General features: G+C 65.5%; 100 protein-coding genes, 1 tRNA gene and 1 pseudogene (1 of these 102 running past the window's edge). 65 read left to right on the top strand and 37 right to left on the bottom strand.

All coding sequences use genetic code 11. The annotated features are described in order from the left end of the window. From QX126_RS11870 to QX126_RS11810, 13 genes are all read left to right on the top strand, one after another. Positions 1-276: the final stretch of an ABC transporter ATP-binding protein/permease gene (locus QX126_RS11870; RefSeq protein ID WP_315781078.1), read on the top strand. Its footprint begins 1,695 nt before the window's first position; 276 of the gene's 1,971 nt are visible here — the last part of the coding sequence; the start codon falls outside the window, past its left edge; the stop codon is at positions 274-276. Positions 277-369: 93 nt separating this feature from the next. Next, positions 370-1,104, top strand: a complete 735-nt coding sequence (locus tag QX126_RS11865) for a phosphatidylserine decarboxylase (protein WP_315739724.1) — start codon at positions 370-372, stop codon at positions 1,102-1,104. An 86-nt stretch (positions 1,105-1,190) separates the two neighbouring features. After that, the gene (locus QX126_RS11860) at positions 1,191-2,081 is read left to right on the top strand and encodes a phosphatidylcholine/phosphatidylserine synthase (RefSeq protein WP_315739662.1); all 891 of its coding nucleotides are present in this window, start codon (positions 1,191-1,193) and stop codon (positions 2,079-2,081) included. 110 nt (positions 2,082-2,191) lie between these two features. Further along, positions 2,192-2,911 carry an RraA family protein gene (locus QX126_RS11855; RefSeq protein ID WP_315739663.1) on the top strand — a complete coding sequence of 240 codons (720 nt, stop codon included), beginning with the start codon at positions 2,192-2,194 and terminating at the stop codon, positions 2,909-2,911. A 299-nt stretch (positions 2,912-3,210) separates the two neighbouring features. Then, positions 3,211-5,400, top strand: a complete 2,190-nt coding sequence (locus tag QX126_RS11850) for a hybrid sensor histidine kinase/response regulator (protein WP_315781076.1) — start codon at positions 3,211-3,213, stop codon at positions 5,398-5,400. Then, the gene (locus tag QX126_RS11845; protein WP_315770895.1) at positions 5,397-5,759 is read left to right on the top strand and encodes an Hpt domain-containing protein; all 363 of its coding nucleotides are present in this window, start codon (positions 5,397-5,399) and stop codon (positions 5,757-5,759) included. The genes QX126_RS11850 and QX126_RS11845 overlap by 4 nt, the downstream gene beginning before the upstream one ends. Positions 5,760-5,924: 165 nt before the next feature. Continuing rightward, a complete protein-coding gene (locus QX126_RS11840) occupies positions 5,925-6,698 on the top strand; it encodes a motility protein A (RefSeq protein WP_315714499.1) in 774 nt (257 codons plus the stop codon). 36 nt (positions 6,699-6,734) lie between these two features. After that, entirely contained in the window at positions 6,735-7,565 is an 831-nt protein-coding gene (locus tag QX126_RS11835; protein ID WP_315739667.1) for a flagellar motor protein MotB, read from the top strand. 279 nt (positions 7,566-7,844) lie between these two features. Further along, on the top strand, positions 7,845-9,743 hold the full coding sequence (locus tag QX126_RS11830; RefSeq protein WP_315770897.1) for a potassium transporter Kup: 1,899 nt from the start codon (positions 7,845-7,847) through the stop codon (positions 9,741-9,743). A gap of 151 nt (positions 9,744-9,894) precedes the next feature. Continuing rightward, on the top strand, positions 9,895-11,817 hold the full coding sequence (locus QX126_RS11825) for a potassium transporter Kup (protein ID WP_315781074.1): 1,923 nt from the start codon (positions 9,895-9,897) through the stop codon (positions 11,815-11,817). Positions 11,818-11,925: 108 nt separating this feature from the next. After that, positions 11,926-12,255: a rhodanese-like domain-containing protein gene (locus tag QX126_RS11820; protein ID WP_315739670.1), complete on the top strand. Its 330-nt coding sequence runs from the start codon at positions 11,926-11,928 to the stop codon at positions 12,253-12,255. Positions 12,256-12,264: 9 nt separating this feature from the next. Next, on the top strand, positions 12,265-13,428 hold the full coding sequence (locus tag QX126_RS11815) for an aminotransferase (RefSeq protein ID WP_315739671.1): 1,164 nt from the start codon (positions 12,265-12,267) through the stop codon (positions 13,426-13,428). 12 nt (positions 13,429-13,440) lie between these two features. Next, positions 13,441-14,547: a polyamine ABC transporter substrate-binding protein gene (locus tag QX126_RS11810; RefSeq protein ID WP_315781072.1), complete on the top strand. Its 1,107-nt coding sequence runs from the start codon at positions 13,441-13,443 to the stop codon at positions 14,545-14,547. A 140-nt stretch (positions 14,548-14,687) separates the two neighbouring features. Here QX126_RS11810 and fabF read toward each other — a convergent pair whose 3' ends face one another. From fabF to QX126_RS11765, 9 genes are all read right to left on the bottom strand, one after another. After that, positions 14,688-15,950: a beta-ketoacyl-ACP synthase II gene (gene fabF / locus QX126_RS11805; RefSeq protein ID WP_315776884.1), complete on the bottom strand. Its 1,263-nt coding sequence runs from the start codon at positions 15,948-15,950 to the stop codon at positions 14,688-14,690. A gap of 13 nt (positions 15,951-15,963) precedes the next feature. Further along, the gene (locus tag QX126_RS11800; RefSeq protein WP_315739674.1) at positions 15,964-16,479 is read right to left on the bottom strand and encodes a helix-turn-helix domain-containing protein; all 516 of its coding nucleotides are present in this window, start codon (positions 16,477-16,479) and stop codon (positions 15,964-15,966) included. A gap of 484 nt (positions 16,480-16,963) precedes the next feature. Next, positions 16,964-17,341, bottom strand: a complete 378-nt coding sequence (locus QX126_RS11795) for a VOC family protein (RefSeq protein WP_315739675.1) — start codon at positions 17,339-17,341, stop codon at positions 16,964-16,966. 159 nt (positions 17,342-17,500) lie between these two features. Further along, positions 17,501-18,433 carry a lipid A biosynthesis lauroyl acyltransferase gene (locus QX126_RS11790; protein WP_315781071.1) on the bottom strand — a complete coding sequence of 311 codons (933 nt, stop codon included), beginning with the start codon at positions 18,431-18,433 and terminating at the stop codon, positions 17,501-17,503. 16 nt (positions 18,434-18,449) lie between these two features. Next, positions 18,450-19,724: a beta-ketoacyl-ACP synthase gene (locus QX126_RS11785; RefSeq protein ID WP_409997704.1), complete on the bottom strand. Its 1,275-nt coding sequence runs from the start codon at positions 19,722-19,724 to the stop codon at positions 18,450-18,452. A 37-nt stretch (positions 19,725-19,761) separates the two neighbouring features. Beyond that, entirely contained in the window at positions 19,762-20,967 is a 1,206-nt protein-coding gene (locus QX126_RS11780; protein WP_315739677.1) for a beta-ketoacyl-ACP synthase, read from the bottom strand. Beyond that, positions 20,964-21,434, bottom strand: coding sequence for a 3-hydroxyacyl-ACP dehydratase FabZ family protein (locus QX126_RS11775; protein ID WP_315781069.1), 471 nt, complete (start codon positions 21,432-21,434; stop codon positions 20,964-20,966). The genes QX126_RS11780 and QX126_RS11775 overlap by 4 nt, the downstream gene beginning before the upstream one ends. A gap of 9 nt (positions 21,435-21,443) precedes the next feature. Then, positions 21,444-21,725 (bottom strand): acyl carrier protein, encoded by a 282-nt coding sequence (locus tag QX126_RS11770; protein WP_006609130.1) that lies wholly within the window; start codon positions 21,723-21,725, stop codon positions 21,444-21,446. A gap of 217 nt (positions 21,726-21,942) precedes the next feature. Next, positions 21,943-22,293, bottom strand: a complete 351-nt coding sequence (locus QX126_RS11765; RefSeq protein ID WP_315739679.1) for a hypothetical protein — start codon at positions 22,291-22,293, stop codon at positions 21,943-21,945. A gap of 240 nt (positions 22,294-22,533) precedes the next feature. On the opposite strand from QX126_RS11765, the gene QX126_RS11760 reads away from it, so the two are divergent. Further along, the gene (locus QX126_RS11760; protein WP_315739680.1) at positions 22,534-23,160 is read left to right on the top strand and encodes a ParB-like protein; all 627 of its coding nucleotides are present in this window, start codon (positions 22,534-22,536) and stop codon (positions 23,158-23,160) included. 5 nt (positions 23,161-23,165) lie between these two features. Here QX126_RS11760 and QX126_RS11755 read toward each other — a convergent pair whose 3' ends face one another. Both QX126_RS11755 and QX126_RS11750 read right to left on the bottom strand, forming a co-directional pair. After that, positions 23,166-23,750, bottom strand: coding sequence for a peroxidase-related enzyme (locus QX126_RS11755; RefSeq protein ID WP_315739681.1), 585 nt, complete (start codon positions 23,748-23,750; stop codon positions 23,166-23,168). Between the two features lie 160 nt (positions 23,751-23,910). Then, positions 23,911-25,665, bottom strand: coding sequence for an ATP-binding protein (locus QX126_RS11750; protein WP_315739682.1), 1,755 nt, complete (start codon positions 25,663-25,665; stop codon positions 23,911-23,913). Positions 25,666-26,170: 505 nt separating this feature from the next. Between QX126_RS11750 and QX126_RS11745 the strand changes: the two genes are divergently transcribed. Next, complete coding sequence (locus QX126_RS11745) at positions 26,171-26,689, top strand: Hsp20/alpha crystallin family protein (RefSeq protein ID WP_315739683.1); 519 nt, start codon at positions 26,171-26,173, stop codon at positions 26,687-26,689. A 170-nt stretch (positions 26,690-26,859) separates the two neighbouring features. Then, complete coding sequence (gene hpaD / locus QX126_RS11740; RefSeq protein WP_315739684.1) at positions 26,860-27,777, top strand: 3,4-dihydroxyphenylacetate 2,3-dioxygenase; 918 nt, start codon at positions 26,860-26,862, stop codon at positions 27,775-27,777. Positions 27,778-27,788: 11 nt separating this feature from the next. Here hpaD and QX126_RS11735 read toward each other — a convergent pair whose 3' ends face one another. Further along, positions 27,789-28,238, bottom strand: coding sequence for an NUDIX hydrolase (locus tag QX126_RS11735; RefSeq protein WP_315781067.1), 450 nt, complete (start codon positions 28,236-28,238; stop codon positions 27,789-27,791). Positions 28,239-28,447: 209 nt separating this feature from the next. Here QX126_RS11735 and QX126_RS11730 point away from each other — a divergent pair, with 209 nt between their 5' ends. Next, on the top strand, positions 28,448-28,969 hold the full coding sequence (locus tag QX126_RS11730) for a hypothetical protein (protein ID WP_315781064.1): 522 nt from the start codon (positions 28,448-28,450) through the stop codon (positions 28,967-28,969). Between the two features lie 39 nt (positions 28,970-29,008). Here the strand turns inward: QX126_RS11730 and QX126_RS11725 are convergent, their stop codons facing one another. The 5 genes from QX126_RS11725 to QX126_RS11705 all read right to left on the bottom strand — a co-directional run bounded on the left by QX126_RS11725 (position 29,009) and on the right by QX126_RS11705 (position 36,714). Then, positions 29,009-29,167, bottom strand: a complete 159-nt coding sequence (locus tag QX126_RS11725; protein WP_315781062.1) for a hypothetical protein — start codon at positions 29,165-29,167, stop codon at positions 29,009-29,011. 230 nt (positions 29,168-29,397) lie between these two features. Beyond that, positions 29,398-31,626, bottom strand: coding sequence for a tetratricopeptide repeat protein (locus tag QX126_RS11720; protein ID WP_315781060.1), 2,229 nt, complete (start codon positions 31,624-31,626; stop codon positions 29,398-29,400). A gap of 309 nt (positions 31,627-31,935) precedes the next feature. After that, positions 31,936-32,009: transfer RNA gene (locus QX126_RS11715), tRNA-Gln, on the bottom strand. 392 nt (positions 32,010-32,401) lie between these two features. Beyond that, positions 32,402-35,548, bottom strand: coding sequence for a multidrug efflux RND transporter permease subunit (locus QX126_RS11710; RefSeq protein WP_315781059.1), 3,147 nt, complete (start codon positions 35,546-35,548; stop codon positions 32,402-32,404). After that, positions 35,545-36,714 carry an efflux RND transporter periplasmic adaptor subunit gene (locus QX126_RS11705; RefSeq protein WP_315781057.1) on the bottom strand — a complete coding sequence of 390 codons (1,170 nt, stop codon included), beginning with the start codon at positions 36,712-36,714 and terminating at the stop codon, positions 35,545-35,547. The genes QX126_RS11710 and QX126_RS11705 overlap by 4 nt, the downstream gene beginning before the upstream one ends. 158 nt (positions 36,715-36,872) lie before the next feature. Here QX126_RS11705 and QX126_RS11700 point away from each other — a divergent pair, with 158 nt between their 5' ends. The 7 genes from QX126_RS11700 to QX126_RS11670 all read left to right on the top strand — a co-directional run bounded on the left by QX126_RS11700 (position 36,873) and on the right by QX126_RS11670 (position 43,555). Then, the gene (locus QX126_RS11700) at positions 36,873-37,334 is read left to right on the top strand and encodes a MarR family transcriptional regulator (protein ID WP_315739692.1); all 462 of its coding nucleotides are present in this window, start codon (positions 36,873-36,875) and stop codon (positions 37,332-37,334) included. Between the two features lie 379 nt (positions 37,335-37,713). Beyond that, a complete protein-coding gene (locus QX126_RS11695) occupies positions 37,714-37,974 on the top strand; it encodes a hypothetical protein (RefSeq protein ID WP_315739693.1) in 261 nt (86 codons plus the stop codon). Between the two features lie 239 nt (positions 37,975-38,213). Continuing rightward, positions 38,214-40,634, top strand: a complete 2,421-nt coding sequence (locus QX126_RS11690) for a TonB-dependent receptor (protein ID WP_315781054.1) — start codon at positions 38,214-38,216, stop codon at positions 40,632-40,634. Between the two features lie 2 nt (positions 40,635-40,636). Further along, on the top strand, positions 40,637-41,326 hold the full coding sequence (locus QX126_RS11685; RefSeq protein ID WP_315781053.1) for a Fe2+-dependent dioxygenase: 690 nt from the start codon (positions 40,637-40,639) through the stop codon (positions 41,324-41,326). 11 nt (positions 41,327-41,337) lie between these two features. Beyond that, the gene (gene exbB / locus QX126_RS11680; protein WP_315781051.1) at positions 41,338-42,276 is read left to right on the top strand and encodes a tonB-system energizer ExbB; all 939 of its coding nucleotides are present in this window, start codon (positions 41,338-41,340) and stop codon (positions 42,274-42,276) included. Positions 42,277-42,282: 6 nt separating this feature from the next. Next, a complete protein-coding gene (gene exbD, locus QX126_RS11675; protein ID WP_315776871.1) occupies positions 42,283-42,750 on the top strand; it encodes a TonB system transport protein ExbD in 468 nt (155 codons plus the stop codon). A 16-nt stretch (positions 42,751-42,766) separates the two neighbouring features. Continuing rightward, a complete protein-coding gene (locus QX126_RS11670) occupies positions 42,767-43,555 on the top strand; it encodes a TonB family protein (RefSeq protein WP_315776870.1) in 789 nt (262 codons plus the stop codon). A gap of 21 nt (positions 43,556-43,576) precedes the next feature. Here QX126_RS11670 and QX126_RS11665 read toward each other — a convergent pair whose 3' ends face one another. The 7 genes from QX126_RS11665 to QX126_RS11635 form a co-directional block, all read right to left on the bottom strand. Then, a complete protein-coding gene (locus QX126_RS11665) occupies positions 43,577-43,981 on the bottom strand; it encodes a hypothetical protein (RefSeq protein ID WP_315739726.1) in 405 nt (134 codons plus the stop codon). A gap of 61 nt (positions 43,982-44,042) precedes the next feature. After that, positions 44,043-44,723 (bottom strand): site-2 protease family protein, encoded by a 681-nt coding sequence (locus QX126_RS11660; RefSeq protein WP_315781049.1) that lies wholly within the window; start codon positions 44,721-44,723, stop codon positions 44,043-44,045. Positions 44,724-44,778: 55 nt separating this feature from the next. Further along, on the bottom strand, positions 44,779-45,168 hold the full coding sequence (locus QX126_RS11655; protein ID WP_315739700.1) for a GFA family protein: 390 nt from the start codon (positions 45,166-45,168) through the stop codon (positions 44,779-44,781). Between the two features lie 208 nt (positions 45,169-45,376). Next, complete coding sequence (locus QX126_RS11650; protein WP_315776868.1) at positions 45,377-46,123, bottom strand: SDR family NAD(P)-dependent oxidoreductase; 747 nt, start codon at positions 46,121-46,123, stop codon at positions 45,377-45,379. A 77-nt stretch (positions 46,124-46,200) separates the two neighbouring features. Next, complete coding sequence (locus QX126_RS11645) at positions 46,201-46,935, bottom strand: SDR family oxidoreductase (RefSeq protein ID WP_315739702.1); 735 nt, start codon at positions 46,933-46,935, stop codon at positions 46,201-46,203. A gap of 138 nt (positions 46,936-47,073) precedes the next feature. Further along, on the bottom strand, positions 47,074-48,897 hold the full coding sequence (locus QX126_RS11640; RefSeq protein ID WP_315757942.1) for an IlvD/Edd family dehydratase: 1,824 nt from the start codon (positions 48,895-48,897) through the stop codon (positions 47,074-47,076). Positions 48,898-49,035: 138 nt separating this feature from the next. Continuing rightward, positions 49,036-50,115 (bottom strand): LacI family DNA-binding transcriptional regulator, encoded by a 1,080-nt coding sequence (locus tag QX126_RS11635; protein WP_315739704.1) that lies wholly within the window; start codon positions 50,113-50,115, stop codon positions 49,036-49,038. Between the two features lie 289 nt (positions 50,116-50,404). On the opposite strand from QX126_RS11635, the gene QX126_RS11630 reads away from it, so the two are divergent. The 7 genes from QX126_RS11630 (at position 50,405) to QX126_RS11600 (ending at position 58,145) form a co-directional block, all read left to right on the top strand. Next, positions 50,405-51,466 carry a sn-glycerol-3-phosphate ABC transporter ATP-binding protein UgpC gene (locus QX126_RS11630; protein WP_315776865.1) on the top strand — a complete coding sequence of 354 codons (1,062 nt, stop codon included), beginning with the start codon at positions 50,405-50,407 and terminating at the stop codon, positions 51,464-51,466. Positions 51,467-51,533: 67 nt separating this feature from the next. After that, entirely contained in the window at positions 51,534-52,856 is a 1,323-nt protein-coding gene (locus QX126_RS11625; RefSeq protein WP_315739706.1) for an ABC transporter substrate-binding protein, read from the top strand. A 268-nt stretch (positions 52,857-53,124) separates the two neighbouring features. Beyond that, positions 53,125-54,078 (top strand): sugar ABC transporter permease, encoded by a 954-nt coding sequence (locus QX126_RS11620; RefSeq protein WP_315739707.1) that lies wholly within the window; start codon positions 53,125-53,127, stop codon positions 54,076-54,078. Beyond that, positions 54,075-54,983, top strand: coding sequence for a carbohydrate ABC transporter permease (locus tag QX126_RS11615; protein WP_315739708.1), 909 nt, complete (start codon positions 54,075-54,077; stop codon positions 54,981-54,983). The genes QX126_RS11620 and QX126_RS11615 overlap by 4 nt, the downstream gene beginning before the upstream one ends. Before the next feature lie 219 nt (positions 54,984-55,202). Beyond that, complete coding sequence (gene denD / locus QX126_RS11610; RefSeq protein WP_315739709.1) at positions 55,203-56,186, top strand: D-erythronate dehydrogenase; 984 nt, start codon at positions 55,203-55,205, stop codon at positions 56,184-56,186. Positions 56,187-56,257: 71 nt separating this feature from the next. Continuing rightward, positions 56,258-57,427: an acetyl-CoA acetyltransferase gene (locus QX126_RS11605; RefSeq protein ID WP_315739710.1), complete on the top strand. Its 1,170-nt coding sequence runs from the start codon at positions 56,258-56,260 to the stop codon at positions 57,425-57,427. A gap of 160 nt (positions 57,428-57,587) precedes the next feature. Beyond that, entirely contained in the window at positions 57,588-58,145 is a 558-nt protein-coding gene (locus QX126_RS11600) for a GNAT family N-acetyltransferase (RefSeq protein ID WP_315781048.1), read from the top strand. Between the two features lie 224 nt (positions 58,146-58,369). On the opposite strand, the gene QX126_RS11595 is transcribed toward QX126_RS11600, so the two are convergent. Further along, positions 58,370-58,933: a DinB family protein gene (locus tag QX126_RS11595; RefSeq protein WP_315739713.1), complete on the bottom strand. Its 564-nt coding sequence runs from the start codon at positions 58,931-58,933 to the stop codon at positions 58,370-58,372. A gap of 164 nt (positions 58,934-59,097) precedes the next feature. Between QX126_RS11595 and ybaL the strand changes: the two genes are divergently transcribed. Next, positions 59,098-60,846 carry a YbaL family putative K(+) efflux transporter gene (gene ybaL, locus QX126_RS11590; protein ID WP_315776862.1) on the top strand — a complete coding sequence of 583 codons (1,749 nt, stop codon included), beginning with the start codon at positions 59,098-59,100 and terminating at the stop codon, positions 60,844-60,846. 655 nt (positions 60,847-61,501) lie between these two features. Here the strand turns inward: ybaL and QX126_RS11585 are convergent. Continuing rightward, a complete protein-coding gene (locus tag QX126_RS11585; protein ID WP_315739144.1) occupies positions 61,502-61,927 on the bottom strand; it encodes a GFA family protein in 426 nt (141 codons plus the stop codon). A 258-nt stretch (positions 61,928-62,185) separates the two neighbouring features. On the opposite strand from QX126_RS11585, the gene QX126_RS11580 reads away from it, so the two are divergent. The 4 genes from QX126_RS11580 (at position 62,186) to QX126_RS11565 (ending at position 66,317) form a co-directional block, all read left to right on the top strand. Next, positions 62,186-63,391, top strand: coding sequence for a CoA transferase (locus tag QX126_RS11580; protein ID WP_315781046.1), 1,206 nt, complete (start codon positions 62,186-62,188; stop codon positions 63,389-63,391). 4 nt (positions 63,392-63,395) lie between these two features. Next, positions 63,396-64,562: an acyl-CoA dehydrogenase family protein gene (locus tag QX126_RS11575; RefSeq protein ID WP_315781044.1), complete on the top strand. Its 1,167-nt coding sequence runs from the start codon at positions 63,396-63,398 to the stop codon at positions 64,560-64,562. Between the two features lie 265 nt (positions 64,563-64,827). Then, positions 64,828-65,964, top strand: coding sequence for a thiolase family protein (locus QX126_RS11570; RefSeq protein WP_315781043.1), 1,137 nt, complete (start codon positions 64,828-64,830; stop codon positions 65,962-65,964). After that, a complete protein-coding gene (locus tag QX126_RS11565; RefSeq protein WP_315770918.1) occupies positions 65,961-66,317 on the top strand; it encodes an OB-fold domain-containing protein in 357 nt (118 codons plus the stop codon). The genes QX126_RS11570 and QX126_RS11565 overlap by 4 nt, the downstream gene beginning before the upstream one ends. A gap of 674 nt (positions 66,318-66,991) precedes the next feature. Here QX126_RS11565 and glsA read toward each other — a convergent pair. Further along, complete coding sequence (glsA, locus tag QX126_RS11560; RefSeq protein WP_315781041.1) at positions 66,992-68,851, bottom strand: glutaminase A; 1,860 nt, start codon at positions 68,849-68,851, stop codon at positions 66,992-66,994. 384 nt (positions 68,852-69,235) lie between these two features. Between glsA and QX126_RS11555 the strand changes: the two genes are divergently transcribed. After that, positions 69,236-70,222, top strand: coding sequence for an IclR family transcriptional regulator (locus tag QX126_RS11555; protein ID WP_315781039.1), 987 nt, complete (start codon positions 69,236-69,238; stop codon positions 70,220-70,222). Then, complete coding sequence (locus tag QX126_RS11550; RefSeq protein ID WP_315781037.1) at positions 70,152-71,711, top strand: acyl-CoA carboxylase subunit beta; 1,560 nt, start codon at positions 70,152-70,154, stop codon at positions 71,709-71,711. Before QX126_RS11555 ends, QX126_RS11550 begins: the two co-directional genes overlap by 71 nt. Positions 71,712-71,721: 10 nt before the next feature. Here QX126_RS11550 and QX126_RS11545 read toward each other — a convergent pair whose 3' ends face one another. The 3 genes from QX126_RS11545 to QX126_RS11535 all read right to left on the bottom strand — a co-directional run bounded on the left by QX126_RS11545 (position 71,722) and on the right by QX126_RS11535 (position 75,188). Then, a complete protein-coding gene (locus tag QX126_RS11545) occupies positions 71,722-73,005 on the bottom strand; it encodes an MFS transporter (RefSeq protein ID WP_315739152.1) in 1,284 nt (427 codons plus the stop codon). 87 nt (positions 73,006-73,092) lie between these two features. Beyond that, complete coding sequence (locus tag QX126_RS11540; RefSeq protein WP_315739153.1) at positions 73,093-74,280, bottom strand: acetyl-CoA C-acyltransferase; 1,188 nt, start codon at positions 74,278-74,280, stop codon at positions 73,093-73,095. 137 nt (positions 74,281-74,417) lie between these two features. Beyond that, complete coding sequence (locus QX126_RS11535; protein WP_315781035.1) at positions 74,418-75,188, bottom strand: enoyl-CoA hydratase; 771 nt, start codon at positions 75,186-75,188, stop codon at positions 74,418-74,420. Positions 75,189-75,343: 155 nt separating this feature from the next. Here QX126_RS11535 and QX126_RS11530 point away from each other — a divergent pair, with 155 nt between their 5' ends. The 9 genes and pseudogenes from QX126_RS11530 (at position 75,344) to QX126_RS11490 (ending at position 85,635) form a co-directional block, all read left to right on the top strand. Then, positions 75,344-76,000 (top strand): TetR/AcrR family transcriptional regulator, encoded by a 657-nt coding sequence (locus QX126_RS11530; protein ID WP_315739155.1) that lies wholly within the window; start codon positions 75,344-75,346, stop codon positions 75,998-76,000. 182 nt (positions 76,001-76,182) lie between these two features. Further along, positions 76,183-77,679: a CoA-acylating methylmalonate-semialdehyde dehydrogenase gene (locus QX126_RS11525; protein ID WP_315739156.1), complete on the top strand. Its 1,497-nt coding sequence runs from the start codon at positions 76,183-76,185 to the stop codon at positions 77,677-77,679. 170 nt (positions 77,680-77,849) lie between these two features. Further along, the gene (locus tag QX126_RS11520; protein ID WP_315781033.1) at positions 77,850-78,995 is read left to right on the top strand and encodes an isobutyryl-CoA dehydrogenase; all 1,146 of its coding nucleotides are present in this window, start codon (positions 77,850-77,852) and stop codon (positions 78,993-78,995) included. Beyond that, positions 78,992-80,068, top strand: coding sequence for an enoyl-CoA hydratase/isomerase family protein (locus QX126_RS11515; RefSeq protein WP_315781031.1), 1,077 nt, complete (start codon positions 78,992-78,994; stop codon positions 80,066-80,068). Before QX126_RS11520 ends, QX126_RS11515 begins: the two co-directional genes overlap by 4 nt. Before the next feature lie 10 nt (positions 80,069-80,078). After that, a pseudogene (mmsB, locus tag QX126_RS11510) lies at positions 80,079-80,987 on the top strand (3-hydroxyisobutyrate dehydrogenase); the annotation flags it as partial. Further along, positions 80,987-82,717: an AMP-binding protein gene (locus QX126_RS11505; protein ID WP_315781028.1), complete on the top strand. Its 1,731-nt coding sequence runs from the start codon at positions 80,987-80,989 to the stop codon at positions 82,715-82,717. The pseudogene mmsB and the gene QX126_RS11505, both read left to right, overlap by 1 nt. A gap of 6 nt (positions 82,718-82,723) precedes the next feature. Further along, the gene (locus QX126_RS11500; protein WP_315739161.1) at positions 82,724-83,200 is read left to right on the top strand and encodes a MaoC family dehydratase; all 477 of its coding nucleotides are present in this window, start codon (positions 82,724-82,726) and stop codon (positions 83,198-83,200) included. 135 nt (positions 83,201-83,335) lie between these two features. Next, positions 83,336-84,253, top strand: coding sequence for an SDR family NAD(P)-dependent oxidoreductase (locus QX126_RS11495; RefSeq protein ID WP_315781026.1), 918 nt, complete (start codon positions 83,336-83,338; stop codon positions 84,251-84,253). A gap of 155 nt (positions 84,254-84,408) precedes the next feature. After that, on the top strand, positions 84,409-85,635 hold the full coding sequence (locus tag QX126_RS11490) for a TIGR03862 family flavoprotein (protein WP_315781025.1): 1,227 nt from the start codon (positions 84,409-84,411) through the stop codon (positions 85,633-85,635). A gap of 141 nt (positions 85,636-85,776) precedes the next feature. Here QX126_RS11490 and QX126_RS11485 read toward each other — a convergent pair whose 3' ends face one another. The 3 genes from QX126_RS11485 to QX126_RS11475 all read right to left on the bottom strand — a co-directional run bounded on the left by QX126_RS11485 (position 85,777) and on the right by QX126_RS11475 (position 89,319). Continuing rightward, a complete protein-coding gene (locus tag QX126_RS11485; protein ID WP_315781023.1) occupies positions 85,777-86,856 on the bottom strand; it encodes a D-TA family PLP-dependent enzyme in 1,080 nt (359 codons plus the stop codon). Between the two features lie 152 nt (positions 86,857-87,008). Further along, positions 87,009-88,820: an ABC-F family ATP-binding cassette domain-containing protein gene (locus tag QX126_RS11480; protein ID WP_315776847.1), complete on the bottom strand. Its 1,812-nt coding sequence runs from the start codon at positions 88,818-88,820 to the stop codon at positions 87,009-87,011. A gap of 4 nt (positions 88,821-88,824) precedes the next feature. Continuing rightward, positions 88,825-89,319, bottom strand: coding sequence for a YaiI/YqxD family protein (locus QX126_RS11475; RefSeq protein ID WP_315781022.1), 495 nt, complete (start codon positions 89,317-89,319; stop codon positions 88,825-88,827). Positions 89,320-89,445: 126 nt separating this feature from the next. On the opposite strand from QX126_RS11475, the gene QX126_RS11470 reads away from it, so the two are divergent. Then, complete coding sequence (locus QX126_RS11470) at positions 89,446-90,246, top strand: hypothetical protein (protein ID WP_315781020.1); 801 nt, start codon at positions 89,446-89,448, stop codon at positions 90,244-90,246. Positions 90,247-90,700: 454 nt separating this feature from the next. Here QX126_RS11470 and QX126_RS11465 read toward each other — a convergent pair whose 3' ends face one another. Further along, a complete protein-coding gene (locus tag QX126_RS11465) occupies positions 90,701-93,076 on the bottom strand; it encodes a xanthine dehydrogenase family protein molybdopterin-binding subunit (RefSeq protein ID WP_315781018.1) in 2,376 nt (791 codons plus the stop codon). Positions 93,077-93,276: 200 nt separating this feature from the next. On the opposite strand from QX126_RS11465, the gene QX126_RS11460 reads away from it, so the two are divergent. The 7 genes from QX126_RS11460 to QX126_RS11430 all read left to right on the top strand — a co-directional run bounded on the left by QX126_RS11460 (position 93,277) and on the right by QX126_RS11430 (position 99,226). Continuing rightward, a complete protein-coding gene (locus QX126_RS11460) occupies positions 93,277-94,350 on the top strand; it encodes a Ppx/GppA phosphatase family protein (RefSeq protein WP_315739171.1) in 1,074 nt (357 codons plus the stop codon). Positions 94,351-94,586: 236 nt separating this feature from the next. Then, positions 94,587-95,282, top strand: coding sequence for an RlmE family RNA methyltransferase (locus tag QX126_RS11455; RefSeq protein WP_315781017.1), 696 nt, complete (start codon positions 94,587-94,589; stop codon positions 95,280-95,282). Between the two features lie 100 nt (positions 95,283-95,382). Next, the gene (locus QX126_RS11450) at positions 95,383-95,661 is read left to right on the top strand and encodes a DUF3551 domain-containing protein (RefSeq protein WP_315739173.1); all 279 of its coding nucleotides are present in this window, start codon (positions 95,383-95,385) and stop codon (positions 95,659-95,661) included. Between the two features lie 81 nt (positions 95,662-95,742). After that, a complete protein-coding gene (locus QX126_RS11445; RefSeq protein WP_315739174.1) occupies positions 95,743-96,102 on the top strand; it encodes a hypothetical protein in 360 nt (119 codons plus the stop codon). A gap of 165 nt (positions 96,103-96,267) precedes the next feature. Then, positions 96,268-97,236, top strand: a complete 969-nt coding sequence (locus tag QX126_RS11440) for a Bug family tripartite tricarboxylate transporter substrate binding protein (RefSeq protein WP_315781015.1) — start codon at positions 96,268-96,270, stop codon at positions 97,234-97,236. Further along, positions 97,233-97,727 carry a tripartite tricarboxylate transporter TctB family protein gene (locus QX126_RS11435; RefSeq protein WP_315781014.1) on the top strand — a complete coding sequence of 165 codons (495 nt, stop codon included), beginning with the start codon at positions 97,233-97,235 and terminating at the stop codon, positions 97,725-97,727. The genes QX126_RS11440 and QX126_RS11435 overlap by 4 nt, the downstream gene beginning before the upstream one ends. Further along, positions 97,727-99,226 carry a tripartite tricarboxylate transporter permease gene (locus QX126_RS11430; protein WP_315781012.1) on the top strand — a complete coding sequence of 500 codons (1,500 nt, stop codon included), beginning with the start codon at positions 97,727-97,729 and terminating at the stop codon, positions 99,224-99,226. Before QX126_RS11435 ends, QX126_RS11430 begins: the two co-directional genes overlap by 1 nt. Positions 99,227-99,335: 109 nt before the next feature. Here QX126_RS11430 and QX126_RS11425 read toward each other — a convergent pair whose 3' ends face one another. Further along, a complete protein-coding gene (locus tag QX126_RS11425; protein WP_315781010.1) occupies positions 99,336-99,866 on the bottom strand; it encodes a DUF1003 domain-containing protein in 531 nt (176 codons plus the stop codon). A 363-nt stretch (positions 99,867-100,229) separates the two neighbouring features. On the opposite strand from QX126_RS11425, the gene QX126_RS11420 reads away from it, so the two are divergent. Then, entirely contained in the window at positions 100,230-101,288 is a 1,059-nt protein-coding gene (locus QX126_RS11420) for an acyltransferase (protein WP_315781009.1), read from the top strand. On the opposite strand, the gene QX126_RS11415 is transcribed toward QX126_RS11420, so the two are convergent. Then, entirely contained in the window at positions 101,273-102,697 is a 1,425-nt protein-coding gene (locus QX126_RS11415) for an O-antigen ligase domain-containing protein (protein ID WP_315781007.1), read from the bottom strand. The genes QX126_RS11420 and QX126_RS11415 overlap by 16 nt on opposite strands. Before the next feature lie 133 nt (positions 102,698-102,830). Between QX126_RS11415 and QX126_RS11410 the strand changes: the two genes are divergently transcribed. Then, complete coding sequence (locus tag QX126_RS11410) at positions 102,831-104,024, top strand: sialate O-acetylesterase (RefSeq protein ID WP_315781006.1); 1,194 nt, start codon at positions 102,831-102,833, stop codon at positions 104,022-104,024. A 14-nt stretch (positions 104,025-104,038) separates the two neighbouring features. On the opposite strand, the gene QX126_RS11405 is transcribed toward QX126_RS11410, so the two are convergent. Continuing rightward, a complete protein-coding gene (locus QX126_RS11405; RefSeq protein ID WP_315781004.1) occupies positions 104,039-105,526 on the bottom strand; it encodes an MDR family MFS transporter in 1,488 nt (495 codons plus the stop codon). Between the two features lie 137 nt (positions 105,527-105,663). Between QX126_RS11405 and QX126_RS11400 the strand changes: the two genes are divergently transcribed. The 8 genes from QX126_RS11400 to QX126_RS11365 all read left to right on the top strand — a co-directional run bounded on the left by QX126_RS11400 (position 105,664) and on the right by QX126_RS11365 (position 114,984). Continuing rightward, positions 105,664-105,912 (top strand): hypothetical protein, encoded by a 249-nt coding sequence (locus QX126_RS11400; RefSeq protein WP_315781002.1) that lies wholly within the window; start codon positions 105,664-105,666, stop codon positions 105,910-105,912. 261 nt (positions 105,913-106,173) lie between these two features. Further along, a complete protein-coding gene (gene guaB / locus QX126_RS11395) occupies positions 106,174-107,661 on the top strand; it encodes an IMP dehydrogenase (RefSeq protein WP_315739185.1) in 1,488 nt (495 codons plus the stop codon). A 208-nt stretch (positions 107,662-107,869) separates the two neighbouring features. Continuing rightward, the gene (locus QX126_RS11390) at positions 107,870-108,892 is read left to right on the top strand and encodes an NADP-dependent oxidoreductase (protein ID WP_315781000.1); all 1,023 of its coding nucleotides are present in this window, start codon (positions 107,870-107,872) and stop codon (positions 108,890-108,892) included. A 136-nt stretch (positions 108,893-109,028) separates the two neighbouring features. Further along, entirely contained in the window at positions 109,029-109,364 is a 336-nt protein-coding gene (locus QX126_RS11385; RefSeq protein ID WP_315780998.1) for an MAPEG family protein, read from the top strand. 13 nt (positions 109,365-109,377) lie between these two features. Then, complete coding sequence (locus QX126_RS11380; protein ID WP_315780996.1) at positions 109,378-110,679, top strand: RsmB/NOP family class I SAM-dependent RNA methyltransferase; 1,302 nt, start codon at positions 109,378-109,380, stop codon at positions 110,677-110,679. A 473-nt stretch (positions 110,680-111,152) separates the two neighbouring features. Next, the gene (guaA, locus tag QX126_RS11375) at positions 111,153-112,760 is read left to right on the top strand and encodes a glutamine-hydrolyzing GMP synthase (RefSeq protein WP_315780994.1); all 1,608 of its coding nucleotides are present in this window, start codon (positions 111,153-111,155) and stop codon (positions 112,758-112,760) included. A 296-nt stretch (positions 112,761-113,056) separates the two neighbouring features. Beyond that, complete coding sequence (locus QX126_RS11370) at positions 113,057-113,482, top strand: hypothetical protein (RefSeq protein WP_315780993.1); 426 nt, start codon at positions 113,057-113,059, stop codon at positions 113,480-113,482. After that, a complete protein-coding gene (locus QX126_RS11365) occupies positions 113,479-114,984 on the top strand; it encodes an ImmA/IrrE family metallo-endopeptidase (RefSeq protein ID WP_315780991.1) in 1,506 nt (501 codons plus the stop codon). Before QX126_RS11370 ends, QX126_RS11365 begins: the two co-directional genes overlap by 4 nt. Positions 114,985-115,343: the final 359 nt, after the last annotated feature.

The raw sequence follows: 115,343 nt of genomic DNA, 5'->3' as shown, positions 1-115,343 counted from the left end.
ATCGCGCACCGGCTTTCGACCATCGTGGCGGCCGATGAGATCATCGTGCTCGACCGGGGGCGCATTGCCGAGCGCGGCACCCATGCCGAGCTGCTGGGCAAAGGCGGGCTGTATGCCGGGATGTGGAGCCGGCAGCGCGAGGCCGAGGAGGCGCGCGAAAAACTGGCGCAGATCGGCGACGATGCGGCGGCGCCGAACCGCAATCCGCCGGATCGGAGCGAGCCGGACGCGGTCGGGCCCGATCGGACCGGCCAGGTGGCGAGTGCCGCCGAATGATGCCGCGGACCGCCCTGATCTGAACTCAAGAATGCATTAAGGATTCATTTTGACCTTCGCCGGCCATAGACCTAGTCAAGGCGACGGTCCGCTCTGAGGTCAGAGCGACAACACTCAACGAAGCAGGCCATGTCGATCAGCAATTCCATCCGCGCTCAGATCCCGCCGATCCACCCGGAAGGCTATCCCTTCATCGGGGGATTTGCCCTCGTCAGCCTGATCCTGTTCTGGATATTCACCCCGCTCGGCTGGATCGGCACGCTGCTCACCGTCTGGTGCGCGCTGTTCTTCCGCGACCCGATCCGGGTCACGCCGCAGCGGGAAGGGCTGGTGGTGGCGCCGGCCGACGGGCGCATCTCCATGATCACGCGCGCCCTGCCGCCGGCCGAGCTCGGCCTCGGCGACCGGCCGCTGCTGCGGGTCTCGATCTTCATGAGCGTGTTCAACGTGCATGTGAACCGCAGCCCGGTGGCCGGCCGGATCGAGAAGATCTCCTACCGTCCGGGCGCCTTCATCAACGCCGAGCTCGACAAGGCGAGCGAGGACAACGAGCGCAACTCGCTCGCGATCTCGACGCCGCATGGCCGCATCGGCGTGGTCCAGATCGCCGGCCTCGTGGCGCGCCGGATCGTGTCGTTCGTGCGCGAGGGGCAGACCATCGGGGCTGGCGAGCGCTTCGGCCTGATCCGCTTCGGCTCGCGGCTCGACGTCTATCTGCCTGACGGCACGGAAGTTCTGGTCTCGGAGGGGCAGACGGCCATTGCCGGCGAGACGATCCTGGCCGATTTCGACGTGCCCGTGCCCGGCCTGACCTTCCGGAGCCAGTGAACCGTCGCCGGCCGATGATGACTCATTAAAGGTCCTTGAGGCACCTTCCGACACAAGGTTTCGACCAACCCACACGTGGTGTGATCATGAGCTTCGATCCGAACTCTCCCGAACTGCGCCGGCGCCGTTTCCGCCCGATCCCGGTGCGGCTGCTGGTGCCGAACATGATCACCTTGTTGGCGATCTGCGCCGGCCTGACCGCAATCCGGCTGTCGACCGAGGGGCGGATGGAGCTCGCCGTCGGCGCCATCGTCTTCGCTGCCTTCCTGGACGGCATCGACGGCCGCATCGCCCGCATGATCAAGGGCCAGTCGAAGTTCGGCGCCGAGCTCGACAGCCTGGCCGATTTCGTCAATTTCGGCGTGGCGCCCGGCCTGATCCTGTATTTCTGGCAGCTCCATGAGCTGCGCGACGGCGGCTGGATCGCCGCCATGATGTACGCCATCAGCGGCGGCCTGCGGCTGGCGCGCTTCAATGCCAGCATTGACGATCCCAACAAGCCGCCCTTCGCCGCCAATTTCTTCACCGGCGTGCCGGCCCCGCTCGGCGCCATCACGGTGCTGCTGCCGGTCTATCTGGCGTTCCTGGATCTGCCGAGGCCGCCGGCGCTGGTGACGGCTTTCTACACGCTGCTGATCGCCTTCCTGATGGTGTCGCGGCTGCCGGTGTTCTCCGGCAAGACCACGCGGATGCGCGTCTCGCCCGAACTCGTGCTGCCAGTGTTCGCCTCGGTGGTGTTCTTCGTGGCGCTGCTGGTGGTCTATCCCTGGCACATCCTGTCGGCAGGATCGATCCTCTACATCCTGAGCCTTCCGTTCGGCTGGCGGCTGTATCGGCAGCAGGCGGCGCGGCACTCCGCGGTTCTTGGTGCCGCGGCTGCAGCGCCGCACGCCTCGTCTTCATCCGCGACGGCTTTTGCGCCGACCGGCGCGCCAGCGGCGGAGCAGGGGCAGCGGCCGCCGGAACGGCTGCACTGAGCGCAGGGCCCCAAGACCCAGCGCGCGCTTTGCCGGCTTCGGCGCCTCAGTTATACCGGATGGCCAAGGACGGCCGCGAATGCCGTCCGCATCATCCGGAGAAAACGCCCGTGACAAGCACTGCCGCCGCGCCCCTCGCTGCTTCCGTTCTCGAGGCGCTCGCGCGCTACGATACGCCGACCATCTGCAACGCGATGGAGATCGTGGCGCCCGAACGCCGCCTGGTCGGCTACACGACCAAGCCGCTGGTGTGTCCGTTCCCCGATCTGCCGCCCATGGTCGGCTACGCGCGGACGGCGACGATCCGGTCCGTCGTCAAATCGGGTCTGCCGGCGGACGAGCAGGCGAGGCGGCGCACAGACTACTACGAATATGTCGGCACCGGTCATGGTCCCCGCATCGTCGTGATCCAGGACATCGATGGTCCCGACATCGGCTACGGCGCGTTCTGGGGCGAGGTGCAGAGCAATGTCCACAAGGCGCTCGGCTGCCTCGGCGTGATCACGGATGGATCGATCCGCGACATTCCGCAATGGGCTGCCGGCTTCCAGGCTCTGGCGGGCTCGATCGGTCCGTCGCATGCATGGGTGCATGCCGAGAGCTTCGGCGGCGAGGTCCGCGTCGCCGGCATGACCGTGCGCTCGGACGATCTGATCCACTCCGATCGCCATGGTGCGATCGTCATCCCGGCCGACATCGCGGCGAAGCTTCCCGAGGCGGCCGAACTGTGCGCGCGCCGCGAAACGCCGATCCTGGAGATCGCGCGGTCGGCGGATTTCTCGCTCGAGAAGCTCAAGGCCGCCTTGAAGCGGTCGGCGGAGATTCATTGAGCCTCGCTTCGCTCCGGTCCCAATGAGCGAGAGCCGTACCGCTCGGCGGTGCGGCCCGGCTGGTTCGGGCCCTGCGCAGGGCCGCTCGCCGAACTGCGACGCTGCAACCGCATCCGGATGACTACGGGGTGACGGCCGAGCTTCCGCGGAAAATGTCCAGCGTGGTGGCGAATGACCCGCAAACAGGCCGGGATCCGCCGAAGGTTAAGCGGCCGTCGCTCGTTGAGAAGATTTTATCCATCAAGCTTTACCTGATGGCCAGCCTGTCCCGATAGGCATGTCGCCCGAGGGCGAAGGACATGCGCAGGCTGATATCGAAATCGAGGCCGTTGTTCGGGCGGCTCGACCGGACCGTCGACAAGATGGTTCGGCTGATCGGACATTTCGGCAGCGCCGCGATCGGCCTCTCGGCGATCGCCCTGGTGTGGGCCGGCATCTTCTACACGATCTCCGAAGAGCATACTCGCACCGAGCAGTCGGCGCTGAAGAACGGCGCCAACCTGGCCCGCGCGTTCGAGGAGCAGATCATCCGCTCGATCCGCGCGGCAGATCAGACCTTGCTCTACGTCCGCGACTCCTATGCCAGGGACCCGCACAACTTCGACATGTCGCTATGGTCGAAGAACAGCCAGTTCCTGTCCGACTTCTCGTTTCAGGTCGTCGTGATCGGAAAGGACGGCATCATGCTGTCCAGCAACATCGATCCGAACATGCGCGGCCTCGACCTGCGCGACCGCGAGCACTTCCGCGTTCATGCCGGCGGAAAGGATGATTTTCTCTTCATCAGCAAGCCGATCTTCGGCCGCGTCTCCAACAAATGGTCGATCCAGCTGACCCGCCGCATCATCATGCCGGACGGTTCGTTCGGCGGCGTCGTCGTGGTCTCGCTCGATCCCGAATATCTGTCGAGCTTCTATAATTCGGTCGATCTCGGCAAGAAGGGCAATGTCACGCTCCTCGGTCTCGACGGCATCGTGCGCGCACGGGCCTCGGCCGGCCCGGGAGGCGTGGGATCCTCGCTCGCCGGCAGCCCGGTGATGAGCGCCATTCAGCACAGAAGCAACGGCTTCTACACCTTCAAGAGTCTGATCGACGGCGTCACGCGCATCTACTCGTTCCAGCGCATCAAGGATCTGCCGCTGGTGGTCATTGTCGGTCAGGCCTCCGAGGAGATCTTCAGCGCCTTCAAGCTCAACCGCGATCGTGATCTGCTGGTCGGGGCGTTGCTGACGGTGGTCATCGGCATCATCACGATCCTGATCGCGCGCTATCAGGCGGGGCTTGCCGCCTCACGTGATGCCGCCGAGGCAGGTACGCGGGCGCGCTCCGAATTCCTGGCGATGATGAGCCATGAGATCCGCACGCCGATGAACGGCGTCATCGGCCTTGCCGATCTCTTGCTGTCGGCGGACCTCGGGCCGGAGCAGCGCAAGATCGCGACGACCTTGCGCGAGTCGGCCGACTACCTGTTACAGCTGCTCAACGACGTCCTCGATTTCTCCAAGCTCGATGCCGATCGTCTGGAGATCGAGCACATCGAGTTCGACCTGCACCGGTCGGTGACGGCGACCGCCGAACTGCTGGTGTCCCGCGCCAAGGAAAAGGGTCTGCAGCTGACCACCTCGATCGCGCCGGAAGTGCCGAGCTACGTGGTCGGCGATCCCGCGCGATTGCGCCAGGTGCTGTTCAACTTGGTCGGCAATGCGCTCAAATTCACCGAATCGGGCGGCGTCCATGTCGATGTCCGTGCCGAGAACCTTGCCGGGCCGAACCTGACGCTGGTGTTCTCGGTGGCCGATACCGGCGTCGGCATTCCCGCAGACGCCGTCAGCCGGCTGTTCAAGCAGTTCTCGCAGGTCGACAATTCCATCTCGCGCCGCTTCGGCGGCACCGGTCTGGGGCTCGCGATCTGCAAGCGCCTCGTCACCTGCATGGGCGGCGACATCAAGGTGCAGAGCAAGGTGGGCGAGGGCAGCACCTTCACCTTCTCGATCCAGGTTCAGCCGCAGCCGGACGTCGAGCAGGTCAGCGCGCACGAAGCGACCATCGCGCCGGTCGGCGAGACGATCGCCGAGGAACGTCCGGCCAGCCTCGAGCCGCTGAAGATTCTCGTTGCCGAGGACAATCTGACCAATCAGTTCGTCGTCAAGAAGCTCCTGGACAAGCTCGGTCACCGCTACGACATCGTCGAGAACGGAACGCAGGCGATCGCGGCCGTGCAGAGGCAGAGCTACGATCTCGTGCTGATGGACATGATGATGCCCGAGATGGACGGGCTCACGGCGACGCGGATGATCCGCTCGCTGCCGCCGCCTGCCCAGGACATCTACGTTATTGCCCTGACGGCCAACGCCACCAGCCAGGATCATCTGGCGTGCACGGAGGCCGGCATGAACGACTTCGTGACCAAGCCGGTCACGCGCGATCGACTGAATGCCGCTCTGCTTCGCGCGGTCGCTGCTACACACAAGGAAAGGCTCTTCGCATGACCGACTTGGTGCAATTCGACGAATCCGTCTATCAGACCCTGGTCTCCGAGCTCGGCGAGGAGGATGCGCTGGAAGTCCTGCGCACGTTCCTCGACGATACCTCGGGAAAGTTCGGCACGCTTGCCGCCAAGTTCGAGGATCGCCTCGAACTGAGGCGCGAGGCGCATTCGATCAAGAGTTCGTCGGCGACGTTCGGTTTTTCGGCGCTGTCGCGCCTGTCGCGCGAACTCGAGGTCGGATCGTCGACGATGGAGCCGGCGCAGATGCTGGAGATGATCCACAAGATGCAGCGATCATTCGATCAGTCAGCCGTCTTCGCCGCGGCTAACCTGCTCAAGTCCGGAGCGTCAGCCGCTTGAGCGAGGTCGGCGTGGTCTGCGGCGCTGCTGTTTACCTTTCATTATGCCTACCGAATTCAGTAACTCGTCCTTAATGGCGGACATTTAGGGTCGTGACACGCGGTCCAGAAGCACCGCGTCGGTCCGGCAGGGTCCGTGGTTTGCGTACGCGGGTGGAGTTGACTCATGGATATTATGACGAGTGCGGGGCTCGTGGCTGGCGTGATCGTCATCGCGACGATGATGCTGCTGGGCGGCGATCTCGAGATGTTCGTCAGCGAGCACGCCGCAATCATCATCTTCGGCGGTTCGATCGCAGCCACCATGATTCGCTTCCCGCTGGGCGTCATGCTGCACGGCGTTCCGCTTGGAATGAAGTACGCTTTCACCATGAGCCGCCTGTCGGCCCGCGAGCTCGTCGACGAGCTCGCCCGCATTGCCGAGATCGCGCGCAAGCAGGGCCCGGTCGGCCTGGAAAAGGTCGAGACCGACGAGCCGTTCCTCGCCAAGGGAATCCGCTACGTGGCCGACGGCTACGATCTCGAATTCATCCGCGACAATCTCGAGCGCGACCGCGACAATTTCCTGATGCACCTGGACGAAGGCAGCAAGATCTATCGCGCCATCGGCGACTGCGCCCCGGCGTTCGGCATGGTCGGCACGCTGATCGGCATGGTGCAGATGTTCGCCAACATGACCGACCCCTCGAAGCTCGGCCCGTTCATGGCGACCGCGCTGCTCGCGACTCTGTACGGCGCGTTGGTGTCGAACCTGATCTGTCTGCCGATCGCCGACAAGCTGCATGGCAAGCTGCTGGACGAGGAAACCAACCGGACGCTGATCATCGACGGAATCCTGATGATCCGTGACTCCAAGAGCCCGGCCCTGGTCCGCGAAATGCTCCTGGCCTATCTGCCCGAGAAGCATCGCCACGCCGAAGGCGAGCCCGTGCCGGCCTGATCGGCTGCGGTGGGGCGATCCGGGGTGGGGTAGGCAATGGCAAAGAAGAAGAGGGGCGATGCGCATGGCGGCGGTCACGGCTGGTTCGTGACCTTTGCCGACCTGATGGGACTTCTGGTCAGCTTCTTCGTGATGCTGGTCGCGTTCTCCACCATGGACAACAACAAGCTGAAAGTCGTCGCAGGCTCGATGCGCGACGCCTTCGGCGTGCAGTCCGAGTCGCGCTATTCGGGCATCGTGGAATCCGACGGCCTGCCGACCCGGCCGAAGCTCAAGAACGCCGCCCACATCTCGCCGGAGGAGACCGCGCGCGAGCCGAGCCCCGAGCAGGAGGAGCGCCAGCATACCAATGGCGCCAAGCTGAAGATCGATCGCCAGTTCGCGCTGGCGTCCGCCTCGCTGCGTCAGGCGCTGCAGGACATGCCGGAGATGACCGAGATCTCCAAGCACATCATGTTCGAAGAGACCAAGCAGGGGCTCAACTTGGAGATCGTCGACCAGGACGGGCGTTCGATGTTCGCGGATGGCTCGAAGGTGCCCTTCGACCGCACGCGACGACTGATCGAGAAGCTGGCCGCGCCGCTGAAGGCGACGCCGCTTCGGGTCCAGATCACCGGGCACACGGCCGCCGGCTTCGTTCCCGCCCGCAGCGATTATGGCGGTTTCGACCTGTCGGCGGATCGCGCCAACGCGGTGCGGCAGATCCTGGAGCGGGAAGGGCTGCCGGCGAGCCACATCTACGCGGTCTCCGGCAAGGCGGACACCCAGCCACTGTTCCCGGACGACCCCTCGCTGGCCGCCAACCGCCGCGTGACGATCACCCTGATGCGGGAAGACCCGCCATTGCCGCCCGATTTGAAGCCCTAGCCGGGACGCTTCGCTTCCCGCATCATATTGCCGCATCGCGGCTTGCGAACGGCAACGAAGAGCATCGGCAGGCACTTGATTCGCCCGAGGCAGATCCGACATCTGCCTCAGGATGCTTGGGCTGAAGGCACTTTCCGCGATGCGGCATGCGATATCCGCGTCAGCCGTGCCGTTTGGTTGCGGCCTGGGAACATCGGTCTGCTTACGGTAGAGGCTTGACCTGCGAACGGTCTGCGTTCACACGCGCCGGGCCAGACAGGAAGATGCGTTCCAAGCAACATGACGGCCAGCGCGACATCGACCGAAGGACAGGACACCGCGAGCACGTCGGGGTTCTGGGGGCTGACGCTAGGCAGCATCGGCGTGGTGTTCGGCGACATCGGCACCTCGCCCCTCTACGCCTTTCGCGAGGCTGCGCACGGCGCTGCTCAGGGGCAGCCGGTGTCGCGGATCATCGTGCTCGGCGTGCTTTCCCTGATCCTCTGGTCGCTGTTCATCGTGGTGACGGCCAAATACGTGCTGCTGCTGCTCCGTGCCGATAACAATGGCGAGGGCGGAACGCTGTCGCTGATGGCGCTGGGACAGCGCGCCCTGGGCCGGCGCAGCCTGTTCCTGATGTCGCTGGGCGTGATCGGCGCGTCGATGTTCATCGGCGATTCGATGATCACGCCCGCGATCTCGGTGTTGTCGGCGGTCGAGGGCCTCAAGCTCGCGGCGCCCGCGCTCGAGCACTACGTCGTGCCGCTGACCGTGTTCATCCTGGTCGTGCTGTTCGCGGTCCAGAGCAAGGGGACGGCGCGCGTCGCCTCCGCGTTCGGCCCGGTCATGATCACATGGTTCACCAGCCTCGCCGTGATGGGAATCGTCCACATCAGCGACGACCCCTCCGTGCTTGCGGCCATCAATCCCTATTACGCGGTGCAGTTCCTGCTCTCGCATGGCACGATCGGCCTGATCACCCTGGGCGCGGTGTTCCTCGCGGTCACCGGCGGCGAGGCGCTCTATGCGGATCTCGGTCATTTCGGCCGCAGGCCGATCCAGTCGGCTTGGCTGTTCTTCGTGCTACCGGCGCTGCTGATCAACTATTTCGGGCAGGGCGCCCTGGTGCTGTCCGATCCCGCCGCGATCGAGAATTCGTTCTACCGGATGGTGCCTGAACTGTTGCTGCTGCCGCTGGTGGTGCTGGCGACCGCCGCGACCGTCATCGCGAGCCAGGCCGTGATCACCGGTGCCTATTCGCTGGTCGGCCAGGCGGTCCAGCTCGGCCTGCTGCCGCGTTTCGAGGTCCGCTATACGTCCGAGAGCCATGCCGGCCAGATCTATCTGCCGCGCGTCAACCGGTTGCTGCTGATCGGCGTGCTGCTACTGGTTCTGCTGTTCCGGACCTCGAGCAATCTGGCCTCCGCCTACGGCATCGCGGTGTCCACCACCATGGTGGCCGACGGCATTATGGGCTTCGTGGTGATCTGGAAGCTGTGGAACTTGCGTGCGGCCGTGGCGGCGGCCGTGATCGCTCCCTTCGTCATCGTCGACATGACCTTCTTCAGCGCCAATCTGCTGAAGCTCCTCGAAGGAGCCTGGGTTCCGCTGCTGTTCGGTGCCGCGATGGTCGTGACGATCTGGACTTGGCGGCGTGGCTCGGCGATTTTGGTGCTCAAGACGCGCAAGATCGAGGTTCCGCTGGACGACCTGATCACCAGCCTGGAGAAGAGGCCTCCTCACATCGTCAAGGGCACGGCGGTGTTTCTCACCAGCGATCCGACCTCCGTGCCGACGGCCCTGTTGCACAATCTCAAGCACAACAAGGTGCTGCACGAGCACAATGTGATCCTGACCATCGAGACCGCGCAGACGCCGCGGGTCGATGTGTCGGAGCGCGTGCGCATGGAGAAGATCAGCGAGAAGTTTTCCAAGGTGCGGCTGCGCTTCGGGTTCATGGAATCCCCGAACGTGCCGCGCGCGCTGGCGGTGGCGCGCAAGCTCGGCTGGCAGTTCGACATCATGTCGACGTCGTTCTTCGTCTCGCGCCGCTCGTTGAAGCCGTCATCCCAATCGGGCATGCCGACCTGGCAGGACCATCTCTTCATTGGCCTGAGCCGGTCGGCCAATGACGCCACGGACTACTTCCAGATTCCGACGGGCCGGGTCGTCGAAGTGGGTACCCAGGTAACGATTTAATCGATTGATCTTCCCTGGTGGCTCATGCATGCTTAATTGCATGGCTGAAGCGCATTCTCTTCAGGTCCATAGCAGCGCTCTGCCGCTATAAGCCGCGCGCTCTGCCGCGTTGTGCAGTGAAGCATTAACGAGTCCTCGAGGGGGCTACCCCATGACAGTCGACGTCGCAGCTACGCCCGCGGAAGCGCCGGCGACCAACGGGCATGGCAACGCCCATTCCACGGCCAGCTTCGCGGCGCTGACACTGGGAAGCATCGGTGTCGTCTATGGCGACATCGGCACCAGCCCGCTCTACGCGTTGCGTGAAGCGGTCATGGCTGCGAGCAGCGGCGGCGAACCTGCGCCTCACGCCGTGATGGGGGTGATCTCGCTCATCCTGTGGGCTCTCATCGTCGTCGTAACCCTCAAATACGTCGTGATCCTGCTGCGCGCCGACAACCACGGCGAGGGCGGAACGCTGGCGCTGATGGCGCTCGCCCAGCGCGCGGTCACGCGCGGCGCCAGCGTCATCGTTCTGCTCGGCATCATCTCGGGCGCGCTGTTCTATGGCGATGCGGTGATCACGCCGGCCCTGTCCGTGCTGTCGGCGATCGAGGGCATCAAGCTGGTGACGGCGGCGTTCGATCCCTACGTCGTGCCGCTCACGGTCATCATCCTGGTCATGCTGTTCGCGGTCCAGGTGCGCGGCACGGCCAAGGTGGCAGCGTTCTTCGGCCCGATCATGCTGATCTGGTTCCTGGTGATCGGGATCGCGGCGCTGCCGCCGATCCTGCGTCATCCCGAGGTGCTGTGGGCGATCAATCCGATGAAGGCCTTCACCTTCATGCTGCATCACGGTATCATCGGCTTCATCACGCTGGGCGCGGTGTTTCTGGCCGTCACCGGCGCCGAGGCGCTGTATGCCGACCTCGGCCATTTCGGCAAACGTCCGATCCAGACCGCCTGGCTGTTCATCGTGCTGCCGTCGCTGGCGCTGAACTATCTGGGGCAGGGGGCGCTGGTCATCGCAGACGCGAAGGCGATCGAGAACCCGTTCTTCCTGATGTTCCCGGACTGGGCGCTGATCCCGATGGTCGCGCTCGCCACGATGGCGACGGTGATCGCGAGCCAAGCGGTCATCACCGGCGCCTATTCGCTGACGCGGCAGGCGATCCAGCTCGGCCTGCTGCCGCGCTTCGAGATCCGCCACACCTCCGAGGCGCATTCGGGTCAGATCTACATTCCGCGCATCAACAAGCTGCTGCTGATCTCGGTCATGCTGCTGGTGCTGATGTTCAAGTCGTCCAGCGCACTCGCCTCGGCCTACGGCATCTCGGTCACCGGCACCATGGTCGTCACCGCGATGATGGGCTTCGTCGTGATCTGGAAGGTTTGGCGCTGGTCGCCGTTCGCGGCGGCCGCGCTGATCGCGCCGTTCCTCTTCCTGGACCTGACCTTCCTGGCGGCGAACCTCCTGAAGGTGCTCGAAGGCGGCTGGGTGCCGCTGGCGCTGGGCGGCTTCGTGATGACGCTGATGTACACGTGGCGGCGCGGCAGCCGGCTCTTGTTCGACAAGTCGCGCAAGCTCGAATTCCCGCTCGCCGATCTCGTTGCGATGCTCGAGAAACGTCCGCCGCAGCGGGTGGCGGGAACGGCCGTGTTCCTGACCAGCGATCCCTTGAGCGCGCCAACCGCGCTGATGCACAGCCTCAAGCACTACAAGGTGCTGCACGAGAAGAACGTGATCCTGACCATCGAGACCGCGCCGACGCCGCGCATCGATCCGTCCGAACGCGTTCGCCTCGAGCAGATCAGTCCGACTTTCTCCAAGGTGACGTTGCGCTTCGGCTTCATGGAATCGCCCAACGTGCCGCGCGCGCTGGCGATCGCGCGCAAGCTCGGCTGGCAGTTCGACATCATGTCGACCTCGTTCTTCCTGTCGCGCCGCGCGCTGAAGCCGGCTGCGCATTCGGGCATGCCGCGCTGGCAGGATCACCTGTTCATCTCGATGAGCCGCTCCGCCAACGATGCGACCGACTATTTTCAGATCCCGAGCGGACGGGTGGTGGAGGTCGGCACCCAGGTCACGATCTGAGCTCTGGACCCGCCGCGCCAGTGTGCCGAAGCGCTTGATTTTCGTAGCGTCTAGGGTGAGTTTGGCGGCCGGATCAGGGTCGGTACGGCCCTGCTGAAGGCTTGGAGGATGGGCGTGGCTGTTGTGCACGATTTGACCCCGCAGGACGTGGCCCAGGGGATCGCGGAAGGGCGAATTCTTCTGGTTGACGTGCGAGAGCCGAACGAAGTTGCTGCGGAAGCCTATCCCCACGGCGTCGTCGTTCCGCTGTCGGGCTTCGACCCGAAGCTGATCCCGGATCCCCAAGGCAAGGATGTCGTGTTCGCCTGCCGCTCCGGCAAGCGCTCGGTGACGGCCTCGCTGGCGGCGCAGGCCGCCGGTCTGCCCTACGACAAGCATCTTCAGGGGGGCATGCTCGGCTGGAAGGCGGCCGGCCTGCCGACCAGGACCGGCGGCTGACAGGCGATCATGATCTCGCAGAACAAGGTCTTCGCCGACCTGCCCGTCACCATTTTCGAGCAGATGTCGCAGCTCGCGCGCGACAACAACGCGATCAATCTGGGGCAGGGCTTTCCCGACGATCCGGGCCCGGAGGATATCCGCCGCGCCGCGGCCGACGCCGTCCTCAACGGTTACAACCAGTATCCGTCGATGATGGGCCTGCCCGAGCTGCGCCAGGCCATCGCGGCCCACTACCGGCACTGGCACAAGCTCGATCTCGACCCGATGAGCGAGGTCATGGTCACCTCCGGCGGCACCGAGGCGCTGACGTCGGCGATCCTGTCCGTGGTGGAGCCCGGCGACGAGGTGATCTGCTTCCAGCCGGTCTATGATTCATACTTGCCGATCATCCGCCAGGCCGGCGGCATTCCGCGCCTCGTCCGGCTCGAGCCGCCGCATTGGCGGCTGTCGGAGGAGATGCTGCGGCAGGCGTTCTCGCCAAAGACCAAGGCGGTGCTGTTCAACAACCCGCTCAACCCGGCCGCCGTGGTCTATCCGCGCGAGGACCTCGAGCTGTTGGCGCGCTTCTGCCAGGAGTTCGATGCGGTCGCGATCTGCGACGAGGTCTGGGAGCACGTGGTGTTCGACGGCCGTGCGCACATTCCGCTGATCACGATCCCCGGCATGCGCGACCGCACCATCAAGGTCGGCTCGGCAGGAAAGATCTTCTCGTTGACGGGCTGGAAGATCGGCTTCGTCTGCGCTGCGCCGCATCTGTTGCGCGTCGCCGCCAAGGTGCATCAATTCCTGACCTTCACGACCGCGCCGAACCTGCAGGTTGCGGTCGCCTACGGACTCGGCAAGTCGGACGACTATTTCGTCAATATGCGCAGCGAGCTCGCGCGCAGCCGCGACCGGCTCACGGCCGGTCTCGAAAGCCTGGGGTTTCCCGTGCTGAAGGCGCAGGGGACCTACTTCCTGACCGTCGACCTCTCGCCGCTCGGCCTCAACGAGACCGATGAGCAGTTCTGCCGGCGCATCGTCCACGACTACAAGGTGGCCGCCATCCCGGTGTCGGCGTTCTACGAGACGGATGCCGTGACCTCCGTCGTGCGGTTCTGCTTCGCCAAGAAGGACGCAACCCTGGATACGGCGCTGGAGCGCCTCTCGGACGCCATCCACCGGCGCTAGGAGACAAGAGTGATGACGCGCGGCTGCATGGGTTCGGCTCTGGCGCTGGCTGTCGCGGCGTTGACGCTTTCCGTACCGGTGGGGCGCGCCGAGGAGCGCGTCGTCAACTTCTACAACTGGTCGAACTACATGGCGCCCGGTGTCCTTGACGACTTCACCAAGGAGACCGGCATCAAGGTCGTCTACGACACGTTCGACGCCAACGAGACCCTGGAGACGCGGCTGCTCGCCGGCAAATCCGGCTACGACGTCGTGGTGCCGACCGCGTATTTCCTGCAGCGCCAGATCAAGGCCAGGATCTTCCAGCCGCTCGACAAGGCGAAGCTGCCGAACCTCGCCAATGCCTGGCCTGTCGTGACCGAGCGTCTCGCCACCTACGATCCCGGCAACCAGTTCGCCGTCAACTACATGTGGGGCACGACCGGGATCGGCTACAACGTCAAGGCGGTCGAGAAGATCCTGGGTCCCGGCGCGCGGATCGACAGCTGGGACATGGTGTTCAAGCCGGAGAACCTCGCCAAGTTCAAGGATTGCGGCGTCCACATGCTGGATTCCGCCGACGACATCTTTCCGGCGGCGCTCAACTTCCTCGGTCTCGATCCGAACTCGACCAAGCAGGCCGACCTGGAGAAGGCGGGCGACGTGGTCGGCAAGGTTGCGTCGTCTGTCCGCAAGTTTCATTCGTCGGAGTATCTGAGCGCGCTCGCCACCGGCGAGATCTGCCTGGTGGTCGGTTGGTCCGGCGACATCATGCAGGCGCGCAGCCGCGCCGAGGAGGCCAAGAACGGCATCGAGATCGGCTACGCCATCCCGAAGGAGGGCGCGCAGATGTTCTTCGACAATTTCGCCATTCCCGCCGACGCTCCGCACGTGGCCGAGGCGTATCTGCTGATCAACTATCTCTACCGCCCCGAGGTCGCGGCCAAGAACTCGGACTTCCTGTCCTATGCCAACGGCAACCTGGCCAGCCAGAAGCTGATCGACCCGAAGATCCTCGGCGACAAGAACATCTATCCGGACGAGGCGACGCTGAAGAAGCTGTTCGTCATCACCGCCCGCGATCCGGCCACGCAGCGGATCATCAACCGGTTGTGGACCAAGGTGAAGACGGGGCGGTGACGCGACACCTGGTGTCCGAGACGATTGTCTCTGGATGACAACATCGCGCAACAGTCAGCAGCATGGCGAAGCGTAAAGGATGGCTCGAGCCCGTAGGCGCGTACGGGATCGTCGATGCGGTTGAACCTGACTCGAAAGGGTCACGACCAGCGCTGGAAAACGATGCTGGCGTTGACTCCGCCGAAGCCAAAGCCGTTCGAGATCGCACGGTCCATTCTCATTGATCTCGGTTCGCCGCGGACCAGGTCCACACTGTCGGCCGCGGCGTCGGGCGTGGTGATATTGCGGGTCGGCGGCGCGATCTGATCGCGCAGAGCCAGAACGGTGAAGATCGATTCCAGCCCACCGGCTGCTCCGAGGAGATGGCCGGTCGATGACTTTGTCGCGCTCACGGCAATGCGCCTGTCGCACCCGAACACCGCCTTGATCGCTTCGAGCTCGCTGCGGTCGCCCGACGGCGTGGAGGTCGAGTGAGCGTTCAGATGCTGCACGTCGCCCGGTTCGAGCCCGGCCTGTCGCAGCGCAGCCTCCATTGCGCGACGCGCGCCTTCGCCGTCCTCGGGCCCGGACGTGATGTGAAAGGCGTCGCTGGTTGTGCCATAGCCAACGATCTCGGCAATTGGCGACGCCCCGCGTGCAAGCGCATGCTCCAACTCCTCGATCACCAGGACGCCGGCGCCTTCCCCCATGACGAAGCCGTCGCGGTCTCGATCGAACGGTCGGGACGCGCGGTCCGGCGTGTCATTGAAGCGGGTCGATAGCGCCCGAGCCGCAGCGAAACCTCCCAAGCTGACGAGGTCGATGCAGGCCTCCGTGCCGCCACACACCGCAATGTCAGCTTCGCCCGATCGGATCAGGCGTGCTCCATCGCCGATCGCCTGTACGCCCGCTGCGCATGCGGTAACCGGCGTTCCTATGGGCCCCTTGAAGCCAAACCGGATGCTGACATGACCCGCTGCGAGATTGGGCAGGAATGATGGTACTGTGAAAGGCGACAGCCGTTGCACGCCTCGCTGCTCGGTGGTCCTGACCGCCTCGACGATAGCCGGAAAACCGCCGATGCCGGACGCGATGATCGTGGCGGTTCGTCCGGCCGCGTGTGCATCAGCGGGCGCCCATCCGGCCTGGGCGATCGCCTCGGCGGCAGCCGCCAAGGCGAAAATGATGAACCGGTCCATCCTGCGCTGGTCCTTTGGCGATGCGGCAAGGTCGGCATCGAAGCCACCCTCGGCATCCTCGCTCTTGCTGGGCACGATCCCGGCGACTTTGGCCGGCAAGGCTGCAGCCCATTCGGGTAGCGCGCGGAGTCCCGACCGGCCGGACAGCAGACGCGCCCACGCAAGTTCAACGCCGCATCCCAAAGGGGACACGACACCCAATCCCGTCACGACAATCCGACGCATGCTGCTCTCCTAGCTAGTCTGGCGAGGAAGACGTCTCCGGGCGCATTGCTCGGATCGAGGCGAGACGCTTGCGCATGCCTGCGCTTGCTCGCGGACCAGGGAGAAGCACCGCGTTCGTCGGCGTGATCGGCGTCTTGCTGCAGGCATCCACCACGACCGGATCGAACGTGCGTGCGCTGTTGCGATCAGCCATGACAATCGATTTGCCCTCGGGGGCGAGGTGCCTGTTTCCCCACGCGAACATCGCCACCACGACCGGGAAGAAGTCTTGGCCCTTGGGGGTGAGAACATATTCGTATCGGGGCGGGTGTTCGTTATAGAGCCGCCGTTCGAACATGCCCGTATCGGTGAGATGCGCGAGGCGACGCGACAGGATGTTGGACGCGATACCGAGGCTGTCCTGAAATTCGTCGAAGCGAGTGAGTCCCTGGAACGCGTCGCGCAAGATCAGAATGCTCCACCACTCGCCGACGCACTCGACCGCCCGTGCGGCGGGACATTCCGCAGATTTGAATTTCTTCGGCTGCATACCGCCACCATGCCCGAGTAACTTGCTAATTGCAAGTCACAAGCCAGGGCCGTGCCCGCACGCTGGTGCCGGGCGCTTCACACGCGCGACCATGACGGTCGGACAGCGCGGCTCGTCGCTCCCGGCGACTGAGGGGTTCGTCTGCAGGAGGGGTGGACGGCACTTCAGCGAGCTGGCGGCGTCTCGCGCGAGTGATGCGCCGCTTTGATGGCGTCGGCGCGACCAGGCGACCTCGTAGCCGTCACCGGCCGCGCCGAGATCCATTTAGATCAGCGTTTGGAATGACGGGGTCGTCGAGCTTGGCCGAGGTTTGGACGAAAGCCCTCTTGGCTGTCCGCTGTCGCGCGGCGTCCATCTTTTGCGCTGACTGGTGCGCGACCTGATCAGGCCCAACGGGCGTGTCCCAGTCGATCGTCAGCTCCGCGCCTTCATCGACCGGGATCGCCCGGCAATGGGCGATCCCCGCCGTTGGCAACCTCTCGGATCACCCCAACCGATGCATGGCGCAGAGCTTGTTGCCGTCGAGGTCGCGCAAGTAGGCGAGGTAAAGCTTGCCCGTCGAACCTTCGCGGATGCCGGGCGGATTTTCGCAGGTGGTGCCGCCGGCTTCCAGGCCCGCTGCATGCCACGCGTCAGCCTGTTCGGGCGAGCTGCAGGCAAAGCCGATGGTGCCGCCATTGGCAGGGGTCGCGGGCTGGCCGTTGATCGGCTTTGACACCGAGAAGATGCCGGTCGGCGTGATGTAGAAGATGCGGTGGCCGTCGACCCTGGCCGGGCGCACGCCCAGCGTCCCCAGCAGCTTGTCGTAGAAGGCCTTGGCCTTGTCGAGGTCGTTGGTGCCGATCATCACATGCGAAAACATTCGCGCTTATCCTCCCTGGAGCTTCCGAACAGCTGTCGGATAGGCGGCCAAGGTAGCGGCCGTTGGTGCAAGAGGTAAGGGTTTTGTTCGGATGGGCCGATCGACGGAATGGGATGCTGCGGACCGGCTTCCTCGTGGTGGAATTTGGTACGGCGCCGACTACCGCCAGCGCCGGTGCAGCCAAAGCCACTGCTCCGGATATTCGCGGATCCAGCCCTCGACGACGTCGGTGACCGCCTGCGTCGTGCCCTGGATGTCGATCTGACCGTCGGCCGTCCGCACCGGCTTCACTTCCTCCGACACTTCGGCGCGGAAGCGATTGCCGGGAAGGCGGATGATGCGGACGCCGTGCACGGGGCATTCGACCTGGCGTAACAGGCGAGCCAGCATCGGATTGGCGCGGGTCTTGCGGCCGAAGAAGGTGACCTCGACGCCACCGGTCAGATACTGATCGACCAGCATGGCAACGTGCTGGCCGTTCTTGAGCGCCTGTGCCAGCCGCAGCGGCGCGTCGCGGCCGGCCGGGACTAGTGTGCCCATCTTGACCTGCCGAATCTCCTGGATGATGCGGTCGGCGGCGGCGATGTTGGGTCGGCGATAAAGGATGGCCGTATCGAGCTTATGGGCGACCGCCGCCAGCGCCGGCATCTCCCAATTGGCGAGATGGCTGGCAAAGATCAGGGCTGGCTTGCCGTCGAGGCGGAGCTGATGAAACAGCTCATGGGTGCGCGGCGACAGCTCGATCCGGCTGCGCTCGGGATGCGCCTCGTCGTAATCCCAGATCTTGTCGAGATGGGCGAACTCGGCGCCGACGCGGCCGAGATTGTCCCACACGCCGGCGAGGATTTTCTCGATCTCCTCGGGCGATTTCTCCGGGAAGGCCGCGGTGAGATTGTCGCGACCGATGCGCTGCTCGCGCAGGCGTGGCCCGATCATCTGCGCGATGCGCGCGAAGCGGTCGGCCGTCTTCTGCGGGTCGAAATAGCGCGTGGTCCTGAGCATGCCGACCGTCAGCGCGCCGACGGCGGAAGCCCCGGCCGACTTCACGACTCGGCGGATCACGAGCTTGGTCCGGAGTGGCAGGAGACTCATCGATGGCAGCGGCGGATCAGGCCGGTTCGCGCGTCAGGATCAGCGAGGCGTTCTGGCCGCCGAAGCCGAACGAATTCGACATCACGGTGGTGACCCGCGCGTCGCGGGCCTTGTTGCCGACCACGTCGAACAGGATCGCGGGATCCGGAATGTCGTAGTTGATGGTCGGCGGAATCCGCTGATGCTCGAGCGTCTGCAGCGAGAAGATCGCCTCGACCGCGCCGGCCGCCGAGATCGTATGCCCGACCATCGACTTGTTCGACGACACCGGGATCTTGCCGGTGTGCTCGCCGAACACCGCGGAGACGCCGACATATTCCATCTTGTCGTTCTCGGGCGTGGCGGTGCCGTGGGCGTTGATATGGTCGATCTGCTCCGGCGCCATGCCGGCGTCGGCCAGCGCCTTGCGGATGCAGCCGATGATCGGCTTGCCGTCCGGCGAGGAGCGGGTGCGGTGGAAGGAGTCGGTCAGCTCGCCGCAGCCGGCGACGACGCCGAGGATCTTGGCGCCGCGCGCGACCGCCGCATCATAGCTCTCCAGCACCAGCGCCCCGGCGCCCTCGGCCATCACGAAGCCATCGCGGTTCTTCGAGAACGGCTTCGAGGCGCCTTGCGGCGGGTCGTTCTGGGTCGACAGCGCCGACAGCAGCGAGAAGCGCACGAGCCCTTCCGGATTGACCGAGCCTTCGGTGGCGGCGCATAGCGCGACGTCGGTCTCACCGCGCCGGATCGCCTCGACGCCGAGCTGGATCGCGGTCGCGCCGGAGGCGCAGGCGGTCGACAGCGAGATCGGCGAGCCCTTGGTGCCGAATGTGTCGGACAGCGAATCGGCCACCGAGCCGAACAGGAAACGGTGGTGATAGTTGACGAACTTGCCGCCGCCGCAGACCTTCAGCAGGTCGTCATAGGTGAACTGGGTGCCGCCGACCTCGTGCGCGAGCTCGAGCCGCTGCGGCCATTCGATCTCGACCGGGGCGACGGCGAGAAACAGCGGCCCCGGGAAGTCGCCCTTGGAGCCGATCCCGGCCTGCGCGATGGCTTCCTCAACGGCCATGTGGCCCAGCCGTTCGGACAGACCCGTCGACGTGAACGGGGCCACGGGAACGAAGTCGACCGTGCCGGCCATCGTCGTCTTCAGGCCGTCGATCGGGAAGCGCGTGATGGTGCGGATGCCGGACTCGCCCGCAACGAGCTTGTTCCAATTGTCCGACTTGCCGGCCCCGAGCGAGGTGACGATCCCCATTCCGGTCACGACCACGATGGGACGTCCAAACTTGTCGCGTACACTCATGATGTCCCCCGTCGTGAATCGGTCTGCCGAGCCGTGTTCACTTGACTGCTTCGACCAAGGCCATGCCTTCGCCGCGGTAATGGCCGGCGCCGACCACTACGATCTGGGTCGGAGCCTCCTTCATGTCCGCCTCGACGCCCGAGGAGTCGCCCGGTGCGAACAGGGCACCGCGCGAGATCGACAGCGCCGCCAGCGCGAGATCGAGCGCGAAATGCGCCTCCATCGTGTGGCCGAAGCGGGTGCCGCTCGAGCGCACGGCGTAGGATTTGTGATGGTCGAGGAACGCGCGTTCCTCCGACGTCACGGGCTCGGCACCGGTCGCGCCGGTGATGATCGCGCCCGGCGCGTCATGCACGTCCAGCGCCGACCAAAGACGGTCGAGCGTCCCGGTGACGGCACCTGCCTCCTTGCGGCGGGCGCGGTCGGCGACGACCTTGCTGAGCCGCGCCAGCGGCTTGGCGCCGCGGGCCTCGGCATGCGGCTTGGATTCCAGCACCAGGAACGCGCCGGCCGATCCGAGCGCGAAGCCCGGATGGTCCTTGCGGGCCCAGACCGGCTTGAACTCGTTCTTCAGATTGTAGTCGCCGAACTCGTACAGCACGAGCAGATCCTTGCGCTCGCCATTATGCGAGCCGCCGACCAGCGCGATGTCGCTCTGACCGCCGGCGATGCGGGCCAAAGCGATCTTGAAGGCGTCGACGCCCGCAACCTCCTCGCCCATGAAGGTGCGCGAGGTGCCGCAGACGCCGTGCGAGATCGCGATGTTGCCGGCGAGCAGGTTGGACAACTGCGCCAGGAACAGGGTCGGGCGCAGGTCGTTCATCAGCCGGTCGTTCAGGAAGCCGGGCGTACAATTGCCCTGGGCTTCCGCGTTGAGGATCGCGATGTCGACGGAGATGTCGCGCTCGCCGCCGCCCGCGGCCACGATCATGTCCATCCGGGACAGGATGTCCTTGTTGCCCTTGAGGCCGGCGGAATCCAGCGCCAGCCCGGCGGCATAGGTGCCGATGCGCTGCCACGCCTCCATCTGGCGCTGCTCCTTCTTGGGGATCTGCGCTTCCAGATTCACCTTGGCCCAGGGATGCACGATGTAGGGCGCGAAACCCTGCTCGTCGATGTTGATCTGGCCGGAGTTGAGGGCGTCCCAGTTCGCATCGAGTCCCTCGCCAAGCGAGGTCGCAAGACCGATACCGGTGATCCAGACTTCGACGGGATTGGAGGTCACGGCTGTCGTCTCACTCATCGCTGCAGGACCTGTTGCGGAAAGCCGACGCGCTTGGCGACGGCGTCCATGTGTCCGCGCAGCTCCGGATTGGGGAAGGGGACGTGGCTGAAAGTGATCGTCGCGTTCGAGCGCAGCTTGCCGCCGACCTTCACGCGCGCTTCGGTCACGGCGTAGCCGGAGCCCTCGTGCAGCACGTTGGCCTCGACTGTCAGCACCTCGCCCGGCGACACGAAGCCGCGCATCTTGGCTTCCTTCACGGCGGCGAGGAACGGCATCCGCTCGAACTTCATCAGCGCGAGCAGCAGCCAGCCGGACGTCTGGGCCATGGACTCGATCAAGAGAACACCGGGCATGATCGGATAGCCCGGAAAGTGTCCTTCGAAGATCGTGCTTTCGGTGGGAACCTTGGCTTCGACAGTGATGGCCTTCTCGTCCAGTCGGAGGTCAAGAATGCGGTCGATGAGCAGGAAATATTCGATTTGCATGGCGGGCGCTCAGGCGCCCTTGGCGGCGACCAGCTCGTCGATGCGGGCGCACAGGTTCTTCAGCACGAAATACTGCTCGGTGCTGGCTTTGCCGTCGTTGACTTCCTGCGTCCACTTCTCGAGCGGCAGCTTGATCCCGAAGGCCTTGTCGATCGCAAACGCGATGTCGAGGAAATCGAGGCTGTCGATGCCCAGATCGTCGATGGCGTGGCTATCCGGCGTGATCGTGTCGCGCGGGATGTCGCAGGTTTCAGCGATGATCGTGGCGACCTGATCGAATGTTGAGGACATCACTAAGCCTTTGATATTTTGGAGCTAATCCGGTAGGTGGCGACGGGAGGACACCGCGCCCCCGGGGCCGTCTGATGCGAGCCCTTCTACCCCCGCCGCCCGGGAGTCGTGTGCCCGTATATCGGAGCGACGCGGTGAGTTCAATGGAGCCGGACACGGCGGTTGTGGCGGGATTGTGATGCTCCGCCGCTGGCGGCCGAGCGGCGTCCAGCAGGGATCAGGGCGTGTAGGTCTCGGTGATGATGCGGGCGCAGTCGCGCCGTCCGGTCAGCAGGCAGTCCTGGGTCTTGCGCAGGTCGGCAATGCTCATCGCCAGCCAGATGCCGATCGCGGTCAACGCGACCGTGAAGGCGATCGCCGCGATGTTGGCCAGGATGCGGTGCCGGAAATCGTCGGGCTCTTCGCGCGGCTGCTCATACCGGGAGAGATCGAGTGTCGGCCGCTCGCGCCGATGCAGCTGAATCGGCGGGCTGCCGCCCTCGGTCACGCGCCGCACCGGACTGCTGCGCGGCCGGAACGGCACCACGCGATGCTCTTCCTCCGCTGCAATGGGGCGCTGGGACTTCATGCCTCGACTCCGATGGTCCTTTTTAGCACGCGGGCCCAACCTCTCACAAAGAAACTTTGCCACAATTGAGCTGCATCAGCAAAACATCTCCCTCCTCGGATCCATCCAATCTGCGCCCGCTCCGCGGGTGATTGGAACCTGCCGCGGCCGGTCCGAACGGCGTCGCAGCTACGGGCAGATGCACTGGAACGGCTCGGCAGGCGTGGCATAATGCTGATCATCCCCCCGGGAGCCCAGGCCATGGCCAATACCCGCGAGCCGCTGCTTCATCCCGTGCCGATCCTGTCGCTGCGCCCGACGCAGATGACCGTCGGCATGCGCGAAGTGAAGGAGAAGCGCGAGCGCTGGCGCGAGCACAAGTCGAAGAAGAAGCAGGCCGAGCTGCTCGGCAAGCACATGATCCCGGTGGTGCTCGGTCCCGACCAGCGGCACTACGTCGTCGACCACCATCACCTCGCCCGCGCGCTCCATGACGAGGGCGTCAAGGACGTGCTGGTCACGGTGATCGGCGATCTGTCGATGGTCGATCGCGAGGCGTTCTGGGGCGTGATGGACAACAAGCGTTGGGCCTATCCTTACGACGCCAAGGGCGAGCGGCGGCATTTCAAAGACCTGCCGAAGACCGTCGCGGATATGAAGGACGATCCGTTCCGCAGCCTGGCCGGCGAGTTGCGCCGCGCAGGCGGCTTTGCCAAGGACACGACGCCGTTCAGCGAGTTCCTATGGGCCGACTTCCTGCGCCGCAAGGTCAAGCGCAAGACGGTCGAGACCCATTTCGCCGCCGCCATGGAGCACGCGCTGGCGGCCGCAAAGAGCCACGACGCCGTCTATCTGCCCGGCTGGTGCGGACCCGCGTCGGACGACTGACTGGCTCACTTCGCCTTGGGCAGCCGCCCCATCAGATAGAACTCGTCGTTGGGCCGCATGCCCGTGACATTTGCCATCCGGTTCGACAACGCGAAGAACGCCGCGATTGCGGCGATGTCCCAGATGTCGTCGTCGCTGAAACCGTGGCCGGCCAGCGCCTTGAAATCGGCGTCCCCGACCGTCTGCGCCTCCAGCGCCACCTTCATTGCGAAATCGAGCATCGCCCGCTGCCGCGGCGTGATGTCCGCTTTCCGGTAGTTGATCGCGATCTGGTCGGCGAGCAGGGGATTCTTGGCGCGGATGCGCAGGATCGCGCCGTGCGCGATCACGCAATACTGGCACTGGTTGGCGCTCGACGTCGCGACAACGATCATCTCGCGCTCGGCTTTGGTCAGCCCGCCGTCCTTCTCCATCAGCGCGTCGTGATACGCAAAGAACGCGCGGAACTCGTCCGGCCGGTGCGCGAGCGTCAGGAACACGTTGGGCACGAAGCCGCTCTTCTCCTGCACGCCGAGCAGCCGGGTGCGGATGTCGTCCGGCAGGGCTTCGATTGCGGGAACGGGAAAGCGGCTGATGGCGGGCTGGGTCATGGCAACGGGTCCGGCATGTGTGGCAGGGGACGAACCTTAGTGGATCGCGGCGCAGGCGCAACGTTCCAGCTCAGCCCATCACCTCGCCCCGTGGCGGAATGCCCGCGACACCTTCTCGAAGGCGTCGTCGATCGAGATTTGAGAGGGGCCGCCGCCGTATTTAGCGCAGCGGCTTCTTCAGCAGCGAGAAGCGGTCCGGATCGAGGCCCATCGAGGGCTGCAGCATCGGCGCGTCCAGCGAGGCCGACAGGTTGCCGCGATCTCCGAGGCTGCCGGCGCCGCTGTCGCCGCTCGCAGCGTCGCGGCTCGAGGTCGCTCCGCGCCAGCGCTCCAGCACGGCACTGACGAAATGCATGTCGTGTCCGGCATTGACCGAGCGGACAGTCGCGATCGTCGCCTCGCTGCGCGGCAATTGATGCAGCGGCACCTCCTTGAAGCGCAGTCGGGTTGGTAGCGCGACGCCTTCGCCGAAGGCCAGCACCTCGCGGGTGCCGAGCGAGGGAACGAAGGAGAGCAGGTTGGCGGCGGCGTCGGAGACCGCCGAGCGCAGCAGCGACTGGTCGCGCTCGTTGGCGAGGCGCATCGTGAACAGCGTGTTGCACTGGGAGATGATGGTGGCGTCGAGCTCGGCCGGCCGCTGGGTGATCAGGCCGAGATAGACGCCGTATTTGCGGCCTTCCTTGGCGATGCGCGAGATCGCCTTGCGGGTCGGACCGAAGCCGATCGAACGGTCTGCGGAGGCGTAGCGGTGCGCTTCCTCGCAGACGAACAACAGCGGCGAGACGCCGTCGCTCCACAGGCCGAAATCGAACGCCATGCGGCACACGACCGAGACGACGGAATCGACGACCTCGGCCGGGAAGCCGGCGAGCTGCATCACCGTCATCGGGCGGCCGTTGGCCGGCAGGCGGAACAGATGGCTGATGACCTCCGCCATGGTGTCGCCGCCGACATTGGCGTTGTCGAACATGAAGGCGTAGCGCGGGTCGTTGCGCACGGTCTCGATGCGCGAGATCAGCTTGTGATAGATGATGCGCGAGGAGCGGTTCTCCAGCTTGCCCATGCGCTCGTCGATCAGGTTGATGAGGTCGACAAGGCGGTAGGGCACCGGCGTATCGACGGTGTAGCCGACCATCTTGGGATCGACGCGCTTGAGCCCGATGCGGTCCGTATTCTGGTATTGGGTGTAGATGCCCTTCGCCAGCGGGATCACCTCGGCGAGGATGTCGAGCTCCTCCGGCACGCCGGGCCGGCCGCCGAACAGGACGTCGACGATCTCCTCGAAATTGAACAGCCAGAACGGCAGCTTCAGATTGCGGGGGTTCAGCACCAGCGCGCGCTCGCCGAAGCAGCGGCCATATTCGTTGTGGACGTCGAGCAGGAAGATGCGCAGGTTCGGCCGCGCCTTGAGGATCTCGTTGAGCAAGAGCGACACGCCCGTCGATTTGCCGACGCCGGTCGAACCGAGCACGGCGAAGTGTTTCGACAGCATTTCCTCGACATTGACACAGGCGCGCACGGAGGTGTCCTGCTGCAGCGCGCCGATGTCGATGTGGTCGCCGGCGGTCGGCGTGTAGATCGTGCGCAGCTCCTCGCTCGTGATCATGTCGACGGCGTCGCCGATGGTCGGGTAGTGGGTGACGCCGCGCTGGAACTTGGGCCGTTCGGCCGGTCCGAGGATCTCGCCCAGCAGGTCCACCGACGCCGTCGCGACGTATTCGCTGGCATGCGACAGGTCTTCGCTGGTCACCTCGGTGATGATCGCAATGATCGTGGCGCTCGGGCAGCGGATGCTGATGAAACGGCCGACTGTGGCGCGGATATCGGAAACGGTCATCTGCTGGGTCGACAGAATGCCGACGCGGGCCTGGGAGCCCCGCACCGAGATCACGCGTCCGAAGGATGTCACGGTCATGAAACCTGTGGTGAATTGTTGAGCTGACACCTTCTCTGCTGGGACTGGAAAATTTGTTAAGCGGGCAATGTTTGTGAACGTGCTGCCGCCCAGCCCGGCGGTCGGAGGGGCGCGCGGAGCGTTGCGAATGCACCTTCTCAATGGCGCCTAACACCTTGCGGCATAAGGCTTTCTGCATCCTTCCCTAAAGCGTCGCGCGAGCCGCTCGGATTAACGTCCGGTTCACCATCTCCAAGGCTCTTCCTGGAGGCTCTTCCTGTAAGGCTCTTCAGCTCTGGGCGCGCGGTGCCGAAAGATTGCCGAAAGCCAAGTGGATGGTCCCACGCCGATCCGAACCCGTCCAGCCGCTCAGCGATTTGATCGCAGCAATCTGGAACCCGGGCGTGCCTGCTATATTTTGCCCGTCAAGCGCGAGGGAGCGGATGCCGCCGATCTCGTCGAACGAAATCGGTCGCGCCCATGCCGTTGCGGACCCGATCCTCGCGTGAAGCAGGAGGATGATGTTATGGCTGAACCTACCAAGCTGCCCGTCAACACCGAGAAGGCAGGTGCGCCATCCATGCAGGGATGGCGGCCGTTCGAGAACCTGCGCCGCGAGATCGATCGCGTGTTCGAGGACTTCCATGGCGGGATCTGGCGCACGCCGTCGCTGTTCGACCAACTGCCGGGTCTGGCCCGCGCACGGTCCTTTGCCGTGCCGGCGGTTGACGTCGCCGAGCACGACAATGCCTATGAGGTCACGGCTGAGCTGCCGGGCCTCGACGAGAAGAACGTCGAGGTGAAAGTTGCGAGCGGCGTGCTCTCGATCAAGGGCGAGAAGCAGGAGGAGAAGGAGGAGAAGAAGAAGGACTATTACGTCCGTGAGCGCAGCTTCGGATCCTTCGAACGTTCCTTCCAGATCCCTGACGGCGTCGACACCGACAAGATCGAGGCCGTGTTCAAGCAGGGCGTGCTCAAGGTCACCCTGCCGAAGAAACCCGAGGTGCAGAAGGCCGCCAAGACCATCGACATCAAGGCGGCGTGACCGCATCTCGTGGCTTTCTGTCCCATGATCGTGGGACAGGCGATGGATCGGACGCCAAGGAAGGGCCGCGCGCGCGGCCCTTTTTTTCGCGGAGCTGCAGGGGTAATCTGCCTCCCAAGCAAACGGTCGGCGATGCCGGACCGGGGAACGACCGGAAGGGAGACGAGAGGATGGGCAAGCTCGCACTGGCGGCCAAGATCACGCATGTGCCGTCGATGTATCTCAGCGAGCTGGATGGTCCGGCCAAGGGCAAGCGACAGTCGGCGATCGACGGTCATATCGAGATCGGCCGGCGCTGCCGCGAGGCCGGCGTCGATACTATCGTCGTGTTCGACACCCATTGGCTGGTCAATGCCGGCTACCACATCAATTGCGCGCCGCATTTCGAGGGGCTCTACACCTCCAACGAGCTGCCGCACTTCATCGCCAACATGACGTATGAATACAACGGCAACCCGGAGCTCGGCCACATCCTGGCCGAGGGCGCCAACGCCCATGGCGTTGCCACCATGGCCCACGATGCGACGTCGCTGGCGCTGGAATACGGCACCTTGGTGCCGATGCGCTACATGAACCCCGACCGCCACTTCAAGGTCGTCTCCGTCTCGGCGCTCTGCACCTCGCATTATCTCGCCGACAGCGCCAAGCTCGGCTGGGCGTTCCGCCGCGCGGTCGAGGATCATTACGACGGCACGGTGGCCTTCTTCGCCTCGGGCTCGCTGAGCCATCGCTTCGCCCAGAACGGCACAGCCGACGAGTATCGCGACCGCATGTTCAGCCCGTTCCTGGAGCGGCTCGACCACGAGGTGATCCAGATGTGGGAGCACGGCGAGTGGCCGGATTTCTGCGACATGCTGCCGGAATATGCCAGCAAGGGCCATGGCGAGGGCTTCATGCACGATACAGCCATGCTGCTCGGCGCGCTCGGCTGGAACCACTACGACCGCGGCGTCGAGGTCGTGACCCCGTTCTTCCCGTCGTCGGGGACGGGCCAGATCAACGCGGTCTTCCCGGTGACCCCGATGCCGCATGTGCTCGATGATGTCGGCCGCCCGCGCGCTGCGGCGCTTGCGGGCGGACGGCTGTAGCAGGCGAGCCGTCACCACACGCGTGCACGCGTCAATATGTCGATGATGTCCTCGGGGTAGACGGTGTCGGCCGTTTCCGCGAGCTCGGCCTGCCGCCACCAGTGCTGTCCTGCGATGGCGGCGCGCTCGAGTTCGGTCCAGTGCATCGACGACAGGTCGGCGCGCGCAACTCTGACGAGGAAATAGCGCTCGTCCGAACTGACCTCCTCGCCATCGACCATCGTGAAGGTGACCAAGCGCTGCGCGATCTGCGGCCCAGGGTCGTCGATGCAAATGCCTGTCTCCTCGAACATCTCGCGGCAGGCTGCGGCCTCGTAGCTCTCGCCTGGATGGACGCCGCCGCCCGGCGTGGCCCAGAACTGCGTCCCAGTCAGCGCGCCGGCAAGGTGGACGAACTTGAACAGCAGAAGCCTGTCGTGGGGATCGAGCACCAGCAGGCGGGCGGAGGGGCGTTCACGCATCTGACGACTTTTTTCGGGTCAGCTTCGTGCAAGCATAACACCTTCTCGAATGAAGCAGGCAGTCTTGCGTGAGGGCCGCACCCATGGCCCGGCTCCATCGAGGCAGCCGATGCGCATGGCGGGCCCGGCGCAGTCGCCTATCGCGCGGCGTTGAACTGCGGCGCTCGCGGCACGACCAATCCGAGAGGAACCCGAGGCCGGTTGACCGCATGACGCTGACGAAAATTCTGTTGCTGACGGCGCTGCTCGCGGCGCCGAGCGTGGCCGCTGCGCAGGCGCCTCATCGCGAAGCCTGCAACGTCGAGGTCGACATCGCCGACCGCGATCCGAACGGCGCCAATGTCCGCGCGGAGCCGGGCGGCAGCATCATCAAGGCGCTGAAGAATCCGACCAGCGACGGCTGGATCGTCGTGCATCTCACCGCGCAGCAGGGCGACTGGTTCGAGATCGACCGGGCCGTGCTGAACGGCGTCGATCAGGGCAAGGAGAGCGTGATCTTTCAGGGCAGGGGCTTCGTGCATCGGAGCGTGGTGGGCGTCGGCGGCCTGCAGAACGGTGCGGTGATCTATCGCGACCATGCCACCTCGAGCCCGAAGCTCGATCCGCATGCGAACGGCGACCAGGCTGTCGAACTGCTCGGCTGCTTCGGCGACTTCGCCAAGATCCGCATGAAGAAGGGCATCGGCTGGACCCGGCAGCTCTGCACCAGCATGGTGACGACCTGCTCGTGAGCGGCAGCGTCCGCCGCCGACGGAAGCGGATCAAACCCCTCAGGCCGCGTGCTGCCGGTGCTGCGACAGCCGCTCGCGCTCGCGCCGGCACTTGGCCGCGAATTGGCGCAGCCGCTCGATCGTCAGCGTGTCCGTGATGCTCCGCTCGAGCCGCTCGGCCCGCTCAATCTGGTCGTCGAGGTCCGTCAGCTTGGTCATGTCCCGTCTCCCTGGCCAGACAATTTGAAGCAAATTGCATCGTTCCGGCTAGATGAGGATCGTGGTGAATGACGGGTTAATTCCGTGATCGGGCGCACGTTGGCGGGATCGTGACGGCGAGCCGACGATGATCGGCGGGACTGCGTCATCGATGCACCGCAAGCGTCGGCATGGGTCGAACGGCGCACGGGCGCGACGCTGTGCCGGCCGGACCAGATCTGATTCAAGCGCTAGCCGGTCGTCGCTCGTGCGCAATAGTCACGCCAGAACGTCCGGTATCCCTGTTCCACATGCTGCGTGTAGAGCGCGCCGTTTCCGGCGGCTGAATTCAACACCCTGGCGGGCAGCTCGGCACGGAGCGCGGCAAGCTCGCCGGGCCGCGAGCAGAATTTCAGCGCTGCCGCGAGATAGCCTTCGTCGTCATCGGCGACCCACGCGTCGAGGCCGACCGCCTTGACGATCGCTCCGCCGGCGCGTGCCGAGGGGGTGCTGCCGAGCTTGGTGACGACAGGCACGCCCATCTGCAGTGACTCCCACGTCGATATGCCGCCATTTTGCGGGAACGGATCGAGTGCGATGTCGATATCGGCGAACATCGTAAGATGCTCCTCGCGCGATGTCTTTCCGACGCAACGGAGGCGTTCCGCGGCGATGCCGTGGGCGACGAAGCGGGCGATCAATCGGTCGCGCAGCAGGGGATCGCTCATCGCATGGTTCTTGACGACGATCATAGAGCCCGGCGTCGCAGCCATCAGCTTCGACCATAGAGCCAGAGTGGGCTCCGAAAACTTGTCGGCGCGATTGAATGAGCCGAAGGTGACGTGACCGTTGCGAAGCATGGGCAGCGGCGACGGTGGAATTGGAGGCGGCGGTTCGATCGTGATCAGCGACGGTAGGTCGTAGATCCTTTCGGCAAACAGATGCCGGACCGCGGCCGGGATCGTCACCGCATCGGCCAGCAGATAGTCCATCACTGGCAGCCCCGTGCCGGTGACGCTGCCGACGGCGGAGACCTGGATCGGGGCGGGCTTGCGCGCAAACAAGGTGAGCCGATGGCCGGCGGAATGCCCTGAGAGGTCGACGAGGATGTCGACCTTGTCGGCCCGGATCTGCTCGGCGAGCCTCTCGTCGGTCAACTGCCAGGCGTCGACCCAGCGATCGACCAGCGAACGGCACAACTCCGTCTTGGCGTCCTTTGCCGGCGAACAGGAATAGGCGATGATTTCGAACTTGGCACGGTCGTGATGGCGCAGGATCGGCAGGAAGCCGAGAGCCGCCGAATGCTCGCGGAAATCGGAGGAGACGTAGCCCACGACGAGCTGCCGATCGGGGTCGAGATCTCGCCCACCGAGTTGGATACGGGCCAATCGCGAGCCGATCGCCTCCCACCAATATCTCCGTTCTGCCTGGAGACGTTCGACTCCGATCTCGGGCAGGAAATCCAGCGCGAAGATCTTCTTGGTGATCGCGTCCTCGTAGTTCGGGTTGATCGCGAGCGCGCGGTCGTAATCCGCAATTGCCGTGGCGATGTCGCCTTGCATCGCAGAGCAGACCCCGAGCAGGGTCCAGGCGCTCTCCTGCTTCGGGTTCTGCGCCAGGATCTTGTCGACGAACGAGATCGCCAGGGCGATGTTGCCGCGCACGAGCGAAACCGTGGCCTTGCCGCGCAGGGCGTCTTCGAGCAACGGTTCGAGGACCAGTGCCGCGTCAAAATCGGCTTCTGCCTCGTCGAACTTGCCCTGCTCCTGATAGGCCCGCCCGCGCTGGGCGAGGGCAGGGGCCGCATTCGGATTGATGGCCAGTGCCGCAGTCAGCGCCGCCAGTGCAGCATCGAAATTCCGCAGGTTCATGCTGACCAGGCCCTTGCCGAACAGGGCCGTCAGCAACCGCGGCTGCAGTGCAAGCGCGCGATCGAAGCCCCGGCCGGCGTCCTCGTACCGGCCCGTGAGCAGCAGCGCCATTCCGCGATTGGCGTGGGCGTCGCCATAGCCGGGGTTCAGCGCGATGGCGCGGTCATGCGCAGCAATCGCCTCCTCGAAACGCGAGAGGCTCATCAGCGTAGTGCCGAGATTGGTGAGCGCGGCCGGGAAGTTCGGCTGGAGTTCGACGGCGCGTTCGTAACGAGCGCGGGCCTCCTGATAGCGGCCGAGCCGGAATAACGAGAGACCAAGATCGGACTGGGCTCCGGCCGAGCGCGGGTCGATCTCGACCGCGCGTGTCAGGACGAGCACCGCCTGGTCGAAACGGCCGCAATCCCGTTCGGACACGCCGAGCAGATGCAGGGCGCCGAAATGATGCGGCAGGTCCTGCAGGATCTGCTTGCATAGTGCCTGAGCCTCCGGATGTCGGCCTTCGCGGTAGGCCTTGACCGCCGCCGGCAACAGCACGTCCGCCTGCTTCTTGGCGCGCTTCTGCAGCCTTGCGTTTTGAAAGGCGCGGGAGCCAACGCTGCTCTGCAAGTGCAATCCTCCGGGGAGCGCTTCATTGCTCGCAATGGTTGTTTTGTTTTCGCCGATTCGCAATCGGGAGGACTGTGTTCCTGGCAATTCGGCGCCGGGTCAGGTGGTGTCGACCATCCGCCATCGCAAGCATCGCGCTGGAGGATCTGGAAGAACAGGGCACCGCTGCGATCGAGAAAGCTCTCCGAGGACGAAGTGCGCGGAGACGCCGAGGTGCAGTGACGGGACGAAGTGTGCGCGACAACGGGGTGACGTTTCGTTCGCGAGTCGAAACCGGCTGACCTCAAAAATAGTGGGTCAGCGCCGAAATGGCTGGGGAACCTGGATTCGAACCAAGACAAACAGAGTCAGAGTCTGTTGTGCTACCGTTACACCATTCCCCAACGGAATGCCCTGCAGTTTCAAGCAATTGCCGGACTGTCTGGCACCGTTTTGCGCGCCGGCCGGCAAAGCAGGGCCGCGGCGACGGGTCCTTCTACCCGCATGTCTCAGGTTTTGGCAAGCCGCTGGATGACGGATTTCCAACGTGCTCTGGCCGCCGCCGCGCCACGGGCCGGCAGGGGTCTAGCGCCCGCCTCTCGCGGCCTGCGGCTTTCGCAGCCCGTCCGGGCCGGCGCCCAGCAGCAGGACCAGGCAGGCGCCGAGCCGTTCCGCGATCTCGTTCACCGGACGGCTCTCGCACGTGACCGTGACGATGCAGGACGAGCAGAGCCTGGACGGCGAGGGCGTGTCCAACGCCGAGATGGCGCGGCAGTAGGCGACAAGAAGCGGCGGATTATTCCGCCGCTTCCTTGACCGGACCTGCCGCTGCGGTCTCGGGCTCGTGGTCGATATGCGTGCGGCCCCAGCGCGCGAAGGCGTTGTTGACCTTGTCGAGATAGAGATAGACCACCGGCGTCGTGAACAGCGTCAGCATCTGGCTGACGATCAGGCCGCCGACCATCGCATAGCCGAGCGGCTGGCGGATCTCCGAGCCGGTGCCGTTGCCGAGCATCAGGGGCACGCCGCCGAGCAGGGCGGCCATCGTCGTCATCATGATCGGACGGAAGCGCAGCAGGGCGGCCTGGCGGATCGACTGCTCGGGCGGCAGATGCTGGTCACGTTCGGCGGCGATGGCGAAGTCGACCATCATGATGCCGTTCTTCTTCACGATGCCGATCAGCAGAATGACCCCGATCAGCGCAATCAGGCTGAAATCGTAGCCGAACGCCATCAGGATCGCGAGCGCGCCGACGCCGGCCGAGGGCAGCGTCGAGAGAATCGTGATCGGGTGGATGTAGCTCTCGTAGAGGATGCCGAGGATCAGATAGACCACGACGAGCGCCGCGAGGATCAGCAGCGGCACGGTCGACAGCGACTGTTGGAACGCCTGCGCGGTGCCCTGGAAGCTCGAGTTCAAGGTCGCAGGCGCGCCGAGCTCGACCATCGCGCGCTGCACCGCATCCGTGGCCTGGCCGAGCGCGACGCCCTGGGCGAGGTTGAAGCTGATCGTGATCGACGGGAACTGGCCCTGGTGGCTGATCGACAGCGGCCGCACCGGCACGTTGGTCCAGCTGGCGAAGGTCGAGAGCGGCACCTGGTCGCCGGTGGTCGGCGATTTCACGTAGAGCTTGTTGAGCGTGTCGATGTTGCCCTGCAGCTCAGGCAGGATCTCCAGGATCACGCGGTAGGAGTTGAGCTGCGTGAAGTACTGCGCGACCTGGCGCTGGCCGAACGCGTCATACAGCGTGTCGTCGATCAGCTGGGGCGAGATGCCGTACCGCGAGGCGGTGTCGCGGTTGATCGTGAGCTGCACGGTGGTGCCGTCGGCCTGCTGGTCGGTGGCGACGTCGCGCAGCTGCGGCAGCGAGCGCATCTTCTCAAGGATCTTCGGCGCCCATTCGTTCAGCTCTGCGACGTTGGGATCCTGCAAGGTGAACTCGAACTGGGTGCGGGACGGGCGGCCGCCGAGCCGGATGTCCTGCGCTGCCTGCATGTAGAGCCGCGCACCCTCGACCTTCTCGAGCTGCGGCCGCAGGCGGGTGATGATCTGCTGCGCCGTCGCGTTGCGCTCCTCGCGCGGCTTCAGCGTGATGAACATGTTGCCGTTGTTGCCGGCGCGGCCGGAGCCGCCGATTGCCATGGCCACGCTGGCGACGTCGTGATCGGCCATTACGATGTTGGCGAGCGCCTCCTGGCGCGACTGCATCGCCTTGAACGAGATGTCCTGGGAGGCCTCCGAGGTCGCGGTGATCAGGCCGACGTCCTGCTGCGGGAAGAAGCCCTTCGGGATCAGGATGAACAGATAGACCGACAATCCGAGCGTGGCGAAGAACACCATCAAGGTGGCGAAGCGCCAGCGCAGCGCCAGATCGAGCCCCTTCTCATAGGCGCGCAGCATCGCGTCGAACGCGGCCTCGCTCCATTGATAGAACTTGCCGTGCTGCGCGGCGTGCTCGTTGCGCAGGAAGCGCGAGGCCATCATCGGCGTCAGCGTCAGCGACACGATCATCGAGACGAAGATGGTCATCGCCAGGGTGACCGCGAATTCGCGGAACAGCCGGCCGATGATGCCGCCCATCAGCAGCAGCGGGATCAGCACCGCGACCAGCGAGATCGAGATCGAGACGATGGTGAAGCCGATCTCCTTGGCGCCCTTGTAGGCGGCGGCCATCGGCGATTCGCCTTCCTCGACATAACGCGAGATGTTCTCGAGCATGACGATGGCGTCGTCGACCACGAAGCCCACCGCGATCGTCAGTGCCATCAGCGACAGATTGTCGAGCGTGTAGCCAACCCCCCACATCATCGCGCAGGCGCCGAGCAACGCCAGCGGCACTGTGATGGTCGGGATCACCGTCGCCCAGAAGCTGCGCAGGAAGATGAAGATGACCATCACCACCAGGAAGATGGTCAGGATCAGCGTGAACTGAACGTCCTCAACGGCGGCGCGGATGGTGGTGGTGCGGTCGGAGATGAGATCGATCTTGATCGCCGGTGGGATCGCCGCGACCAGCCGCGGCAACAGCCCCTTGATGCGGTCAACGGTCTCGATGACGTTGGCGCCGGGCTGCTTGAAGATCACCAGGAACACGCCGCGCTTGCCATTGGCCCAAGCCGCCTGCTTGGCGTCCTCGGCTCCGGTCACAGCCTTGCCGATGTCGCGGATGCGCAGCGGGCCGCCATTGCGGTAGGCGATGATGACGTCGTTCCAGTCCTTCGACTCGGTGAGCTGGTCGTTGGCGTAGATCGTATAGGCCCGCCGCTCGCCGTCGATGTTGCCCTTGGGCGCGTCGACCGTGGTGATCGCGATCTGGCTGCGCACATCCTCCATCGACAGCCCCTTGGCGACGAGCTTGGCCGGGTCGATCTGGATGCGGATGGATGGTTTCTGCTGGCCGCCGATGATCACCTGGGCGACGCCCGAGATCTGGCTGATCTGCTGAGCGAGACCGGCGTCGACCGCGTCGCTGACGGTGGTCAGCGGCAGCGTCTCGGAGGTCGCCGACAGCAGCAGGATCGGCGAGTCCGCCGGGTTGACCTTGCGGTAGGTCGGCGGCGACGGCAGATTCTTCGGCAGCTGGCCGGAGGCGGCATTGATTGCGCCTTGGACGTCGTTGGCGGCGCCGTCGATGCTGCGATTGAGGTCGAACTGGATCGTGACCGATGCGGTGCCCAGGTAGCTGGTCGAGGTCATCTGGGCGATGCCCGGGATCTGGGCGAACTGCCGTTCCAGCGGCTGGGCGACCGAGGTTGCCATCGTCTCGGGGCTGCCGCCCGGCAGGTTGGCCGTGACCTGGATCGTCGGGAAGTCGACCTGCGGCAGCGGCGCGACCGGCAGCAGGGGATAGGCGACGAGGCCGATGAACAGGATGCCTGCCATCAGCAGCGAGGTGCCGATGGGGTATTTGATGAAGGGTGCCGAGATGCCGCCGCCGTTCATTCCTGCCGGACCTTAGCTGGCGCCGGCTCCGAGCTGGCCACCGCGGTGGTCACGACCGAGCCTGGCTGCACTTTGAATTGACCGCCCGTGATCACCTGCTGGCCGGGGGTCAGACCCTCTTCGATGACGGTGCGGCCATCGATCGAAACGCCGACCTTCACCTTGCGCAGCTCGGCCTTGTTGTCCGGGCTCACCGTGTAGGAATAGAGCCCGTTGGTCGAATGCTGGACGGCGTCGTCGGGAACCACCGTGGCGTCCTTCAGCGTCCGCACCAGGAGCCGCGTCGACACCGACTGTCCGGGCCACAGCACGTGGTCCTTGTTGTCGAACACCGCCTTCAGCCGGATCGTTCCACTCGACGTGTCGACCTGGTTGTTCACGACCATCAGCTTGCCTTCGGCGAGCTGTTTCTTGCCGTCGGTGGTGAGCGCAATCACCTTCAGGGCAGCAACCTTCTGCGCCTCGTTGATATAGGGCAACTGCTCCTCCGGCGCGGTGAAGATCACCGCAATCGGCTCGATCTGCGCGATCGAAACGATGCCGGTCTGGGTCGAGGCATTGACGATGTTGCCGATGTCGACCTGGCGCAGGCCGGCGACGCCGGAGATCGGCGCCTTGACCTGCGTGTAGCTGAGCTGGGTCTGGGCATTGGCGATCGCGGCGTCGTCGGCTGCGATCTGAGCGGTGAGCTGCGCGACGGTGGCGCGCTGCGTGTCCTGCTGCTGCCGGGTCGCGAACTCGCCGAGCTTGGTGGTGCGCTGCAGGTCGAGATTGGCGTTGTTGAGATTGGCCTCGTCCTGCGCCCGCTTGGCCTTGGCTTGGTCGAGCGCCGCCTGGAATGGCCTCGGGTCGATCTCGACCAGCAGGTCGCCCTCGTTCACAAGCTGGCCTTCGGTGAAGGCGATCTTGTCGATCTGGCCGTCGACGCGGGTGCGGACCTGGACGGTGTTGAAGCCTTGCACGGTCCCCAGGCCGGTGAGGAAGACCGGGAAGTCCGTCTTCTGGACCAGCACGGTCGAGACTCGAACGGCCTGCGGCCCGGCCGATTTCTGCGCAGCCGTCTTCTTCGCTGCCTCAGCGCCCTGATAGCGCTGCCAGCCGTAATAGCCGGCGCCGCCGAGAGCCGCCAGCAGCAGGATCCAACCTATGGTTCGCGATGTCTTCATGCTGGCCCACATGCTGAGACGAACAGGATAACCGGTCTTTAAAACCATTCCCAGCACGCCAGATATAGTACGCACGCAATTAATGTGTAAACACACGAGCGCGTGGACAAACCTAAACAATCGGCAAGCTTCGAGGGATCGCAAGGGAGTTCACAGCCATGTCGCTGGATATGAGACGTCAGCTCGTTGCGCAGCTTGTCGAAAGCTCGCGCATCCTGCGCAACTATATTGATCATCGTGCCAAACAGCGCGGTACGACCCGCGCACAATGGGTGGTGCTGTTTCGGCTGCGTGCGCATGAGGGGATGTCACAGGTCGATCTCGCAGAAGTGCTGGAACTGCAGCCCATTTCGCTGGTGCGTCTGCTCGACAGGCTGGTGGAGCAGGGGCTGCTGGAGCGCCGGCACGATCCGAGGGATCGCCGCGCGAACCGTCTCCATCTCACCGCCGCGGGACGAAAGCTCGTCGATGATCTCGACGAGCTGCGCGATGCGATTGCCGGCGAGGTTCTGCACGACATTCCGGACGAGGCCGTGGCGACCAGCCTGTCCACGCTCAGGGACCTGAAGGATCGGATCAAGACGCTGTCCGATCCGAAAGCCGAGGTCGCGCTCAAATAGCCGAGCCGCAGCGCGGAGCGTCTTGATCCCATCTTGAGTTGCGCCGTTCTACTAAAACATCTTGAGTGCGAAAAATGGCGCAGAAGCTTGCCATTGCCGCCGTGCGGCCTGCGCGAGAGCAGGGCGGTCTGCGGCATTCCTCTGCCGCCATCGTCGGCCAGCGCGCCGCGCCGGATCTGTCGCTGACCGCGCGGGTCTCTCGTGCGAAAGCCGCACTCCGACCTATTCTCGCCGTCTTGTCGCGCCCGATGGGAGCTGATTAGAAGCCGATGAGTCCGGCCGCCGTCATGGCGCCGTCGGGCAGGGGCAGGATTCAACCGGAGCGAGGCTGCGTCGCCCGACGATGCGCCGTGCGACGATAGCGAATGGGGAGCTCACGATGGAAGAACTGAATGGAAAGATGCTCGCGTGCCAGATCCTGGTCACCGGCCTGATCGCGCGCGTCGCCAACGAGCAGCGCGATCCCTTGCGCTTCCTGACCGATTTTCGCGATGAGATTAGGGCCGTCGTCAAGGGCGTGCGGATCGCGGGGGTCGATGATTCCGATCGTGTGCGCCAGATCGCGGTGCAGACCGTGGACGAGCTGTTCTCGCTGATGAAGCCGCCGAGCAGCGACGAGCCGGCTGGCTCGTCGAACTGACAAGCGCAGCGATTCGACGGCAGCGCGAGTCAATTCGCGCTGTTTAGAACGATTTAAAGTTCCGCATGTTGTTAGTTGAGCGTTTTAGAATTGTTTTGATCTGGAACTATTCAAGGCCAAATTGGGGCTCCTCAAATTGACCCCCTGAAACGCGCCCGATACCAACGACACATCGTTGCAACGCAAATGATCCGCGTTCGCGATGTGGAATGAAAAAATCTGGGGCGCGTGAAAATAAAATGGGACAGGTGAGAGCACCGCGTTCGCTGCGTGGGGTCGCAGCGATGAAGGTCAATGACGGACGAGGAGAGGGGCCCTCCGTCACCAAGGTGTCGGCAGTGGCCGGGCTGATGGCGGTGGCATCGATGTCCTCGGCCGAGGCGCAGCCGGCTTCCGACCTGCCCCCGGTCAACGTCGATGCGCCGATCGCGCGCGCCAAGCCGACGTCCTCCAAGCCGACCGCCGAGCAGGTCCGCGCGCGCAATGCCCTGCGCCGCGCGGCGGCCCGTCAACAGGCGGCGCAGCAGGCCGCGGTGGCGTTCCCGAACGCGGGCGGGCTGTCTGCGCCGGACGCCAACCCTTACGCAGACGCAGCCGAGCCCTACAAGGTCAACCGCGTGCAGGCGTCGGGCAAGTTTCCTGAGCCGCTCCTGAATACGCCCAAGACCATCACGGTGATGAGCAAGGAGGTGCTGCAGGACAAGCACATCACGGCGCTCAAGGAGATCGGCCGCTCGACCGCCGGCGTCACGCTCGGATCGGGCGAAGGCGGCAATGCGTTCGGCGACCGCTTCTTCATTCGCGGCTTCGATGCCCGCAACGACGTGTTCATCGACGGCATCCGTGATCCCGCCGTGTCGATCCGCGAGAACTTCTTCACCGAGCAGATCGAGATCCTGCGCGGTCCGGCCTCGTCCTATGCCGGACGCGGCACCGCCGGCGGCGCCATCAACATCGTCACCAAGCAGGCTGGCGATACGAACTTCAAGCGGATGGATACCGAGTTCGGCACCGACCAGCAGAAGCGCGTCACGCTCGACGTGAACCATGTGATCTCGCCGACCTTCTCGGTGCGCACAGGCGGTCTGTTCCAGGACTCCAACGTCGCGGGGCGCAACTACGTCACCGACGACCGCTGGGGCGCCTTCCTCTCGACCAAGTGGACGCCGATCGACGATCTCAAGATCACGACGAACTATGTCCATACCGATCTGTCGGGTTATCCGGATTTCGGCGTACCCTACTACAAGCAAGGCAACGTCCCTGTGACCTCCGCGGGCATTCCGCGCGGCACCTGGTATGGCTTCCTCAATCGCGACTTCCAGACGGCGCGGCAGGATTTCGGCACTGCCGCGGCCGAGTACAAGGTCAACGAGGCGATCACCCTCAGCAGCAAGTTCCGCGGCGAGCACTCGCTGCTCAACTATATCGGCACCTTGCCGCAGAATCCGAACACGACCAGCCCCAATCCGCTGCTCTGGACCACCACGGCGAGCGCGCAGAGCCGCTACCAGACGGTGGACGTCTGGGCCAACCAGAACGACGCGACGTTCAAGCTCGATACCGGCGGCGTCAAGCATACCGCCGTTTTCGGCACCGAGTTCTCGAACGAGAACATCTCGATCGATCGCTACACCGGCCTCTCGTCCGAACTGTTCGGCGGCGGCTCGACCAGCTCGGGCGCGGTCACCGGCGTCAACGTGTACTCGCCGCAGTACACCTACATCCCATTCAGCAATACGCCGTCGCTGGTCGGCAACCCGACGCGCTACGGCGTCAACACCAACAGCGTCTACGTCATGGACACGGCCAACTGGCAGGACACGGTCATCCTGAACGGTGGGGTGCGCTATGACGGCTACACCATGAGCTCGTCGACCAATTCGCCGAAATACCTCAAGATGAACGCCGACCTGGTCAACTACAATGTCGGCCTGGTCTACAAGCCGATGCCGATCGGCAGCATCTACGCGGCCTATGCGACCTCGGCCAATCCGTTCGGCTCCGAACTCGACGCCACCGGCACCGATTACGGCGGCGTGCCCGCCAACACCGCGGTGCTGCTCGGACCCGAGCGCAACAAGGCGGCCGAGCTCGGCACGAAATGGGAGCTGGTCGACCGCCATCTGCTGGTCTCAGCCGCACTGTTCCAGACCACCAAGGACAATGCCCGCGAGACCGTCGGCGGCCTGCTCACCTCGGGCGCGGCCTACCGCATCCAGGGCATCGACATCGAGGCGGAAGGCAAGCTCACCGATCGCTGGAGCATCTTCGGCGGCCTGGTGCTGATGCAGTCCAAGGTCACGCAGAGCGGCGTCGCGTCCAACATCGGCCTGCAGCTCGCCAACATCGCGCATCAGTCCTTCAGCATGCTGTCGAAGTACAAGCTCGACAATGGCTGGGAGATCGGCGGGCAGGCGGTCTACCGCTCCAAGGTCTATGGCGGCACCTTCGCGGCCAACACCGGCAACGAGCTGCCGAGCTACTGGCGCTTCGACGCCTTCGTCGAGAAGAAGCTCGACGCGCACTGGACCATGAAGCTCTATGCCCAGAACCTGACCAACAAGCTGTACTACGACACGCTGTATCGGAGCGCGGTGCCGTTCGTCGCCGTGGCCCCGGGGCGCGCCTTCTACATCGTCACCACTGCGAAGTTCTGATCATGCTGATCTGCATCCCCGACGTTCTGTCGAAAGACGAGGTCGCCGACTTCCGCCGCATCATGGATAAAGCGGAGTGGGAGGACGGCCGCTTGACGGCCGGGGCGCAGTCGGCCATGGTCAAGCGCAATGAGCAGTTGCCGCCCGACGGCGACGCGGCGCGGGTGCTGGGCCAGCGCATCATCACGGCGCTGACGAGAAATCCGCGCTTCCTGTCGGCGGCGATCCCGCTGCAGATCTTTCCGCCCTTGTTCAACCGCTACACTGCCTCGCGCGGCGATCATTTCGGCATCCATGTCGACAACGCCGTGCGCGGCGATCCGCTCACCGGCTTGCGCATCCGCACCGACCTGTCGATGACGTTGTTCCTCGCCGAGCCCGACGAATATGATGGTGGCGAGCTTGTGATCGAGGACACCTACGGCTCGCACGAAGTCAAGTTGCCCGCGGGGCACGCGGTGCTGTATCCGTCATCGAGCCTTCACATGGTCACGCCGGTCACGCGCGGCGCCCGGGTCGCCTCTTTTTTCTGGATGCAGAGCATGATACGGGATGCCCACGTCCGGAGCATGATCTTCGATCTGGACACGGCGATCCAGAGCTTGGCGGAACGCCTCGGGAGGGACGATCCCGATGCTGTCAAGCTGACCGGCATCTATCACAATCTGATCCGGCAATGGGCCGAGGTCTAATGGGCCGAGATATGATGACATCGTTCCTCGTTAGGTTTGCAATCGTCCTGTCATGTCTGTCTGTTGCTGCGGGGCTACCTGCATATGCGCAGCAGGAGCCGGCCAGGTCCGCCCCGGCGGTCTCGACCGATCCGTCCGCGCCGGCGCCGGGCACGGCACACACGATGGCACCACCGGCATCGGTCCAGGCCGCGCCGACGGCCGCTGCGCCGGCCGGCGCAGAGAGCGGCACCCGAAGCGGCAAGTCGGTTGCCACCGGACTCGACGAGCTGTCGCCACTCGGCATGTTCCTCAAGGCCGACATGGTCGTCAAAGCGGTCATGATCATGCTGGCGCTGGCTTCGGTCGCGAGCTGGGCGATCTTGATTGCCAAGAGCATCGAGTTTTCCGTGCTGCGCCGGCGGCTGCTCGGCGCGCTGCGCAAGCTCACCGGCGCCAAGTCGCTGGCGGAAGCGCAGCTCGCGCTCGGCCATGGAAGAAACGTTGCGGCGGTACTGCTGCAGGCGGCGATATCGGAGGCCCGGCTGTCGGCAGGGCTGAACAGCGATGAGGGCATCAAGGAGCGCGCGGCCTCGAGCTTCACCGAGATCGTGCGTGCCGAGGCCCGGCGCGTGCGCGTCGGCATGGGCCTGCTCGCCACGGTCGGCGCAATCTCGCCCTTCGTCGGGCTGTTCGGCACCGTCTGGGGCATCATGAACAGCTTCATCGGCATTTCCAAATCGCAGACCACCAACCTCGCGGTGGTCGCGCCGGGCATCGCCGAGGCGCTGCTGGCGACCGCGATCGGGCTTGCCGCGGCGATCCCGGCCGTCATCATCTACAATCACTTTTCGCGCGTGACGAAGGGCTATCTCGAGCTCGTCAACCGCGCATCGGGCGCCGCCGGCCGCCTGCTGTCGCGTGATCTCGACCGCAGCCAGGTCGGCATTCACGTGCGCGCGGCGGAGTAGCAGGCGATGGCCGTTTCGCTCTCCGAAGGCGATCTCGACGACGATTTCGACGAGACCCACGACATCAACGTGACGCCGTTCATCGACGTCATCCTGGTGCTCTTGATCATCTTCATGGTGGCGGCGCCGCTGTCGACCGTCGACCTGCCGATCGACCTGCCGTCCTCCAGCGCCACGCCGCAGAAGAAGCCGGACAAGCCGACCTATGTCTCGATCAAGCCGGACCTGTCGCTGGCGATCGGGGAAAACCTGGTCAAACGCGTCGACCTGGTGCGCGAGCTCGACGCCATGACCGATCAGCCCAAGGACCGGCCGATCTTCCTGCGCGCTGACAAGCTGGTGCCCTATGGCGAGCTGATGGGAGTCCTGGAGCTGCTGCGCGCCGGCGGCTACACCAAGATCAAGCTGGTGGCGCTGGAAGCGCCGCCTGCCGCGGCCGCCCAGGTGCCGCCGGCCCAGCCCGCGCAGCCGTGAGGGGCGCTGGCTTGTGATGAGCGACCTCGACATCGAGCACTCCCCCTCGCGCCGTCTGTGGTTTCTGGCCATCATGGGCGCGCTGATGCTGCATGTCGGCGGCGCCGCACTGGCGCTGACGCATCTGAAGGACGACGAGGACGCCGGCGGCCTCGGCGCGGCAGGCGCTGAGGTCATCGACATCGACATGGGCTCGCCGAAGGTCGAGAACGACGAGGTTCCGGTCGGACAGGACTCGGTGGCGCAGACCGCCGCTCCGCAGATGCAGGAGCAGAAGGCCGAGGTCGAGCAGACTGATCTCCAGAAGGATGTCCCGACCACGACCGAGGAGGCCGACCGCGAGGTCACGACCTCCGACGTGAAGAAGCCGACCGAGGAGCAGAGGGTCGCGACGGTCCAGACACAGGCATCAGAGGCGCAGGAAGCCTCCGAGGACACGGCGCGCAAGGCCCTGGACGAGAAGGTTCCTGAAGCCGAGAAGACCAAAGCGCCGAATGCCGGCATCGGCAAGGACGTGCAAAGGCTGACGGCCAATTGGGGCCGCAAGATCAGCGCCTATTTCGAACTGCACAAGAAGTATCCATCCGGAAAGAAGGTTGCGGCCCAGCTCAAGCTGGCGCTCGTGCTCAACCGGCTCGGCCGTGTCGTCTCGGTGGACGTCAGGGAAACGTCCGGCGATCCGGAGTTCGATCAGGCCGCCGTCAGCATGGTCCGCCGTTCGGATCCCGTGCCAAAGCCTCCCGCGGGCCTCACCGACGACGAATTCTCCTTCATCCTGCCGGTCAAGTTCAACCCGCCGAAATGAGGGCATGGGCTTTGGCCGACCTCACTGCCAATACAGCCTGACCCCGACATAGACCGCGCAGAGCGCGGCGAAGATCAGCGCGACCGGCAGCTTGCGCGGAGCGGTCGTTCCGCTCTGCGCGGCCTTCGGCTTCGGCGGCAGCTTGCGGAAGGCGGTGACGTTGTCGGTCACCGGCTCGGCGGCGACCGGCTTGACTTCGGGCGGGGCGCCGCCACCGCCCATCTCGGCATAATAGGCCTTGTACATCTCGCGGATGGTGGCCTCGGTGGCCTCGTCCTCCGACATGTCGCCGAGGCGGGTCTTGTAGCTTGCCAGGAAGTCCTGCGCCGCCGGCGGCAGGCCGGAGGCGCCGTTCAGTTTGGCGATCATCTTCCAGGTCGCGAAATCGGCACGGGCGCGGGTGTCGGCGCGGCGTGCGATCATCATGTCGGCGGCTTTGACCAAGAGTGCCTCGGGGCTCGTTCGTTACCATCCCTGACGGGTAGATTTAGACGTTACCCGTCAATAACAGAAGCAGCTGCTTCAGAGAATCGGTCGTGGCGCGGAGCAGCCCCGACACAAGATCAAGATTGAGACCGAACTGGGAACCCGCCAGCGGCAGAAGGATCAAAAATCCGATCAGAATCAGCATGCCATAGGGCTCGAGCCGGGCAAAAGGCCGCGCCAGCACCGACGGCAGCAGGCCGACCGCGACCCGGCCGCCGTCCAGCGGCGGTATCGGGAGCATGTTGAACACGGCGAGCAGGATGTTGAACGAGAAAATATTCCAAAGATTGCTGGCCACCCACCGGGCAGCCTCCGGCGGAACCAGGGGCAGGGCGTGGAACGCCAGTCCGGCCGCAAGCGCCAGCGCGATGTTGGTCGCCGGGCCCGCGAGCGCCACCATCACCATGCCGGCCCGCAGCGGCTGCAGATTGCGAAAATCGACCGGCACCGGCTTGGCGTAGCCGAACAGGAACGGCGAGCCGGACAGCAGCAGCATGCCCGGCAGCAGGATGGTGCCGAACGGATCGATGTGCTTGAGCGGGTTGAAGCTGACGCGACCGAGTCGCAACGCAGTGTCGTCGCCGAAGCGCCAGGCGACGAAGGCGTGAGCGGCCTCATGAAAGGTGATGGCAATGATGATCGGCAGGATCCAGACGGAGATGCCGTAGAGGGAGATGTTCAAGGATCGGGGTTCCGGACGCGTTACGGCCCTACATAGGCACGATGGTTCCCCGATGCTACGCGGGATTCTCCGGAAATTGCGGCAGGCCGTCGTTGAGTTGCACCCAATCCATCTTTTCCGAGACCCAGATGTGCTCGGTCGGGGCAAAGGCGTTGCGGTCGTCGAAGCAGGCCAGGGCCACGCCGACCACCGCGCGCGTGTTGCGCCATGAGAACAGCCTGACGCCGCAGCGCGGGCAGAACATGCGGTCGAGCGCGTCGGAGGAGGGGAAGCGCGCGGTTTCGCCGGTGATCGTCAGCGCGTCGTGCGCGAACAGCGCGCGGGCGAAGAACGGCGCGCCCGTCGCCCGCTGGCAGTTGCGGCAGTGGCAGACGCGCACGTTGATCGGCTCGCCGGTGCATTGGAAGCGCACCGCGCCGCAGAAGCAGCCGCCGTGGTGGGTCATCAGGCAAGCTCCATGGGTCAGAAATCCGTGTCGTCAGCGAGACGTGTAGGGTGGGCAAAGGCGCGAGGCAGTCATGCCCTGTGTTCTCGCAAAATCTCCCGCGCGCTGTGCCCACCGTCCTGATGGGCGAAAGCCGATGGTGGGCACGTTGCCGTCTGCGACGGCGCCTTTGCCCACCCTACACATGGGACGTACCAAACTAACCAAACTAATAAGTCGCGCGGCCGCCGGAAATGTCGAATACGGCGCCGGTCGAGAACGAGCATTCTTCCGAGGCGAGCCACGACACCAGCGCGGCCAGTTCCTCGACCAGCACGAAGCGGCCCTTCGGGATCTTCGACAGCATGAAATTGATGTGCGCTTCCGTCATCTGGTCGAAGATGGCGGTCTTCGCCGCGGCGGGCGTCACCGCATTGACCGTGATGTTGTGCTGCGCCAGCTCTTTGCCGAGCGACTTGGTCAGCGCGATCAGGCCGGCTTTGGACGCCGAGTAGTGCGCAGCGTTCGGGTTGCCCTCCTTGCCGGCGATCGAGGCGATGTTGACGATGCGGCCATAGCCCTGCTTCAGCATCACCGGCACGATCGCCTTGGCGCAGATGAAGGGACCGTCGAGATTGATGCGCAGCACCTTGCGCCACTCCTCGAGATCGGTCTCCCACACCGTCTTGTTGATGCCGGCGATGCCGGCATTGTTGACCAGGATGTCGATGCCGCCGAACGCGGCCAGCGTCGCGTCACGCGCGCCTTCGACCGCTTTGGTGTCGGTGACGTCGACCTGCAGCGCCAGCACCTCCGGACCGATCGCCTGCGCGGTCTTCTCCGCCAGCGCGATGTCGTGATCCCAGATCGCGACCTTCGCGCCCGACGCCTTGAAGCGCTCGGTGATGGCGCGGCCGAAGCCCTGCGCGCCGCCGGTGACCACGGCGCAGCGGTTGGTAAGGTCGATGTGGTTCATGATGTTTCCCCGGTCGATCTTTGTTGTCGTCATTCCGGGTTCAGCCCTGCGGGCTGCCCCGGAATGACGGAGCAGAACTACAGCGTCCAGCCGCCGTCGATGGTATGCGCGACGCCGGTCGTGAACGCGCTCTCGTCGCTGGCGAGATAGACCGCGAGATGGGCGATCTCCTCCGCCGTGCCGAGCCGGCCCATCGGCTGGCGCGAGATGAACATCTCCAGCCCGTTCGGGCCGGCCGAGGCCGCGCGTCCCAGCATCGAGGGCGTTTCGATCGTGCCCGGGCAGATGCAGTTGCAGCGGATGCGCTTGCCCACGAAATCGGCGGCGACCGAGCGCGTCAGCGCCGCCACGGCCGCCTTGGTCGCACCGTAGACGTAGCGGTTCGGCGCCGCCTTGAACACGCCCGCGGCGGAGGCGATGTTGACGATGGCGCCGCCGCCCTGATCGAGCATCTTCGGCAGGAAGGCGCGGATGGTGCGATGCATCGACTTGACGTTCAGATCGAACGAGAAATCCCAGTCGTCGTCGGAGCAGTCGAGGATGGTGCCGTTATGCACGAAGCCGGCGGCGTTGAGCAGGATCTCGACCTTGCCGACCCGCTCGGCCATCGCGTTCACGGCCGCGGTGTTGCGCACGTCGAGCGTCGCGACCTCGGCAATGCCTTCGCTCTTCAGCATGTTCAGGCCGTTCTCATCGATGTCGGTGGCGAATACGGTGGCGCCTTGACGCGCGAAGGCAATGGCACAGGCGCGGCCGATGCCGGCAGCGGCGGCAGTGACGAAGGCGCGCTTGCCCTTGAGACGGTCGGACATGGGGTCTCCCTGGAGATGCGATTTGATGTCTTCCGTCATCGCGAGCGCAGCGAAGCGATCCAGGGGCCGAACGAGGACTCCGGATTGCTTCGTCGCTTCGCTCCTCGCAATGACAGTGGTTGGCTTTGTGCGTTGTGACTAGTGATTATGCCGCGCCACACCCACGGTACCGGCGATGTTGTGATAGCGCGTGGCGAGCTCCATGCAGGCGCCGGTGGACTGCTGGCCCACCGTGTTGCGATAGAGCTCCTGCCACGGCGTCTGGTTGGCGGGGTGCGGGAAGCCGCCCTTGGCCTTCAGCTCGGCGCGCCGCTTCGCGAGCTCCTCGTCCGAGACCAGGATGTTGGCCGAGCCCTTGTTGAGGTCGATGCGCACGCGGTCGCCGGTCTTGAGGATAGCGAGCCCGCCATCGGCGGCGGCCTCCGGCGACGCATTGAGAATCGACGGTGAGCCCGAGGTGCCCGACTGCCGGCCGTCGCCGATGCAGGGCAGGGACAGGATGCCGCGTTTGATCAGCGCCGCCGGCGGCTGCATGTTGACCACCTCGGCGCCGCCGGGATAGCCGATCGGCCCGGCGCCGCGGATGAACAGCACGCAGTGCTCGTCGATCGCAAGCGACGCATCGTCGATGCGGTCGTGATAGTCCTCCGGACCCTCGAACACGATGGCGCGGCCCTCGAACGCGTTGGGGTCCTTCGGGTTGACGAGATAGCGGTCGCGGAATTCCTTGGAGATCACGCTGGTCTTCATGATCGCGGAATCGAACAGGTTGCCGCGCAGCACCAGGAAGCCGGCGTCCTTCACCAGCGGCTTGTCGTAGGACCAGATCACGTCGCCGTCGGGCTTCGGCGCCTCGCGGCAATTCTCACCCATGCTGCGGCCGTTGACGGTGATGACGTCCTCGTGGATGCGCCTGTGGCGCATCAACTCGCCGATCACGGCCGGCACGCCGCCGGCGCGATGGAATTCCTCGCCGAGATAGAAGCCGGCCGGCTGCATGTTGACCAGCAGCGGCACGTCATGGCCGAACTTCTGCCAGTCGTCGATGTCGAGCTCGACGCCGACATGGCGCGCCAGCGCGTTGATGTGGATCGGCGCGTTGGTCGAGCCGCCGATCGCGGAGTTGGCGACGATGCAGTTCTCGAACGCCTTGCGGGTGAGGATGTCAGAGGGCTTGAGGTCCTCCCACACCATGTCGACGATGCGTGTTCCCGTCTCGTAGGCGATCTGGCCGCGCTCGCGATAGGGCGCTGGGATCGCGGCGCAGCCGGGCAGGGACATGCCGAGCGCCTCGGCCAGCGCATTCATCGTCGATGCCGTGCCCATGGTGTTGCAATGGCCAACCGACGGCGCCGAGGAGGCGACGATCTCCATGAACTCCTCATAGCCGATCTCGCCGGCGGCGAGCCGCTCGCGCGACTTCCACACCACGGTGCCGGAGCCGGTGCGCTGACCCTCGTGCCAGCCGTTCAGCATCGGGCCGCCCGAGAGCACGATGGCGGGGATGTTCACGGTCGCCGCGGCCATCAGGCAGGCCGGCGTCGTCTTGTCGCAGCCGGTCGTCAGCACCACGCCGTCGAGCGGATAGCCGAACAGGATTTCGACCAGGCCGAGATAAGCGAGGTTGCGGTCGAGCGCGGCCGTCGGGCGCTTGCCGGTCTCCTGGATCGGATGGGTCGGAAATTCCATCGCGATGCCGCCGGCGGCGCGGATGCCCTCGCGGACGCGATGCGCCAGCTCGATGTGATGGCGGTTGCAGGGCGAGAGATCGTTGCCGGTCTGGGCAATGCCGATGATCGGCTTGCCCGACTGCAGCTCGGCGCGGGTCAGGCCGTAATTCAGATAGCGCTCGAGATAGAGCGCGGTCATGCCCGGATTGTGCGGATCGTTGAACCACGCCTGCGAGCGCAGCTTGCGGCTCTTGTCAGCGCCGTTGCCGGCATGCCCGTTCGACTTCGTCATGTGTCTTCTCCCGCAGTGCAAACGTGGCGAGGCCGGTCCGTCGTCTGCGCGCCATCGGCCCGCTGTCGAAGATCGCCTACGTCTTTCGTTCAAGTCGTTGTTGGTTCGAGTGGTTCTAGTTCATGGCCTTTGGTTGCGCTACCATTTTGTTCCGGAAGCGCGCCCCGACGCGGGCTGGGGACTTGCGGCGGCGCGCTGCAAGGTCGAGCTCTGCCGTTCGATCACCTCGAAGCCGAGATCGACGACGCGCTCCGCCACGGGACGCCCTTCGACGGCGTCCATGATCATCGTTGCCGCGCGCCGGCCCATCTCGTAGCGATTGGTGCGCACGCTGGTGAGCGTCGGAACCGCCGCGGCCATGAATTCCATGTCGTTGAAGCCGACGATCGCGACCTGCTCGGGCACCGCGATGTGCCGGCGCTGGCATTCGAACAGCACGCCGAGGGCGAGATCGTCATTGGCGCAGAACACCGCGTCGAGATCCGGCGCCTTCATCAGCAGATCGGAGAACAGGCTGCCACCCATTGTGGTCGAGGTCGGAACAGGCGCCGTGACGATGAGACGCGGGTCGAACAAGCCGGCCTCCTTCATCGCGTTCTGATAGCCCTGCAGCCTGCGCTGCACCCTTGGGTCCATGCGGGCGCCGATGAAGCCGATGCGGCGGCAGCCCTGCGCGAGAAGGTGTGAAATGGCTGCAAAACAGGCATCGACATGCGAAAATCCGATCATCATGTCGATCGGGTCGGCGCCGAGCTCCATGATCTGCACGACGGGACAGTCCGCTGCCTGGATGATCGACCGGCTCTCCGCCGTCTGGTCGAGACCGGTCACGATCAAGCCGGCCGGCTTCTGCATCAGGAACAACCGCAACAGGCGTTCCTCTTGCAGCACGCTGTAGCGGGTGTTGGCGAGCTGGATGCTGTAGCGGCTACCCTCGAACGCGTCATAGATGCCGCGCAGCACGTCGGAGAACACGTTGTTGGTGAGGGACGGTATCAGCACGCCGATCACTTCGGTGCGCTGCGAAGCGAGCGCGCGGGCGGCGAGGTTCGGCACATAGCCGAGCTCCTTGGCGGCGCTCTCGATCCGCGTGCGGCGGCCGGCCGAGACCGTGGCGGGATTACGGAAGAAGCGTGACACCGTGATCGGGCTGACGCCCGCCAGTGCCGCAACTTCGGTCAGCCGGACTTTGCCCGGCTCGATGCGTTTCCGTCCCATGCCTCGCTCATAGCATAGGCGGTCTGGTACACAAGCGATATTGACAGCGCTATCACGCGGTTGCTAAGCGAGGCATTGCGGAAGCGAACTGAACTGCGGACAATGTCAGCCGAGCTGGTCCTTGTTTCAGATCCAGTCGGAGCGACCAGAGCCAACAACAAGGCCACCAAAAACAAGACTGCACGACCAAGACTACAAAACGACAAGCGGCCTGATCAAACGGCCGAGAACAACGGTCAGAATGCCGCCGGCAAGCAGCCAATGCTGTCGGTCTTTGAGGAGGAAATTGATGTCGTCGGTGCAAATTCGCGACGTGCGCAAATCATTCGGCGGATTCGAGGTGCTGCACGGCGTGACGATTCCGATCGAGGATGGCGAGTTCGTCGTGCTGGTCGGGCCGTCCGGCTGCGGCAAGTCGACGCTGCTGCGCATGCTCGCAGGGCTCGAGAACATCACCGCCGGAACCATCTCGATCGGAGAGCGCGTCGTCAACAACGTGCAGCCGAAAGAGCGCGACATCGCGATGGTGTTCCAGAACTACGCGCTCTATCCGCATATGACGGTCGCCGACAACATGGGCTTCTCGCTGAAGCTGCGCGGCGCACGGCCCGAGGACATCAAGAAGGGCGTCGCGCGCGCCGCCGAGATCCTGGCGCTGACGCCGCTGCTCGACCGCTATCCGCGCCAGCTCTCCGGTGGCCAGCGCCAGCGCGTCGCGATGGGCCGCGCCATCGTGCGCGATCCGCAGGTGTTCCTGTTCGACGAGCCGTTGTCGAACCTCGACGCCAAGCTGCGCGTCGCGATGCGCACCGAGATCAAGGAGCTGCATCAGCGGCTCAAGACCACCACCGTCTACGTCACCCACGACCAGATCGAGGCCATGACGATGGCCGACAAGATCGTCGTGATGCATGATGGTATCGTCGAGCAGATGGGCTCGCCACTCGATCTCTACGACAAGCCGGACAACCAGTTTGTGGCCGGCTTCATCGGCTCGCCGGCGATGAACTTCCTCAACGGCCACCTCAAGTCCAACGGCTCGGTCTATGTCGAGACCGAGAACGGCGCCAGGCTGCCGATCCTCACCGCGCCGTCTGCCTCCGACGGCCGCCCCGTCGTCTACGGCGTCAGGCCCGAGCATCTCGAACTCGCCGATGACGGCATCGAGGCCGAAGTGGTCGTGGTCGAGCCGACCGGCTCGGAGACGCAGATCGTCGCCCGCATCGGCACCCAGGACATCATCGCGGTGTTCCGCGATCGCCACGAGGTCAATCCTGGGGCGAAGATCCATTTGCGTCCGCGCGCGTCGGCGGCGCATCTGTTCGACAAGGACAGCGGCCGGAGAATTTGACCAGCCGCACGGCGCGGAACTGACAACAAGCAAAACAAGCAAAATACTCAACGGGAGAAAACTTCAGATGGCTCATTTCCCCACCGATCGACGGTCTCTGCTCAAGGGCGGCGCGACCTTGCTGGCGGCTGCCGCGACCATGTCGGCCGAGGACCTGCTCGGCTACGCCAAGGCCTGGGCGCAGACCTCGCCCTTCAAGCCGGAGCCCGGCGCCAAGATCAACATGATGCGCTGGAAGCGCTTCGTCGAGGCCGAGGACGTGGCCTTCATGAAGATCGTCGACGCCTTCCAGAAGGCCAACAACGTCACCATCAACGTCTCCAACGAATCCTATGACGACGTCCAGCCCAAGGCCTCGGTCGCGGCCAATACGGGGCAGGGGCTCGACATGGTGTGGGGCCTCTACACGCTGCCCTTCCTGTTCTCCAACAAGTGCGTCGACATGACCGACGTCGCCGATTACCTCGGCAAGAAGTGCGGCGGCTGGACCGACTCGGGCAAGGCCTATGGCATGCTCGACGGCAAGTGGATCGGCATCCCGGTGGCCGCCACCGGCGGCCTCGTCAACTACCGCATCTCGGCGGCCGAGAAGGCCGGCTTCAAGCAGTTCCCGAAGGATCTCGCCGGCCTGTCCGAGTTCTTCAAGGCGATGAACAAGAACGGCACGCCGGGCGGCATGGCGCTCGGCCACGCCTCGGGCGACGCCAATGGCTGGGTGCACTGGGCGCTGTGGGCGCACGGCGGTAATTTGATCGACAAGGACAACAAGGTCGTCATCAACTCGCCGGAGACCGCCAAGGCGCTCGAATACGTCAAGGGCCTGTACGACAATTTCGTGCCGGGCACCGCGTCGTGGAACGACTCGTCCAACAACAAGGCGTTCCTCGCCGGCCAGCTCTACGCGACCGTCAACGGCATCTCGATCTATGTCACCGCCAAGAAGGAGGCGCCGCAGATCGCCGAGGACATGAACCACGCGCATCTGCCGCCCGGCCTCGACGGCAAGACCCGCGAGATGCATTTGGGCTTCCCGATCCTGGTGTTCAACTTCTCCAAGTACCCGCAGACCTGCAAGGCGTTCACCGCCTTCCTGCTGGAGCCGGAGCAGTTCAATCCGTGGATCGAGGCGGCGCAGGGCTATCTGTCGCATTTCCTCAAAGGCTACGACGCCAACCCGATCTGGACGGTCGATCCGAAGAACACGCCGTATCGTGAGGTCGCGGCGACCGCGACCACGCCGGCCGGTCTCGGCAAGCTCGGCGAGGCGGCTGCGGCCGCGATCGCCGACTTCGTCCTGGTCGACATGTTCGCGAACTACTGCACGGGCCGCGAGGACGTGAAGACGGCGATGGCGAGCGCCGAGCGCTCCGCCAAGCGCATCTTCCGCTGAGGAAGATCGCCGACCTTGTAGGGTGGGCAAAGGCGCGCCGAGATCGAATCGAGAGATCGCGATCTATCGCGCGCCGTGCCCACCATACGGGTTGCTGACTGTCGTCATTGCGAGGAGCCGAAGGCGACGAAGCAATCCAGTTTCTTTGCTCGGCCCTGGATTGCTTCGCTTCGCTCGCAATGACGGAACGACTTTTCTATCCGTCCCGAACGCCGGTGGGCACGCTACGCTTTGCCCACCCTACGGTTCGAAGGGAGTTGCTCGACCCATGAGTACCATTCAGACCTCGTTGCCGCGAGGCGCCGCCGTCGGCGAGCCCTCGGCATGGGTGCGCATCAAGACCAACCGCAATGTCATTGCGCTGTGGTTCATGCTGCCCGCGGCGGCCTTCCTGATCCTGTTCCTGGCCTATCCGCTGGGGCTCGGCGTCTGGATGAGCTTCACCGACGAGAAGATCGGCCGCACCGGCGTCTTCGTCGGGGTCGAGAACTATGAATGGCTGTGGGACGACTCGATCTTCTGGCTGTCGGTGTTCAACACGCTGCTCTACACGATCGTGGCAAGCGCCATCAAATTCGCGATCGGCCTGTATCTCGCGCTGCTGCTGAACCGGCACATGCCGTTCAAGGCCATGATCCGCGCCATCGTGTTGATCCCCTTCATCGTGCCGACCGTGCTGTCGGCGATCGCGTTCTGGTGGATCTACGATTCGCAGTTCTCGATCATCTCCTGGTCGCTGATCAAGCTCGGGGTCATCACTCAGAACATCAACTTTCTCGGTGACACCAACTGGGCGCGTGCCTCCGTCATCATCGCCAACATCTGGCGCGGCGTGCCGTTCGTCGCCATCACCTTGCTGGCCGGCCTGCAGACCGTGTCACCCTCGCTCTATGAGGCCGCCACGCTCGACGGCGCCACCAGTTGGCAGCGCTTCCGCTTCATCACCTATCCGCTGCTGACGCCGATCATCGCAGTCGTCATGACCTTCTCGGTGCTGTTCACCTTTACCGACTTCCAGCTGATCTGGGCACTCACCCGTGGCGGCCCCGTCAACGCCACCCACCTGATGGCGACGCTAAGCTATCAGCGCGGCATCATCTCCGGACGGCTCGGCGAGGGCGCCGCGATCGCGACCGCCATGATCCCGTTCCTGATGGCGGCGATCGCGATCTCCTGGTTCGGCATGCAACGGCGCAAATGGCAGCAAGGATCCGACCAATGACCGACACCACGCTGCACGCCAAGGCGCCCACCACGGCCGGCTCCGACGAATCCGAGGGCATGAGCTACCTCGAATCGCTGCCGCGCCGGCTGATCACGCTGTATCTGCCGCTGTTCATCATCCTCGTGGTGCTGCTGTTCCCGTTCTACTGGATGGGGCTGACGTCGATCAAACCCGACGAGCAACTGATCGACATGGAGAAGTACAATCCGTTCTGGGTGGTGCATCCGACCTTCAAGCACATCTCCAAGCTGCTGTTCGAGACGCAGTATCCGCGCTGGCTCTGGAACACGATGTACGTCGCGGTCGGCGCGACCACGCTGTCGATCTTCGCCTCCGTGCTCGCGGCCTACGCGATCGTTCGGTTGCGCTTCAAGGGCGCCGACACCGTCGGCGTGCTGATCTTCTTCGCCTATCTGGTGCCGCCGTCGATCCTGTTCATCCCGCTGGCCTCGGTGATCCAGGCCTACGGCTTGTTCGACTCGCCGCTGTCCTTGATCCTGGTCTATCCGACGCTTCTCATCCCGTTCTCGACCTGGCTCTTGATGGGCTACTTCAAGACGATCCCGTTCGAGCTCGAGGAGTGCGCCCTGATCGACGGCGCCAGCCGCTGGCAGATCCTGGTCAAGATCGTGGTGCCGCTCGCGGTGCCCGGCCTGATCTCGGCCTTCATCTTCTCGTTCACGCTGTGCTGGAACGAGTTCATCTATGCCCTGACCTTCCTGCAGTCGACGCCGAACAAGACGGTGCCGGTCGCGATCGTCAACGAGTTCGTCGACGGCGACATCTACAAATGGGGATCGCTGATGGCCGGCGCCCTGGTCGGCTCGCTGCCGCTCGTGATCCTTTACGCCTTCTTCGTCGAGCATTATGTGTCGGCGATGACCGGCGCGGTGAAGGAGTAGGCGAGATTCGCGTGTTCCGTCATTGCGAGCGCAGCGAAGCAATCCAGAGCTATGGAGAAGACTCTGGATTGCTTCGTCGCTTCGCTCCTCGCAATGACGACCAGTTTTCGTAGGGTGGGCAAAGCGAAGCGTGCCCACCGTCGTCCGGCATCACCCGGTGCTGCGGTGGGTGCGGCGCTATGCGCCTTTGCCCACCCTACATTTTGAAGGAGCACTCCCTTGCATATTCTCGTTCTCGGCGCCGCCGGCATGGTCGGACGCAAGCTGGTCGAGCGGCTCGTTCGCGACGGCCGCCTCGGCGAGGCCGCCATCACCCGCATGACCCTGCAGGACATCGTGGCGCCGGCGAAGCCCGATACGTCCATCGCGGTCGAGACCATCGCCGGCGATTTCGCCGTCGCAGGTTTTGCCGAGAAGCTGGTCGCCGCGCGTCCGGACGTGATCTTCCATCTCGCTGCGATCGTCTCCGGCGAGGCCGAGCTCGATTTCGACAAGGGCTACCGCATCAATCTCGACGGCACGCGGATGCTGTTCGACGCGGTCAGGCTGATCGGCGACGGCTACAAGCCGCGGCTGGTCTTCACCTCGTCGATCGCGGTGTTCGGCGCGCCGTTCCCCGACGCGATCGGCGACGAGTTCGTCAATGCGCCGCTGCTCAGCTACGGCACCCAGAAGGCGATCGGCGAGCTGCTGCTGGCCGATTATTCCCGCCGCGGCTTCTTCGACGGCGTCGGCATCCGCCTGCCGACCATCTGCATCCGCCCCGGCGCGCCCAACAAGGCCGCCTCCGGCTTCTTCTCCAACATCCTGCGCGAGCCCTTGGCCGGCAAGGAGGCCGTGCTGCCGGTTTCCGAGGACGTCCGGCACTGGCACGCGACGCCGCGCTCCGCTGTCGGCTTCCTCCTGCATGCCGCGACCATGGACACCGCGCGGATCGGCCCGCGCCGCAACCTCACCATGCCCGGCCTGTCGGCGACGGTGGGCGAGCAGATTGCCGCGCTCCGGCGCGTCGCTGGCGATAACGTCGCGGCTCGCATCAAGCGGGTTCCCGATCCCTTCATCATCGGCATCGTCAACGGCTGGCCGCGGAATTTCGAGGCCAAGCGGGCCCGCGAACTCGGCTTCACCACGGAAGAAAAGACCTTCGACGACATCATCCGGATTCACATCGAGGACGAACTCGGTGGTAAGTTCGTGGCCTGAGAACGCCAGGCCCTGGACCTGAATGGCGCGAAGCGCCATTTTGGGAGAGGGAGACATTCGGGAGAGAGATCATGACCGCCAGCATTGTCGGATGGGCGCATACGCCGTTCGGAAAGTTCGACGCCGAGACCGTCGAGAGCCTCGTCGTCAAGGTCGCCAACGAGGCGATCGCAGATGCCGGCATCTCGGCCGGTGACGTCGACGAGATCGTGCTCGGCCATTTCAACGCCGGCTTCTCGCCCCAGGACTTCACGGCGTCGCTGGTGCTGCAGGCCGACCCGGCGCTGCGCTTCAAGCCGGCGACGCGGGTCGAGAACGCCTGCGCCACGGGCTCGGCTGCCGTGCACCAGGGCATCCGTGCCATCGCTGCCGGCGCCGCGAAAATCGTGCTGGTCGTGGGCGTCGAGCAGATGACGCGCACACCGGGCCCGGAGATCGGCAAGAACCTGCTCAAGGCCTCGTACCTGCCGGAGGATGGCGACACCGTCGGCGGCTTCGCCGGCGTGTTCGGCAAGATCGCGCAGGGCTACTTCCAGAAATACGGCGATCAGTCGGACGCGCTGGCGCTGATCGCGGCCAAGAACCACAAGAACGGCGTCGCCAATCCCTTTGCGCAGATGCGCAAGGATTTCGGCTTCGAGTTCTGCCGCTCCGAGAGCGAGAAGAACCCCTATGTTGCCGGCCCCCTGAAGCGCACCGACTGCTCGCTGGTGTCCGACGGCGCCGCCGCGCTGGTGCTGGCCGACAGCGAGACCGCGAAGTCGTTCGCCAAGGCGGTCAATGTCCGCGCCACCGCGCACGCGCAGGACTTCCTGCCGATGAGCAAGCGCGACATCCTTGCCTTCGAAGGCTGCACGGTGGCCTGGCAGCGCGCGCTGGAGAAGGCGGGCGTCACGCTGTCCGATCTCTCCTTCGTCGAGACCCATGACTGCTTCACCGTCGCCGAGCTGATCGAGTACGAAGCGATGGGCCTGACCCCGAAAGGGCAGGGCGCCCGCGCCATCAAGGAAGGCTGGACGCTCAAGGACGGCAAGCTGCCGGTCAATCCGTCCGGCGGCCTCAAGGCCAAGGGCCACCCGATCGGCGCCACCGGCGTCTCCATGCACGTGATGACCGCGATGCAGCTCACCGGCACGGCGCCCGAGGGCATGCAGCTCCCCAACGCCAAGCTCGGCGGCATCTTCAACATGGGCGGTGCGGCGGTGGCCAACTACGTGTCGATCCTGGAGCCGGCGAAGTAGGCGAGGTCCATCCTCCGTCATTGCGAGCGAAGCGACGCAATCCAGGGCCGAGCATGCTGCCCTGGATTGCGTCGTCGCTCCGCTCCTCGCAATGACGGTGATACAGGAGAGCTTCCGCGATGCGGAAGCTCTTTGTCATTCGCTGGTCCGATTGCCTATCATGATCATCTCCACCGAACGTCTGACCTTGCGCGGGTGGCGCGACGAGGACCGGGCGCCGTTCGCGGCGATGTCCGCCGATCCGGCCGTGATGCAATTCCTCCGCGCGCTGCCAACGCGGCAGGACTCGGACCGGTGGATCGATTTCCAGATCGCCCATCAGGCCGCGCACGGCTTCGGCTTCTGGGTGGTCGAAGACCGCGCCACCGGCACTTTCCTCGGCGCCACCGGTCTGTTCCGCGTCACCTTCGACGCGCCGTTCACGCCGGCGGTCGAGATCGGCTGGCGGCTGGCGCGCGCGGCCTGGGGGCAGGGGATCGCGACGGAGGCAGCGCGCGCGTCGCTCGCGTTCGGCTTCGATGAGCTCGGCCTTGATGAGATCATCGCCTATGCCGCGCCGGCCAATTACGCCTCGCAGAACGTCATGCGCAAGCTCGGCATGATCCGCGACGAAGCGTCCGATTTCGATCATCCGCGGGTCGAGGCGGACAGTCCGCTGCGCCGGCAGGTGATGTACCGGCTGCCACGCGAGATGTGGGCCAAGAGCGAGATGCGGTAGGGTGGGCAAAGCGGCCGCCGAAGGCGGCAGCGTGCCCACCGTCGGGCGGCGTGCGCATCAGCAGGATGGTGGGCACGGCGCCATTGCGAGCGCATGCGTGGAGAGAGCGTGGCAGCGCCTTTGCCCACCCCAGGGTGCCATTCTGGTAGCCCGGATGAGCGCAGCGATATCCGGGTCCATCGCGACAGCTCGTGTGACCCCGGATGTCGCTGCGCTCATCCGGGCTACGGCTTCCAGACCTTTTCCTCGCTGAAGCCGAGCTCGGCAAAATCCTTCGTCCGGAACGAGGCGTCATCCGCCGGAAAGAACTCATCCAGCTGCGGCGGCTTCACCGACGTGCTCGACAGCATCGCATGCGCCTGGCCGCGGTGGTGGATGTCGTGCTGGAACAGATGCAGCAGGAGGCGGTCGCAGCGCTCGTTCTGCACGCGGCTCTCGCGGTTGATGCGTACATTCACGTCGAGCCGCGCCGGTGTCAGCGCCTCGCAGAACGCAATCAGCCGGCGGTCCATCGCGCTCTGCGCCTTCGCAAGATCGGCCAGGCGCGGGAACGGCACCTCGTTCTGCCACGCCATCGGGCCGAGCCAGCCGCCTTCCAGCGCATCGATGTAGAACAGATCGATGATGTAGATGTGGTTCAGCGTCCGCTGCAGGCTCGGGAAAAAGCCCGTGCGCTCGGCGGCGAAATCCTCGGCGCTGAGCTGGCCGCAGGCGGTCAGCAGCCGGTGATTGGCCCATGCATTGTTATAGGCGAAGGCGCGAAAGGTCTGGACGAGATCGGCGGGCATTGGGACAGGGCACCCCGTGATGGCTCGCTTCAGATCATACGGAACTGATCACGCCATTCACCACCGATTTCCGCAGCCATCCGTGCACCATCCCCATGCGCGTTGCGGAACTCTGCCACAATTGGTCGCGGTGCATCGCTGCGCCTCCTGTGCAACAAGTTGAGATGCCGCACGACACACCCCTCATCGCGACCATCGTCGCCGGCCTTGGACTGGCCTTCGTCTTCGGAGCGCTCGCGCAGCGGTTCCGGTTCCCGCCGCTGGTCGGCTACCTCCTCGCCGGCGTTGCCGTCGGTCCGTTCACGCCGGGCTTCGTCGCCGACCAGGCGCTGGCGACCGAACTGGCCGAGCTCGGCATCATTCTCCTGATGTTCGGCGTCGGCCTGCATTTCTCGCTCAAGGACCTGATGTCGGTGCGCGCCATCGCCGTGCCCGGCGCGATCGTGCAGATCACTGTGGCGACCCTGATGGGTATGGCCTTGAGCTGGGCGATGGGCTGGTCGATCGGCGGGGGGCTCGTGTTCGGTCTCGCGCTCTCGGTCGCCAGCACCGTGGTGCTGCTGCGCGCAATGCAGGAGCGGCGGCTGATGGACACCGAGCGTGGCCGCATCGCGGTCGGCTGGCTGATCGTCGAGGATCTCGCGATGGTGCTGGCGCTGGTGCTGATCCCGGCCTTTGCCAGCCTGCAGAACGGCAATGGCGACGTCGCCGCCGCCGATCCGCTCGCCGCCCGCTTCGGCCTCGGGCTGACCGGCGTGCTGCTGCTGACCTTCGTCAAGATCGGCGTGTTCATGGCGGTGATGCTGCTGGTCGGCCGCCGCTTGATCCCGTGGATCCTGCACTACATCGCCCACACCGGCTCGCGCGAGCTGTTCCGCCTCGCCGTGCTCGCGATCGCGCTCGGCGTCGCCTTCGGATCGACAAAACTGTTCGGCGTGTCGCTCGCGCTAGGCGCCTTCTTCGCCGGCATGATGCTCGGCGAGTCGCCGCTGAGCCAGCGCGCCGCGCAGGAGTCGCTGCCGCTGCGCGATGCCTTCGCGGTGCTGTTCTTCGTCTCCGCCGGCATGCTGTTCGATCCGGGAAGCGTCATCCGCGAGCCCTGGCCGCTGCTCGCCACCTTGTTCATCATCCTGTTCGGCAAGTCGGTTGCCGCGTTCCTGATCGTGATCGCATTCCGCCATCCCACGTCGACGGCGCTGACGATCTCCGCGAGCCTCGCCCAGATCGGCGAGTTCTCCTTCATCCTCGCCGAGATCGGCGGTGCCTCGAACCTGCTGCCGAAAGCGGGCCGCGACCTGATCCTGGCCGGTGCCATCATCTCGATCATGCTCAATCCGCTGATGTTCGCCGCGCTCGATTGGCTGCTGCCGCGGCTGGAGCGCCGCCGCGCCGATGCCTCGACGCCGGCCGCAACACCGCCGGCCGAGATCCCGGTGACGCAACTGACCGAGCACACGATCATCGTCGGCTATGGCCGCGTCGGACGCCTCGTCGGCGAGGCGCTGCAGCAGCGCGGGCATCCGTTCCTTGTGGTGGAGACGTCGGAGGACATCCCGAAGCAACTGAAAGGCGCCGGCGTCGAGACCATCACGGGCAACGCCGCGCGCAGCAACGTGCTGCGCGCGACCAATCCGGCCCTGGCGCACGCGCTGGTCATCGCCATCCCCGAGGCGTTCGAGGCCGGGCAGATCGTCGAGCAGGCGCGCGCCGCCAATCCGGCGCTGCACATCGTGGCGCGGGCGCATTCCGATGCCGAGGTCGATCATCTCAAGTCGCTGGGCGCCGACAAGGTCATCATGGGCGAGCGCGAGATCGCGCGCGGCATGATCGAGGAATTGGATACGAGGCCACCCGACGCCGCCCCCGAGCTGGCGCCGGAGCGGACGGCGGAGGGGGTGCAGGTCCGGGCGTAGAACGCGCAGCCCGGGTGAGCGAAGCGACACCCGGGTTCATTCGCACAGCTCGCGTGACCCCGGATATCGCTTCGGTCATCCGGGCTTCGGGCCTATGGCTGCGTCGAGCGGCGAATTTCGCTTGTGCCTTCAGGCTGATTTGCCCTGTCCAGTCCCCGCGCGAAAAATATTCATGTTTCGTTTTTACAGAAAATATGTTTCACTCCCGCCATCCTGCTTCGCCACGAGGGGCGCTTCGCGATCGTCACGAACGTTGAGGCAGGGAGGCGGTGGCCGCGACGTGTCGCAGCGTAGCTTGTCTGCGCGGACGAACGGCATGGCGCGGACGTGAAGTCGCGTGGTCCCGGCATCCCGACGCTGATGCCAAGCCTAAGGGGCATGATGATCCCAACGGCGACGGTGGCCAAAAGCCGGTGCACCGAGGAGATCGCGAAGTAAGCGTGAAAACCATCGCGCAGGGAAGGCCGGGTCGGTCCGGCTGAACCTGTGGTTCTCTCCCCGTGCTTTCTTTCGCACGGGGGCCACGGGTGCCAGTCGGCACCCGGCCTTCCCTGCGCCCTCTGTTTCGAAGGGGGCGGCTTCGATCAGCACAGCTCGGACAGATCCTGTCGCGAGGCCCCTGATGCTCGCGTGGTTGCTGGAAGCAGACCTTGCCTTACTCCGGCATCATCTCGCCGGAGCCGCCGAACTCGGCCGGGAAATCCTTCAGCTTCGGCAGGCCGTCCCTGATGGGCAGCACCGTTTCCGCGTAGTTGACGTGCACGCCGGGCGTGAACTTCAGCGTCGGAATCGTCGCGGCATAGACGTCGATCATGCCGAGCGGCGGGTGGTCGGTCATCAGATGTCCGCCACACTTGGTGCAGTACTTGCGGTAGCTCATGTCGGTCTTGTGGTAGGTGCCGATCGCATCGGCGCCCTTTGTCACCCGCACGCTCTGTGGCTTCCACAGGGTGAAGGCGTTGACCGGGCCGGCCGACCAGGACCGGCACGACGAACAATGGCAATAGCCCATTGCCTCCGGCTCGCCGTCGGCCTCGATCTCGACCGTGCCGCAGAAGCATTTGCCCTGATAGAGCGTCATGAGAGCGTTCTCCCTCGTGTGTGTTCTGGATGTTGGACCGGCATGCTGACACACCTGAACGTTGAAATGGAATCCTAGAATGCAGCTCGCTGCAGGGAACATCTGGTGCAGCGCAGCGGTCCTCGTCCGTGATCCGCGACACGGAATGTTGCGGCGGGGGATCAGACGCATGGCCCCATACCCGCAGGCCCGCTTGCTAGGGAACATCAGGTGCCGTTAGCTCTGGCGACAACAAGGATCGAGGGAGCCGACGCCACGATGGGACCGCTTGCGGGCATCAAGGTCATCGACATGACCACCGTGCTGATGGGGCCGTATGCTGCCCAGACGCTCGGCGACTACGGCGCAGATGTCATCAAGGTGGAATCGCCGGAAGGAGACGTCACCCGCAAGATCGGCCCCTGGCACCATCCCGGCATGGGCCCGGTGTTCCTCAACACCAACCGCAGCAAGCGCGTGATCTGCCTCGACCTCAAGAAGACGGCCGGCCGCGAGGCCGCGCTGCGCATGGTCAAGGATGCCGACGTGCTGCTCTACAACATCCGGCCGCAGGCGATGGCGCGGCTGAACCTCGGCTATGATGTCGTCTCCGCGCTCAATCCGCGGCTGATCTATGCCGGCGTGTTCGGCTTCGGCCAGGACGGTCCCTATGCGGCCAAGCCCGCCTATGACGACCTGATCCAGGGTGGGGCGGCGCTGTCGCACCTGATGGCGGTCGCCGGTGACGGCACCCCGCGCTATGTGCCGAATGCGCTGGTCGACCGCATCGTCGGCCTGACCGCGGTCGGCGCCATCTGCGCCAGCCTCGTGCATCGCGGCCGCACCGGGCGCGGCCAGCGCCTCGACGTGCCGATGTTCGAGACCATGTCGGCCTTCATCATGGGCGACCACATGGGCGGGCTGACCTACGAGCCGCCGCTCGACAAGGGCGGCTATGCGCGGCATTTGTCGCCCGACCGCCGGCCCTACAAGACCGCCGACGGCCATATCTGCGTGATCGTCTACAACGACAAGCAATGGGACGCATTCTTCACGGCGTCCGGCCGCACCGACCTGCGGGGCGATGACCGGTTCAACAGCTTTGCCCGGCGTGCCGCCAACATCGATTTCGTCTATGCCGAGCTCGCGCGCATCTTTCAGACGCGCACCACGGCCGAATGGACCGATCTGCTGGATGCCGCCGACGTGCCGGTCATGCCGATGCACGACCTCGAAAGCCTGCTGAACGATCCGCACCTCGTGGCGACCGATTTCTTTCCCGTGGTCGAACATCCGACCGAAGGCCCGATCCGCAGCACCCGCGTTTCCGCGACCTGGTCCGAGACCAAGGCCGAGCCGCAGCGTCTGGCGGCGCGGCCGAACGAGCATGGCGCGCAGATTTTGCGCGAGCTTGGTTTCTCGGACGAGGAGATCGATGCGATGATCCGCGACGGCGTGACGATGCCGGCGCCAGCCAGGGAGTGAGACGATGGATTTCGCGCTCTCCGCCAACCAGGAATCGATCCGCGACGCGGTGGCAAGAATCTGCGCTGATTTCGACGACGCCTACTGGCTGAAGAAGGACAAGGAGGGCGGCTTCCCCTTCGACTTCCACAAGGCGCTGGCAGATGCCGGCTGGCTCGGCATCTGCATCCCCGAGGAGTATGGCGGCTCCGGCCTCGGCATTCTCGATGCTGCGATCATGATGCGCAGCATCGCCGAATCCGGCGCCGGCATGTCCGGTGCCTCGGCGATCCACATGAACGTGTTCGGGCTCAATCCGGTCGTCGTGTTCGGGACCAAAGAGCAGTGCGCGCGGATGCTGCCGGGCATCGTCGAAGGCAGCGAGAAGGCCTGCTTCGCGGTGACCGAGCCCAACACCGGCCTCAACACCACCCAGCTCAAGACCCGCGCCGTGCGCAAGGGCGACCGCTACATCGTCAACGGCCAGAAGGTGTGGATATCGACCGCGCAGGTCGCCGAGAAGATCCTGCTGCTGGCGCGCACGACGCCGCTAGAGGAGGTGAAGCGGCCGACCCATGGGCTCAGCCTGTTCTACACGGATTTCGATCGCAATCGGATCAAGGTCCACGAGATCGAGAAGATGGGCCGCAAGCCGGTCGACTCCAATGAGCTGTTCTTCGAGGATGTCGAGATTCCGGCCGAGGATCGCCTGGGCGAGGAGGGGCGCGGCTTCGACTACATTCTGCATGGGATGAACCCTGAGCGCATCCTGATTGCCGCCGAAGCCGTCGGGCTCGGTCATCTCGCGTTGGCACGCGCGAGCGCCTATGCGCGGACGCGCAACGTGTTCAATCGCCCGATCGGTCAGAACCAGGGCATCCAGCATCCCCTGGCGAAGAACTGGATGGAGCTGGAAGCCGCCTGGCTGATGGTGCTGCAGGCCGGCTGGCAATACGACCAGGGCATGGCGTGCGGCCCGGCGGCGAACGCCGCGAAATATCTCGCCGCAGAGGCCGGCTTCCACGCCTGCGAGCAGGCGGTGATGACCCATGGCGGCTTCGGCTACGCGCGCGAGTATCACGTCGAGCGTTACCTGCGCGAATCCCTGATCCCCCGCATCGCCCCGATCAGCCCGCAACTGATTTTGTCCTTCATCGCCGAGAAGGTCCTCGGCTTGCCCAAGTCGTATTGAGATGTCGTAGTGGGACGAGCCTGTATTGAGATGATGAACCATTCAGCTGTCAGGGACGAACGCTGCCTGCATTCCCTCCCCCCTTGTGGGGGAGGGGCAGGGAGGGGGGTACCCAGCAAAGATTCGTTGTGTGGCCGTCATTCCGGGGCGCGACGAAGTCGCGAACCCGGAATCTCGAGATTGTTTTGCGCATTCGTTCCTCAGCTCGAGATTCCGGGTTCATCGCTGCGCGATGCCCCGGAATGACGGCGGAGGGCGTGGCGCGATGACCTATATCACCGGCACTGGCCTGACATCATTCGGCCGTCACGACGGCCGCTCCTCGCTCGATCTCATGAGCCTGGCCGCGCAGCTCGCGCTCGACGATGCCGGGCTGAGGCGGCGCGACATCGACGGCATCCTGTGTGGCTATTCCACGGTGTCGCCGCACATCATGCTCGCGACCGTGTTCGCCGAGCATTTCGGCCTCACGCCGTCCTATGCTCACGCCGTCCAGGTCGGCGGCGCCACCGGGCTCGCGATGGCGATGCTGGCGCATCACCTGGTCGAGGCCGGCGTGGTCAAGCACATGCTCGTGGTCGCCGGCGAGAACCGCCTGACCGGGCAGAGCCGCGACGCCTCGATCCAGGCGCTGGCGCAGGTCGGCCATCCCGACTACGAGTTGCCGCTGGGGCCGACCATCCCTGCCTATTACGGCCTCGTCGCCTCGCGCTACATGCACGAATACGGCGTCACCGAGCATGACCTCGCCGAGTTCGCCGTGCTGATGCGCACGCATGCGCTGGATCATCCCGGCGCGCAGTTCCAAGAGCCGATCACGGTGGCCGACGTCATGGCATCGAAGCCGGTGGCGCGGCCGCTGAAGCTGCTCGACTGCTGTCCGGTCTCCGACGGCGGCGCCGCCATCATCATCAGCCGCGAGCCGACCGGAGCGACAGCGGTGCGCGTGCGCGGCTGCGCCCAGGCGCACACGCATCAGCACGTCACGGCGGCGCCGGCCCTGAGCGAGCTCGGTGCCGAAATCGCGATCAAAAAGGCCAAGGCGGCCGCAGGCGTCGAGATCGCCGACGTCGACTACGCCGCGGTCTATGACAGCTTCACGATCACGCTGTGCATGCTGCTCGAAGACCTTGGGCTCGCCTGCCGCGGCGAGGCTGCGGCGCGGGTCAGGGCCGGGAATTTCAGCCGTGACGGCGCGGTGCCTCTCAACACCCATGGCGGGCTCTTGAGCTATGGCCATTGCGGCGTCGGCGGCGCGATGGCGCATCTCAGCGAGGCACATCTGCAGATGACGGAGCGGGCGGGTCACCGTCAGGTGGGCGACGCCACGCTGACCTTGCTGCACGGCGATGGCGGCGTGCTGTCGTCGCATGTCAGCATGTTCTGGGAGCGGGTGCGATGAGCGAATCGGCCGACTGGACCAGGGGCGTTGCAGCGATTCGCTTTCAGAGCTGCGCGTGCTGTGCCCACCTGCAGTATTTCCGCCGCGACTTCTGCGCGGCCTGCGGCTCGCTTGCGCTCACCGATCACGCGGCGACGGGCGAAGGCACCATCTATGCGGCGTCATTGGTCTGCCGGGCCGCGACGCCGGAGACGCGCGCGCATGTGCCCTACAACATCGTGCTGGTGGATATGCGCGAGGGCTTTCGCATGATGGCCCATGGCGACCACGAACTTGCGATCGGCGATCTCGTCACGGCCCGCTTCGTCACCTTCGCCGGCGGCATCGTGCCGTACTTCGGGAAAGTCAAATGAAGATGGGGAACAGAACGACGTCTGAAAAGGTCGACCGCAGGCGGCCGAGGCGGGACGATACGCAACACACATTCGTCCCGACCCGGATCGCCGCGCGATTGACGCAAAACTGTTACGCTACGCTCACCAACTCAAACGCAACTCTACTCGGTCGTTCGCGTGAGCAATCAAGCTCACATTCCTACCTACGGGCGATGAAGAAACTGCGACGCAGAACCTCCAGACAGCCCTTCATCGCCCGTAGAACAGGACGCTGGCGATGACGATCATGGACGTCACCGCCAGCATATGCGCGAGTGCCTCCGACGTTGCCCTCTTAGTGGCTTCCTTCATGCCGTTCCTCCCTGGACACTGGACACGACTCTCCGTGGCGCAAATACACACGCTACGTCGGCTGGAATTTTACTCGGAACACCCCACTTCGACGTCCGCTTCGCGAGTCCCCACTCGGCGTTCATCGACGGTTCAGAACATCGTCGGGTAATGCGGCGTGAATTGGGCTCGCTTATGGTTGTCCTGCGACCGAGTCCCGGTAACGTTTAGGCGAGCCCGTACAAATACGAGTGATGCGAATTATCGACCGAAAGCCGTTAGTTACTGTGGATTGCAACCTTGAGTAATTGTTTGCTTCGACCGCGTGCGACACTTCGATGACGGACTTCGACGCACTGAGATCAGTCTGCCGCAAGCAAATTGAGCCGCGCATTGGCGACAGTCAGACGCTCGGCCAACAGCTGCGCCAGATTGCGCATGATCCGCTCGCCGGCTTTCGGATGTCGCACGCGGAAACGTTCGAAATCCACCAGCGAGATCTCGAAAGCGGTGGCCGAGAAATCCGCGACGACGTCGGCGGAGCGCACGGGCTCCAGCAGTGCCATCTCGCCGAAGCATTGCCCTGCCGTCAGCGTCGCGAGCCGGATGCCGTCGGGCAGGGTGACGTGGACGACGCCGGAGCGCAGGAAGAACAGCGAGGCCGCAGCATCGCCGGCCGCAAGGATGCGTTCGCCCTGCCGATAGTGCCGGATGATCGCCAGTGCCGCGAGCTCATGGCGCTCGTCCGCGGAGAGCCCCGCGAGCAGTGGCTGCTCGGCGAGCTCGGTGGTTTCGAGGAAATCGATGGCGCCGCCATAGCGATAGACGATCTGGTCCTCGGCCCATTCGATCGCGGTGTCGAGCAGGTAGAAGTCGCGCACGTTCTTGCTGTCGCCGGTACGGGCCGCGATCTCCTGCCATTCCGGCGAGCTGCGTCGGATGCCCGACAGCACGACGGTGACGTGGAAGTCGGCGAGCTCGTGAAACAGCTCGGAGAGCAGGCGCAGGCCTGCTTGTGTCATCGCGGTGACGCGGTGGAGGTCGACGATGACGAATTGCGGTCGCGTGCTCGCCGCAAGCTGGCGCGAGACGTAGTCGACGCTGGAAAGAGACAGCGTGCCGACCAGCTCGAGCACGCGCACCGCGTCGGGATGGGCGGAGAGGATGTTGCGCTCCTGAGCGCGGCGGCTGCGTCGCGACGGATTGGCGCCGATGTCGTAGTCGGCGATGATCGTGGTGCGGGCATCGTCGGAACGGTTCAGCATGTGCAGGCCGTAATGCGCCGACAGCGCCTCGCAGACCTTGATGCCGCGCACGCTGTTGCCGTGACCGTCGAGCCTGGGCGAATAGCTGCCGAGCCCGAGCCGTGCCGGCAGGCTTGCCAGGATGCCGCCGCCGACGCCGCTCTTGGCGGGAATGCCGACGCGGTAGATCCACTCGCCGGCGAAGTCATACATGCCCGACGAGGTCATCACCGACAGCGTGCGCGACACGGCATAGGGCGTCACCACCTGGTCGCCGGTGACCGGATTGACGCCACGATTGGCGAGCGTGGCCGCCATGATCGCGCAGTCGCGCGCTGTGACGAGCACGGCGCATTGCCTGAAGTAGACCGCGAGCACGTCGTCGACAGGCTCCCTGATGACGTCGGACGTCCGCAGCAGATAGGCGATCGCGCGGTTGCGATCGCCGGTGGCGGCTTCCGATGCGAACACCGCGTCGTCGACATCGAGCTTGCGGCCGGCGAAGCGGCCGAGCGCATCGCGGATGGTCTCGAAGGCGTCGTCGTGCCGTGCCCTGCGGATCAGGCCGCTGCAGGCGATCGCGCCGGCATTGACCATCGGATTGAACGGGTGGTTCTCGGCATTGAGCCGGATCGAATTGAAGGGATCGCCGGACGGCTCGACGCCGATCACGCGTTCGACCTCGTCGGAGCCGAGCGTATCGAGCGCCAGCGCGAACACGAACGGTTTCGACATCGATTGAATCGTGAACGGCACGCGGCTGTCGCCGACCTCATAGACATGGCCGTCGAGCGTGGCGAGGCTGATGCCGAAATGCGCCGGGTCGGCTTTACCGAGCTCGGGAATGTAGTTCGCGACCGCGCCGTCGTGGTCAGGCCAGAAGTCGGCATGGCAGGCCGACAGGAAGCGCTGCAGCGGCGGCATCGCGGCCGTCGCCCAATGCTGCGGATTTCGGATCGGCCTCGGGTGGGTTGTCATGGGAATCTCGGCGGGAACAAGGTCTCGCGCTGGTTATGTCGCAGCCGCGAGGGCGCAGCCAGCCCACACTTGTCGCAACGCGGGTCAAATGTTGCCGTTGCTCACCGATTGAGCGGGTTTGCGGGCGCGATGACCGCCCCGCTTTGCCATGCGCGGGGGCGATGCCGATCGAAAGCCAGCACTGCTGGTAGCGCGCTTTGGAACCGGGGATGGTCGTCATTCCCGCGGGCCGCTGCCGATTGCCTGAGGATGTCGAGTCTTGTGCCAACACGCTGAAGAACGGCGGCTTTTAGAGACGGTCTACTGTTGTGACGGCAAAACGGCTGGGTTAGCTTGTTCAATAAGCGGAATATCATTCCGCATGACGGAATTGGTGGGAAACGCATGGGACGACGGTCTGAGCGATTGAGCAGGAGCAGCATGCTGCCCGGAGATCTCGCCGGCGAGGGCGAGGTCATTCAAGTGGTGTCGCGTGCGTTCGACGTGCTTCGCTGTTTCGAGGGGCACGAGGCGCGGCTCGGCAATCTCGAAATCTCCAACCGCTGCGGCCTGCCGCGGTCGACGGTGTCGCGGCTGACGCACACGCTGACGCGCATGGGCCAGCTGGTCTACCTGCCGCGCGATCAGAAATATCGCATCGGCCCGAGTGCCGTGGCGATGAGCACGTCGATGACAAGAGGCTTGCAGTTGCGCAATCTGATCCGGCAGCGGCTGCAGGACGTCGCCGAGCAGTTGCCCGGCACCGTCGGCTTCGTGATTCCCGACCGCTTCCACCTCGTCTATCTCGAGTTCGGCCGCGCTGCGAATGCGCTCGGCCTGCATGAGACCACGGGCAGCCGCATCTCGATGGCCTCCACCGCGGCAGGTCATGCCTATGTCGCCGCGCTCGAGCCGGAGGTCGGCGACGCCTTGCTGGCCGAGATGGAGCGCGAAATGCCGGACGCGGCCAAGCTGCTGCGGCCACGCCTCGAGCACAACAGACAGTTTCTCAAGGAGCACGGCTACGTCGTGGCCTGCGGCCTGTGGAGTCCGCACATCAATGGCGTCGCGCTGCCGCTGTGGTCGCCGCAATACCAGACCTATGTCGTGCTCACGATCGGCCTGTTGTCGGCGATGTACGACGAGCAGCGGCTGCATGACGAGGTCGCCCAGCCGATGCGCGAGCTCGGCCGCAGCATCGCCGCGCTGCTGCAGGGGGCGGAAGCCGACGTCTTCAACAGCCGGATGGACAGAAAGCCGCTCCAGGTGAACGCGAAGACCAACCATAAGAACAAGACCGTCACCGGGGCAGGGGGAACGAATGAGTTGGCAGGCGGAGCTCGAGGAACTGGCCCGGCGCGAAGCCTTCGCGCGGGAGATGGGCGGGCCTGACAAGGTCAAGCGTCAGCACGACCAGGGCCGCCTCACCGTCCGCGAGCGCATCGACGGCGTCGTCGATCCCGGCAGCTTCCACGAGATCGGCGCGGTCTCAGGGATCGGCGAGTATGACGAGCAGGGCGAGCTCACGCATGTGACGCCCGCCAATTGCGTGTTCGGGCGCGGCCGCATCGACGGCCGCACCGTCGTCGTGGTCGGGGATGACTTCACCGTGCGCGGCGGCTCGGCCGACGCATCGATCGCCGCCAAGCCGCTGATGGCGGAGGAGATGGCGCACGACTTCCGTCTGCCCATCATCCGCATCATCGAGGGCTCCGGCGGCGGCGGCTCGGTCAAGACGATCGAGACCAAGGGCGCGGCCAACCTGCCCGGCGGCATCGGCGGCAATCGCTGGTACCGCTACACGACCGAGAACATGTCGCTGGTGCCCGTGGTCGCGCTCGGCCTCGGCTCGGTCGCAGGGCTAGGCGCGGCGCGGCTCGCGGCGAGCCACTACTCGGTGATGACCAAGCAGTCGGCGATGTTCGTCGCCGGCCCGCCGGTCGTGAAGCGGCTGGGGCAGGACCTCGGCAAGATGGAGCTCGGTGGCGCCGACATCCAGACCCGCGCCGGCGGCGTCGATCATGCGGTGGACACCGAGGCGGAGGCGTTCGCCTGCGCGCGGCGCTTCCTGTCCTACCTGCCATCGTCGGTCTACGAGCTGCCGCCGACCTTGCCCTGCACCGATGACCCGCAGCGTGTCGACGAGCAGCTCATCAGCGCGGTGCCGCGGGATCGCCGGCGCGTCTACAAGATGCGGCCGATCATCGAGTCCGTCGTCGACAACGGCTCGTTCTTCGAGGTGACGCAGAACTATGGCCGTCCGATCATCATCGGCCTCGCGCGTCTCGAAGGCCGCGCGGTGATGGTCCTGGCGAGCGATCCCTATCACTATGGCGGCTCGTGGACCGCGGATGCCTGCCAGAAGGTGATCCGCTGGGTCGATTTCGCCGAGACCTTCCATCTGCCGATCGTCTACCTGATGGATTGCCCCGGCTTCATGGTCGGGCTCGAGGCGGAGAAGGCGGCGACCATCCGCCATGGCGTGCGCGCGATGGCCGCCGTCAATCAGTCGACGGTGCCGTGGTGCACGGTGATCGTGCGCAACAATTTCGGCGTCGCCGGCGTCGTGCATCAGCCGGCCGACCGGTTCTCGATCCGCTACGCCTGGCCGTCGGCCTATTGGGGCTCGCTGCCGCTCGAAGGTGGCATCGAGGCGGCCTACCGCGCCGAGATCGATGCGGCGCCGGATCCGAAGGCCAAGCTCAAGGAGATCGAGGATCGGCTGAACAAGCTGCGCTCGCCGTTCCGCTCGGCCGAAAAGTTCTGGGTCGAGGAGATCATCGACCCGCGCAAGACGCGCGCGCTGCTGTGCGAGTTTGCGCGCCTTGCCGAGCCGCTGCGCACGCCCGGGCCGCCCACGGCGATGACGACTCGGCCGTGAGCGGCTGATGTTAAGCCGCGGCGGGCTTCGCCTGCCGCGCGATCGCCAGCGCCAGGAGCGCGGCGACGATGCACAATGCGCCCGCCGTGAAGAACGCCGGCAGGTAGCTCTGCAACAGAGTGCGCGACAGGCCGGCGCCGAACGCGGCGGTGCCGGCGCCGAGCTGATGTCCGGCGAACACCCAGCCGAACACCAGATTGGCCCGCTCGGCCCCAAACCGCTGCGCGGTCAGCCGCACCGTCGGCGGCACGGTGGCGATCCAGTCGAGGCCGTAGAACATCGCGAACAGCGACAGGCCATAGAAAGAGAAGTCGGTGAACGGAAGGAACAGCAACGAGAGCCCGCGCAAGCCGTAGTACCAGAACAACAGCCAGCGATTGTCATACCGGTCCGACAGCCATCCCGAGACGATCGTGCCGACGAAGTCGAACATGCCCATCGCGGCGAGCAGGCTCGCCGCCTGCACCTGCGGAATGCCGAAGTCGAGGCACATCGGGATCAGATGGACCTGGACGAGGCCGTTGGTCGAGGCGCCACAGATGAAGAAGGTCGCGAACAGCATCCAGAACACCGGCGCGCGCGCCGCATCGCGGAGGGTGCCGAGCGCGGCGGCGAGGATCGGTGTGGTGACGGGCGCGGGTGCGGCGATCGGGTCGGTGCCCTTGTCGCCGAAGGGACGCAGGCCGAGATCGCTCGGGCGATCGCGCATCAGCAGCAGCACGGCGGTGGCGGAAACGCCGAGCATGACGCAGATGAGCCCGAGCGCGACGCGCCAGCCGAGCCGCTCGGTGAGGCTGGCGAGCAGCGGCAGGAACACCAGCTGTCCGGTGGCGACGCTGGCGGTGAGGATGCCGACGACGAGGCCGCGGCGCGCGACGAACCAGCGCGTCGCGATGGTGGCGCCCAGCACCAGCGCGGTCATGCCGGTGCCGATGCCGATCACGACGCCCCACAGCAGCACGAGGTGCCAGACATGGGTCATCGCCAACGACGAAAGCAGCGCGGTCACGACGATCAACTGGGCCAAAAGCGTGATGTTGCGCAGACCGTAGCGGTTGAGCAGGGCGGCGGCGAAGGGGGCCATCAGCCCGAACAGCACGAAGCGGATCGACAGTGCCGAGGAGATCTCCGCGGTGCTCCAGCCGAACTCCTGCTGGAGCGGCACGATGAACACGCCGGGTGCTCCCACCGTGCCGGCCGATACCAGGGCCGTGAAGAACGTTACGGCCACCATGATCCAGCCATAGTGGATATTGCGCCGTTCGAGTGCTGCCGCGAGCCGGTTCGAGATCATGTGCTTCTCAGTTCGATGGGGATTGCGCGCCCATTCTGTCAGGGCGCCTCAACGACATAAATGACTAAGTTCCCTCGTTTCAGGACATCAAGGTCGCTCTACGGCGATCGCAGTCGCCTCGCCGCCGCCGATGCATAGCGACGCCACGCCGCGCTTTAGTCCACGGGCCTGCATCGCATGCAGCAGCGTCACGATCAGCCGCGCGCCAGTGGCGCCGATGGGATGGCCCAGCGCGCAGGCGCCGCCGTTGACGTTCAGCCGGTCACGCGCAATGCCAAGGTCGCGCTGCGCGGCCATCGCGACGATCGCAAACGCCTCGTTGATCTCGAACAGGTCGACATCCTCCACCCGCCAGCCGACCTTGTCGAGCAGCTTCCTGATCGCCGGAATCGGCGCGGTCGTGAACCATTGCGGCTCCTGGCTGTGCGTGGCGTGGCCCTTGATCTCCGCGATGATGGGCAGCCCGTCACGGTCCGCACGCGAGCGCTTGGCGAGCACGAGCGCCGCGGCACCATCCGCGTTCGCAGAGGACGCCGCGGGCGTGATAGTGCCGTCCTTGCGGAACGCCGGCTTCAGCGCCGGGATCTTCGCCGGATCGACCTTGAGCGGATGCTCGTCATTGACGACCAGGCGTGCGCCGGATTTCTCGACGAGCGTGATCGGCGCGATCTCGGCCTTGAACGCGCCGCTCTCGACCGCCCTGCGCGCACGCGTCAGCGTCTCGACGGCGTAGGCATCCTGGTCGGCGCGGGTGAACTGATAGGCCTCGGCCGTCGCCTCGCCAAAATCGCCCATCGAGCGTCCGGTCTCATAGGCGTCCTCCAGGCCGTCCAGCATCATGTGATCGAGGATCCGATCGTGCCCGGCACGATAGCCGCCGCGCGCCTTGGTCAGCAGATACGGCGCGTTGCTCATGCTTTCCATGCCGCCGGACACGACGAGGTCGGCAGAACCGGCCTGGATGATATCGTGCGCCAGCATCGTGGCCTTCATTCCAGAGCCGCAGACCTTGTTGATGGTGGTGGCGCCCGTGGCATCGGGCAGGCCGGCGCCCCGTGCCGCCTGCCGCGCCGGAGCCTGGCCCTGACCTGCAGGAAGCACGTTGCCCATGACAACCTCCGTGACCGCGTCAGGCGAAACGGCGGCGCGTTCGAGCGCGGATTTGATCACGTGCGCACCGAGCTTGTGCGCACTCAGCGGCGACAACTCGCCCATGAAGCGGCCGAGTGGAGTGCGGGCAGCGGACAGGATCACGACGGGATCGGACGAGGCCATGACAGGCTCCCTTAAAAAAGATGATGATCATCATATAATGACATCACGAAAAAGGAAACCCCGGCAATCGCGCTGAACTTGTCGTGAAGCTGGCGCGACACTGCCGGGATCCGTGAGACGAGACTTGGAGAAACTTGCTATCGCTTGCGGTCGATGAACTGCTGCATCAGCCGTTTCGGCTCGTCGGTCAGGAACGACCGTCCGAAGGCGCCGATCGATATCTCGACGGACTCCTTCAGCGGCAGCTCCTCCCATTGCCGCAGCAGAGCCTTCTGAGTCCGCAGCGCTTCGGGACCGCAGGCGAGCAGGGATGCCACGGCCTTCTCGACCGCGATGTCGAGCTCTCCCTCGGTGGCGACGGCATCGACAAGGCCCCAGGCGAGCGCCGTCGGCGCGTCGATCGTCTCGGCCGTCATCAGCAGCCAGCGCGTGCGGCCCCAGCCGATGAGACGCGGCAGCAGCGCGGCATGAATGACCGAGGGGATGCCGACACGAACCTCGGGCATGCCGAACTTGGCATCAGGTGCCGCGACACGGATATCGCAGGCCGTTGCGACCTCCAATCCGCCACCCAGACACCACCCCGGCATCCGCGCAACCACGGGTGCAGGAAAATTTCGCACCGCATCGCAGAGCCCGGCAAGTCGCGAGATGAACGTTTCCGCCGAAGCCTGATCGAGCGTCGCCATCTCCTTGATGTCGGCGCCGCCGATCATGCTCTTCCCGCTTTCGCCGGCCAAAACGAGAACGCGAATGCCGGCTTCGGCGGCGAGCGATTGCAGGCCGGCTTCTATGTCGAGAATCGCCGCCGAACCGAGAATATTGAGCGGACCGGCATTGCAGATCGTCAGCCGGACCACGCCGCGGCCGTCACGACTCACGCCGCAGTGGGAATTGAGCATGTCCATGGTTGTCCTCGTCGGGTTCCTGGGCAAGGGAGAGTGTGCCGGGAATAAATCAGGCCAGCGAAGTTGATTTAGATCAACTCGAATTCATCAAATAGCTGCAGTCAGCAGGACGCAGAACTGTTATTGTATGACCGCAGACATTCAATGGGACGGCAATGCGTTACTCTCCGGAACACAAGGCGGAAACCCACGCGCGGATCGTGCGCAAGGCATCGGTGCGGCTGCGCGAGCGTGGTGCTCACGGTGTCGGGGTTGCCGACCTGATGAAGGAGGCCGGGCTGACTCATGGCGGCTTCTATGCGCATTTCGATTCGCGCGAGGCGCTGGTCGTGGAGGCGTTCGGTTATGCGATCGACCGTTCGATTGAGCATTGGCGCAAGCTGCTGGACCAACTGCCGCCGCAGAAGCGACTCGCGGCCATCGTCGACGGCTATCTGTCCGCGGCTCATCGCGACGATGTCGGTCACGGCTGCGCGGTTCCTGCGCTTGGAGCGGAAATCGCCCGCGAGAGCGCAAAGACCCGCAAGGCCTTTGCTGCGAAGCTGGAAGAGCTGATCGCCCTGTTCGCCGAGTACATCAGCGACGTGCCGGCCAAGACTGCGCGAAGGCGGGCTTCGGCGATGCTCGCGACGCTGATGGGGACGCTCGTGATGGCGCGACTCATGGGCAGCGGCGAATTGTCAGACGAAATCCTGAGCTCCGGGCGCGAGGTGGCGCTGGCTGTTGCCAGCGGCGGCGGGCCGGCGGGGAGGGCCCCTGCGCGGGCGCCCGCGAAAAGGCCCGTGAAGAAGGCGGCAGCCGCGAAGCGCTGATCCGTCGCGGCTCGGATGGTGGACGCAGCGCGCCACGCTGCAGGGTCTGCCGTGATCGTGCCGGCCGAGCGAAGGGGCGGCATTTTCGCAGCGCCGGGCAGCGCTTAGACCCTTCCCAAACGCCGCAAAGACTGCAAGATGCCGGCCAAATTGGCACTGCTTACCCCTGCGGAGGATACCCCATGCGTTCGATCGGTCATTTCATTGGCGGCAAAGAGGTCAAGGGCACGTCTGGACGGACGGCCGACGTCTTCGAGCCCATGACCGGCGACGTTCAGGCCAAGGTCGCGCTGGCCTCTCGCGCCGAGCTCCGTGCCGCTGTCGAGAACGCAAAGGCGGCGCAACCGGCCTGGGCCGCGACCAATCCGCAGCGCCGCGCCCGCGTGATGATGAAGTTCGTCGAACTCGTCCAGCGCGACTATGACCAGCTCGCCGATCTGCTTGCGCGGGAGCATGGTAAGACCGTCCCCGACGCCAAGGGCGATATCCAGCGCGGCCTGGAGGTCGCGGAGTTCGCCTGCGGCATTCCGCACCTGATGAAGGGCGAGTACACTGAGGGAGCCGGCCCCGGCATCGACATCTATTCGATGCGCCAGCCGCTCGGTGTCGTTGCCGGCATCACGCCGTTCAATTTCCCGGCGATGATTCCGATGTGGAAGTTTGCCCCTGCCATCGCCTGCGGCAATGCCTTCATCCTCAAGCCCTCGGAGCGCGATCCGGGCGTGCCGATGAAGCTCGCCGAGCTGATGATCGAGGCCGGGCTGCCGGCGGGCATCCTCAACGTCGTCAACGGCGACAAGGAGGCGGTCGACGCCATCCTCGAGGATCCGGACATCATGGCGATCGGCTTCGTCGGCTCGTCGCCGATCGCGCAGTATATCTATGAGCGCGCGGCTGCGCACGCCAAGCGCTGCCAGTGCTTCGGCGGCGCCAAGAACCACGCCATCATCATGCCGGACGCCGATCTCGACCAGGCGGTCGATGCGCTGATCGGCGCCGGCTACGGCTCGGCCGGCGAGCGCTGCATGGCGGTCTCGGTCGCCGTGCCCGTCGGCAAGACCACGGCCGACCGGCTGATGGAGAAGCTGATCCCGCGCGTTGAAAGCCTGAAGATCGGCACCTCGGTCGATCCCTCGGCCGATTTCGGTCCGCTGGTGACCCGCGAGGCGGTCGAGCGCGTCAAGAATTATGTCGATATTGGCCTCAAGGAAGGCGCGACGCTCGCCGTCGACGGCCGCGGCTTCAAGATGCAGGGCTACGAGAACGGCTTCTACATGGGCGGGTGTCTGTTCGACAACGTCACCAAGGACATGCGGATCTACAAGGAGGAGATCTTCGGCCCGGTGCTGTCGGTCGTGCGCGCCAAGGACTACGCCGAGGCGCTGGCGCTGCCGTCGGAGCATGATTACGGCAACGGCGTCGCGATCTTCACCCGCGATGGCGACGCGGCGCGCGACTTCGCGGCCAAGGTCAATGTCGGCATGGTCGGCATCAACGTGCCGATCCCGGTGCCGATCGCCTACTACACCTTCGGCGGCTGGAAGAAGTCCGGCTTCGGCGACCTCAACCAGCACGGTCCGGATTCGATCCGCTTCTACACCAAGACCAAGACCGTCACCTCGCGCTGGCCGTCCGGTGTCAAGGAAGGCGCGGAGTTCTCGATCCCGCTGATGAAGTGAGGTCGGGTCCGTTCGGACTCTCTCCTTCGTCATTGCGAGCGAAGCGAAGCAATCCAGGATCTTTCTGCAGAGGCAGTCTGGATTGCTTCGTCGCCTTCGGCTCCTCGCAATGACGGCGCATGAGGAAAGCGCAAAGACCAACAAACAAGACCAGGAAACGCGGAGAACGGATGCAGTTCGCTCTCGACGAGGATCAGATCGCGGTGCGCGACATGGCGCGCGCCTTCGCCGCCGAGAAGATTGCCCCGCATGCGCTGCGCTGGGACGAGGAGAAGCATTTTCCCGTCGATGTGATGCGGGAGGCGGCGGGCCTCGGCATGGGCGGCATCTACATCCGCGACGATGTCGGCGGCTCGGGTCTCAGCCGGCTCGATGCGGCGCTGATCTTCGAGGCGCTGGCGACGGGCTGCCCCACGGTGTCAGCCTTCATCTCGATCCACAACATGGCCTCGTGGATGATCGACACCTTCGGTACCGAGGCCCAGCGCCAGGCTTACCTGCCGAAGCTCTGCGCCATGGACCTGATCGCGAGCTACTGCCTGACCGAGCCGGGCGCGGGCTCCGATGCGGCGGCGCTGCGCACGCGCGCGGTGCGCGACGGCGACGACTACGTGCTCAACGGGCAGAAGCAGTTCATCTCCGGTGCCGGCGCCACCGATATCCTCGTCGCGATGGTGCGAACCGGCGCCGATGGTCCCGGAGGCATCTCCACGCTGGTGATCGACGCTAATACTCCCGGCGTGTCGTTCGGCGCCAATGAGCGCAAGATGGGCTGGAACGCGCAGCCGACCCGCGCCGTGATCTTCGAGAATGCGCGGGTGCCGGTGGCCAACCGGCTGGGCGAGGAGGGCATTGGGTTCAAGATCGCGATGGCGGGGCTCGACGGCGGCCGCCTCAACATCGCCGCGTGCTCGCTCGGCGGCGCGCAGGCGGCGCTCGACAAGACGCTGGCTTATACGAAAGAGCGCAAGGCGTTCGGCAAGCGGCTCGACGAATTCCAGGCGCTGCAGTTCCGCATTGCCGACATGGCGATCGAGCTGGAGGCGGCGCGCACCTTCGTCTGGCGCGCGGCGGCTGCGCTCGACCGCAAGGATCCGGACGCGACCATGCTGTGCGCGATGGCCAAGCGCTTCGGGACCGATGTCGGCTTCGAAGTCGCCAACCAGGCGCTGCAGCTGCACGGCGGCTACGGCTATTTGAGCGAATACGGCATCGAGAAGATCGTCCGCGATCTGCGCGTGCACCAGATCCTCGAAGGCACCAACGAGATCATGCGCCTGATCGTGTCGCGCAAGCTGATCGAGGCGGCGCGATGAGCGAGGTCATCGAAGGCGACCTGATCATCCGCCGCGAAGGCTCGGCCGGCATCATCCGGCTGAATCGGCCGAAGGCGATCAACGCGATGACGCTGGAGATGTCGATGGGCATCGACGCCGCGCTGGATCGGTTCGAGGGCGATCCGGCCGTCGCAATTGTCGTGCTCGAAGGCGCGGGCGAGCGTGGACTTTGCGCGGGCGGCGACATCCGCGGGCTCTATGAGAGCTCGAAGACGAACGGCGATCTCGGCAAGGTGTTCTGGCGCCAGGAATACATCATGAACGCGCGCATCGGGGCGTTCCCAAAACCCTATGTCGCCTACATGGACGGGCTGGTGATGGGCGGCGGCGTCGGGCTGTCGGCGCATGGCCGCCACCGCATCGTGACCGAGAAGACCAAGCTCGCGATGCCCGAAGTCGGCCTCGGCTTCTTTCCCGACGTCGGCGGCACCTGGCTCTTGTCGCGCGCGCCCGGCGAACTCGGCGCCTATTTCGGCCTGACCGGGCAGACCATGAACGGGCCCGATGCGATCCATGCGCGCTTTGCCGATGCCGTGGTGCCGACCGAGAAATGGCCGGCGCTGCGCGAGGTCCTGACCAAAGTCAGGCCGGGCACGCTGTCGATCGAGATCGACCGGCTGATCGCCGGCTTCGCGACGTCGGAGACGGCCGGCCCGGTGGCGGCGCAGCAGGCGAAGATCGACGCGTGGTTCGCCCATGACAGCATGCACGACATCTTTACCGCGCTGAGAGCGGACGGCTCGGAGCTCGCGTTGGCGACGCTGAAGACGCTGAAGGAGAAATCGCCGCGCGGCATGGTCGTGACGCTCAAGCTGCTGCGACTGGCACGCGGTGCGGCGTCCCTGGAGGAATGCCTGGTGCGCGAGTATCGTGCGGCGCTCGAAGTGTTCCGCAGCGACGATTTCCGCGAGGGCGTGCGTGCGGCGATCATCGACAAGGACCGCAATCCCAGATGGTCGCCGCCTGATGTCGATCAGGTGACACCGGACATGCTGGCGCCATATCTTGCCGAGATCGGCGCCGACGAGCTGACCTTTCCGCAGAGCAAATAACAATCAGGTCGAGGGGAGAGAACGAACCATGGCAACGATCGCATTCATCGGCCTCGGCAACATGGGCGGACCAATGGCCGCCAACCTGGTCAAGGCCGGCCACAAGGTGGTCGCGTTCGATCTGGTCGAGACCTCGCGCGTCCAGGCCAGGGCCGATGGCGCCGAAATCGCCGACAGCGCCGTCGCCGCGGCCAAAAGCGCCGATGCCGTCGTCACCATGCTGCCGGCCGGCAAGCATGTGCTGGCGGTCTGGACCGAGGTCGTGCCGGCAATGACGAAGGGCGCGCTGATCATCGATTCCTCGACCATCGACGTCGAGAGCGCGCGCGCCGCGCATGCGCTGGCCGCGAAGCACGGCATCGCCGCCGTGGACGCGCCGGTGTCCGGGGGCACCGGCGGCGCCAAGGCCGCAACGCTCACCTTCATGTGCGGCGGCGAGGAGAGCGCGTTCGCTGCGGCCAAGCCGATCCTTGAGAAGATGGGCAAGAAGATCGTCCATTGCGGCGGCGCCGGCGCCGGGCAGGCGGCCAAGATCTGCAACAACATGATCCTCGGCATTTCGATGATCGCGGTGAGCGAGGCCTTTGCGCTCGGCGAAAAGCTCGGCCTGTCGCATCAGGCGCTGTTCGACGTCGCCTCGACCTCGTCAGGACAGTGCTGGTCGCTGACATCCTATTGCCCAGTGCCGGGCCCGGTGCCGGCCTCGCCGGCCAACAACGACTACAAGCCCGGTTTTGCGACGGCGCTGATGCTGAAGGACCTCACGCTGTCGCAGGACGCCGCCAAGGCCGCCGGCGCGGCGACCCCGCTTGGCCAGCACGCGCAGGAGATCTACAAGGCGTTCGAGGCCGCCGGCCATGGCGGCGTCGATTTTTCCGGGATCATTCAGCACGTCCGTAAGCTCGCCGGGACCATCTGATGACGACATTCAAGGACGCACGCGCGTTTCTGCTGGCGCATCGCACCGACTACGATGCGGCCGTGAAGGGTTTTCGCTGGCCCGATCCCGTCCCGTTCAACTGGGCGCTCGACTGGTTCGATGCCGAACTCGCATCTGATCCGGAGAGTCGCGAGCGGACGGCGCTATGGATCTTCGATGCCGCGCAGGACCGCCAAACCAAGCTGTCCTTTGCCGCGCTGTCGCGCCGCTCCAGCCAGGTCGCGAATTTCCTGCGCGCGCAGGGCTTGAAGCGCGGCGACCATCTGCTGCTGCTGCTCGGCAACGTCGTGCCGCTGTGGGAGACGATGTTGGCGGCGATGAAGCTCGGCGTCGTCGTGATCCCCGCGACGACGCTGCTGACCACCGACGAGTTGCGCGATCGTCTGGAGCGCGGCCGCGCCAAGGCCGTGGTCGCCGCGCAGGATCAGGTTGCGAAGTTCGCCGATCTCGGCGCCGATGATCTCGTCCGGATCGTCGTCGGCGCGGCGGCCACGCCCGCCGGCTGGCTGCCGTTCGAGCAGGCGGCTGACGCGGCCGAGGCGTTCACGCCGGATGGGCCGACGCAGCCGGATGATCCGATGCTGCTGTATTTCACCTCGGGCACCACGGCCAAGCCGAAGCTGGTGCGGCACAGCCACCGCAGCTATCCGGTCGGCCATCTCTCGACCATGTACTGGCTCGGCCTGCAGCCGGGCGACGTGCACCTCAACATCTCCTCGCCGGGCTGGGCCAAGCATGCCTGGAGCTGCTTCTTCTCGCCCTGGAATGCCGGCGCCACGGTATTCGTGGTCAATCAGCCGCGCTTCGACGCCAAGGGGCTGCTCGCGATCATCAAACGCTGCGGCGTCACGACGCTGTGCGCGCCACCCACGGTGTGGCGGCTGTTCATCCAGGAGCACCTCGCCGACTTCAAGGTCTCGTTGCGCGAGGCCTGCGGCGCCGGCGAGCCGCTCAATCCGGAGGTGATCGATCAGGTGCGTGCCGCCTGGGGGCTGACGATTCGCGACGGCTATGGCCAGACCGAAACCGCGGCCATCGTCGGCAACTCGCCGGGCCAGAAACTGAAGATCGGCTCGATGGGCCGGCCGCTGCCGGGCTATCGCGTCGAGGTCGCCGACATCGACGGCAATCTCGCCAGTGAAGGCGAGATCACGCTGGCGCTCACCGGCGAGCGTCCGGCCGGCCTGATGCAGGGCTATCAGGGCGACGACGGTAAGCTGTCCGGCGCCGATGGCACGCGCTACCGCACGGGTGACGTCGTGTTCCAGGACGGCGACGGCTATCTCACCTTCGTCGGGCGCTCCGACGACGTGTTCAAATCGTCCGACTACCGCATCTCGCCGTTCGAGCTGGAAAGCGTGCTGCTGGAGCATGAGGCCGTCGCCGAGGCTGCCGTTGTGCCGTCTCCGGATCCCATCCGTCTCGCCATCCCGAAAGCCTATGTGTTGCTGACGGCCGGCGCGGAGCGCTCGCGCGCCACGGCGCTGTCGATCTTCGTGCATCTTCAGGCGCGGCTGGCGCCGTTCAAGCGCATCCGCCGGCTCGAGCTCGTGAGCGAGCTGCCGAAGACGATCTCCGGAAAGATCCGCCGCGTGCAGCTGCGCCGGCTGGAGCATGAGGACGACCGCACGGATCATCTGCGCGGCACGGAGTTCAAGGAAGAGGATTTCCCGGAGCTGAAGACCAGGCCGTCCGGGCACGAGGTGTAGGAACGCATGAACCAGATCTGGAAGAAGCCGCCGATTTCGCTCGCAGCCTATCAGGCCATGGTGGGCCAGGAGATCGGCGTGTCATCGTGGCACGTGCTCGATCAACAGCGCATAGACACCTATGCCGATGTGATCGAGGATCATCAGTTCATCCATGTCGATCCGGAGAAAGCCAAGGCGACGCCGTTCGGCACCACGATCGCGCACGGTTTTCTGACGATGTCGCTGCTGTCGGTGATGTCCTACGAGGTGATGCCGGCGATCGAGGGCACGGCGATGGGCGTCAATTACGGCTTCGACAAGCTGCGCTTCATCTCGCCGGTGAAATCGGGAAAACGCGTGCGCGGCCGCTTCGTGCTGGCGGAAGCCACGCTGCGCAAGCCCAAGGAGTTGCAGTCGCGCACCAATGTCACGGTCGAGATCGAAGGCGAGGACAAACCCGCGCTGGTCGCCGACTGGATCGGACTGATCTATCTCAGCTAACTCTCTTCGTCCCAACCCACCCCTCGTCATCGCCGGGCTTGACCCGGCGATCCAACAAAACTGAGAGTTTTTCGAAGTGGATGGATGCCCGGGTCAAGCCCGAGCATGACGAGCCTAGAACCTAGGACAAACATCATGGCAATCAGATTCGACGGACGCGTCGCCATCGTCACCGGCGCAGGCAATGGTCTCGGACGCGCGCATGCGCTGGGACTGGCGAGCCGCGGCGCCAAGGTCGTGGTCAATGATTTCGGTGGCGCGCGCGACGGCACGGGCGGCTCGATGACCGCAGCTGAAATCGTGGTCGAGGAGATCCGCAAAGCGGGCGGCACCGCGGTCGCCGACGGCGCCGACGTCTCGAATTTCGAGCAGGTCACTGCGATGGTCGAGCGCGCCACGAAGGAGTGGGGCAGCGTCGACATCATGTGCGCCAATGCCGGAATCCTGCGCGACAAGTCGTTCGGCAAGATGGAGGTTGCCGATTTCGCCAAGGTGCTGGATGTGCATCTTGTCGGCAGCTTCTACTGCTGCAAGGCGGTGTGGAACGGCATGCGCGAGCGCAATTACGGCCGCATCGTGCTGACGACCTCGTCCTCGGGCCTGTTCGGCAATTTCGGGCAGGCCAACTACGGCGCGGCCAAGACCGGCATGGTCGGCCTCATGAACGTGCTGGCGGAGGAGGGCCGCAAGACCAACATCCGCGTCAACATCATCTCGCCGACGGCGGCGACGCGCATGACGGAGGAACTGCTGCCACCGCAGGCGCTGCAGCTGATGAAGCCGGAATCGATCACGCCCGCGGTGGAGTATCTGCTGAGCGAGGACGCGCCGACCCGGACCATCATGGGCGCGGGTGCCGGCTCCTTCGCGGTGATCAGGATCCTGGAGAGCGAGGGCATCAACCTGCCGCCGGAGGAATGGACGCCGGACGCGATCGCCGCGCATTTTGCCGAGATCAGCGACATGTCGAGGGCGCGGGCGCTGCAGGGTGCATTCGAGCAGACACAGAAATACGTCGCCCAGGCCGCGGCGCGGCTGGGGATCAAGCTGTAAGACATGATGCCCGGGTCGAACTCCGCCGTCATGGCCGGGCTTGACCCGGCCATCCACGTCTTTGGCACTGAATGCGTGGAGAGGCGTGGATGCCCGGGTCAAGCCCGGGCATGACGACCTTTTGCTCGGCGACCTGCTCGGCCTAGATTGGCGCCATGTCCTCTTCAAACCAAGTCGCCGTCATCGGAGCCGGCCCGGCCGGACTGATGGCGGCCGAGGTGCTGGCCGAGGGCGGGACCGCCGTCACCGTCTACGATGCGATGCCGTCGGTGGCGCGTAAGTTTCTGATGGCCGGTCGCGGCGGCCTCAACCTTACCCATAGCGAAGAGCTGCCCGCCTTCCTGGCGCGCTACCGCGAGGCGGCGGCGTGGCTTGATCCGGCGATCCGCGCGTTCCCGCCGCAGCGGCTGCGCGACTGGTGCGAGGCGCTGGGCGAGCCGACCTTCGTCGGCTCCTCGGGCCGCGTGTTTCCGAGGGCAATGAAGGCCTCGCCGCTGCTGCGCGCGTGGCTGCGCCGGCTGGCCACGCAGGGTGTGCGCTTCGAGCTGCGGCATCGCTGGACCGGCTGGGACGAGGCAGGGCGGCTGACATTCGAGACACCGGCAGGACTGCGCGCGATCACGGCCGATGCGACCGTGCTCGCGCTCGGCGGCGCCAGCTGGCCGCGGCTCGGCTCCGACGGGGGCTGGGTATCGCTTCTCGCCGCGAAGGGTGTCGCGATTGCGCCGCTGCGGCCGGCCAATTGCGGCTTCACTGTCGCCTGGTCGGACATCTTCCGCGGCCGCTTCGAAGGCCAGCCGCTCAAAGGCATCGCGCTGTCGTTTGCTGATCGCAGCGTCCGCGGCGAGGCTATCGTTACGCGCGATGGCATTGAGGGCGGCGCCGTTTATGCGCTGTCGGCCGAGCTGCGCGAGGCGATCGCGCTGACAGGGGGGGCGATCCTGCACGTCGCGCTGCGGCCCGACCTCGCGACAGCCGATCTCATCACGCGGCTCTCGGCACCGCGCGGCAAGCAGTCGTTCTCGAACGTGCTGCGCAAGGCGGTGCAGTTGTCGCCGGTGGCGATCGGGCTGCTGCAGGAGGCGGCCAAGGCGCACGGCCTGTCACTCTCGTCGCTGCCGCCCGATCGTCTCGCGGCACTGATCAATGCCGTGCCGCTGAAGCTGACGGGCACAGCCGGACTCGCCCGCGCCATCTCCAGCGCCGGCGGCATCGCGCATGACGAGCTTGACGCCGATTACATGCTCAAACGCCTGCCCGGTGTGTTCGCCGCCGGCGAGATGCTCGATTGGGAAGCCCCGACCGGCGGCTATCTGCTGCAAGCCTCGTTCGCGACCGGGGCCGCCGCGGGCAGGGGCGTCTTGAAGCGGCTCGAATTGTAGGGTGGGCAAAGCGAAGCGTGCCCACCATTGGCATTCGTACAAGAACGCGGTGGGCACGACGCTTCGCGTCTTTGCCCACCCTACAGATTTCTCGTCATCGTCGCTTCGCTCCTCGCAGTGACGCTGCGAGAGAGCTTCGTCCTACCGCAGCTTGCCCCGCGCCGCGACCGGCAACGTGCCCAGGATCTCCTCGCCGCGGACCATCACGACCTCGTCCATCATGTTGACGACGACGCAGACGTGGTTGGGGATGATGCGCACGACGTCGCCGACATTGGGGCGGGTGTTGCTGCGGGAGAGATCGAGGAAGCCGTGCTCCTCGGCGAAGCGCGCGATCTTCGCTTCCGGGTGCTCCAGGATCAGGCCGTGGCCGTCGAGGCCGCCGGTGTCGGTCGTCAGCGTCTTCGAGCCGGCGTCGAGGATGCCGCGCTCGGGCGCGGCGCGGCTGACGACGGTGGAGTAGATGTGCAGCGCGCAGTCGTCCCAGCTGGCGACACCGGCGGCGACCTGCATGCGGTCGTTGTAGATGTAGGTGCCGGGCCGGTGCTCGGTGGCGCCCTTGAGCTTGCCGAGATTCTTCAGGTTGGGCGAGCCGCCGGTCGAGACGATGGCAGCCTCCAGCCCTTCGGCGCGAACGCCGGCCAGGGCCTCGTCATAGAAGTGCTGCGCCTCGTCCCAGCCGGTCTCGGTCGGGTACAGCATGAAGCCGGCGAAGCGCAGGCCGTCTGACGCTGCGATCTGGCGCGCGAGCTGGATCGCTTCCGTCGGCGTCTCGACGCCGGCGCGCTTGCGCCCGGTGTCGCATTCGACCACGACCGAGAGCGTGCGGCCGGATTGCTTTGCCGCCTGCGGCAGGCCGGAGATCACGGTCGCGTTGTCGGCGGCAACCGTCATGTTGGCCTTGGCTTGCAGCGCGGCGAGGCGCGCCATCTTTTCCTCGCCGATCAGGTTGTAGCTGATCAGGATATTGTCGATGCCGGCATCCGCCATGATCTCAGCCTCGCCGATCTTCTGGCAGGTGACTCCTTGCGCGCCCGCCTCGATCTGCAGCTTGGCCAGCACCGGGCTCTTGTGGGTCTTGATGTGCGGCCGGTTGGCGACGCCCGCGGCCTCGCACTGGGCCTGAATGCGTGCGATGTTACGCTCGACCCTGTCCATGTCGATGACGGCGCACGGCGTGCCGTACTCCCGGGCGATCCTGGCGGCGAGCGGGGTGGTCATGTCATTTACTCCATGTTGCCGTCATTGCGAGGAGCGAAGCGACGAAGCAATCCAGAGTCACGACTGCAGCCCTGGATTGCTTCCGCCGTCGCCCTTCGGGCTATGGCGGACATGTCGCTTCGCTCGCAATGACGAAGTGATTTCGATGAACGTCACGCGCCCTCGATCTCCTCGCGCAGCACTTCGAGCTCCAACCAGCGGTCTTCGGCGGCGGTGAGCTCGGCTTGCGCAGTGGCGATCGCGAGGGAGGCGGCGTCGAATTTCTTGCGGTCTTTCGCATACAGCGCGGGGTCGGCGAGCACGGCCTGCTGCTTGGCGATCTCGGCTTGCAGCTTGGCGATCGTCTTCGGCAAGGTCTCCAGTGCGTGCTTCTCGTTGAAGGAGAGCTTGCGCTTCGGCGCGCTCGCAGGCGCCGCGGCCGCGTGCTTGGTTTCCTTCTTCTCCTCCGCCGCCTTGGCATGCTGGCGCTTCAGGTCGGCGCCGCGCTGCGCCAGCATGTCGCTGTAGCCGCCTGCGTATTCCTGCCATTTGCCGTTGCCCTCGGGGACGATCACCGAGGTGACCACGCGATCGAGGAAGTCGCGGTCGTGGCTGATCAGGATCACCGTGCCCTCGTAGTCGCCGAGCATGTCCTCGAGCACGTCGAGTGTCTCCAAGTCGAGATCGTTGGTCGGCTCGTCCAGCACCAGCAGGTTCGATGGCTTGGCCAGCGCGCGCGCCAGCATCAGCCGGCCGCGCTCGCCCCCGGAGAGCACTTCGAGCGGCGTGCGCATCTGCTCGCGCGAGAACAGGAAGTCCTCCATGTAGCCGACGACGTGCTTCGGCTTGCCGGCCACCATGACGTGATCGCCGCGGCCGCCGGTCAGCGCTTCGGCGAGCGTCGTCCGGGGATCGAGGCTCTCGCGGTGCTGGTCGAGCGTCGCCGTCTCCAGATTGACGCCGAGCCGGATGCTGCCGCTGTCCGGCTCGCTGCCGCCGGTGAGCAGGTTGACCAGCGTGGTCTTGCCGGCGCCGTTGGGGCCGACGATGCCGATGCGGTCGCCGCGCTGGATGCGGATGGAGAAGTTGTCGACGATCTTGCGATCACCATAGCTCTTCGATGCGCCCTTCGCTTCGATCACCAGCTTGCCGGACTTGTCGGCCTCGGCCGCGGCGAGGTTGGCGGCGCCCGCCGTGCCGCGATAGTCGCGGCGCTGCTGGCGCAGCGCATGCAGATTGGCGAGCCGTTTGACGTTGCGCTTGCGGCGGCCGGAGACGCCGTAGCGCAGCCAGTGCTCTTCGTTGACGATCTTGCGGTCGAGCTTGTGCTGCTCGCGTTCTTCCTCCGCCAGCACCTCGTCGCGCCACGCCTCGAACGCCGCAAAGCCGCGGTCGATCTGCCTGATCTGGCCGCGGTCGAGCCACGCTGTCGCGCGGGACAGATTGGTGAGGAAACGACGATCGTGACTGATCAGCACCAGCGCCGAGCTTCGGCCGTCGAGCTCGTTCTCCAGCCACTCGATGGTCGTGAGGTCGAGGTGGTTGGTCGGCTCGTCCAGCAGCAGGATGTCGGGGTTGGGCGCAAGCACGCGCGCCAGCGCCGCGCGGCGCGCCTCGCCGCCGGAGACATGCGCGGGATCCTCTTCTCCAGTCAGTCCGAGCTGCTCGACGAGATAGCGCGCCTGATAGTGATCGTCGCCCGGGCCGAGCCCGGCCTCGACATAGGACAGCGTGGTGGCATGGCCGGAGAAATCCGGCTCCTGCGGCAGATAGCGAACCGTGGCACCCGGCTGCACGAAGCGGGTGCCGCTGTCGCATTCGACGAGGCCGGCGGCGATCTTGAGCAGCGTCGACTTGCCGGAGCCGTTGCGGCCGATCAGGCAGACGCGCTCGCCGGGCGAGACCGACAGTTCGACGCCCTGCAGCAGCGCGGTGCCGCCGAAGGTCAGGCGGATGTCTTTGAGTTGGATGAGAGGCGGCGCCATATCTCTAGCTTTGCTGCTGGACCCGCGCCGCGCGCTGGCGCTGCAGGCGGCGGATCGTGGTATCGAGGGTGGAGAGGAAGGTCGAGCGGTCGCGCGGCGTGAACGAGCGCGGGCCGCCGGTTACCTCGCCCGATGACCGCAGATCGGTCATGAGGTTGCGCACGGCGAGCGTCATGCCGATCGACTCCTCGGTGAACGGCTTGCCGTTCGGTGCGATCACGGCGCTGCCGGCCTTGACGCAGCGGCTCGCCAGCGGAATGTCCGCGGTGACGACGATGTCGTCGGCGCCGGCGCGCTCTGCGATCCAGTCATCCGCGGCATCCATGCCGCTGCCGGCCGCCACGCGCGTGATCAACGGATCCTCCGGCACGCGGATGAAGCCGCCGGCGACGACGATCACCGGCAGACCGTGCCGGATCGCGACGCGGTAGATCTCGTCCTTCACCGGGCAGGCGTCGGCGTCGACATAGATGTTGATCGGGGCGGTTTCGGTCGTCATCGGGCCATCGGTTGGAATGGTCCGGTTGGTACTCCATCGCAGCGGGAATTGCGAGCCAAACGCGCCGCTTGCCACGGCCTTTCCGGCCGCTACCATCGGCCAAAAATGGGGCAACGGGAGGCAAGGATGGCAGACGGAATCGCGGCGTATGCGGTCGAGGCGTTCAACACGGCCAAGCAGTCCGAGAACAAGATGCACGACGACAGCGTGGCCCGGCGGTTCGGCTTTGCCGGCGGCCTCGTGCCCGGCGTCGAGGTGCTGGCCTATATGCTGCATCAGCCGGTCGCGCGCTGGGGGCGGGCGTTCTTGGAACGTGGGCTGATCGAGGCGCGGTTCACCAAGCCGGTCTATGACGGCGAGATCGCCGAGGTCAGGGCGGAGGAGGTCGGCGACGGGCTCCGCCTGGAGGTGACGAGTAAAGGCGAGATCTGCGCCACCGGTTCCGCGTCGTTGCCGGCGGCGGCGCCCGACGTGGTGCTGGCCGGCTATCGCGATGTTCCGCCAGCAGCGGTGCGGTCGGCGATCGGCGCAGACTCGTTCGCCGTCGGCAGCTGGCTGGGCACTGCGCCACGCGCCTGGCCGGGGCAGGCGGCGACGGCCTATCTCGCCGAGATCCGCGAGCGCGATCCGATCTATTCCAGCGAGCGGCTCGGTCATCCCGGCATGCTGCAGCGGGTGATGAACCGCCTGCTGGTCGACAACATCGTGCTCGGTCCGTGGATTCACGTCGGCAGCCGCATGCAGCTGCTGTCGGCGATTGCCGAAACCGACGAGATCACCGCGCGTGGCCGGGTGGTCGCGAACTACGAGAAGAAGGGGCACCGCTTCGTCGAGATCGATGCGCTGGTGGTGGCGAACGGCACGCGGCCGCTGGCGCACTGTCACCATGTGGCGATCTACCAGCCGCGCGCGCAGGCGGCGGCGTAGTGGTAAAAGGCAGGCGGCATCCATAAAGCAGCTGTCATGCTCCGCGCAGGCGGAGCATCCAGTACGCCGCGACGTCTCGGCTGAATCGTAACCGCCTCGGAGTATTGGATCGTCCGCATGCGGACGATGACAGTTGAGATTGGGGCATGCTGGTCGCCCCACGCTCTCGTCATTGCGAGCGCAGCGAAGCAATCCAGACTGTCTCCGTGGAAGGATTCTGGATTGCTTCGCTACGCGCTACGCTCGCAATGACGTGGAGAGGACCCGCGGCCCAATCTCGACAGTCCGTAGCCCGGATGCGCGCACGCCGGTGCCCAGCGGGTGCAGGCGGGAGCGACATCCGGGTTCACCGATACGGCCCGTGAGACCCCGCATATCGCTGCGCTCATGCGGGCTACGGGCTTTTCGTTTGGCAATGAGATGTTTTCGCCTCATCGCGAGCGCTGCGAAGCAGCTACGCCGCGGTCTTCGCCTTGCCGTCCTGGATCGCGCGCCAGAGCTTCTCGGTGGTCAGCGGCATGTCGAGATGCTTCACACCGTAATCCGACAGTGCGTCGATCACCGCATTGATCACACTCGCCATCGAGCCGGCGCAGCCGGCCTCGCCGCAGCCCTTGGTGCCCAAGGGATTGCTCTTGGCGGGCACCGGATGGTTGTCCACCGTCATCATCGGCACATCGGAGGCGCGCGGCAGCGCGTAGTCCATCAGCGAGCCGGTGATCGGCTGGCCGCTCTCGTCGTAGCGCAGATGCTCCATCAGCGCCTGGCCGATGCCCTGGGCGACGCCACCATGCAGCTGGCCGGCGACGATCATCGGATTGATCACCGTGCCGAAGTCGTTGATTGCGGTATACGCGACGATCTGCGCGACGCCGGTGTCCGGCTCGATCTCGACCTCGCAGACGTGGCAGCCATTGGGGAAGGTCGACTCGGTGACGGTCGAGTTGTGGTCGACGTCGAGCGAGGCCGGCACGCCCTCGGGCATCTTACCCTCGCGTAGGCGGCGCGCCAGCTCCATGATGTCGATGCTGCGGTCGGTGCCGGCGATGGTGAATTGGCCGCCATTGAACTCGATGTCGGCCTCCGAGGCTTCGAGCAGATGCGCGGCGGCCTGCTTGCCCTTGGCGATCACGAGCTGCGAGGATTCGACAATGGCCTGGCCGGTCGCCGTGATCGAGCGTGAGCCGCCGGTGCCGTTGCCGAACCGCACGAGATCAGAGTCGCTTTGCTCCAGCCGGATCTTGTCGAAGGGCACGCCGAGTTGCGCCGACAGCACCTGCGCGAACGGCGTGGCGTGGCCCTGGCCGTAATCGAGCGTGCCGGTCGTCAGGGTCACGCCGCCATCGGCATCGAAGGTGATCTTGCCGAGCTCGCCCGACGGCGGCGCTGTCACCTCAAGATACGAGCCGACCGCGATACCGCGCAGCTTGCCGTTCTTGCGGCTCTCGCGCTTGCGCTTGGCGAAGCCGGCGTAGTCGGAGACCTGCAGCGCCTTCTCGAACACCGCGGCGAAGTCGCCGGAGTCGTAGGTGACGCCCGACGCGGCCGGGAACGGCATCTGGCTCGGCTTGATGAAGTTGCGCTTGCGGATGGTGAGACGGTCGATACCCATCTCGCGCGCGGCGGTGTCGATCAGCCGCTCCATGAAGTAGTTCGCCTCGGGACGGCCGGCGCCGCGATACGCGCCCATCAAGGTGACGTTGGTCAGCACGGTCTTGATATCGACGCCGAGCAGCGGCGTCTTGTAGACGCTGGCGAGGTTCTTGCCGGTGTTGAGCGACAGCGGCAGCGGCGCCACGCCCATGATGTAGGCGCCGAGATTGCCATAGCCTGACAGCCGCACGGCGAGGAACTTGCCGTCGGCATCCAGCGCCAGCTCGCCATGGATGATCTGGTCGCGGCCCTGGCTGTCCGACAGGAAGGCGGTGGTACGCTCGTCGCGCCACTTCACCGGACGTCCCAGCTGCTTGGCGGCGTGCAGGATGCAGACGTATTCGGGATAGGAGACGTTCTTCATCCCGAAGGAGCCGCCGACATTGGTGGTGAGGATGCGGACCTTGTCCGGTGCGACGTTGAGGATCTTGGCCAGCGTCGCCTTGTTGCCGGACACGCCCTGGGTCGGCACCTGCAAGGTGAAGCGCTCGGTCTTGCCGTCGAACGCGGCGAGCGCCACGCGCGGCTCCATCGACACCACGGCGACGCGGGTGTTGACGATGTCGAGCTTGGTGACGTGCGCGGCCTTGGCGAAGGCCTCTTCGATCTTGGCCGTGTCGCCGTAATGATAATCGAGCGCGACGTTGTTGGGGATATGGTCATAGAGCTGCGGCGCGCCGGGCTTGGCGGCTTCCTCGGCATTGGTGACCGCGGGCAGGGGCTCGATATCGAACTCGACCGCCTCGGCCGCGTCGCGGGCCTGGGCCGCGGTCTCCGCCACCACGAACGCGACGGGGTCACCGACGAAGCGCACCTTGTCGGTGACGAGCGCCGGCCGGTTGGTCTGCAGCAGCGGCGAGCCGTCCCGGCCCTTCAGCGGCAGGCCGCAGGTGAACGGGCCATAGTTGGCTCCGGCGAGGTCGGCTCCAGTCCACACCCCGAGCACGCCGGGCATGGCCTTGGCGGCCGCGGTGTCGATCCTCTTGATGATGCCATGGGCGTGGCTGGAGCGGACGATCCAGGCATGGGCCTGGCCGGGCAGGTTGAAATCGTCGGTATATTTGCCGTGACCGCGCACCAGCGTGTCGTCCTCCTTGCGCCGGACCGGCTGCCCGACGCCGAATTTCTGCAGCGCGATCGCGTTTTCGAGGGAGGCCGGGACGGTGTGATCTTGCATGAATGAGGACCCAAGAGGCTGGATTGGTCGCAAATGCGGGCTGTTCCCAGATAGTGCAGCGCCCGCGGCCGGACAACGGTTGATTAGGAATGGTGCATCACGCCTGACGGAGGGGCTGTTGCGCCGGCGCTATCCACTGATAATGTCTCACGAAAGAGAACTTCCATCTGAGCCGGTTCGGCCAGCGGAAAGACATTTGAATGATCAATGACACGCGGCTGCGGGAGAGTCCCACGCCGCGCGGGAACCTGGAGCCCGGCTTGCGTCCGGGTCTGGACGTCGCGACGCCTTCCTGCGCCAGCAATGGCAGCAGCGTCTACGCGGCCCTGGACCTCGGAACCAACAATTGCCGGCTCCTGATCGCCTGTCCTTCGGGCGACAGTTTCCGCGTGGTCGACTCCTTCTCGCGCATTGTCCGGCTGGGCGAGGGCATCTCGACCACCGGCTGCATCAGCGATGCGGCGATGGATCGGGCCATCGCCGCGCTCAGCATCTGCCGGGACAAGATCCAATCCAAGAAGGCCAGCCGCCTGCGTCTGATCGCGACCGAGGCCTGCCGCGCCGCCTCCAATGCGGAGGGGTTCCGCAGCCGGGTGGCGGCGGAGACCGGCATCGAGCTCGAGGTGATCGACCGCGAGACCGAGGCGGCGCTGGCCGTCAAGGGCTGCGCGCCGCTACTGGATCCAGGCGGGCGCGGGGCCATCCTGTTCGACATTGGCGGCGGCTCCAGCGAGCTGGTGCGGATCGAGCGCGATCCGGCAGACCGCAACGCCGAGCCGAGGATCAAGGCCTGGATGTCGATCCCGCTCGGCGTCGTGACGCTGGCCGAACGCTTCGGCGGCCGCGACGTGACGCCAGAGATCTATGCCGCCATGGTCGAGGCCGTGGCCGAGCATGTCGGGCCGTTCGCGGCCGAGAACGGCGGCGACCTCTCCGGCATGCACCTGCTCGGCACCTCCGGCACCGTGACGACGCTCGGCGGCATTCATCTCAACCTCGCGCGCTACGATCGGCGCCGGGTCGACGGCATCTGGATCAACGATGCCGACATCACGACGACGATCGCCAAGCTGCTGGCGATGAGCTACCAGGAGCGCGCCGAGAACAACTGCATCAGCATCGACCGCGCCGACCTCGTGCTCGCGGGCTGCGCCATTCTCGACGCGATTCGCCTGGCGTTTCCGCTGCCGCGGCTGCGCGTCGCCGATCGCGGCCTGCGCGAGGGCATGCTGGTCGAGATGATGCGCGAAGACGGTGCGCTGCGCACGGCGTAGCGACTTCACCCTCCCCTGGAGGGGGAGGGTCGTCTCACATGGAGCGCAGCGCAATGTGAGACGGGGTGGGGTGAGTTCCACGAGCAGTCTTCGTGTGGCTCACCCCACCCCGATCGCTCGCTTCGCTCCCGATCGACTCTCCCCCTCCAGGGGAGGGTGACCTTTGTAGTTCCGCCAGACCTCGAGCATGGACGGATTTTCGCCTCCCGCGTCTGGTCACGACGACCGAGAAACACATGGCAAAAGACACGACCGGCCGCATGCATGTGCAGGTCAAGACCGGAGGCAAGCGCAAGCTGTCCTCGAAGCTCTGGCTGGAGCGCCAGCTCAACGATCCCTATGTCGTCCAGGCCAAGCGCGACGGCTATCGCTCGCGCGCGGCCTACAAGCTGCTCGAGATCGATGACAAATACCGGCTGCTCAAGCCCGGCATGACGGTGGTCGATCTCGGCGCCGCACCCGGCGGCTGGAGCCAGATCGCGGCGCGTCGGGTCGGGGCCGAAGCCGGGAAGGGCAAGGTGATCGCGATCGATCTGCTGGAGATGGGCGAGATCCCCGGCGTCACCTTCGCCCAGCTCGACTTCCATGCCCAGGATGCGCCGGAAAAGCTTCGCGCGATGCTCGGCGGGCGTGCCGACGTGGTGATGTCGGACATGGCCGCCAACACCACCGGCCACCGCAAGACCGACCAGTTGCGCATCGTCGGTCTCGTCGAACTCGCCGCGCATTTCGCCAGCGAGGTGCTCAAACCGGGCGGCAGCTTTCTCGCCAAGACGTTCCAGAGCGGCGCCGATGCCGACTTGATGGCGCAGCTCAAGCGCGATTACGCCAGCGTCCGCCACGTCAAGCCGGCGGCGAGCCGGCAGGATTCGTCGGAGCGCTACGTGCTGGCGATGGGGTTCCGCGGCGGAGAGCAGGCCGACCTGCTGTAACGGCGTCATTGCGACCGGCCAGCGCCGGCGATACAGAGCAGATGCAACAAGGTCTCGGGAATCGGCTTGGGCCGACGAGACCCGTTCCGGAGGTCCCGAAATGCGTGTCCTGACCTGCAGCGCTGTCGCGGTCGCTTTGATGGTGGGCTCGGCCATATCGGGGCCGGCTCACGCCCAGGCCTATGATCCGCGCTATCCCGTGTGCATGAAGGTCTATGAAGGCGGCCGGTTTGGCGGTGGCGAGTGGATCGACTGCAGCTATACGTCGCTGCCGCAATGTCGCGCGACGGCGTCGGGCCGTGCGGCGATGTGCGATCTCAATCCCTTCTACGCCCCGCCGTCGCCTCCGCCGCGCCGCGCGCATCGGCGGCATCGCTGAAACATTTCATGACGGAACGGCCGTTGCCGTGCCGCAATCGAACTGAAGATTCGAGACCCTCGTACCCATCGGGCTGCCGTGATGCCGCATCGTTTCATCGTCGCGATCGTGATGCTTCTGCTGCTGGTCCCCGCGATCGCGACCGCCGCGCCGTCGCACAAGCGCAAGGCGCACCGTTGGCAGGGCTATGGCTTCCTGCCCGGCTACAAGCAGCCGCCCAACAACAGCCTGCCGCTCTATGCCGACAAGGAGGCCATGCGCAACGGGCCGCGCGGCAGCCGCCGCCATTGGTATATCGACGGTACGCCGAAATACATGCTCTACAACGGCGAGTGGCATTATTTCGGCCAGCCAGGCTTCTATCGCGGCCATTACAATGGCGGCAGCTTCGGCCCGTGCTGGACGCGGACGCCAGTGGGGATGGTCTGGACTTGCGGTTAGGCCGCTCCTCCCACAACCGTCTCGTCCTCCCAGGGCTGCTGCTGCAACGCGGGCGACGGCGCGAGCAATCCCGTCTGGACAGGGGCCGCATTTCCCGCTGAAATGCCGCTCCTCAGAGGCAAAAGAAACGCGAGCCGTTCGTTCGGCCGACCGTGGAGGACCGCTTTGAATTCGTTCTGTACGCGCCTGTTCGGCGCCGTCGTCGCTTTGAGCTTCCTTGCCGGTGCTCCGGCCTTCGCCCAGCAGCTCGAGCTGAAGGTGATGGCGCCGGCCGCGCCCGGCGGCGGCTGGGACCAGACCGCGCGGGCCATGCAGCAGGCCTTCGTGGCGTCGGGCGTGGCGCGCAGCGTCCAGGTCACCAACGTGGCGGGGGCGGGCGGCACCGTCGGCATCGCGCAGTTCGTCAACGGCGCCAAGGGCGACGGCAACCAACTGATGGTCAACGGCTTCGTCATGGTCGGCGCGCTCGCCATGAACAAGTCGCCGGTGACATTGGAGCAGGTGACGCCGATCGCGCGGCTGACCGAGGAGATCCAGGTCATCGTCGTGCCCGCGAACTCGCCGATCAAGACGGCGCAGGATCTCGCCGCGGCGCTGAAGGCCGACATCGCCAAGGTCACCTTCGCCGGCGGCTCGGCCGGCGGCGTCGATCACGTGATGGCAGCGCTGTTCGCCGGCGCCGTCGGCGCCGACGCCAAGAAGGTCAACTACATCCCGTTCTCGGGCGGCGGCGAGTCGCTGGCGGCGATCCTCGGCGGCAAGGTCACGGCGGGCATTTCCGGCCTGTCGGAATACGACGGGCAGATCAAGAGCGGCAAGCTGCGCGCCATCGGTGTGTCCTCGGAGAAACGCATTCCAGGGGTCGACATCCCAACCTTCAAGGAGCAGGGCATCGATCTCGTGCTCGCCAATTGGCGCTCGGTGGTCGCGGCGCCCGGCATAACGCCGGAGCAGAAGAAGACGCTCAGCGAGGCCGTCGAGAAGATGGTGAAGTCGGATGCGTGGAAGGAGATCCTGAAGCAGAAGGGCTGGGATGACGCCTATCTTCCGGGTGATGCGTTCGCTGACTTCCTGAAAAAGGAGAACGTCCGCGTCACCGACGTGTTGAAGTCGGTCGGCCTCGTCAAGTCATGACGACGGAGAGTGCTGGCACCGAGACACCCGCCTCGGGAGGCGTCGACAAGGCCGGCATCGTCATTGCGGCGCTGCTGGCGGCTGTCGCGCTCGTGCTTGTCTATGACGCCAATCAGATCCCGGCGACCACGATGTACGGCATGGGCCCGCAGGTCATGCCGGTTGTGATCGCGATCGGGCTCGGCATTCTTGCACTGGCCAATCTGATCGATGCCCTCAGAGGCAACCTGCCGCCGCGCGAGAGCTCCGATCCGAAGGCGGTGCTGTTGATCCTCGCCGGCCTTGCGCTCTTGATCGCGATCATCGGCTTCGGTGGCGGCTTCATCCTGGCGACCACCGCGCTGTTCGTGACGACGTCGGCCGCGTTCGGCCGGCGCGCATTCGTCACCGACGTCATCATCGGCGCGGTGCTGACGACGCTGATCTATCTCGCATTCGACCGCCTCCTCACCCTGAGCCTTCCCGCCGGTCCGCTCGAAAGACTGCTCTGATGGACACCTTTGCCGCGCTCGCGCATGGGATGGCGATCGCCGTCCAGCCCATGAACCTGCTCTATGCGCTGGTCGGCGTGTTCCTCGGCACCGCCGTCGGCGTGCTGCCGGGCATCGGGCCGGCGCTCACCGTCGCGCTGCTGCTGCCGGTGACCTACAAGCTCGATCCCGGCGGTTCGCTGATCATGTTCGCCGGCATCTATTACGGCGGCATGTATGGCGGATCGACCACCGCGATCCTGATCAACACCCCCGGCGAGAGCGCCTCGATGGCGACCGCGCTCGAGGGCAACAAGATGGCCAAGGCCGGCCGCGGCGGCCCGGCGCTGGCGACGGCGGCAATCGGCTCGTTCGTCGCGGGCACCATCGCCACCATCGGACTCGCGTTCCTGTCGCCGTATCTCGTCGACATCGCCGTGCGCTTCGGTCCGGAGGACTACTTCGCGCTGATGTGCGTCGCCTTCGTCACGGTGTCCGCGACGTTCGGCGATTCACCGATCCGCGGCCTCACCAGCCTGTTCATCGGCCTGACGCTCGGCCTGATCGGCATCGACAAACTGACGGGACAGGCGCGGCTCGCCTTCGGCGTGCCGGAGCTGCTCGATGGCGTCGAGGTGACGACCTTGGCGGTCGGCCTGTTCGCGGTCGGCGAGGCGCTCTACGTCGCCTCGCGCCGGCACCATAGCGAGGAGAAGATCGAGGCCATCAAGGGCTCGCTGTGGATGACGCGCGAGGATTGGAAGCGGTCGTGGAAGCCGTGGCTGCGCGGCACGATGTTCGGCTTTCCGATCGGCGCGCTGCCGGCCGGTGGGGCGGAGATCCCCACCTTCCTGTCCTATTCGACCGAGCGACGGCTGACCAAATATCCCGAGCAGTTCGGTAAGGGCGCGATCGAGGGCGTCGCCGGTCCTGAGGCCGCCAACAACGCCTCCGCCGCGGGCACGCTGGTGCCGCTGCTGACCCTCGGCCTGCCCACCTCGGCGACCGCCGCGATGATGCTCGCCGGCTTCCAGCAATATGGCCTCAATCCGGGCCCGCTGCTGTTCGCCGAGCGGCCCGACCTGGTCTGGGGCCTGATCGCTAGCCTGTTCATCGCCAACACGATGCTGCTGGTGCTCAACCTGCCGCTGGTCGGACTGTGGGTGAAGCTGCTCGCGATCCCGACACCCTGGCTCTACGCGGGCATCCTCGTGTTCGCCACGATGGGGACGATCGCCGCAAAGCCGTCCGTGGTCGAATTGTCGATGCTGGCCGGCTTCGGCGTGCTCGGCTTCCTGATGCGCCGCTTCGATTTCCCGATCGCGCCGGTCGTGGTCGGGCTGATCCTCGGGCCGATCGCCGAGAGCCAGTTGCGGCGGGCGCTCGCGATCAGCCTCGGCGATCCCATGACCCTGCTGCAGTCGCCGATCTCTGCCACTCTGCTGGCGGTCGCGCTGATTGCGCTCGTCGCGCCGTTCGTCCTCAAGGGACTCGGGCGCTTCAAGGCGAATGAGGATTGAGTGTGGCGCGCAAGTGGAAACCGCGCCACCTTTGCTGCCCCGGTTGTGCATCGCCCGGGCGAGCGCAACGACCGCGGGGACACCGGCCCCGCATGCTGCTCGCGCGACGTCAGCGCTGCGCCTCCTCGATCTTGTCGAGCACGCGCTCCTGCGCGATGTCCTTCGACGCGTCGCGCAGTTCCGGCTTGGCATCCGGCTCGATGCCCATCCGCTGCGCCATCTGGTTCAGCAGCACGACCTGAGTTAGCTCGTGCTCCGCCAGCAGGCTGATTTGCAGGTCGAGATCGGCGCGCTTGTCGGCTTCGGCCGCCATGCGGTTCTGCGAGATCGGCACGAAGGTCGAGAGGAAGATCGCCTCGACCGACGCGATCATGGCGAACTCGGCGAAGCTCTCGTTCCAGGCGGGCGCGCCGGGGATGAGATGCAGATTGGCGACGATCCAGAAGCCGAACACCGTGAGATGCAGATAGACGAAAGTCATCGCCCCCGTGAAGCGCGTGATCGCTTCGGCCGCCTTCTGCTGGGTGGTCGCCTCCGTCAGCTCGCGCTTGCGCCGGTCGACCAGCGCCTCGATGTTGCGTTCGAGGGCACGGGTGAGCCCCGGGCTTGGGGTGGGATGCGGCGCCAGCTCTTGGGCCATGAGCTGCAAACGAGCCCTGCGTCGGCCGTTCCCCTGGGAAGGGCCGCGCGGGAGCCCGAGTCGCGTGTGCCGACCAGGCCGCAGCGGATCGGACGCGCCGCGCTTGATCGCCGGCGCCGGGTGAGGTGGCCAGCGTCTCCACCTCGTGCCTGGCTCTGGTCGCGATCCCCGGCGTAGCCGGCAGCCGTCCCAGCAGAGGCTTATCGGTTGGTTAAGACTAACGCGAGAATACCCCCGAAGCCCTTGCAGGCGCCAACGGCGCTGCAAAGCCGGCTGCGCTATGACTTTGACGAATGCGGCGCTGACTTCGCAGGAGTCGCGGACCGGGCGCGGGCTGCGCGACACGGGCAGGACAAGTCGGGCATGGATGCTGGAACGCAGAGGGCAACGGCTGACACCGCGCGCACGGCGTGGATCGATTTCGCGCGCGGCCTCGGCGTCATCCTGGTGGTCTACGGTCACGTGCTTGGCGGTCTGGTGCGCCCGGGCATCTTCCCGGATGGAGCCGTCGCGCGCTGGATGGACTACACGCTCTACACGTTCCACATGCCGCTGTTCTTCTTCCTGGCCGGCTTGAACGTGCAGCACAGCTTGCGGCGCGGCGCGCGTCCCTTCCTCACGTCCAAGCTCTGGACCATCGCCTATCCCTACGTGCTGTGGTCGTTGATCCAGGGCGGGATCACGATGCTGCTGGCGCGGGATGCCAACATCCCGATCCATCCCGGCGATCTCGCCGCGATCTGGTATCGTCCGATCGCACAGTTCTGGTTCCTCTACGCGCTGATGATCTGCCACGTGATCGCGGTGCTGGTCCCGTCGCGGACGGTCTTGATCACGCTCGCGCTGGCCGGGCTTTGCGTGTTCCTCGCGCTGCCGATCCGGCCTGACCTCGCGCTCACCCTGCATCATCTGCCGTTCTACGTCGCGGGCGTCTACGGTGTCAGCGTGGTGGCGGAATGGCGGCCGTTCGGCTGGTCCGCGTTGGCCGTGATCGGGATCGCGTTTGCGGCCGCAGTGGCGTTGGGCGGCCAGCTGTCCGGCATGGACGCCAACGGGCTCGCCTCCCTGCCGGCCTGTGTGCTCGGGATCGCCGGCACGGTCGGGCTCTGCAAGCTGCTCGCGCCAACGAGCCATCGCTGGCTTGCGGCCGCAGGCGTCGCGTCGATGACGATCTATGTCCTGCACATCCTCAGCGGGTCGGGCATGCGCATCATCATGCTCAAGCTGCACATCCCGCCATCGCCATGGGTCTATCTGTTGGCCGGTACGGCGGCCGGTGTCGTGCTTCCTCTGATGGCGCATGCCATCCTGCAGCGGCTGCATCTGCTGCCGGTCTTCGGGCTTGCACCGCCGGCCTCCCGGAAGTCGCAGGCCGCAGTGATCGCGCCGCGCGTTGCAACGTCCGATCAGGCGCCGGCCTGATGCTGCCGAGCGGCGACGGTGCGCCGTGCGCCGCCGGCCATCTGGTCGAGCGGACAGGCCATGGCGACGAGCATCCAGAACAGCGCCGAGACCTCGCCGGAGGAGATGCTGGTCAGCGGCAGCTGGATCAGCAGCGCACTGATGGCGAGCGCGCCGAGCACGGCGCCCTCGCGCGTCGGCATCCGCCAGGCGGCGCCGGTGGCGGCGAGCCCGACCCAGACATAGGCTGCGAGGCAGATCAGTCCGACCGGAATGCCCATCGTCACCCAGCTTGCGATGATCTGCCCGTCGATCGGCATCGCGCCGGCGACGCCGACGTCGGTGATGGTGAAGCCCGATCCCAGGACCATGCTGTTCGGCGCATTCCACAGCGTGACGAACTCATCCAGCCGCTCGCTGCCGCTACTGTCCTGCGACACGCTGCCGAGCGATTCCAGACGAGAGGTGATGACCTCCGCGAACGGCGTGAACATGACGGTGACGATCACCGCGCCGACCAGTCCGCCCGTGATCGATACGGCACGACGCCGCGTCGAGGGGAACAGCATGCAGAACAGCACGCCCACCGCGAGCGTGATCCAGCTGGTGCGGTAGAGCGACAGCAACAGGCCGAGCGCCGCCGGCGCCATCGCCGCCAGTGCCAGCCATCCCGGGCGCAGGAAGCCCACCAGCAGCAGGCCCGTGGCCGTGAAGGTCGCGTAGCTGGCCGGGCCGTTCATCGTGCTGAACACGCGCACCATGTAGGGCAGCGGATAGCCGGCCGAGGTGATGCTGGCGTTCACCATCCAGAACCGATCCCAGCCTTGCGGATCGACATATTGCCAGATGCCGTAGAGGCCGGTGAGCGGCAGCACCAGCAGGAACACGCGCGTGATGGCATCGAGCAGGACGCCGTCGGATTGCGCCCGCTGCTGCAGGGCGATCGCATAGAGTACGGGCGCGGCCCATTTCATTCCGCCATTGGCGGCGTTGAACCAGTCGTTCTGGAAGATCGAAAGCGCGCCGCCATAGACGATGCAGGCGAGGATGATGAGCGGCGCCACGAGCCAGGGATTGCCCGGCCTGTCCTTGGCCGAGGGCGAGAGTGCCAGACTCGGAACTGGCGCGATGATGAACAGCAGGGGGCCGCTCAACATGATGCCGGACGAATCGAATCCTGCGGAGATGTCGACCAGGCGGCGCACGAAAGGAGCGAAGGCGAACATCAGGATCGCCGACTGAACGTGGGCTTCGGGGCTGCGACGCCACGCGAACCAGCCGGCGACCGCGCAGCCGAGCACGAAGGCCGGCCTGACAAGGCCGCCGAGTGCCGGGACGGCAAGCGCCGTCGCTGCCAGGAGAAGCGCGGACGGCCAACAGTTCATCGCCATCGCCGCGAGCGGCTGCGGGTCGATTCGGCTCTCTTTCATGAAGTCGGACTATAATGGAAAACCCGCGCTCCCGACGCATGTTCGAACGAGGCCGTGTCGCGCGCATGGCTGGGAAGTCAGGGGCCCGGCGCCTGAGGCGGCCGTCAAACGAGGCGAAGGAAGTGATCCGAACATGATGCGACGCGCAATCGCGGCCACGCTTGTCGGTGCGTGGTTGGCCGTCTCGTTGACTGCCACGGCAGGAGCTGCGGAGGTGCTGCCGGCTCGCGACGTCTGCCAGCCGACAACCTCTGCCAGGTCACGCGACGGCAATTGCGTTCCCTGCGCCGTCGGACCGATCTCGACCCGCCCAGGCTTCCTGGCGCTGCTGGAGCAGATGCGAACGCGGCGCGCCGCCTTTGCCGACATCGACCGTCGTATCGACGGCGCGAGCAGCGACCCGGAGGTGCAGAGCCTGCTGCAGGGACGCAACCTCGCTCTTGCGCTGTACGGTTCTGACGCGGATTTCATCGCGGGCGGCAACGCCTCGCGCTGTCTCATGGGGGACAACGAGGCTGCGCGTGCCAGGGCGACGCCAATTGCCTGCGACGCCATTCCGCGCGAGGGGCTGGTGGTGCTTCTGACCGCGGGCCAGTCGAACATCTCCAACACCGGCGCGCCCGATCAGAGTGGCCGGCTCTATCAGCCTCACAACCGGTTCTACAATTTCGACCGCTTCGACGGCCGCTGCTACGTGGCGCGCAATCCGTTGCTGGGAACGCCGGGCGGGGGCGAGAACGTCGCCACCCGGCTGGGCGACGAATTGATCGATCGCGGGCTGGCGAAGACGGTCGTGATCGCACCCGTTGCGATCGGCGGGACTTATCTCGAGGAGTGGCGCGCCCGCGGCGGCAAGTATTTCGAGGTGCTGCTCGCAACCATCGCCGGCCTGCGCGACGCCGGTCTCGAGCCGAGCGCGGTGCTCTGGCATCAGGGCGAGTCCAACGCCTTCGCCTTCTCGACGAACGGGGCGGAGGACGGCACGCATCTGCAAGTCACCCCGAAGATGAAGGAAGCGGGCCGGCTGTCGTACTTGCGGAACTATCTGGAGATCGTCGCCGGCCTGCGGGCGGCCGACGTGACGGCGCCGATCTTCGTGGCCACGGCGACGCTTTGCGGCAGCGTTCCCGACGAGATCATACGCTCGGCGCAGGCTGCGGTGCCGAACCCGGCGCTCGGCGTCCATCCTGGCCCGGATACGGATCAGATCGGGCTTACGCTGCGCCATGACGGCTGCCATATGAGCCGTGCCGGCACGGAGCTGCACGCGCGGATGTGGGCGGATCGCCTCGCCGAGTTCTGGAAGTCCGGCGCGAGGAGACCTTGACCGGAGAACGGTCGCTACCCCAGCCGCTGATCCCGCACGTCCTGCGTGGTCTCGCTCGCCGATTTCCTGGCGGCCTTCTCCGCGCCCTTCTCAGCGCCCTTGCGGCTCGCGATCGCAGCCACCTTACGGCCTGAGATCTCGCTGCCGGCGTCATCCGGCATCTGCCAGAACAGGATCGACGACAGCGCCGACGTGATGGCGACGACGATGAAGGCGGGCGCGAAGGACGACGCGGTGAGCTGGCTCGCCCCGTGCATCCACATCGTGGTCTCCACCGAGAACGCGCCGACCGCGACGCCGGCGGAGATCGCGAGCTGCTGGTTGACACTGGTGAGCGTGGTGGCGCGGCTCATCTGCGCAGTCTCGACCTCGGCATAGGCTACGGTGTTGATCGCGGTGAACTGCAACGAGCGGAAGAAGCCGCCGACCACGAGAATGATCAGGATCAGCAGCAGCGGGGTCGCCGGCGTGAACAGCGCGCAGGCGGCGAGGAAGACCGAACTGACGACGGCATTGACGGTCATCAGATGGCGGAAGCCGAAGGCGCGGATGAGGCGCGCGGCCAGCGCCTTCATGCCCATCGCGCCGGCGGAGGAACCGAAGGTGACGAGGCCGGACTGGAATGGCGACAGGCCGAAGCCGAGCTGCATCAAGAGCGGCAGCAGGAAAGGCAGGGCGCCGATGCCGAGCCGGAACATGAAGCCGCCGACGATCGAGGCGCGCAGGGTCGGCAGTCGCAGCAGCGAGAAGTCGAGCACCGGCGAGTTGGTCCGCCAGGAGTGGCGGACATAGAGCGTCATCGAGATTGCGCCGATCGCGACGAGACTGCCGACCACCGACCATGGCAGCAAATTGAGGCCGGCGACGGAGAGGCCGAAGGCGAGACCGACGAGGCCGATGCCGGCCAGCACCATGCCATAGAGATCAAACGGCTCGGGGTTCTCGCTCTTGATCGGATCGATGAAGCGCAGCGCCATGATGATGCCGACGATGCCGATCGGGATGTTGATCAGGAAGATCCAGTGCCAGGAGAAATAGGTGGTGATGAAGCCGCCGACCGGCGGCCCGATCACCGGGCCGATCAGCGCGGGAATGGTGACCCAGGCCATCGCGCCGACCAGCGCGCTCTTGTCGACGGAACGCAAGAGAACGAGACGGCCGACCGGCGTCATCATCGCCCCGCCCATGCCCTGCAGGATGCGCGCGAACACGAAGTTCTCGACCGAGTTGGCAAAGGCGCAGCCGATCGAGCCGATCATGAACACGGCGACCGCGCTGGAGAACACGCGTCGCGCGCCGAAGCGATCGGCGGTCCAGCCGCTGGCCGGGATGAACACCGCGAGCGACAGCAGATAGGAGGTGATGGCGAGCTTCAAGGTCAGCGGGCTGGTGCCGATGTCCCTGGCGATCGCCGGCAGCGAGGTCGCGATCACCGTGGAGTCCATGTTCTCCATGAACAGGGCGGTGGCGACGATCAGCGGAATGACGCGTTGCTTGTTCATCGGATGTCGGCGGCGGGGGAGGGCAGGCGGGCGGTGCGGCTTTAACACCCTGCGACGAACGAGGCCATTGCGCTGCTGGCATGGCCCCCTAAATGCAGCGCGACGCTGTCGCGTCCCCGCTTCTTGGAGATGTGCCGATGATCTACCTGGTCGCCGCTCTGGTGCCGCCGCTGGGCCTGCTGCTCAACGGGCAGCCGTTTGCGGCGGTGTTCAACTTGCTGCTCTGCGTGGTGTGCCTGGTCCTCGGCCTGTTCTTCCACGTGCTGCTGCTGGTGCCCTCGGCTCACGCGCTGATCGCCGTGCACATGCGGCGGGAGGACCGGCGGCACCGGGAGGTGGTCGAGGCCATCCGCCGCTACGGGCCGCCGCCGGGCGCATGGCGCTAGAGATGGAACTTCTGCTCCGGAATCGGGGTATTCGCGACCTTTTGTTGCGCGTTTCGGACCTGATCAGGGCCGGTCTGGGCCGTTCTTCGCAATCGCGGGAGGATGGTGGATCGGCCCTTTGATTCGTCACAGGCCCATGCTATCGACCCGCGTCAACCCCACCGATGGGCACCGATTCGACGGCGAGGCATGGTCTCGACGGCGGCGCCGCTCATCCGTACCCGCATCGCGGCCGTTTTGGCCGCAGACAAGGAGTTGACGATGGCGACCGTCCAGACACTTCGCGAAGCCTTCACCTTCGACGACGTGCTCCTGAAGCCGGGCCTCTCCGATGTGCTTCCCTCCGAGGTCGACATCCGCTCGCGCGTGACGCGCGAGATCCCGCTCAACATTCCGATCATGGCCTCCGCCATGGATACCGTGACCGAGGCGCGCATGGCGATCGCCATGGCGCAGGCCGGCGGCGTCGGCGTCATCCACCGCAATTTCGATCCCGAGGGCCAGGCCGCCCAGGTGCGCCAGGTCAAGAAGTTCGAATCGGGCATGGTGGTGAACCCGCTGACCATCTCGCCGGACGCAACGCTCGCCGACGCGCTGGCGCTGATGAAGGATTACGGCTTCTCCGGCATCCCGGTGGTCACCGGCGGCGGCAAGGGCATCCCCGGCAAGCTGGTCGGCATTCTCACCAATCGTGACGTGCGCTTCGCCACCGATCCGCGCCAGAAGATCTCCGAGCTGATGACGCACGAGAACCTCGTCACCGTGCGCGAAGGCGTCGGCCAGGACGAGGCCAAGAAGATCCTGCACAAGCACCGCATCGAGAAGCTGCTGGTCGTCGACGATCAGTACCGCTGCGTCGGCCTGATCACCGTCAAGGACATGGAGAAGGCGGTCGCGCATCCGCTCGCCTGCAAGGACGGCCAGGGCCGCCTGCGTGTCGCGGCCGCCACGACGGTCGGCGAGGGCGGCTTCGAGCGCACCGAGCGGCTGATCGAGGCCGGTGTCGACCTCATCGTGGTCGACACCGCGCACGGTCATTCCTCGCGCGTGCTCGAGGCGGTCAACCGCATCAAGCGCATCTCCAACGCCGTGCAGGTGATCGCCGGCAACATCGCCACCCGCGACGGCGCGCAGGCGCTGATCGATGCCGGGGCTGACGCGGTCAAGGTCGGCATCGGCCCGGGCTCGATCTGCACCACCCGCATCGTCGCCGGCGTCGGCGTGCCGCAGCTCACCGCGATCATGGATGCGGTCGAGGCGGCCAAGAAGGCCGATGTGCCTGTCATCGCCGACGGCGGCATCAAGTTCTCCGGCGATCTCGCCAAGGCGCTCGCCGCCGGCGCCGATGTCGCCATGGTCGGCTCGCTGCTGGCCGGCACCGACGAGACCCCCGGCGAAGTGTTCCTGTGGCAGGGCCGCTCCTACAAGGCTTATCGCGGCATGGGCTCGGTCGGCGCGATGGCGCGCGGCTCGGCCGACCGCTACTTCCAGCAGGACATCAAGGACACGCTCAAGCTCGTGCCGGAGGGCATCGAGGGCCAGGTGCCGTACAAGGGTCCGGTCGGCAACGTCATGCACCAGCTCGCCGGCGGTCTGCGTGCCGCCATGGGCTATGTCGGCGCCAAGGATCTCGGCGAGTTTCACTCCAAGTCCGAGTTCGTCCGCATCACCGGCGCGGGCCTGCGCGAAAGCCACGTGCATGACGTCACGATCACCCGCGAAAGCCCGAACTATCCGGGCGGGGTGTAAGCGAGAAGGCCGCCACGCGTCCGTCATTCCGGGGCAGCATGACGCGCGTTTTGCGCGGCGTGCTGAACCCGGAATCTCGATATTGTCTTGCGCAATCACCTTTGCGCATCACCTCTGGATTCCGGGTTCGCGCTGACGCGCGCCCCGGAATGACGGAGGAGAGATCATCATTCCCTCGGCAACGATAAGAACATCAGGAGGAAACACCATGTCCCAAGCCAAGCGCATCGTTCTCGCCGCCCGTCCCGTCGGCGAGCCCAAGCCGTCAGACTTCCGCCTCGAGGAGCACGCCATTCCGACGCCCGGTGCTGGCGAAGTGCTGCTGCGCACGATCTGGCTGTCGCTCGATCCGTACATGCGCGGGCGCATGAGCGACGGGCCGTCCTATGCCCAGCCGGTGCCGGTCGGCGGCGTCATGGAAGCCGGCACGGTGTGCGAGGTGGTGGCCTCCAACAATCCGGGCTTTGCGGCCGGTGACATCGTGCTGGCGCGCGCCGGCTGGCAGACGCATGCGATCTCCGACGGCAAGGGTCTCGCCAAGGTCGACCCCAAGCTGGCGCCGATCTCGACCGCGGTCGGCGTGCTCGGCATGCCCGGCATGACGGCCTATACCGGCCTGCTCGACATCGGCCAGCCCAAGCCGGGCGAGACGGTGGTGGTCGCCGCAGCCTCCGGCGCGGTCGGCTCGGCCGTCGGGCAGATCGCGAAGATCAAGGGCGCCCGGGCCATCGGCATCGCCGGCGGCAAGGACAAATGCGACTATGTGAAATCCGAGTTCGGCTTCGACGACTGCCTCGACCATCGCGATCCCGATCTCGCCGCCAAGCTCAAGGAAGCCTGCCCGAAGGGCATCGACGTCTATTTCGAGAATGTCGGCGGCCCGGTGTTCGAGGCGGTGTTCCCGCTGTTCAACGCCTTCGCCCGCATGCCCGTCTGCGGCCTGATCGCCCATTACAACGACACCCAGTCGGTGGCGCCGAAATGGGCCGGCGCGCTGATGCGCAACGTGCTGACCAAGCGGCTCACCATCCGCGGCTTCATCGTCTCCGACTTCGCCTCCCGCCATGGCGACTTCCTCAAGGACATGTCGGCCTGGGTCCGCGACGGCAAGGTCAAGTACAAGGAGTTCGTCACCGAGGGCCTGGAGAACGCGCCGTCAGCGTTCATGGGCCTGCTGAAAGGTGCCAATTTCGGCAAGCAGCTGGTGCGGGTCGGGCCGGACAAGGCCTGAGCCACTCCTGATGTGAAAGTTCGGCCCAGTCGCAGAAAAACGGGAACCACGGGGGGTTGTCGGGAGTCCCTTGGGAACCGGTTCAATCATGAAGGCCCGGCATCATGCCGGGCCTTCGACTTCCAGGGGGATTCTCATGTCGCTGACCATGGTGCTGCTGCCCGTCTTCGTCGAGGTCGGGCTCACCTTCGCTCTGCTGTTCTGGAACAGGACGCGGGCGCAAGCCACTGACGCCGCCGACGAATTCGGCCTGCCAACCCTGTTCTACGCCCTGATCGCCATTGCGCTGCCGCTGCGCCACGCCGATCTGGTGATCGTGCTGCTGTCCTGGGTGTTCGTGGTGACCCGCTTTGTCAATGCCGGCCTTGTCAGCGGCGCCAAGGACGACCGCGGGCTCGCCTGGACCGCCTCGGCGCTGGTGCTGCTGGCGATGTGGCTGTATTTCGCCCTCAAGATCCTTCTCCTGATCTAGAACTGGACCCTGAATGACCCCCGCCGCCCGGCTGTCCGCCGCCATCGACATCATCGAAACCATCGAGGCCGACAGGGCGCCGGCGGCCAAGGCGCTGAAGGACTGGGGCACCAGCCACCGCTTCGCCGGCTCCGGCGACCGCGCCGCCATCGCGGGCCTCGTCTGGGACGTGCTGCGCCGCCGCGCCTCCAGCGCCTACCTGATGGAGGACGACACGGCGCGTGCGCGCGTGCTCGGCATGCTCAAGCTCGAGCGCGGCCTCGATGTCGCGACCATCGGTGCGATGTGCGACGGCAGCCGCTTCGCCCCGCCGCCGCTCAACGCGCAAGAGGAGAAGGCGCTGGCCACGCGCACCACCGAGGGCGCGCCGCCGCCGGTCGCCGGCGACTATCCCGACTGGCTTGATCCGTATCTCGCCGCCGTGTTCGGCGACGACCGCGTTGCGGAAGCCATGGCGATGGCCAGCCGCGCGCCGCTCGATTTGCGCGTCAACACGCTCAAGGCCAAGCGCGACAAGGTGCAGGCCTCGCTGAAGCATCTCGGCGCTGTGCCGACGTCATGGTCGCCGATCGGCCTGCGCATCACGCTCGGCGCCGACGCCCGCAATCCCGGAATCCATGCCGAGGAGGATTTCATCAAGGGCGCCATCGAGGTCCAGGACGAGGGCTCGCAGCTCGCGGCGCTGTTCACCGCCGCCAAGCCCGGCGAGCAGGTGATCGACCTCTGCGCCGGCGCCGGCGGCAAGACCCTTGCCTTGGCGGCGATGATGGGCGGCAAGGGCCGGCTGATCGCCACCGACCACGACAAGCGCCAGCTCGCCCCCATCCACGAGCGGCTGTCGCGCGCCGGCGTCCACAATGCCGATGTCCGCAGCCCGAAGGGCGACGCCGACCCGCTCGCCGACATCAAGGCCTCGGCCGATCTCGTCGTCATCGACGCCCCCTGCACGGGCACTGGCACCTGGCGCCGCAACCCCGACGCCAAATGGCGCATGCGCCCCAGCGCCCTCGAGATCCGTCTCAAGGACCAGGCCGAAGTGCTTGATCGCGCGGCCTCCCTGGTCAAGCCCGGCGGCCGCATCGCCTACATCACCTGCTCGGTGCTGCAGCCCGAAAATGGCGACCAGGTGAGAGCGTTCGTGGAGCGGCATCCGGAGTTCGCGGTTCAGCCCCCGGAGCAAACCGCCACCGTCCTCTGGGACAAGGCCGAGGCCTTCGCCGAGGCCGCGCTGAAGACGCCGGAGGGCTGGCTGATGACCCCGCGCCGGACGGGTACGGACGGGTTCTTCGTGTCGGTGCTGAAGAAGCAGGCGTAGCCGCACCCACACCGCCGTAGGGTGGGCAAAGGCGCTGCCGCGCCATGTCCGCGCACGACAATGGCAATGGCGTCGTGCCCACCGTGTCGCCGCGGTGAACGCCGCCCGACGGTGGGCACGGCGCGCACCGGCGTGGACCAAACGGAAGGCCTGCCACGCGCCTTTGCCCACCCTACGGCCCCCCCGCCGCGAACATTCCCCGCTGTCGTCCCGGGCAAGCCCCGCGCGCGTAGCGCGTGGGGCGCCGACCCGGGACCCATACTCCGCGGCCGTCGTCTGGCGCGAGCTGTGGCCACAGCGTGCCCGAGCCCCGCGTCCTGTGGCTATGGATCCCGGCTCGGCGCGAACTGGCGCAATGCTGCGCATTGCCCCAGTCCGCTTGGCCGGGACGACAGCGGTGGGTGGGGTACGCACCGGTGAATCGCTTGCTGGCAAGGGTTGCGAGACTCCCCGCCGCGGCGTAATTGCTTGCCATGACAGCCCAAGACAACTCCCCGAACACCTCCGCCGCCGCCGACACCTCCGTGGCCGCGCTCCACGACAAGATCCTGATCGTCGATTTCGGCAGCCAGGTCACGCAGCTGATCGCGCGCCGGGTGCGCGAGGACGGCGTGTATTGCGAGATCGTGCCGTTCCAGAAGGCGGAGGCCGCCTTCCGCGAGATGCAGCCCAAGGCCGTGATCCTCTCCGGCGGCCCGGAATCGGTCCATGAGGCAGGCTCCCCGCGCGCCCCGCAGCTGATCTTCGACAGCGGCGTGCCCGTGATGGGCATCTGCTACGGCCAGATGACGATGGCCGCCCAGCTCGGCGGCACCGTCGAGGGCGGCCACCACCGCGAGTTCGGCCGCGCCGATGTCGAGGTCAAGACCAACAGCCGCCTGTTCGAGGGCGTCTGGCAGACCGGCGAGCAGCACCAGGTGTGGATGAGCCATGGCGACCGCATCACCCAGATGCCGCCGGGCTTCTCGGTCGCCGGCGTCTCGCCGAACGCGCCCTTCGCCGTGATCCAGGACGAGCAGCGCAAGTATTACGGCCTGATGTTCCACCCCGAGGTGGTGCACACGCCCGACGGCGCAAAACTGATCCGCAACTTCGTCCGTAACATCGCCGGCCTCGGCGGCGACTGGACCATGCACGCCTTCCGCGCCGAGGAGATCAAGAAGATCCGCGCGCAAGTCGGCAAGGGCAAGGTGATCTGCGGCCTCTCCGGCGGCGTCGATTCCGCCGTCGCGGCCGTGCTGATCCACGAGGCGATCGGCGACCAGCTTACCTGCGTGTTCGTCGATCACGGCCTGCTCAGGCTCAACGAGGCCGAGACCGTCGTCGACCTGTTCCGGCACCACTACAACATCCCGCTGGTGCATGTTGACGCCTCAAAGCTCTTCCTCGGCGAGCTCGCCGGCGTCACCGACCCCGAAGCGAAGCGCAAGACCATCGGACGCCTCTTCATCGACGTGTTCGACGCGGAGGCCAAGAAGATCGGCGGCGCCGATTTCCTGGCGCAGGGCACGCTCTATCCCGACGTGATCGAGAGCGTCTCCTTCACCGGCGGCCCCTCGGTGACGATCAAGTCGCACCACAATGTCGGCGGCCTGCCGGCGCGCATGAACATGAAGCTGGTCGAGCCCTTGCGCGAATTGTTCAAGGACGAGGTCCGTGTGCTCGGCCGCGAGCTCGGCCTGCCCGACGTATTCGTCGGCCGCCACCCATTCCCGGGCCCGGGCCTCGCCATCCGCTGCCCCGGCGAGATCACCGTCGAGAAGCTCGACATCCTGCGCAAGGCCGACGCCATCTACATCGACGAGATCCGCAAGGCCGGCCTCTACGACACCATCTGGCAGGCCTTCGCCGTGCTGCTCCCCGTCAAGACCGTCGGCGTCATGGGCGATGGCCGCACCTACGACTACGTCGTCGGCCTGCGCGCCGTCACCTCCACCGACGGCATGACCGCCGATTTCTATCCGTTCGACATGAAGTTCCTCGGCAATACGGCGACGCGCATCATCAACGAGGTGAAGGGCGTGAACAGGGTGGTGTATGATGTGACCAGCAAGCCGCCGGGGACGATTGAGTGGGAGTAGGGGGCAGATCAGAGGCTTACAGGATACTTCGGTGGCTGACTGCGGTTTAAATCGAGATGCACTCGTTCTCTACTAGGAGTTCTGAACAGCAACAACGCGCTTCACGCGGCAAGAAAATGACGGTATTTTTAGCCGCAATTAACGGTAAAGAAAACTACCGTCAGACTGAATCGTCTGCCGATGACTTTTTCTGCATGTCGCACGGTGATTGCTTGAGTCTTTGACGGTCGTGGCGACGGTGTCGGCATAAACCGATCAAGCAGAGTAGGATAAATCTGTTAGCCTCGGATCGATAGATGCCCCGTCAAGTCTCGCGCGCAACACCGCTTTATCGCGGATCTTCCAAGCACAAGAACAGGCCGGCCGACGAGCAGAAGGGTACACTGTGTCCCGAATGGACCCATCAAACCGCCGCTGGAGGATTTGCGACCGATCCTCATGCTCATGACTGGGCAGCGACGAAAGCGGCGGAACTATTCGCGGGCTCAGTAGTGGATGGGAAAAGCGGCCGACGCTATGCGACGGCCGAGGGCATAGCTTTCGAAGCCAAACCGACCGCCGACGGAACTTGGCACGGGTTCCCAATTCCCTGGGAGAGCGTACCTGTTGCCATCAAGAATGACTGGTTGCGGAGCGGAGCCGTAAAGTCGCGCCAGACAAAAAGGTACTTTCGCTTCGACAAGAATGATATCCATTGGGCCATGACAACGGATAATCGATGACCGAGTTTGCTCGCTTTGGTGACCCGTCACGGTTCGAAATCGCGATGCGCTGGGTCGCAGATTGCCAGCCGCGCGACCGACTGCCAGCACATGGCGGTTGGTCGACGGGTGAGCTGCGCCTCACGGTCGGGAACCTTGTACTCACCCGGCATGATTTCACAGGCAACGATCACGACGCGATTCGTTGGTATTTATTACCCATTTTCGAGTGGTTGGCCACGAATTGGGTGTCGTTGTTGCATGAGGAGCGCTTTGCTTGGCGGGACAATCATGCGGTACCGGCAGCTACCGCCGTGTTTATGGCGCTACGCCGACTGATCGATGCGCGTTCAGAGTGGGAGCAGGCAGAGTATGCAGCTGTGCAAGGGTGGTGGGCGCGGCACGCCCTGCGTGCAGCGGATTCGAGTGCACTCTTTCCTGACTTAGTTATTCGCCGCTTAGTGAACGACGTTGAAATATCTTGGACCGCTAGGCAGCCAAGCTACGCGCCGGATGGATATCGATTCATGGTGTCCCCGGGTGCCGCTACCTTGCCTGTATCCGAGGTTGCTGCCCCCTTGTGGGAGGCCCTTGCCTGGGTAGTGAGCTCGCCGCCGGCTGATCTAAAGGCCGACGACCGCAAGTCGGTCGCCGAACTCGAACGAAAGATTGATCGGCTCCGACACCTACCGCTTGCGGCACTTGAGCAGGCATATCTTCCCACTGAGTTATTTGGCAAAGTGGAAAAAGCGCGCGATGAGATCGGCATGCATGACTGCAGCATTCGCACGGTGGCGATGCCCGCAATTACGCAGCTCGACGACGCTGTGCTGATGTTTGGGGGCGTCAGCCCCAGCATCGGCCTGCAGGATACACGCACATTGCTGAACCTGCTGGCGAACCAAGCTGGTGGCCAGGACTCGCCCGAATTGGCCGAACTGGTCGATACAACTATTGGCGCGCCGCTGACCGCCCCCTTCGAGGAAGGTTACGACCTGGCCGAAGACCTTCTCGACGATTTGAATTTAGCTCAGGGAACGACCGTCATCGATGTGCGTTCCCTCGTGTCAAAATTGGGCATTCGCGTTATCGAACGACGTCTTCATACCTCAACGATACGCGGCGTCGCCATTGCTGGAGCCGAGTATCATCCAGCGATCATCGTGAACTTGACCAGTGCCTATAATGCTGAGGAGCCGGGACGGCGTTTTACCCTGGCTCATGAGTTGTTTCATGTCCTCTACGATCGTGAAAGAGCTAGACGAATCACACATTCGAGCGGGCCATGGGCGCCTCCGGGCATCGAAAAGCGTGCGAACGCTTTTGCGGCGATGCTTCTGATGCCGCGCCATTTGGTCCGGCACTTGTTGCCGCATGGGACCCTCGATAGGGATAACCTTTTCCAGACGGCAGCCGAGATGGAAGTTGGTGCGACGGCCCTGCTTGAACATCTCTTCAACATAGGCGTAATCGACGAATTTAAACGTGACGAGCTCCGAGCAGCGCTGCAGACTGTGGTATGAAGTGGACCCGGGTTGCAGTGGCAGTGCATGAAACTCGTTGGCCCTCGCTGCGATTGAGAAAGTTGGTCGCGACGTGCCGACCGCGAAAGCCACGCGCGGACTATCGTAGTCCAACTGAGCATCCACCCGACGGGCAATTGCCGCATGCCTTGCATGCGCCAACTGCCCGTCGTGCCAGTTTGTCGCAAACTCATCCCTTGCCTCGTCGGGCAAATCACCCTCACATTCTCGCGCATCCCGGCTCGCTGAAGAGGGACGTTTCGGGGGTTACGGTGACAGGTGCTGGACTGCACCCCTTAAGTGAGACACGATAATTTCTGTGACAGGCATTTCGAGGATGACCTGTGGCAGCAAGAGGG

The sequence above is a fragment of the Bradyrhizobium sp. SZCCHNPS1003 genome, from assembly GCF_032381555.1.
Taxonomy (GTDB): Bacteria; Pseudomonadota; Alphaproteobacteria; order Rhizobiales; family Xanthobacteraceae; genus Bradyrhizobium.
The sequence above is the reverse complement of the archived record's forward strand: the minus strand, read 5'-3'. Positions and strand labels throughout refer to the sequence as shown.

Excerpts from the sequence above, each read along its gene's own strand:
- QX126_RS11860 (WP_315739662.1), top strand. The coding sequence starts at position 1,191 with ATGAGCTTCGATCCGAACTCTCCCGAACTGCGCCGGCGCCGTTTCCGC.
- QX126_RS11850 (WP_315781076.1), top strand. The coding sequence starts at position 3,211 with ATGCGCAGGCTGATATCGAAATCGAGGCCGTTGTTCGGGCGGCTCGAC.
- QX126_RS11845 (WP_315770895.1), top strand. The coding sequence starts at position 5,397 with ATGACCGACTTGGTGCAATTCGACGAATCCGTCTATCAGACCCTGGTC.
- QX126_RS11840 (WP_315714499.1), top strand. The coding sequence starts at position 5,925 with ATGGATATTATGACGAGTGCGGGGCTCGTGGCTGGCGTGATCGTCATC.
- QX126_RS11835 (WP_315739667.1), top strand. The coding sequence starts at position 6,735 with ATGGCAAAGAAGAAGAGGGGCGATGCGCATGGCGGCGGTCACGGCTGG.
- QX126_RS11830 (WP_315770897.1), top strand. The coding sequence starts at position 7,845 with ATGACGGCCAGCGCGACATCGACCGAAGGACAGGACACCGCGAGCACG.
- QX126_RS11825 (WP_315781074.1), top strand. The coding sequence starts at position 9,895 with ATGACAGTCGACGTCGCAGCTACGCCCGCGGAAGCGCCGGCGACCAAC.
- QX126_RS11820 (WP_315739670.1), top strand. The coding sequence starts at position 11,926 with ATGGGCGTGGCTGTTGTGCACGATTTGACCCCGCAGGACGTGGCCCAG.
- QX126_RS11815 (WP_315739671.1), top strand. The coding sequence starts at position 12,265 with ATGATCTCGCAGAACAAGGTCTTCGCCGACCTGCCCGTCACCATTTTC.
- QX126_RS11810 (WP_315781072.1), top strand. The coding sequence starts at position 13,441 with ATGACGCGCGGCTGCATGGGTTCGGCTCTGGCGCTGGCTGTCGCGGCG.
- fabF (WP_315776884.1), bottom strand. The coding sequence starts at position 15,950 with ATGCGTCGGATTGTCGTGACGGGATTGGGTGTCGTGTCCCCTTTGGGA.
- QX126_RS11800 (WP_315739674.1), bottom strand. The coding sequence starts at position 16,479 with ATGCAGCCGAAGAAATTCAAATCTGCGGAATGTCCCGCCGCACGGGCG.
- QX126_RS11795 (WP_315739675.1), bottom strand. The coding sequence starts at position 17,341 with ATGTTTTCGCATGTGATGATCGGCACCAACGACCTCGACAAGGCCAAG.
- QX126_RS11790 (WP_315781071.1), bottom strand. The coding sequence starts at position 18,433 with ATGAGTCTCCTGCCACTCCGGACCAAGCTCGTGATCCGCCGAGTCGTG.
- QX126_RS11785 (WP_409997704.1), bottom strand. The coding sequence starts at position 19,724 with ATGAGTGTACGCGACAAGTTTGGACGTCCCATCGTGGTCGTGACCGGA.
- QX126_RS11780 (WP_315739677.1), bottom strand. The coding sequence starts at position 20,967 with ATGAGTGAGACGACAGCCGTGACCTCCAATCCCGTCGAAGTCTGGATC.
- QX126_RS11775 (WP_315781069.1), bottom strand. The coding sequence starts at position 21,434 with ATGCAAATCGAATATTTCCTGCTCATCGACCGCATTCTTGACCTCCGA.
- QX126_RS11770 (WP_006609130.1), bottom strand. The coding sequence starts at position 21,725 with ATGTCCTCAACATTCGATCAGGTCGCCACGATCATCGCTGAAACCTGC.
- QX126_RS11765 (WP_315739679.1), bottom strand. The coding sequence starts at position 22,293 with ATGAAGTCCCAGCGCCCCATTGCAGCGGAGGAAGAGCATCGCGTGGTG.
- QX126_RS11760 (WP_315739680.1), top strand. The coding sequence starts at position 22,534 with ATGGCCAATACCCGCGAGCCGCTGCTTCATCCCGTGCCGATCCTGTCG.
- QX126_RS11755 (WP_315739681.1), bottom strand. The coding sequence starts at position 23,750 with ATGACCCAGCCCGCCATCAGCCGCTTTCCCGTTCCCGCAATCGAAGCC.
- QX126_RS11750 (WP_315739682.1), bottom strand. The coding sequence starts at position 25,665 with ATGACCGTGACATCCTTCGGACGCGTGATCTCGGTGCGGGGCTCCCAG.
- QX126_RS11745 (WP_315739683.1), top strand. The coding sequence starts at position 26,171 with ATGGCTGAACCTACCAAGCTGCCCGTCAACACCGAGAAGGCAGGTGCG.
- hpaD (WP_315739684.1), top strand. The coding sequence starts at position 26,860 with ATGGGCAAGCTCGCACTGGCGGCCAAGATCACGCATGTGCCGTCGATG.
- QX126_RS11735 (WP_315781067.1), bottom strand. The coding sequence starts at position 28,238 with ATGCGTGAACGCCCCTCCGCCCGCCTGCTGGTGCTCGATCCCCACGAC.
- QX126_RS11730 (WP_315781064.1), top strand. The coding sequence starts at position 28,448 with ATGACGCTGACGAAAATTCTGTTGCTGACGGCGCTGCTCGCGGCGCCG.
- QX126_RS11725 (WP_315781062.1), bottom strand. The coding sequence starts at position 29,167 with ATGACCAAGCTGACGGACCTCGACGACCAGATTGAGCGGGCCGAGCGG.
- QX126_RS11710 (WP_315781059.1), bottom strand. The coding sequence starts at position 35,548 with ATGAACGGCGGCGGCATCTCGGCACCCTTCATCAAATACCCCATCGGC.
- QX126_RS11705 (WP_315781057.1), bottom strand. The coding sequence starts at position 36,714 with ATGAAGACATCGCGAACCATAGGTTGGATCCTGCTGCTGGCGGCTCTC.
- QX126_RS11700 (WP_315739692.1), top strand. The coding sequence starts at position 36,873 with ATGTCGCTGGATATGAGACGTCAGCTCGTTGCGCAGCTTGTCGAAAGC.
- QX126_RS11695 (WP_315739693.1), top strand. The coding sequence starts at position 37,714 with ATGGAAGAACTGAATGGAAAGATGCTCGCGTGCCAGATCCTGGTCACC.
- QX126_RS11690 (WP_315781054.1), top strand. The coding sequence starts at position 38,214 with ATGGGACAGGTGAGAGCACCGCGTTCGCTGCGTGGGGTCGCAGCGATG.
- QX126_RS11685 (WP_315781053.1), top strand. The coding sequence starts at position 40,637 with ATGCTGATCTGCATCCCCGACGTTCTGTCGAAAGACGAGGTCGCCGAC.
- exbB (WP_315781051.1), top strand. The coding sequence starts at position 41,338 with ATGATGACATCGTTCCTCGTTAGGTTTGCAATCGTCCTGTCATGTCTG.
- exbD (WP_315776871.1), top strand. The coding sequence starts at position 42,283 with ATGGCCGTTTCGCTCTCCGAAGGCGATCTCGACGACGATTTCGACGAG.
- QX126_RS11670 (WP_315776870.1), top strand. The coding sequence starts at position 42,767 with ATGAGCGACCTCGACATCGAGCACTCCCCCTCGCGCCGTCTGTGGTTT.
- QX126_RS11665 (WP_315739726.1), bottom strand. The coding sequence starts at position 43,981 with ATGATGATCGCACGCCGCGCCGACACCCGCGCCCGTGCCGATTTCGCG.
- QX126_RS11655 (WP_315739700.1), bottom strand. The coding sequence starts at position 45,168 with ATGACCCACCACGGCGGCTGCTTCTGCGGCGCGGTGCGCTTCCAATGC.
- QX126_RS11650 (WP_315776868.1), bottom strand. The coding sequence starts at position 46,123 with ATGAACCACATCGACCTTACCAACCGCTGCGCCGTGGTCACCGGCGGC.
- QX126_RS11645 (WP_315739702.1), bottom strand. The coding sequence starts at position 46,935 with ATGTCCGACCGTCTCAAGGGCAAGCGCGCCTTCGTCACTGCCGCCGCT.
- QX126_RS11640 (WP_315757942.1), bottom strand. The coding sequence starts at position 48,897 with ATGACGAAGTCGAACGGGCATGCCGGCAACGGCGCTGACAAGAGCCGC.
- QX126_RS11635 (WP_315739704.1), bottom strand. The coding sequence starts at position 50,115 with ATGGGACGGAAACGCATCGAGCCGGGCAAAGTCCGGCTGACCGAAGTT.
- QX126_RS11630 (WP_315776865.1), top strand. The coding sequence starts at position 50,405 with ATGTCGTCGGTGCAAATTCGCGACGTGCGCAAATCATTCGGCGGATTC.
- QX126_RS11625 (WP_315739706.1), top strand. The coding sequence starts at position 51,534 with ATGGCTCATTTCCCCACCGATCGACGGTCTCTGCTCAAGGGCGGCGCG.
- QX126_RS11620 (WP_315739707.1), top strand. The coding sequence starts at position 53,125 with ATGAGTACCATTCAGACCTCGTTGCCGCGAGGCGCCGCCGTCGGCGAG.
- QX126_RS11615 (WP_315739708.1), top strand. The coding sequence starts at position 54,075 with ATGACCGACACCACGCTGCACGCCAAGGCGCCCACCACGGCCGGCTCC.
- QX126_RS11605 (WP_315739710.1), top strand. The coding sequence starts at position 56,258 with ATGACCGCCAGCATTGTCGGATGGGCGCATACGCCGTTCGGAAAGTTC.
- QX126_RS11600 (WP_315781048.1), top strand. The coding sequence starts at position 57,588 with ATGATCATCTCCACCGAACGTCTGACCTTGCGCGGGTGGCGCGACGAG.
- QX126_RS11595 (WP_315739713.1), bottom strand. The coding sequence starts at position 58,933 with ATGCCCGCCGATCTCGTCCAGACCTTTCGCGCCTTCGCCTATAACAAT.
- ybaL (WP_315776862.1), top strand. The coding sequence starts at position 59,098 with ATGCCGCACGACACACCCCTCATCGCGACCATCGTCGCCGGCCTTGGA.
- QX126_RS11585 (WP_315739144.1), bottom strand. The coding sequence starts at position 61,927 with ATGACGCTCTATCAGGGCAAATGCTTCTGCGGCACGGTCGAGATCGAG.
- QX126_RS11580 (WP_315781046.1), top strand. The coding sequence starts at position 62,186 with ATGGGACCGCTTGCGGGCATCAAGGTCATCGACATGACCACCGTGCTG.
- QX126_RS11575 (WP_315781044.1), top strand. The coding sequence starts at position 63,396 with ATGGATTTCGCGCTCTCCGCCAACCAGGAATCGATCCGCGACGCGGTG.
- QX126_RS11570 (WP_315781043.1), top strand. The coding sequence starts at position 64,828 with ATGACCTATATCACCGGCACTGGCCTGACATCATTCGGCCGTCACGAC.
- QX126_RS11565 (WP_315770918.1), top strand. The coding sequence starts at position 65,961 with ATGAGCGAATCGGCCGACTGGACCAGGGGCGTTGCAGCGATTCGCTTT.
- glsA (WP_315781041.1), bottom strand. The coding sequence starts at position 68,851 with ATGACAACCCACCCGAGGCCGATCCGAAATCCGCAGCATTGGGCGACG.
- QX126_RS11555 (WP_315781039.1), top strand. The coding sequence starts at position 69,236 with ATGGGACGACGGTCTGAGCGATTGAGCAGGAGCAGCATGCTGCCCGGA.
- QX126_RS11550 (WP_315781037.1), top strand. The coding sequence starts at position 70,152 with ATGAGTTGGCAGGCGGAGCTCGAGGAACTGGCCCGGCGCGAAGCCTTC.
- QX126_RS11545 (WP_315739152.1), bottom strand. The coding sequence starts at position 73,005 with ATGATCTCGAACCGGCTCGCGGCAGCACTCGAACGGCGCAATATCCAC.
- QX126_RS11540 (WP_315739153.1), bottom strand. The coding sequence starts at position 74,280 with ATGGCCTCGTCCGATCCCGTCGTGATCCTGTCCGCTGCCCGCACTCCA.
- QX126_RS11535 (WP_315781035.1), bottom strand. The coding sequence starts at position 75,188 with ATGGACATGCTCAATTCCCACTGCGGCGTGAGTCGTGACGGCCGCGGC.
- QX126_RS11530 (WP_315739155.1), top strand. The coding sequence starts at position 75,344 with ATGCGTTACTCTCCGGAACACAAGGCGGAAACCCACGCGCGGATCGTG.
- QX126_RS11525 (WP_315739156.1), top strand. The coding sequence starts at position 76,183 with ATGCGTTCGATCGGTCATTTCATTGGCGGCAAAGAGGTCAAGGGCACG.
- QX126_RS11520 (WP_315781033.1), top strand. The coding sequence starts at position 77,850 with ATGCAGTTCGCTCTCGACGAGGATCAGATCGCGGTGCGCGACATGGCG.
- QX126_RS11515 (WP_315781031.1), top strand. The coding sequence starts at position 78,992 with ATGAGCGAGGTCATCGAAGGCGACCTGATCATCCGCCGCGAAGGCTCG.
- QX126_RS11505 (WP_315781028.1), top strand. The coding sequence starts at position 80,987 with ATGACGACATTCAAGGACGCACGCGCGTTTCTGCTGGCGCATCGCACC.
- QX126_RS11500 (WP_315739161.1), top strand. The coding sequence starts at position 82,724 with ATGAACCAGATCTGGAAGAAGCCGCCGATTTCGCTCGCAGCCTATCAG.
- QX126_RS11495 (WP_315781026.1), top strand. The coding sequence starts at position 83,336 with ATGGCAATCAGATTCGACGGACGCGTCGCCATCGTCACCGGCGCAGGC.
- QX126_RS11490 (WP_315781025.1), top strand. The coding sequence starts at position 84,409 with ATGTCCTCTTCAAACCAAGTCGCCGTCATCGGAGCCGGCCCGGCCGGA.
- QX126_RS11485 (WP_315781023.1), bottom strand. The coding sequence starts at position 86,856 with ATGACCACCCCGCTCGCCGCCAGGATCGCCCGGGAGTACGGCACGCCG.
- QX126_RS11480 (WP_315776847.1), bottom strand. The coding sequence starts at position 88,820 with ATGGCGCCGCCTCTCATCCAACTCAAAGACATCCGCCTGACCTTCGGC.
- QX126_RS11475 (WP_315781022.1), bottom strand. The coding sequence starts at position 89,319 with ATGACGACCGAAACCGCCCCGATCAACATCTATGTCGACGCCGACGCC.
- QX126_RS11470 (WP_315781020.1), top strand. The coding sequence starts at position 89,446 with ATGGCAGACGGAATCGCGGCGTATGCGGTCGAGGCGTTCAACACGGCC.
- QX126_RS11465 (WP_315781018.1), bottom strand. The coding sequence starts at position 93,076 with ATGCAAGATCACACCGTCCCGGCCTCCCTCGAAAACGCGATCGCGCTG.
- QX126_RS11460 (WP_315739171.1), top strand. The coding sequence starts at position 93,277 with ATGATCAATGACACGCGGCTGCGGGAGAGTCCCACGCCGCGCGGGAAC.
- QX126_RS11455 (WP_315781017.1), top strand. The coding sequence starts at position 94,587 with ATGGCAAAAGACACGACCGGCCGCATGCATGTGCAGGTCAAGACCGGA.
- QX126_RS11450 (WP_315739173.1), top strand. The coding sequence starts at position 95,383 with ATGCGTGTCCTGACCTGCAGCGCTGTCGCGGTCGCTTTGATGGTGGGC.
- QX126_RS11445 (WP_315739174.1), top strand. The coding sequence starts at position 95,743 with ATGCCGCATCGTTTCATCGTCGCGATCGTGATGCTTCTGCTGCTGGTC.
- QX126_RS11435 (WP_315781014.1), top strand. The coding sequence starts at position 97,233 with ATGACGACGGAGAGTGCTGGCACCGAGACACCCGCCTCGGGAGGCGTC.
- QX126_RS11430 (WP_315781012.1), top strand. The coding sequence starts at position 97,727 with ATGGACACCTTTGCCGCGCTCGCGCATGGGATGGCGATCGCCGTCCAG.
- QX126_RS11425 (WP_315781010.1), bottom strand. The coding sequence starts at position 99,866 with ATGGCCCAAGAGCTGGCGCCGCATCCCACCCCAAGCCCGGGGCTCACC.
- QX126_RS11420 (WP_315781009.1), top strand. The coding sequence starts at position 100,230 with ATGGATGCTGGAACGCAGAGGGCAACGGCTGACACCGCGCGCACGGCG.
- QX126_RS11415 (WP_315781007.1), bottom strand. The coding sequence starts at position 102,697 with ATGAAAGAGAGCCGAATCGACCCGCAGCCGCTCGCGGCGATGGCGATG.
- QX126_RS11410 (WP_315781006.1), top strand. The coding sequence starts at position 102,831 with ATGATGCGACGCGCAATCGCGGCCACGCTTGTCGGTGCGTGGTTGGCC.
- QX126_RS11405 (WP_315781004.1), bottom strand. The coding sequence starts at position 105,526 with ATGAACAAGCAACGCGTCATTCCGCTGATCGTCGCCACCGCCCTGTTC.
- QX126_RS11400 (WP_315781002.1), top strand. The coding sequence starts at position 105,664 with ATGATCTACCTGGTCGCCGCTCTGGTGCCGCCGCTGGGCCTGCTGCTC.
- guaB (WP_315739185.1), top strand. The coding sequence starts at position 106,174 with ATGGCGACCGTCCAGACACTTCGCGAAGCCTTCACCTTCGACGACGTG.
- QX126_RS11390 (WP_315781000.1), top strand. The coding sequence starts at position 107,870 with ATGTCCCAAGCCAAGCGCATCGTTCTCGCCGCCCGTCCCGTCGGCGAG.
- QX126_RS11385 (WP_315780998.1), top strand. The coding sequence starts at position 109,029 with ATGTCGCTGACCATGGTGCTGCTGCCCGTCTTCGTCGAGGTCGGGCTC.
- QX126_RS11380 (WP_315780996.1), top strand. The coding sequence starts at position 109,378 with ATGACCCCCGCCGCCCGGCTGTCCGCCGCCATCGACATCATCGAAACC.
- guaA (WP_315780994.1), top strand. The coding sequence starts at position 111,153 with ATGACAGCCCAAGACAACTCCCCGAACACCTCCGCCGCCGCCGACACC.
- QX126_RS11370 (WP_315780993.1), top strand. The coding sequence starts at position 113,057 with ATGCCCCGTCAAGTCTCGCGCGCAACACCGCTTTATCGCGGATCTTCC.
- QX126_RS11365 (WP_315780991.1), top strand. The coding sequence starts at position 113,479 with ATGACCGAGTTTGCTCGCTTTGGTGACCCGTCACGGTTCGAAATCGCG.